The organism is Streptomyces sp. NPDC020731 (assembly GCF_044334705.1).
Taxonomy (GTDB): Bacteria; Actinomycetota; Actinomycetes; order Streptomycetales; family Streptomycetaceae; genus Streptomyces.
The window spans coordinates 284,047-397,837 of record NZ_JBIRTN010000004.1 but is presented as its reverse complement, the minus strand read 5'-3'; the positions used below and the strand labels follow the sequence as shown (position 1 = coordinate 397,837).

General features: G+C 72.0%; 106 protein-coding genes, 1 pseudogene and 1 riboswitch (2 of these 108 running past the window's edge). Of the genes and pseudogenes, 69 read left to right on the top strand and 38 right to left on the bottom strand.

The features are described 5' to 3' along the window. From ACH4VX_RS08880 to ACH4VX_RS08865, 4 genes and pseudogenes are all read left to right on the top strand, one after another. Window positions 1-688: pseudogene (locus tag ACH4VX_RS08880) on the top strand (ArsA family ATPase); its annotated part reaches 413 nt to the left of the window's first position; the annotation flags it as partial. A 57-nt stretch (window positions 689-745) separates the two neighbouring features. Beyond that, window positions 746-1,264, top strand: coding sequence for a DUF5304 domain-containing protein (locus ACH4VX_RS08875; RefSeq protein WP_398366660.1), 519 nt, complete (start codon window positions 746-748; stop codon window positions 1,262-1,264). Between the two features lie 126 nt (window positions 1,265-1,390). After that, on the top strand, window positions 1,391-2,344 hold the full coding sequence (locus ACH4VX_RS08870; protein ID WP_398366659.1) for an ROK family glucokinase: 954 nt from the start codon (window positions 1,391-1,393) through the stop codon (window positions 2,342-2,344). Between the two features lie 234 nt (window positions 2,345-2,578). Further along, window positions 2,579-3,334: an endonuclease/exonuclease/phosphatase family protein gene (locus ACH4VX_RS08865; RefSeq protein WP_398366658.1), complete on the top strand. Its 756-nt coding sequence runs from the start codon at window positions 2,579-2,581 to the stop codon at window positions 3,332-3,334. A 6-nt stretch (window positions 3,335-3,340) separates the two neighbouring features. Here ACH4VX_RS08865 and ACH4VX_RS08860 read toward each other — a convergent pair whose 3' ends face one another. After that, window positions 3,341-3,928, bottom strand: a complete 588-nt coding sequence (locus ACH4VX_RS08860; protein WP_398366657.1) for a hypothetical protein — start codon at window positions 3,926-3,928, stop codon at window positions 3,341-3,343. Next, entirely contained in the window at window positions 3,921-4,718 is a 798-nt protein-coding gene (locus ACH4VX_RS08855; RefSeq protein WP_398366656.1) for an alpha/beta hydrolase, read from the bottom strand. The genes ACH4VX_RS08860 and ACH4VX_RS08855 overlap by 8 nt, the downstream gene beginning before the upstream one ends. 180 nt (window positions 4,719-4,898) lie before the next feature. Here ACH4VX_RS08855 and ACH4VX_RS08850 point away from each other — a divergent pair, with 180 nt between their 5' ends. The 4 genes from ACH4VX_RS08850 to ACH4VX_RS08835 all read left to right on the top strand — a co-directional run bounded on the left by ACH4VX_RS08850 (window position 4,899) and on the right by ACH4VX_RS08835 (window position 8,746). Then, entirely contained in the window at window positions 4,899-5,717 is an 819-nt protein-coding gene (locus tag ACH4VX_RS08850; RefSeq protein WP_398366674.1) for a lysophospholipid acyltransferase family protein, read from the top strand. 26 nt (window positions 5,718-5,743) lie between these two features. After that, complete coding sequence (gene macS, locus ACH4VX_RS08845; protein ID WP_398366655.1) at window positions 5,744-6,982, top strand: MacS family sensor histidine kinase; 1,239 nt, start codon at window positions 5,744-5,746, stop codon at window positions 6,980-6,982. Then, complete coding sequence (locus ACH4VX_RS08840; RefSeq protein WP_398366654.1) at window positions 6,979-7,671, top strand: response regulator; 693 nt, start codon at window positions 6,979-6,981, stop codon at window positions 7,669-7,671. The genes macS and ACH4VX_RS08840 overlap by 4 nt, the downstream gene beginning before the upstream one ends. A gap of 79 nt (window positions 7,672-7,750) precedes the next feature. Continuing rightward, entirely contained in the window at window positions 7,751-8,746 is a 996-nt protein-coding gene (locus tag ACH4VX_RS08835; RefSeq protein WP_398366653.1) for a 2-hydroxyacid dehydrogenase, read from the top strand. On the opposite strand, the gene ACH4VX_RS08830 is transcribed toward ACH4VX_RS08835, so the two are convergent. Together ACH4VX_RS08830 and ACH4VX_RS08825 are read right to left on the bottom strand one after the other, a co-directional pair. Further along, entirely contained in the window at window positions 8,698-10,578 is a 1,881-nt protein-coding gene (locus ACH4VX_RS08830; RefSeq protein WP_398366652.1) for an anthranilate synthase family protein, read from the bottom strand. The two genes, ACH4VX_RS08835 and ACH4VX_RS08830, sit on opposite strands and share 49 nt — an antisense overlap. Before the next feature lie 106 nt (window positions 10,579-10,684). Then, entirely contained in the window at window positions 10,685-10,741 is a 57-nt protein-coding gene (locus tag ACH4VX_RS08825) for a trp operon leader peptide (RefSeq protein ID WP_106429155.1), read from the bottom strand. Between the two features lie 96 nt (window positions 10,742-10,837). On the opposite strand from ACH4VX_RS08825, the gene ACH4VX_RS08820 reads away from it, so the two are divergent. Both ACH4VX_RS08820 and ACH4VX_RS08815 read left to right on the top strand, forming a co-directional pair. After that, entirely contained in the window at window positions 10,838-12,190 is a 1,353-nt protein-coding gene (locus ACH4VX_RS08820; RefSeq protein ID WP_398366651.1) for a class II 3-deoxy-7-phosphoheptulonate synthase, read from the top strand. A 144-nt stretch (window positions 12,191-12,334) separates the two neighbouring features. Next, entirely contained in the window at window positions 12,335-12,571 is a 237-nt protein-coding gene (locus ACH4VX_RS08815) for a bacterioferritin-associated ferredoxin (RefSeq protein WP_398366650.1), read from the top strand. A gap of 20 nt (window positions 12,572-12,591) precedes the next feature. Here ACH4VX_RS08815 and bfr read toward each other — a convergent pair whose 3' ends face one another. After that, entirely contained in the window at window positions 12,592-13,110 is a 519-nt protein-coding gene (bfr, locus tag ACH4VX_RS08810) for a bacterioferritin (RefSeq protein WP_398366649.1), read from the bottom strand. A 184-nt stretch (window positions 13,111-13,294) separates the two neighbouring features. Between bfr and ACH4VX_RS08805 the strand changes: the two genes are divergently transcribed. Next, on the top strand, window positions 13,295-13,942 hold the full coding sequence (locus ACH4VX_RS08805; RefSeq protein WP_398366648.1) for a sulfite oxidase-like oxidoreductase: 648 nt from the start codon (window positions 13,295-13,297) through the stop codon (window positions 13,940-13,942). Window positions 13,943-13,955: 13 nt separating this feature from the next. Here the strand turns inward: ACH4VX_RS08805 and ACH4VX_RS08800 are convergent, their stop codons facing one another. The 5 genes from ACH4VX_RS08800 to thiO form a co-directional block, all read right to left on the bottom strand. After that, window positions 13,956-14,834, bottom strand: coding sequence for a deoxyribonuclease IV (locus ACH4VX_RS08800; RefSeq protein WP_398366647.1), 879 nt, complete (start codon window positions 14,832-14,834; stop codon window positions 13,956-13,958). Between the two features lie 34 nt (window positions 14,835-14,868). Next, window positions 14,869-16,794, bottom strand: a complete 1,926-nt coding sequence (pknB, locus tag ACH4VX_RS08795; protein WP_398366646.1) for a Stk1 family PASTA domain-containing Ser/Thr kinase — start codon at window positions 16,792-16,794, stop codon at window positions 14,869-14,871. A gap of 266 nt (window positions 16,795-17,060) precedes the next feature. Further along, window positions 17,061-17,855, bottom strand: a complete 795-nt coding sequence (locus tag ACH4VX_RS08790) for a thiazole synthase (protein WP_398366645.1) — start codon at window positions 17,853-17,855, stop codon at window positions 17,061-17,063. 2 nt (window positions 17,856-17,857) lie between these two features. Further along, window positions 17,858-18,058 (bottom strand): sulfur carrier protein ThiS, encoded by a 201-nt coding sequence (gene thiS / locus ACH4VX_RS08785; protein WP_398366644.1) that lies wholly within the window; start codon window positions 18,056-18,058, stop codon window positions 17,858-17,860. Then, window positions 18,055-19,221: a glycine oxidase ThiO gene (gene thiO / locus ACH4VX_RS08780; RefSeq protein WP_398366643.1), complete on the bottom strand. Its 1,167-nt coding sequence runs from the start codon at window positions 19,219-19,221 to the stop codon at window positions 18,055-18,057. The genes thiS and thiO overlap by 4 nt, the downstream gene beginning before the upstream one ends. Further along, window positions 19,219-19,330, bottom strand: a riboswitch (TPP riboswitch). (Overlaps the previous gene by 3 nt.) 51 nt (window positions 19,331-19,381) lie before the next feature. On the opposite strand from thiO, the gene ACH4VX_RS08775 reads away from it, so the two are divergent. The 6 genes from ACH4VX_RS08775 to ACH4VX_RS08750 all read left to right on the top strand — a co-directional run bounded on the left by ACH4VX_RS08775 (window position 19,382) and on the right by ACH4VX_RS08750 (window position 24,495). Continuing rightward, window positions 19,382-19,723 (top strand): hypothetical protein, encoded by a 342-nt coding sequence (locus ACH4VX_RS08775; RefSeq protein ID WP_398366642.1) that lies wholly within the window; start codon window positions 19,382-19,384, stop codon window positions 19,721-19,723. 28 nt (window positions 19,724-19,751) lie between these two features. Continuing rightward, window positions 19,752-20,993 carry an NAD(P)/FAD-dependent oxidoreductase gene (locus tag ACH4VX_RS08770; RefSeq protein ID WP_398366641.1) on the top strand — a complete coding sequence of 414 codons (1,242 nt, stop codon included), beginning with the start codon at window positions 19,752-19,754 and terminating at the stop codon, window positions 20,991-20,993. 78 nt (window positions 20,994-21,071) lie between these two features. Beyond that, entirely contained in the window at window positions 21,072-21,437 is a 366-nt protein-coding gene (locus ACH4VX_RS08765) for an Rv2175c family DNA-binding protein (RefSeq protein WP_398366640.1), read from the top strand. A 357-nt stretch (window positions 21,438-21,794) separates the two neighbouring features. Continuing rightward, window positions 21,795-22,460, top strand: a complete 666-nt coding sequence (thiE, locus tag ACH4VX_RS08760) for a thiamine phosphate synthase (protein WP_398366639.1) — start codon at window positions 21,795-21,797, stop codon at window positions 22,458-22,460. A gap of 107 nt (window positions 22,461-22,567) precedes the next feature. After that, a complete protein-coding gene (gene metF, locus ACH4VX_RS08755; RefSeq protein WP_398366638.1) occupies window positions 22,568-23,491 on the top strand; it encodes a methylenetetrahydrofolate reductase [NAD(P)H] in 924 nt (307 codons plus the stop codon). A 56-nt stretch (window positions 23,492-23,547) separates the two neighbouring features. Next, window positions 23,548-24,495, top strand: a complete 948-nt coding sequence (locus ACH4VX_RS08750; protein WP_398366637.1) for a hypothetical protein — start codon at window positions 23,548-23,550, stop codon at window positions 24,493-24,495. A gap of 6 nt (window positions 24,496-24,501) precedes the next feature. On the opposite strand, the gene ACH4VX_RS08745 is transcribed toward ACH4VX_RS08750, so the two are convergent. The 4 genes from ACH4VX_RS08745 to ACH4VX_RS08730 all read right to left on the bottom strand — a co-directional run bounded on the left by ACH4VX_RS08745 (window position 24,502) and on the right by ACH4VX_RS08730 (window position 29,911). Continuing rightward, a complete protein-coding gene (locus ACH4VX_RS08745) occupies window positions 24,502-25,998 on the bottom strand; it encodes a phytoene desaturase family protein (RefSeq protein ID WP_398366636.1) in 1,497 nt (498 codons plus the stop codon). Window positions 25,999-26,413: 415 nt separating this feature from the next. After that, complete coding sequence (locus tag ACH4VX_RS08740) at window positions 26,414-27,043, bottom strand: TetR/AcrR family transcriptional regulator (RefSeq protein ID WP_398366635.1); 630 nt, start codon at window positions 27,041-27,043, stop codon at window positions 26,414-26,416. Between the two features lie 35 nt (window positions 27,044-27,078). Further along, entirely contained in the window at window positions 27,079-29,163 is a 2,085-nt protein-coding gene (locus ACH4VX_RS08735; RefSeq protein WP_398366634.1) for a YhgE/Pip family protein, read from the bottom strand. Then, the gene (locus ACH4VX_RS08730; RefSeq protein WP_398366673.1) at window positions 29,135-29,911 is read right to left on the bottom strand and encodes an ATP-binding cassette domain-containing protein; all 777 of its coding nucleotides are present in this window, start codon (window positions 29,909-29,911) and stop codon (window positions 29,135-29,137) included. Before ACH4VX_RS08730 ends, ACH4VX_RS08735 begins: the two co-directional genes overlap by 29 nt. Before the next feature lie 165 nt (window positions 29,912-30,076). Here ACH4VX_RS08730 and ACH4VX_RS08725 point away from each other — a divergent pair, with 165 nt between their 5' ends. From ACH4VX_RS08725 to ACH4VX_RS08715, 3 genes are all read left to right on the top strand, one after another. After that, a complete protein-coding gene (locus ACH4VX_RS08725; RefSeq protein ID WP_398366633.1) occupies window positions 30,077-30,688 on the top strand; it encodes an SAV_6107 family HEPN domain-containing protein in 612 nt (203 codons plus the stop codon). A 133-nt stretch (window positions 30,689-30,821) separates the two neighbouring features. Continuing rightward, window positions 30,822-31,592: a methyltransferase gene (locus ACH4VX_RS08720; protein WP_398366632.1), complete on the top strand. Its 771-nt coding sequence runs from the start codon at window positions 30,822-30,824 to the stop codon at window positions 31,590-31,592. A 289-nt stretch (window positions 31,593-31,881) separates the two neighbouring features. Then, window positions 31,882-32,283, top strand: coding sequence for a DUF3040 domain-containing protein (locus ACH4VX_RS08715; RefSeq protein ID WP_398366631.1), 402 nt, complete (start codon window positions 31,882-31,884; stop codon window positions 32,281-32,283). Window positions 32,284-32,512: 229 nt separating this feature from the next. On the opposite strand, the gene ACH4VX_RS08710 is transcribed toward ACH4VX_RS08715, so the two are convergent. The 4 genes from ACH4VX_RS08710 to ACH4VX_RS08695 form a co-directional block, all read right to left on the bottom strand. Further along, the gene (locus tag ACH4VX_RS08710) at window positions 32,513-34,849 is read right to left on the bottom strand and encodes a DUF3488 and DUF4129 domain-containing transglutaminase family protein (RefSeq protein WP_398366672.1); all 2,337 of its coding nucleotides are present in this window, start codon (window positions 34,847-34,849) and stop codon (window positions 32,513-32,515) included. Window positions 34,850-34,896: 47 nt separating this feature from the next. After that, window positions 34,897-36,279 (bottom strand): DUF58 domain-containing protein, encoded by a 1,383-nt coding sequence (locus ACH4VX_RS08705; protein ID WP_398366630.1) that lies wholly within the window; start codon window positions 36,277-36,279, stop codon window positions 34,897-34,899. Further along, complete coding sequence (locus ACH4VX_RS08700; RefSeq protein ID WP_398366629.1) at window positions 36,279-37,331, bottom strand: AAA family ATPase; 1,053 nt, start codon at window positions 37,329-37,331, stop codon at window positions 36,279-36,281. Before ACH4VX_RS08700 ends, ACH4VX_RS08705 begins: the two co-directional genes overlap by 1 nt. Window positions 37,332-37,591: 260 nt before the next feature. Continuing rightward, complete coding sequence (locus ACH4VX_RS08695; RefSeq protein WP_398366628.1) at window positions 37,592-38,140, bottom strand: beta-class carbonic anhydrase; 549 nt, start codon at window positions 38,138-38,140, stop codon at window positions 37,592-37,594. A gap of 420 nt (window positions 38,141-38,560) precedes the next feature. Here ACH4VX_RS08695 and rsmH point away from each other — a divergent pair, with 420 nt between their 5' ends. The 16 genes from rsmH to ACH4VX_RS08615 all read left to right on the top strand — a co-directional run bounded on the left by rsmH (window position 38,561) and on the right by ACH4VX_RS08615 (window position 56,415). Further along, window positions 38,561-39,517, top strand: a complete 957-nt coding sequence (gene rsmH / locus ACH4VX_RS08690; protein ID WP_398366627.1) for a 16S rRNA (cytosine(1402)-N(4))-methyltransferase RsmH — start codon at window positions 38,561-38,563, stop codon at window positions 39,515-39,517. A 75-nt stretch (window positions 39,518-39,592) separates the two neighbouring features. Further along, entirely contained in the window at window positions 39,593-40,096 is a 504-nt protein-coding gene (locus ACH4VX_RS08685) for a septum formation initiator family protein (RefSeq protein ID WP_398366626.1), read from the top strand. Window positions 40,097-40,101: 5 nt separating this feature from the next. Next, window positions 40,102-42,069 (top strand): peptidoglycan D,D-transpeptidase FtsI family protein, encoded by a 1,968-nt coding sequence (locus tag ACH4VX_RS08680; RefSeq protein WP_398366625.1) that lies wholly within the window; start codon window positions 40,102-40,104, stop codon window positions 42,067-42,069. 224 nt (window positions 42,070-42,293) lie between these two features. After that, on the top strand, window positions 42,294-43,814 hold the full coding sequence (locus ACH4VX_RS08675; RefSeq protein WP_398366671.1) for a UDP-N-acetylmuramoyl-L-alanyl-D-glutamate--2,6-diaminopimelate ligase: 1,521 nt from the start codon (window positions 42,294-42,296) through the stop codon (window positions 43,812-43,814). Between the two features lie 4 nt (window positions 43,815-43,818). After that, the gene (gene murF, locus ACH4VX_RS08670; RefSeq protein WP_398366624.1) at window positions 43,819-45,234 is read left to right on the top strand and encodes a UDP-N-acetylmuramoyl-tripeptide--D-alanyl-D-alanine ligase; all 1,416 of its coding nucleotides are present in this window, start codon (window positions 43,819-43,821) and stop codon (window positions 45,232-45,234) included. After that, window positions 45,234-46,304, top strand: coding sequence for a phospho-N-acetylmuramoyl-pentapeptide-transferase (gene mraY, locus ACH4VX_RS08665; RefSeq protein ID WP_398366670.1), 1,071 nt, complete (start codon window positions 45,234-45,236; stop codon window positions 46,302-46,304). Before murF ends, mraY begins: the two co-directional genes overlap by 1 nt. After that, entirely contained in the window at window positions 46,286-47,713 is a 1,428-nt protein-coding gene (gene murD, locus ACH4VX_RS08660) for a UDP-N-acetylmuramoyl-L-alanine--D-glutamate ligase (protein ID WP_398366623.1), read from the top strand. The genes mraY and murD overlap by 19 nt, the downstream gene beginning before the upstream one ends. A 73-nt stretch (window positions 47,714-47,786) precedes the next feature. Beyond that, window positions 47,787-49,139 carry a putative lipid II flippase FtsW gene (gene ftsW / locus ACH4VX_RS08655; protein WP_398366622.1) on the top strand — a complete coding sequence of 451 codons (1,353 nt, stop codon included), beginning with the start codon at window positions 47,787-47,789 and terminating at the stop codon, window positions 49,137-49,139. Between the two features lie 6 nt (window positions 49,140-49,145). Continuing rightward, on the top strand, window positions 49,146-50,240 hold the full coding sequence (gene murG, locus ACH4VX_RS08650) for an undecaprenyldiphospho-muramoylpentapeptide beta-N-acetylglucosaminyltransferase (RefSeq protein ID WP_398366621.1): 1,095 nt from the start codon (window positions 49,146-49,148) through the stop codon (window positions 50,238-50,240). Window positions 50,241-50,265: 25 nt separating this feature from the next. After that, window positions 50,266-51,063: a cell division protein FtsQ/DivIB gene (locus ACH4VX_RS08645; protein WP_398366620.1), complete on the top strand. Its 798-nt coding sequence runs from the start codon at window positions 50,266-50,268 to the stop codon at window positions 51,061-51,063. Between the two features lie 287 nt (window positions 51,064-51,350). Continuing rightward, on the top strand, window positions 51,351-52,541 hold the full coding sequence (gene ftsZ, locus ACH4VX_RS08640) for a cell division protein FtsZ (RefSeq protein ID WP_398366619.1): 1,191 nt from the start codon (window positions 51,351-51,353) through the stop codon (window positions 52,539-52,541). Continuing rightward, window positions 52,538-53,266 (top strand): peptidoglycan editing factor PgeF, encoded by a 729-nt coding sequence (pgeF, locus tag ACH4VX_RS08635; protein WP_398366618.1) that lies wholly within the window; start codon window positions 52,538-52,540, stop codon window positions 53,264-53,266. The genes ftsZ and pgeF overlap by 4 nt, the downstream gene beginning before the upstream one ends. 6 nt (window positions 53,267-53,272) lie before the next feature. Further along, window positions 53,273-53,992 carry a YggS family pyridoxal phosphate-dependent enzyme gene (locus ACH4VX_RS08630; RefSeq protein WP_398366617.1) on the top strand — a complete coding sequence of 240 codons (720 nt, stop codon included), beginning with the start codon at window positions 53,273-53,275 and terminating at the stop codon, window positions 53,990-53,992. A 129-nt stretch (window positions 53,993-54,121) separates the two neighbouring features. After that, a complete protein-coding gene (sepF, locus tag ACH4VX_RS08625; RefSeq protein ID WP_398366616.1) occupies window positions 54,122-54,763 on the top strand; it encodes a cell division protein SepF in 642 nt (213 codons plus the stop codon). A gap of 49 nt (window positions 54,764-54,812) precedes the next feature. Then, window positions 54,813-55,103, top strand: coding sequence for a YggT family protein (locus ACH4VX_RS08620; RefSeq protein ID WP_217136548.1), 291 nt, complete (start codon window positions 54,813-54,815; stop codon window positions 55,101-55,103). A gap of 52 nt (window positions 55,104-55,155) precedes the next feature. Further along, on the top strand, window positions 55,156-56,415 hold the full coding sequence (locus tag ACH4VX_RS08615; protein ID WP_398366615.1) for a DivIVA domain-containing protein: 1,260 nt from the start codon (window positions 55,156-55,158) through the stop codon (window positions 56,413-56,415). A 256-nt stretch (window positions 56,416-56,671) separates the two neighbouring features. Here ACH4VX_RS08615 and ileS read toward each other — a convergent pair whose 3' ends face one another. Both ileS and ACH4VX_RS08605 read right to left on the bottom strand, forming a co-directional pair. After that, window positions 56,672-59,809, bottom strand: coding sequence for an isoleucine--tRNA ligase (gene ileS / locus ACH4VX_RS08610; protein WP_398366614.1), 3,138 nt, complete (start codon window positions 59,807-59,809; stop codon window positions 56,672-56,674). Between the two features lie 638 nt (window positions 59,810-60,447). Beyond that, window positions 60,448-60,693: a hypothetical protein gene (locus ACH4VX_RS08605; RefSeq protein ID WP_398366676.1), complete on the bottom strand. Its 246-nt coding sequence runs from the start codon at window positions 60,691-60,693 to the stop codon at window positions 60,448-60,450. On the opposite strand from ACH4VX_RS08605, the gene ACH4VX_RS08600 reads away from it, so the two are divergent. From ACH4VX_RS08600 to ACH4VX_RS08575, 6 genes are all read left to right on the top strand, one after another. Continuing rightward, window positions 60,605-61,393, top strand: a complete 789-nt coding sequence (locus tag ACH4VX_RS08600; RefSeq protein ID WP_398366669.1) for a TraR/DksA family transcriptional regulator — start codon at window positions 60,605-60,607, stop codon at window positions 61,391-61,393. The genes ACH4VX_RS08605 and ACH4VX_RS08600 overlap by 89 nt on opposite strands. A gap of 66 nt (window positions 61,394-61,459) precedes the next feature. Next, window positions 61,460-62,056: a signal peptidase II gene (gene lspA, locus ACH4VX_RS08595; RefSeq protein WP_398366613.1), complete on the top strand. Its 597-nt coding sequence runs from the start codon at window positions 61,460-61,462 to the stop codon at window positions 62,054-62,056. A gap of 43 nt (window positions 62,057-62,099) precedes the next feature. Beyond that, window positions 62,100-63,044: an RluA family pseudouridine synthase gene (locus ACH4VX_RS08590; RefSeq protein ID WP_398366612.1), complete on the top strand. Its 945-nt coding sequence runs from the start codon at window positions 62,100-62,102 to the stop codon at window positions 63,042-63,044. Next, window positions 63,041-63,532, top strand: coding sequence for a GNAT family N-acetyltransferase (locus ACH4VX_RS08585; protein ID WP_398366611.1), 492 nt, complete (start codon window positions 63,041-63,043; stop codon window positions 63,530-63,532). Before ACH4VX_RS08590 ends, ACH4VX_RS08585 begins: the two co-directional genes overlap by 4 nt. Before the next feature lie 63 nt (window positions 63,533-63,595). After that, entirely contained in the window at window positions 63,596-65,182 is a 1,587-nt protein-coding gene (locus ACH4VX_RS08580) for a Na+/H+ antiporter (protein ID WP_398366610.1), read from the top strand. A 110-nt stretch (window positions 65,183-65,292) separates the two neighbouring features. Next, complete coding sequence (locus ACH4VX_RS08575) at window positions 65,293-66,033, top strand: SDR family NAD(P)-dependent oxidoreductase (protein ID WP_398366609.1); 741 nt, start codon at window positions 65,293-65,295, stop codon at window positions 66,031-66,033. Window positions 66,034-66,040: 7 nt separating this feature from the next. Here the strand turns inward: ACH4VX_RS08575 and ACH4VX_RS08570 are convergent, their stop codons facing one another. Beyond that, entirely contained in the window at window positions 66,041-67,156 is a 1,116-nt protein-coding gene (locus ACH4VX_RS08570) for a mechanosensitive ion channel family protein (RefSeq protein WP_398366608.1), read from the bottom strand. A gap of 107 nt (window positions 67,157-67,263) precedes the next feature. Here ACH4VX_RS08570 and ACH4VX_RS08565 point away from each other — a divergent pair, with 107 nt between their 5' ends. After that, the gene (locus ACH4VX_RS08565; RefSeq protein WP_398366607.1) at window positions 67,264-67,839 is read left to right on the top strand and encodes a dienelactone hydrolase family protein; all 576 of its coding nucleotides are present in this window, start codon (window positions 67,264-67,266) and stop codon (window positions 67,837-67,839) included. A 12-nt stretch (window positions 67,840-67,851) separates the two neighbouring features. On the opposite strand, the gene ACH4VX_RS08560 is transcribed toward ACH4VX_RS08565, so the two are convergent. From ACH4VX_RS08560 to ACH4VX_RS08545, 4 genes are all read right to left on the bottom strand, one after another. Beyond that, the gene (locus ACH4VX_RS08560; RefSeq protein WP_398366606.1) at window positions 67,852-69,537 is read right to left on the bottom strand and encodes an alkaline phosphatase D family protein; all 1,686 of its coding nucleotides are present in this window, start codon (window positions 69,535-69,537) and stop codon (window positions 67,852-67,854) included. Window positions 69,538-69,627: 90 nt separating this feature from the next. After that, complete coding sequence (locus tag ACH4VX_RS08555) at window positions 69,628-70,440, bottom strand: DsbA family protein (RefSeq protein WP_398366605.1); 813 nt, start codon at window positions 70,438-70,440, stop codon at window positions 69,628-69,630. Between the two features lie 94 nt (window positions 70,441-70,534). Then, entirely contained in the window at window positions 70,535-71,236 is a 702-nt protein-coding gene (locus tag ACH4VX_RS08550; RefSeq protein ID WP_398366604.1) for a hypothetical protein, read from the bottom strand. A 68-nt stretch (window positions 71,237-71,304) separates the two neighbouring features. Continuing rightward, a complete protein-coding gene (locus ACH4VX_RS08545; protein WP_398366603.1) occupies window positions 71,305-72,630 on the bottom strand; it encodes a DUF2252 domain-containing protein in 1,326 nt (441 codons plus the stop codon). 205 nt (window positions 72,631-72,835) lie between these two features. Here ACH4VX_RS08545 and dnaE point away from each other — a divergent pair, with 205 nt between their 5' ends. After that, window positions 72,836-76,375 (top strand): DNA polymerase III subunit alpha, encoded by a 3,540-nt coding sequence (gene dnaE, locus ACH4VX_RS08540; RefSeq protein WP_398366602.1) that lies wholly within the window; start codon window positions 72,836-72,838, stop codon window positions 76,373-76,375. A 109-nt stretch (window positions 76,376-76,484) separates the two neighbouring features. Here the strand turns inward: dnaE and ACH4VX_RS08535 are convergent, their stop codons facing one another. Continuing rightward, on the bottom strand, window positions 76,485-76,652 hold the full coding sequence (locus ACH4VX_RS08535; RefSeq protein WP_398366601.1) for a hypothetical protein: 168 nt from the start codon (window positions 76,650-76,652) through the stop codon (window positions 76,485-76,487). A gap of 220 nt (window positions 76,653-76,872) precedes the next feature. On the opposite strand from ACH4VX_RS08535, the gene ACH4VX_RS08530 reads away from it, so the two are divergent. The 4 genes from ACH4VX_RS08530 (at window position 76,873) to ACH4VX_RS08515 (ending at window position 80,923) form a co-directional block, all read left to right on the top strand. Continuing rightward, window positions 76,873-78,078, top strand: coding sequence for an NYN domain-containing protein (locus ACH4VX_RS08530; RefSeq protein ID WP_398366600.1), 1,206 nt, complete (start codon window positions 76,873-76,875; stop codon window positions 78,076-78,078). Between the two features lie 229 nt (window positions 78,079-78,307). Continuing rightward, window positions 78,308-79,282 carry an ABC transporter ATP-binding protein gene (locus ACH4VX_RS08525; RefSeq protein WP_398366668.1) on the top strand — a complete coding sequence of 325 codons (975 nt, stop codon included), beginning with the start codon at window positions 78,308-78,310 and terminating at the stop codon, window positions 79,280-79,282. A gap of 80 nt (window positions 79,283-79,362) precedes the next feature. Then, on the top strand, window positions 79,363-80,184 hold the full coding sequence (locus ACH4VX_RS08520) for an ABC transporter permease (RefSeq protein ID WP_398366599.1): 822 nt from the start codon (window positions 79,363-79,365) through the stop codon (window positions 80,182-80,184). A gap of 34 nt (window positions 80,185-80,218) precedes the next feature. Beyond that, window positions 80,219-80,923 carry an AAA family ATPase gene (locus tag ACH4VX_RS08515; RefSeq protein WP_398366598.1) on the top strand — a complete coding sequence of 235 codons (705 nt, stop codon included), beginning with the start codon at window positions 80,219-80,221 and terminating at the stop codon, window positions 80,921-80,923. A 298-nt stretch (window positions 80,924-81,221) separates the two neighbouring features. Here the strand turns inward: ACH4VX_RS08515 and ybaK are convergent, their stop codons facing one another. The 4 genes from ybaK to ACH4VX_RS08495 all read right to left on the bottom strand — a co-directional run bounded on the left by ybaK (window position 81,222) and on the right by ACH4VX_RS08495 (window position 85,312). Then, complete coding sequence (gene ybaK, locus ACH4VX_RS08510; protein ID WP_398366597.1) at window positions 81,222-81,725, bottom strand: Cys-tRNA(Pro) deacylase; 504 nt, start codon at window positions 81,723-81,725, stop codon at window positions 81,222-81,224. A gap of 30 nt (window positions 81,726-81,755) precedes the next feature. Further along, window positions 81,756-82,496, bottom strand: a complete 741-nt coding sequence (locus ACH4VX_RS08505; protein ID WP_398366596.1) for an LON peptidase substrate-binding domain-containing protein — start codon at window positions 82,494-82,496, stop codon at window positions 81,756-81,758. 11 nt (window positions 82,497-82,507) lie between these two features. After that, entirely contained in the window at window positions 82,508-83,584 is a 1,077-nt protein-coding gene (locus ACH4VX_RS08500) for a hypothetical protein (protein ID WP_398366595.1), read from the bottom strand. A gap of 150 nt (window positions 83,585-83,734) precedes the next feature. Continuing rightward, entirely contained in the window at window positions 83,735-85,312 is a 1,578-nt protein-coding gene (locus ACH4VX_RS08495) for an oxidoreductase (RefSeq protein WP_398366594.1), read from the bottom strand. A 193-nt stretch (window positions 85,313-85,505) separates the two neighbouring features. Here ACH4VX_RS08495 and hisD point away from each other — a divergent pair, with 193 nt between their 5' ends. From hisD to hisF, 8 genes are read left to right on the top strand one after another with little or no spacing between them, the layout of a single operon-like run. Beyond that, window positions 85,506-86,831, top strand: a complete 1,326-nt coding sequence (gene hisD / locus ACH4VX_RS08490) for a histidinol dehydrogenase (protein ID WP_398366593.1) — start codon at window positions 85,506-85,508, stop codon at window positions 86,829-86,831. After that, on the top strand, window positions 86,828-87,937 hold the full coding sequence (locus tag ACH4VX_RS08485) for a histidinol-phosphate transaminase (protein WP_398366592.1): 1,110 nt from the start codon (window positions 86,828-86,830) through the stop codon (window positions 87,935-87,937). Before hisD ends, ACH4VX_RS08485 begins: the two co-directional genes overlap by 4 nt. Further along, window positions 87,934-88,527, top strand: a complete 594-nt coding sequence (gene hisB, locus ACH4VX_RS08480; protein ID WP_398366591.1) for an imidazoleglycerol-phosphate dehydratase HisB — start codon at window positions 87,934-87,936, stop codon at window positions 88,525-88,527. Before ACH4VX_RS08485 ends, hisB begins: the two co-directional genes overlap by 4 nt. Before the next feature lie 3 nt (window positions 88,528-88,530). Next, window positions 88,531-88,689: a hypothetical protein gene (locus ACH4VX_RS08475; RefSeq protein WP_398366590.1), complete on the top strand. Its 159-nt coding sequence runs from the start codon at window positions 88,531-88,533 to the stop codon at window positions 88,687-88,689. Between the two features lie 4 nt (window positions 88,690-88,693). Further along, the gene (gene hisH, locus ACH4VX_RS08470) at window positions 88,694-89,335 is read left to right on the top strand and encodes an imidazole glycerol phosphate synthase subunit HisH (RefSeq protein WP_398366589.1); all 642 of its coding nucleotides are present in this window, start codon (window positions 88,694-88,696) and stop codon (window positions 89,333-89,335) included. Between the two features lie 4 nt (window positions 89,336-89,339). Continuing rightward, window positions 89,340-90,062: a bifunctional 1-(5-phosphoribosyl)-5-((5-phosphoribosylamino)methylideneamino)imidazole-4-carboxamide isomerase/phosphoribosylanthranilate isomerase PriA gene (gene priA, locus ACH4VX_RS08465; RefSeq protein ID WP_398366588.1), complete on the top strand. Its 723-nt coding sequence runs from the start codon at window positions 89,340-89,342 to the stop codon at window positions 90,060-90,062. Window positions 90,063-90,078: 16 nt separating this feature from the next. Next, complete coding sequence (locus ACH4VX_RS08460; protein ID WP_398366587.1) at window positions 90,079-90,483, top strand: Rid family hydrolase; 405 nt, start codon at window positions 90,079-90,081, stop codon at window positions 90,481-90,483. Next, window positions 90,480-91,235 (top strand): imidazole glycerol phosphate synthase subunit HisF, encoded by a 756-nt coding sequence (gene hisF, locus ACH4VX_RS08455; RefSeq protein WP_398366586.1) that lies wholly within the window; start codon window positions 90,480-90,482, stop codon window positions 91,233-91,235. The genes ACH4VX_RS08460 and hisF overlap by 4 nt, the downstream gene beginning before the upstream one ends. A 3-nt stretch (window positions 91,236-91,238) precedes the next feature. On the opposite strand, the gene ACH4VX_RS08450 is transcribed toward hisF, so the two are convergent. Together ACH4VX_RS08450 and ACH4VX_RS08445 are read right to left on the bottom strand one after the other, a co-directional pair. After that, window positions 91,239-91,637 (bottom strand): VOC family protein, encoded by a 399-nt coding sequence (locus ACH4VX_RS08450; protein ID WP_398366585.1) that lies wholly within the window; start codon window positions 91,635-91,637, stop codon window positions 91,239-91,241. 23 nt (window positions 91,638-91,660) lie between these two features. Beyond that, on the bottom strand, window positions 91,661-92,296 hold the full coding sequence (locus ACH4VX_RS08445; RefSeq protein ID WP_398366584.1) for a TIGR03085 family metal-binding protein: 636 nt from the start codon (window positions 92,294-92,296) through the stop codon (window positions 91,661-91,663). A gap of 166 nt (window positions 92,297-92,462) precedes the next feature. Here ACH4VX_RS08445 and hisI point away from each other — a divergent pair, with 166 nt between their 5' ends. The 11 genes from hisI (at window position 92,463) to lgt (ending at window position 101,408) form a co-directional block, all read left to right on the top strand. Beyond that, window positions 92,463-92,852, top strand: coding sequence for a phosphoribosyl-AMP cyclohydrolase (hisI, locus tag ACH4VX_RS08440; RefSeq protein ID WP_398366667.1), 390 nt, complete (start codon window positions 92,463-92,465; stop codon window positions 92,850-92,852). A gap of 11 nt (window positions 92,853-92,863) precedes the next feature. Beyond that, the gene (locus ACH4VX_RS08435; RefSeq protein ID WP_398366583.1) at window positions 92,864-94,429 is read left to right on the top strand and encodes an anthranilate synthase component I; all 1,566 of its coding nucleotides are present in this window, start codon (window positions 92,864-92,866) and stop codon (window positions 94,427-94,429) included. After that, window positions 94,429-95,070, top strand: coding sequence for a TIGR02234 family membrane protein (locus ACH4VX_RS08430; RefSeq protein ID WP_398366582.1), 642 nt, complete (start codon window positions 94,429-94,431; stop codon window positions 95,068-95,070). The genes ACH4VX_RS08435 and ACH4VX_RS08430 overlap by 1 nt, the downstream gene beginning before the upstream one ends. A 115-nt stretch (window positions 95,071-95,185) precedes the next feature. After that, on the top strand, window positions 95,186-95,413 hold the full coding sequence (locus ACH4VX_RS08425) for an HGxxPAAW family protein (RefSeq protein WP_398366581.1): 228 nt from the start codon (window positions 95,186-95,188) through the stop codon (window positions 95,411-95,413). Window positions 95,414-95,674: 261 nt separating this feature from the next. Beyond that, window positions 95,675-96,115 carry a DUF2752 domain-containing protein gene (locus ACH4VX_RS08420; protein WP_398366580.1) on the top strand — a complete coding sequence of 147 codons (441 nt, stop codon included), beginning with the start codon at window positions 95,675-95,677 and terminating at the stop codon, window positions 96,113-96,115. A gap of 120 nt (window positions 96,116-96,235) precedes the next feature. Next, window positions 96,236-97,045, top strand: a complete 810-nt coding sequence (trpC, locus tag ACH4VX_RS08415) for an indole-3-glycerol phosphate synthase TrpC (RefSeq protein ID WP_398366579.1) — start codon at window positions 96,236-96,238, stop codon at window positions 97,043-97,045. Window positions 97,046-97,067: 22 nt separating this feature from the next. Further along, the gene (trpM, locus tag ACH4VX_RS08410) at window positions 97,068-97,301 is read left to right on the top strand and encodes a tryptophan biosynthesis modulator TrpM (RefSeq protein WP_398366578.1); all 234 of its coding nucleotides are present in this window, start codon (window positions 97,068-97,070) and stop codon (window positions 97,299-97,301) included. 74 nt (window positions 97,302-97,375) lie between these two features. Beyond that, window positions 97,376-98,659, top strand: coding sequence for a tryptophan synthase subunit beta (trpB, locus tag ACH4VX_RS08405; RefSeq protein WP_398366577.1), 1,284 nt, complete (start codon window positions 97,376-97,378; stop codon window positions 98,657-98,659). Further along, entirely contained in the window at window positions 98,656-99,471 is an 816-nt protein-coding gene (gene trpA, locus ACH4VX_RS08400; protein WP_398366576.1) for a tryptophan synthase subunit alpha, read from the top strand. The genes trpB and trpA overlap by 4 nt, the downstream gene beginning before the upstream one ends. Window positions 99,472-99,569: 98 nt before the next feature. Next, the gene (locus tag ACH4VX_RS08395) at window positions 99,570-100,352 is read left to right on the top strand and encodes a thioredoxin domain-containing protein (RefSeq protein WP_398366575.1); all 783 of its coding nucleotides are present in this window, start codon (window positions 99,570-99,572) and stop codon (window positions 100,350-100,352) included. A 93-nt stretch (window positions 100,353-100,445) separates the two neighbouring features. Next, entirely contained in the window at window positions 100,446-101,408 is a 963-nt protein-coding gene (gene lgt, locus ACH4VX_RS08390) for a prolipoprotein diacylglyceryl transferase (RefSeq protein ID WP_398366574.1), read from the top strand. 149 nt (window positions 101,409-101,557) lie between these two features. Here lgt and ACH4VX_RS08385 read toward each other — a convergent pair whose 3' ends face one another. Genes ACH4VX_RS08385 through ACH4VX_RS08360 form a run of 6 tightly spaced genes read right to left on the bottom strand, consistent with a single transcriptional unit; the run spans window position 101,558 to window position 108,436 of the window. Continuing rightward, window positions 101,558-102,388: an HpcH/HpaI aldolase/citrate lyase family protein gene (locus ACH4VX_RS08385; protein ID WP_398366573.1), complete on the bottom strand. Its 831-nt coding sequence runs from the start codon at window positions 102,386-102,388 to the stop codon at window positions 101,558-101,560. After that, window positions 102,385-103,590 carry a CaiB/BaiF CoA transferase family protein gene (locus ACH4VX_RS08380; protein WP_398366572.1) on the bottom strand — a complete coding sequence of 402 codons (1,206 nt, stop codon included), beginning with the start codon at window positions 103,588-103,590 and terminating at the stop codon, window positions 102,385-102,387. The genes ACH4VX_RS08385 and ACH4VX_RS08380 overlap by 4 nt, the downstream gene beginning before the upstream one ends. Further along, window positions 103,587-105,017 carry an ADP-ribosylglycohydrolase family protein gene (locus ACH4VX_RS08375; protein ID WP_398366571.1) on the bottom strand — a complete coding sequence of 477 codons (1,431 nt, stop codon included), beginning with the start codon at window positions 105,015-105,017 and terminating at the stop codon, window positions 103,587-103,589. The genes ACH4VX_RS08380 and ACH4VX_RS08375 overlap by 4 nt, the downstream gene beginning before the upstream one ends. Further along, complete coding sequence (locus tag ACH4VX_RS08370; protein WP_398366570.1) at window positions 105,005-106,186, bottom strand: ADP-ribosylglycohydrolase family protein; 1,182 nt, start codon at window positions 106,184-106,186, stop codon at window positions 105,005-105,007. The genes ACH4VX_RS08375 and ACH4VX_RS08370 overlap by 13 nt, the downstream gene beginning before the upstream one ends. Window positions 106,187-106,193: 7 nt before the next feature. Beyond that, window positions 106,194-107,435: an ADP-ribosylglycohydrolase family protein gene (locus tag ACH4VX_RS08365; protein ID WP_398366569.1), complete on the bottom strand. Its 1,242-nt coding sequence runs from the start codon at window positions 107,433-107,435 to the stop codon at window positions 106,194-106,196. Next, the gene (locus ACH4VX_RS08360) at window positions 107,432-108,436 is read right to left on the bottom strand and encodes an ADP-ribosylglycohydrolase family protein (RefSeq protein ID WP_398366568.1); all 1,005 of its coding nucleotides are present in this window, start codon (window positions 108,434-108,436) and stop codon (window positions 107,432-107,434) included. Before ACH4VX_RS08360 ends, ACH4VX_RS08365 begins: the two co-directional genes overlap by 4 nt. Before the next feature lie 259 nt (window positions 108,437-108,695). On the opposite strand from ACH4VX_RS08360, the gene ACH4VX_RS08355 reads away from it, so the two are divergent. Both ACH4VX_RS08355 and gltB read left to right on the top strand, forming a co-directional pair. Then, window positions 108,696-109,427 (top strand): VIT1/CCC1 transporter family protein, encoded by a 732-nt coding sequence (locus ACH4VX_RS08355; protein WP_398366567.1) that lies wholly within the window; start codon window positions 108,696-108,698, stop codon window positions 109,425-109,427. A 372-nt stretch (window positions 109,428-109,799) separates the two neighbouring features. Continuing rightward, window positions 109,800-113,791, top strand: the 5' portion of a protein-coding gene (gltB, locus tag ACH4VX_RS08350; protein WP_398366666.1) for a glutamate synthase large subunit. The gene runs 634 nt beyond the window's last position; 3,992 of the gene's 4,626 nt are visible here — the first part of the coding sequence; the start codon lies at window positions 109,800-109,802; the stop codon falls past the right edge of the window.

The window sequence follows — 113,791 nt, the reverse complement described above, 5'->3', positions numbered from 1 at the left end:
CGCCCGCGCCCTGCGCCCCATGCTCGGCCGCCTCGCCGGCGTCCCCATGCCCGCGGAGTGGCTGTACGAGACGGCAGCCCGCCTGGATCTCCAGCTGGCCGCCGTGGAGGCCGTGCTCGCCGACCGCGACACCGTCGTACGCCTGGTCGCCGAGCCGGGACCCGCCGGCGCCGACGCCGTACGCACCGCGTCCCTCGGACTCGCCCTGCGCGGACTGCGCACGGACGCGCTGATCGCGATCCGCGTCCTGCCGGAGAGCGAGGCGGGCGGCTGGCTGGCCGGCCCCGTGGCCCAGCAGCGCAAGACCCTGGAGGAGTGGCGCGAGTCGTACGACGTCCACCCGGTGGCCCACCTGGGCCGCGACCCGCGCGGCACCGACGACCTCACCGCACTCGCCGTACCCGGTGCCGGGACGGAACCGGGCGGCGTCACCCAGTGGCCGGTCACCGACCACCTGGCCGACGACGGCGTCCTCGTCTGGCACATCCCCCTCCCCGGTGCCCGCCGAGACGAACTCGACCTGATCCGGCGCGGCGACGAGCTCGTCGTCACCGCCGGCCCGTTCCGCCGCGTCGTCCCGCTGCCCTCCGCGCTGCGCCGCTGCTCCGTCGCCGGCGCCGCCCTGCGCGAAGGCGAGCTCCGCGTCCGCTTCCAGCCGGATCCGGCGCTGTGGCCGCGCACCCGCTGAAGCGGGGACGGCCGTTCGGGTACCGTCGATAGGGCCACCCGTAGTCAGGAGTCCGTCATGAGCGAACAGCTCCCCCCGTCCGACGACGCCGGGGACGAGATCGTCGACAAGCCGGTGGACGACGTACGGGCGGCCGAGACCCACGCCGACGCCTGGGCGACCGCGGCCGCCGAGGACCTGGAGGCGGAGAAGACGCGCCGCCGCGCCCAGTACGGACCGCCGCCCGGGTCCGCCGCCGAGGAGCTGAAGAAGCTCGTCGACGCGGTCGCCGACAAGCTCTCCGGTCTGCAGTCCCCGCTGTTCGGCGCGGTCGCCGGGCCCGCCGCGCAGCAGGTCGTGCGGCAGGTCGTCCAGCAGGCGAAGGCCGCCGTCGAACCCGTCATCGAACGCAACCCCGACGTCTTCGACCACCTCGCCGCCGCCGGCAACGAACTCCTCGCCGCCTACCGCTCCGCCGTACAGGACCAGGAGCGCCGCTGGACGGCCCGCGAGTCCGACCCCCGTGACCTCGACGAGCGCCGCGACCGGGGCGACGACCCCGGCACCGGCCCCGGCGAGCACATCGACCTGGACTGACGCAGGGGCCTCGGCGGGGTGCCCATGATCCCCGCCGGACCGTTCACCGTGCGGACGCCGAGCCCTCGACGGCAGCGCCTCGGGTACCGTTGGAGGTAGCGGGGCTCGACCGAAACTGAGGGATTCATGGGACTCACCATCGGCGTCGACATCGGCGGCACGAAGATCGCGGCCGGCGTGGTCGACGAGGAAGGCAACATCCTCTCGACCCACAAGGTGCCGACCCCGGGCACGCCCGAGGGCATCGTGGACGCCATCGCCTCCGCGGTGGAGGGAGCGCGTGCGGGGCACGACATCGTCGGCGTGGGCATCGGTGCGGCCGGATACGTCAACCGCCAGCGCTCGACGGTGTACTTCGCGCCCAACATCGACTGGCGCAACGAGCCGCTCAAGGAGAAGGTCGAGGCCCGTACGGGTCTCCCGGTCGTCGTGGAGAACGACGCCAACGCCGCGGCCTGGGGCGAGTACAAGTTCGGCGCGGGCGCCGGCCACCGCAACGTCATCTGCATCACGCTCGGCACCGGCCTCGGAGGCGGCGTGATCATCGGCAACAAGCTGCGCCGCGGCCACTTCGGCGTGGCCGCCGAGTTCGGCCACATCCGCATGGTGCCGGACGGCCTGCTGTGCGGCTGCGGCTCGCAGGGCTGCTGGGAGCAGTACGCCTCCGGCCGCGCCCTCGTCCGCTACGCCAAGCAGCGCGCCAACGCCACCCCCGAGAACGCCGAGACCCTGCTCTCCCTCGGCGACGGCACCCCCGAGGGCATCGAGGGCAAGCACGTCTCCATGGCCGCCCGCCAGGGCGACCTGGTGGCCGTCGACTCCTACCGAGAGCTGGCCCGCTGGGTCGGCGCCGGCCTCGCCGACCTGGCCTCCCTCTTCGACCCCTCCGCCTTCATCGTCGGCGGCGGCCTCTCCGACGAGGGCGAACTGGTCCTCGGCCCGATCCGCAAGTCCTACAAGCGCTGGCTGGTCGGCGGCAACTGGCGCCCGGTCGCCGACGTCCTCGGCGCCCAACTCGGCAACAAGGCGGGCCTGGTGGGCGCGGCGGACCTGGCCCGGGAGCCCGACCCGGTCATGTGACACCCCTGCCCACACGCACGGCCGCGCCCGCCTGATCCCCTCCGGGGACGGCGGGCGCGGCCGTGACCGCCACCACGGGATTCCACGAGGGCGCAGCCGGGTTGCCCACGGTGACGACGGGATGGACGGCGGTCCGTCGCGGGGAGGAGATGGGAACCGATGAGTCTTCACTTCCTCGGCCGTGTGGAGCGCTGACCCGCGTAACGTCGTGCCGGTCCGCGTATCTTGATCCGTATGGCGACGATTCCGCTGCTGCCCGACTCCCGGACCGAGTCCGACGGTTCGGCCGTCATCCGGGTGCTGAGCTACAACATCCGTTCGATGCGCGACGACACCGACGCCCTCGCCCGGGTGATCACCGCCTGCGCTCCCGACCTCGTCCTGATTCAGGAGGCGCCGCGGTTCTTCCGCTGGCGCAAGAAGCTGGCCCGGCTCGCCTCGGGAACGGGCCTCGTCATTCTCTCCGGGGGTGCCACCGCCGCCGGACCCGCGATCCTGTGCTCGCTGCGGGCGACCGTCGAGCGCACCGAGGACGTGCTGCTGCCGCTCACACCCGGACAGCACCGGCGCGGGTTCGCCACCGCCGTCGTACGGTTCGGCGGGGCCCGGCTCGGGGTGCTGAGCTGTCATCTGTCGCTGGAGAAGAGCGAGCGGTACGAGCAGGGCGGCATGCTGCTCGACCGGCTCACCGGGATGGGCGTCGAGCATGTCGTCGCAGGTGGCGATCTCAACGAGCGGCCGGACGGGCGCACCTTCCGGCGGCTGGCCGAGTCCCTGACCGACTGCTGGGCCGCCGCTCCCTGGGGCGGTGAGCACACCTGGGTCCGTGACGAACCGCACCGGCGGATCGACGCCCTCTTCGCCACCAAGGGTGTCGAGGTGCTGGGCTGCGGGGTTCCGCTCGAACAGCCCGGGGTGAGCGCGGCAGACCTGAGGGCGGCCACGGACCACCTTCCGGTCCTGGCCGCCCTCAGGCTCCCTGTCGCGTAGCAGCGGTCAGACCACCGCGCCCCGCCCAGGATCGTCGTCGTCCTCGTCGTCCGTGCGCATGCGGATCACCAGCGTGGCGAAACCGCCCAGGAAGCCGCCGATGCACAAGGTGGTCAGCCACCAGGACATCTCCCAGCCGAGCAGTATCGCCAGTAGAAGCAGGAGCGGGCCGCCGAGCACTCCCAGCCAGGCGAACTTCGACGTGACGTCGGCATCCGGCAGCGGCGGCGGCTCCGGCGGTACGAAGTGGCCCTCGTCGGTCTCGTCCAGGTCGTCCTCCGACGGTTCCTGCACGCTGTAGTCGCGCGGGCCGCCGACACCGGGCGCGAAGGAGACGGAGCCGCCCAGCGGCTTGGCCGGCTTGTCCTCGGTCTTCCGGGGCGCTTCGGCCTGCACCTCGTCGTCATTGGTCTCGGGCTCCAGCAGCGCCAGATCCTCGACGGACTTGAACGGCTTGGCGCCCGGCGGGTCCGGCGGCTCCTCGCCGTACCCGGAGACGATCGCCTCCCACGCGGCGGCCTCGTCGAAGGCGATTCCCTTCTCCTCCGGCTCGCGGTCCTCGCGGTCCTCGCGGTCCGAGTCGTGCTCAGCCACCTGCGGTCGTCCCTTCCTTGCCGAGACCGGGCTCCTTGACGGCGCCGGGCGCGAGCCGGCCGATGAACGCGGTGCTCTCCTGGAAGATCCGCTCCGCGTCATGGTCCAACGTCGCCACGTGGTAGCTCTGTTCCAGCAGGATCTCCGTGACGTCCGTCGACGACACCCGGCCGAGGATCCGCGCCGAGTCCGCCGGCGGCACCACATGGTCCTGCGGGCTGCGCATCAGCAGCAGCGGCTGGGTGACCTGGGGCAGCTCGCCGTCGACGAGCCGGAAGAAGTTCCGCAGGGAGTGCGCCGCGTGCAGCGGGACCCGGTCGTAGCCGAGCTCCCTGCTCAGCGGCTTCGCGATGTCGCTCGCGATGCCCTTCGTCGCGGGGACGAGATGGCGCAGCACCGGAAGGGCGTGCGCGGCCACCCCGTGCACCTTGTTCGCCGGGTTGACAAGTGCGATGCCCTGAACCGACTCGCCGTGCGACGCGGCCAGCCGCAGCGCCAGCGCGCCGCCCATCGACAGACCGGCGACGAACACCCGCTCGCGGCGGTCCAGCAGCAGCCGCAGCTCGCGGTCGACCTCCGCGTACCAGTCCTGCCAGCCGGTGACCCCGAGGTCCTGCCAGCGGGTGCCGTGCCCGGGCAGCAGCGGCAGCGAGACGGTCAGACCGCGCCCGGCGAGATGCTCGGCCCAGGGGCGCAGCGACTGCGGCGAACCGGTGAAGCCGTGGCAGAGGAGGACGGCGGTCTCCCCGCCCTCGTGGCGGAACGGCTCGGCTCCGGTCATGAGCGGCACCTTCGGCCTCCTGTCCGTAGGAAGGTCACGGTGATCGCGGCAGGCGCCGCACACGGGTTGCAGGACCTTCACCGTACGCGACCGTACTGACACCGACCAGGGCCGTCGGGTCCTTCGACGGTGCTCCGGGATATGGTCTGCCCAACAAGCACAGGAGGCACTCGGTTGTTGTACGGCACGATGAAGGTCGCCATCGGAGGGCCGCTGAAGCTCGCCTTCAGGCCCTGGGTGGAGGGCCTGGGGAACATACCCGCCGAGGGCCCGGCCGTCCTGGCCAGCAACCACCTGTCGTTCTCCGACTCCTTCTTCCTGCCGGCCGTACTGGACCGCAAGGTCACCTTCATCGCCAAGGCCGAGTACTTCACCACTCCGGGCGTGAAGGGCCGGCTGACGGCCGCCTTCTTCAAGGGCGTGGGCCAGCTCCCGGTGGACCGCTCCGGCGCGCGCGGCGCGGGCGAGGCGGCGATCAGGAGCGGCATAGAGGTGCTGGAGCGCGGCGAGCTGTTCGGCATCTACCCGGAGGGCACCCGCTCGCCCGACGGCCGCCTCTACCGGGGGAAGCCGGGCGGTCTCGCGCGCGTGGCGCTGGCCACCGGGGCACCCGTGATCCCCGTTGCCATGATCGACACGGAGAAGATCCAGCCGCCCGGACAGGTGATGCCGAAGCTGATGCGGCCCGGTATCCGGATCGGCAGGCCGCTGGACTTCAGCCGCTACCAGGGCATGGAGCACGACCGCTTCGTGCTCCGCGCGGTGACCGACGAGGTCATGTACGAGATCATGAAGCTGTCCGGCCAGGAGTACGTCGACGTGTACGCCACCGCCATGAAGCGGCAGCTCTCGGAGGCGGCCAAGGCCGAGAAGGAGGCGGAGAGGGCGGCGAAGGCCGTGCTCGCCCGCGCGGAGAAGGAACAGGCCGAGAAGCTGAAGGCCGCGATGGAGCAGGCGGACCGGGAACAGGCGGACCGGGAGCAGAACGGGCGCCGGCCCGGCCCCTAGACGGGGCTCAGGGGGAAGTGGGGGACATGGCCAGGCGCGAACGAGTCATACGCATGTCGGTCGAGCAGCCGCTGTGGCGCGCGCTCACCGGTTACCGGGTCCTTGCGCTCGTGTACGCGATCGGTCTGTTCGCCACCGCCTACGAGGAGTTCCCCCGCCTCTGGCTCGCCGTCGGATACTTCACCGTCCTCGCGGTGTGGACCCTGGCCACCCTGCCCAGGACCGCGAGTGCCGCCGCCTGCACCAAGCGCTTCCTCACCGCCGACCTGACCATCGCGCTCGTCGGCATCCTGCTCACGCCCATCACCGACGCGCCCGAACGCGTGGAGGCGGGCGGCCCGACGCTGCCGTCGATCTGGACCGCCGGATCGGTGCTGGCGTTCGCCGTCAAGGGCGGCTGGCGCTGGGCGGCCCTCGCCTCCACCCTCGTCGCCGTCGCCAACCTGATCGAACGCGGCGGCCCTGCCCGCGACACCGTGCACAACGTGATCCTGGTGTGGGTCGCCTCCATCGCCATCGGCTACGTCGTCGAGGTCGCCCGCGCCTCCGAGCGCACCCTCGCCCGCGCCCTGGAGATCGAGGCGGCGACCAGGGAACGGGAGCGCCTCGCGCGGGACATCCACGACGGCGTGCTCCAGGTGCTGGCCATGGTGCAGCGCCGGGGCGCGGTGCTCGGCGGCGAGGCCGCCGAACTGGGCCGGATGGCCGGGGAGCAGGAGGTCGCCCTGCGCACCCTGGTCTCCGGCGGGATCGTACCGGTCTCCCGGGCCTCGGAGGACGCCGCCGAGGGCGCCGTCGTACGGGCCGTGGACGAGGACGACACCGGGGACGACGAGCCGGTCGACCTGCGCACCCTGCTCGCCCCCTACGCCGGATCCCTGGTCGGCCTCGCCGAGCCGGGAGCGCCGGTGCGGCTGGCACCGGTCGCCGCGCGGGAGGTGGCCGCCGCCGTCGGGGCCGCCCTGGACAACGTCCGCAGGCACGCCGGGGAGGAGGCGCGCGCCTGGATCCTGGTCGAGGACGAACCGGACGAGGTGATCGTCACCGTCCGCGACGACGGCCCCGGCATCCCCGAGGGCCGGCTCGCCCAGGCCGAGGGCGAGGGCCGGCTCGGCGTGGCCCTGTCCATCCGGGGCCGGCTGCGCGACCTCGGCGGCAGCGCGGACCTGATCTCGGTGCCGGGGCAGGGCACGGAGGTCGAACTGAAGGTGCCCAAGGACGCGAAGGAAGCGGACGACCCGCGGGGGAAGGCGGAACAGCGATGACGGACAGCACCGGGGACCGCGAGGGCCCGATCAGGGTCATGGTGGTCGACGATCACCCCATGTGGCGCGACGCCGTGGCCCGCGACCTGTCCGAGTCCGGCTTCGAGGTCGTCGCCACCGCCGGCGACGGCGACCAGGCGGTGCGCCGCGCCAAGGCCGCCGCACCCGACGTCCTCGTCCTCGACCTGAACCTGCCCGGCAAGCCCGGAGTCCAGGTCTGCAAGGAGGTCGTCGCCGCGAACCCCGCCGTCCGCGTGCTGGTCCTCTCGGCGAGCGGCGAGCACGCCGACGTCCTGGAGGCCGTCAAGTCCGGTGCCACCGGCTATCTGCTGAAGTCCGCCTCCACCGAGGACCTGCGGGACGCGGTGCGCCGTACGGCCGTCGGCGACCCGGTGTTCACCCCCGGCCTGGCCGGACTGGTCCTCGGCGAGTACCGCCGCCTCGCCTCCGAACCGGCAGGGCCCGCCCCCGCCGACGGCGAACCGGGGGCGCCCCGGCTGACCGACCGCGAGACCGAGGTGCTGCGCCTGGTCGCCAAGGGTCTCAGCTACAAGCAGATCGCCGAACGCCTCGTCATCTCCCACCGCACGGTGCAGAACCACGTGCAGAACACCCTCGGCAAGCTCCAGCTGCACAACCGCGTCGAACTCGTCCGCTACGCCATAGAGCGCGGCCTCGACGACGAGTAGACAGTCCTGTGCCTGCCCCGAACGGCTCGGGGGCACCCGTATATTCGCCGGTACGGCGACACAACCCCCGGAGGGAACCGTGGAGATCCTGGCGTTCGGCGTGCAGGCCGACGAGAAGCCCCTGGTCGAGCGGGCCTTCGCGGGCCATCACGAGGTGCGCGGCCTCGACGTCTTCCTCAACGCGGACACCGCCCCCATCGCCGCAGGACACGAGATCATCTCCACCAGCGTCAACTGCGACCTCGGCGCCGAGGTGCTGTCGGACCTCGCGGCCGGCGGCACCCGGATGGTCGCCCAGCGCTCCACCGGCTTCAACAACATCGACCTGGAGGTCGCCGAACGGCTCGGCCTGACGGTCGCCCGGGTGTCGTACTACTCGCCGTACTCGGTCGCCGAGTTCGCCTGGACGCTCGCCATGGCCGTCAACCGCCGGGTGGTCCGCGCCTCCACCCGCACCCGCGACTTCGACTTCCGGCTCGACGGACTGATGGGCCGCGACATGCACGGCCGTACCGTGGGCGTCATCGGCACCGGGAAGATCGGCGAGGCGTTCGCCCGGATCGCCCACGGCTTCGGCATGCGACTGCTCGGCTGGGACGTCCACGAGAACCCCGCCTGTCGCGAGCTCGGCATGACCTACGTCCCCAAGGAGCAACTGCTCGCCGAGTCCGACCTGATCAGTCTGCACGTCCCGCTGCTGCCCGCGACCCAGCACCTCATCGACGCCGACGCCCTGAAGGCGATGCGGGACGACGCCGTCCTGGTGAACTCCAGCCGGGGCGGCCTCATCGACACCGCGGCCCTCGTCGCCGAGCTGCGCGAGGGCCGCTTCACGGGCGTCGGCCTGGACGTGTACGAGGCGGAGGCGGGACTGTTCTTCCTCGACAAGTCCCTGGAGGCCGTCGACGACGACACCCTGGCCCGCCTCGTCACGTTCCCCAACGTGCTGGTCACGTCCCACCAGGCCTACTACACCGTGGACGCCGTCGGACAGATCGTCGAGACCACGGTGAACAACGTCCTCGACTACCTCGCCGGCCGCCGCTCCGAGAACGTGCTGGTGCCCCGCAGCTGACCCGCCAACTCGCGGACGATCGCCGCGCCGTTCAGGGTCAGCACCGACTCGGGGTGGAACTGCACCCCGGCGACGCCCGGTCCCCTGAGCGCGTGCACCTCGCCGTTCGCGGCGCGGCTCACCTCGACGCCGTGCGCGGCCAGCTCCCGCGCGGTGTCCTCGTCGCAGTGCGCCACGAAGCTGTTGTAGAAGCCGACCGTCTCCGGCCGCCCGAACAGGTCGATCTCCGTCTGCGCCCCCTGGTACGGCACCTCCTTGCGGACGATCTCCAGGCCCAGCTCGGTCGCGATCAGCTCGTGGCCGAGGCAGACCCCGAGGACGCCGTGCCGGTTCTCCCGGATGACGTCGGCGGTCAGCGCGCGCAGGAAACGCATCTTCGGGTCGGCCGTGTCGGACGGGTCACCCGGTCCGGGGCCCAGCACCAGCGGCCCGTCGTGCCCGAGCACCGTCTCCCGCAGTCCCGGCTCGTCGTACCGCCGCACGGTCACGTCCAGTCCGGCGGCGCGCAGCACATGGGCGAGCATCGCGGTGAAGGTGTCCTCCCCGTCGACGACCAGGGCGTGACCGGTCAGCGCGTCCGACCGTTCCTGCATCCGCAGCCAGAAGGGCGCCAGGGAGGCCCGCCGCCCGTCCAGCGCCGCCCGCACCCGGGGGTCGTCGGCCAGCTTCGGCCGTACGGACTCCTCGCGCGGCAGCCTGGGGCGTACGCCCAGCGCGGCCAGCACCCCGGCCGCCTTGGCGTGGGTCTCCGCGACCTCGCCCGCCGGGTCGGAGCCGCGCACCAGCGTGGCCCCGACCGGCACCCGCAGCCGCCCGGCCGCGTCGATGTCGGCGGTGCGGATCAGGATGGGGGAGTCCAGTGTCTGGGCGCCTCCCTCGTCGCGGCCGATGAGGGCAAGGGCGCCCGCGTAATAACGCCGCCCGCCCACCTCGTGCCGTTCGATCACCCGGCAGGCGTTCTGCACCGGCGACCCGGTGACGGTCGCCGCGAACATGGTCTCCTTCAGCACCTCGCGCACATCCAGCGAGGACCGGCCGCGCAGCTCGTACTCGGTGTGCGCGAGGTGCGCCATCTCCTTCAGCCGGGGGCCGACCACGACTCCGCCCATGTCGCCGACGGTGCACATCATCTTGAGCTCCTCGTCGACGACCATCGAGAGCTCCTCGATCTCCTTGCCGTCGTCGAGGAACTCCAGCAGGTGCCCGGGGGTCGGCCCCTGGGCCGGATAGCGGTAGGTGCCGCTGATCGGGTTCATCACGACCGTCCCGCCGGACGCTCTGACGTGCACCTCGGGGCTCGCCCCGACCAGCGTGCGCTCACCGGTGTGGACGACGAACGTCCAGTACGCGCCACGCTCGCCCTCGAGGAGGCGCCGGAACAGCGCCAGCGCGTCGGCCCGTCCGAACCCGGGGATCTCACCCCCGTACGTCCGCCGGATCACGAAGTTGGCGCCCTCGCCCCGCCCGATCTCCTCGTCGAGGACCCGCCCGACGATCCGCGCGTACTCCTCGTCGCCGACGTCGAAACCGCCGCCCTCCACCCGGACGTCGTGCGCGGGGAGCCGGTCGAGGGCCTCGGCGAGCGGGATCTCGTACCGCTCCTCGGGCGTCAGCACCAGCAGCGGGGTGCCGTCGTCACGGACGTCGAAGCCCCGCTCGCGGATCTGCCGGAAGGGGACGACCGCCAGGCACTCGTCGGGCAGGTCGGCCAGGAGGTCACGGGTGCCGACCGGGCCGACCAGCAGCTCGACCACGTCGTGATCGTGGCCCGGCGTGCGGCGGCGCAGCAGGGCGAAGGGGCGTTCGTCGTGCGGGAGCTGTGCCAGGTCCATGGGGGTGTCCCTCGTCTCGTCGCTGTCATGAGCGTGAGGAACGACCCCGGGAAACACCGAAGGCCGCCCCTCGGGCGGCCTTCGCGAAGTCTGTGCGTACGCGCAGTCAGTGGGCCGCCGGAGAAGCGGGCCACCACCAGTTCTGGATCGAGTGCGCGAACATGCGACGCATCCTACCCCATGTCCACGGAACGTATTACGTGTCTCACTTTCTGGTCACGGCCCGGTGGCCGCGAAAGCACCCCGTAATGTTGAGGGCGTGACCGTGAACGCTAAGTCCAGCGCGAGCGCTGGCAACACCTGGCGAGACCTGCCCGCGGCGCAGCAGCCCGAGTACCCCGATGCCGAGGCTCTGCGCGATGTGATCGCGGACCTCGAGTCGTATCCGCCGCTCGTCTTCGCGGGCGAGTGCGACCAGCTGCGCGCCCGGATGGCGTCCGTCGCCAAGGGAGAGGCGTTCCTTCTCCAGGGCGGCGACTGCGCCGAGGCCTTCGACGCCGTGTCCGCCGACCACATCCGCAACAAGCTCAAGACGCTGCTCCAGATGGGCGCCGTGCTGACGTACGCCGCCTCGGTGCCGGTCGTGAAGGTCGGCCGGATCGCCGGCCAGTACTCCAAGCCGCGCTCCAAGCCGACCGAGACCCGCGACGGCGTGACGCTGCCCACCTACCGGGGCGACTCCGTCAACGGCTTCGACTTCACCGAAGAGGCCCGGATCCCGGACCCCGAGCGGCTGAAGCGCATGTACCACGCCTCGGCGTCCACGCTGAACCTGGTGCGCGCCTTCACCACCGGCGGTTACGCCGACCTGCGCCAGGTGCACGCCTGGAACCAGGACTTCGTGAAGTCGTCCCCGTCCGGCCAGCGCTACGAGCAGCTCGCCCGGGAGATCGACAACGCGCTGAACTTCATGCGGGCCTGCGGCACCGACCCGGAGGAGTTCAAGACCGTCGAGTTCTTCTCCTCGCACGAGGCGCTGCTGCTCGACTACGAGTCCGCCCTCACCCGCGTCGACTCCCGCACCGGGCAGCTGTACGACGTCTCCGGGCACATGGTGTGGATCGGTGAGCGCACCCGGCAGCTGGACCACGCGCACATCGAGTTCGCCTCGAGGATCCGCAACCCGATCGGCATCAAGCTCGGCCCGAGCACCACGGCCGAGGAGGCGCTGCAGTACATCGAGCGCCTCGACCCCGAACGTGAGCCCGGCCGGCTCACCTTCATCGTCCGGATGGGCGCCGACAAGATCCGCGACAAGCTCCCCGAGCTGGTCGAGAAGGTCACCGCGTCCGGTGCCACCGTGGCCTGGATCACCGACCCGATGCACGGCAACACCTACGAGGCGGCCTCCGGCCACAAGACCCGCCGCTTCGACGACGTGCTCGACGAGGTCAAGGGCTTCTTCGAGGTCCACAAGGGGCTCGGTACGCACCCGGGCGGCATCCACGTGGAGCTCACCGGCGACGACGTCACCGAGTGCGTGGGCGGTGGTGACGAGATCTTCGTCGACGACCTGCACCAGCGCTACGAGACGGCCTGCGACCCGCGGCTCAACCGCAGCCAGTCGCTGGACCTGGCGTTCCTCGTCGCGGAGATGTACCGCGACCAGTAGCCGGTGACACCGGCCAAGGGGTGGGGCGCGTATCACATCGGATCGCGCCCCGCCCTTCTTCTGTGTGTTCCGGGCGGCAGGTAAGGTTAGGTTAGCCTCACCGATCAGGGGTCGGGACGGCTCGGCCCAGTACCTTCTCGGGAGGTGAACCGCGTGTTCGTCTGCAGTTGCTTCGGTGTGACCGAGGAACAGGTGAGGAGTCACGCGGACGCCGGAGCGTGCACGCCCCGGCAGATCGCCTCCGCCTGCAAGGCCGGCACCGACTGCGGCGGCTGTGTGCGGCGCATCCAGGCGCTGCTCGGCCGCGGCTCGTGCCCGCGCCGGCAGCTGATCGACGAGGGCGGGCAGCCGCTCACGGCGAAGGTCTCGGAAGCCGCCTAGTCCCGTCTTCCGGTCCCGCCCTAGTGCGTCGAGAAGCCGCTCGTTCCCGGGCCCGACGAGTCGGGCTGGGACTGTTCGACGACCGTCGACAGGTACAGCGACTCACCCAGTTTCTCGATCAGCTCCAGCTGGGTGTCCAGATAGTCGATGTGGTGCTCCTCGTCGGCCAGGATCGCCTCGAAGACATTGGCCGACGTGATGTCGCCCTTGTTGCGCATGACCTCCACTCCGCGGCGCAGCCGGTCGATCGCCTCGAGCTCGATCTCCCGGTCGGCCTGGAACATCTCGGTCACGGTCTGCCCGACCCGGACGTGGAACAGCCGCTGGTAGTTCGGCAGGCCGTCGAGCAGCAGGATGCGGTCGGTGAGCACCTCGGCGTGGCGCATCTCGTCGAAGGACTCGGCGCGCGTGTACTCGGCGAGTTTCGTCCAGCCCTTGTGGTCCTGCAGCTTCGAGTGCAGGAAGTACTGGTTGATCGCCGTGAGCTCGGCGGTCAGCTGCTCGTTCAGGAATTCGATGACCTCGGGGTCGCCCTGCATCGCATGGGCTCCTTCCGCGCGGGGGAACTGGCAGGTTGGGGCGCATGATTGCACCGGCGGAGAAAATCGTCCAGTAAGTCTTGACTTAGTAAGTAAGTGCATGCTTGGTATGCTTTGTACCTGTTCGACCGAATCTGCCGGGCCCGGTTCAGGGGCATCGCCACCGGTCTGTCAGGATGGAGACATGGGTCAGCCGGCGGAACGCGAATCGGGGGAGCGCGCATCAGGAGGAACGGTGCGGTTCGAGCTCCCGCCGGGGCAGCGACTGCAGAAGGGCTGGCCGGTCACGCACTACGGGCCGGTCCCCAAGTTCCGGCCCGAACGCTGGGAGTTCCGGGTCTTCGGCGCCACCGCCGACGGTGCGAAGCACTGCTGGGACCACGAGGAGTTCACGGCACTGCCGTACACCACCGTCGAGGCCGATCTGCACTGCGTCACCAAGTTCAGCATGGTCGGCGCGGAGTGGGGCGGGATCCCGGCGCGCACCATCGTGGACATCGCCCCGCCCGCGCCGGACGTCACCCATGTGATGGTCTGGGCGGAGTACGGATTCAGCTCCAACCTCCGGCTGTCCGACTTCACCTCCGAGCGCGCCCTCTTCGCCACCCACAAGGACGGTGAACTGCTCACCGCCGAGCACGGCTTTCCGCTGCGGCTGATCGTCCCCCATCTGTATGCCTGGAAGGGCCCCAAATGGGTGCGCGGTGTGGAGTACATGACCGCCGACCGCCGGGGCTTCTGGGAGGAACGCGGCTACCACAACGTCGGCGACCCCTGGACGGAGCAGCGCTACTCCTACCAGGAGGAGCCCGGAGAGGGCCCCGAGCTCTGACCCGAGGAGCTCTTCAGGCGTCCCGGAGCTTCTTCAGCCGCTCCACGTCCGCGGCGTGTCCCTCCCTGCCGCCGGGCGTCTCGATGACCAGCGGTACGCCCTCGGTCGCCGGGTGCGTCATCAGCGCCCGGAACGGGTCCTCACCGATGTGTCCGGCGCCAATGTTCGCGTGCCGGTCCTTGTGCGCGCCGACCACATCCAGGGAGTCATTGGCGTGGATCAGCTTCAGCCGGCCCTCGCCGACGGTGTCCACCAGCAGGTCCAGCGTCTGGTGCATCCCGCTCGGCCCGGTCAGGTCGTGGCCGGCCGCGAAGATGTGGCAGGTGTCCAGACAGACGCCCAGCTTCGGATGGGCGTCCAGCGCCTCGAAGTACGGCCCGAAGTCCCAGGTCCGCGAGCACAGCGAGGAGCCCTGGCCCGCCGTCGACTCCAGCAGCAGGAACGGGTCGTCGTCCTGGGTGAGCTCGTCGAGCAGCGGCAGCATGTGCTCCCGTACCTGCCGCAGCGCCACCGCCCGCTCCCGCCCGCCGGTCGCGCTGCCCGTGTGCACCACCACGCCCAGCGCGCCGATCTCCCGGCCGCGCCGCAGCGAGTGCCGCAGCGACTCCACGGACCGCTCGACGGTCGCCTCGGTGTGGGACCCGAAGTTGATCAGGTACGGGGCGTGCACGTACGCCGGGATCGACCCGGCCGCACAGGCCGCGCGGAACGCCTCGTCCTGTTTCGGACTGCCGGCCGGGGTGGCCCAGCCGCGCGGATTGGCGACGAAGACCTGCACCGTCTCGGCGTTCAGCTCACGGGCGTAGGACAGGCCGACGGAGTGCAGGCCGCCGGCCACGGGGACATGGCTGCCGACCGGGTTGCGGGCGGGACCGGACAGGTGACTCTTCACCCGTCAAGGGTGTCATGGGCGCCGGCCCCGTACGTCAGCGGATCTCGATGGTTATCGTCGAGCCCTTGGGCGCGGTGTCCCCGCCGTCCACGGACTGGCCCTTGACGGTGTCGCCGAACAGTCCGAGCAGTCCGCGGTCCTCGTCCACGCCGAACCCGGCGTCCTCCAGCTTCTCCTTGGCCTCGTCCACGCTGTCGCCGATCACGTCCGGCACCTGGATCATCTCCGGGCCCTTGGACAGCGTCAGCGTCACGGTGTCGCCCTCGGCGGCCTGCCGCCCCGCGCCCGGGGTCTGCCGGGCCACCTGGCCGGCGTCGTGCTCGGAGTTGACCCGCCCGGCGGCGATCCTCACCTTGAGACCGGCCTCCTCCAGCTCCGCGCGAGCGTCCTGCGCGTCGTCGCCGGTCACGTCCGGCACGTCCACCGGGCTGCCCTTGCTCACGGTCAGCGCCACCGCGGAGCCCGCGCGGACCTCGGTGCCCTTGCCCGGCTCCGTGGAGATCACCGAGCCCCGGGCCACGGTCCCACTGAACTCCCGGGTCACCATGCCCGGCTCCAGACCGTCGTCCTTCAGCAGGTCCCGCGCCTTGTCCAGCGGATAGCCGTCGAGGTCGGGCACCCGCACGGTCTGCGGGCCCTTGGAGAGGGTCAGCGACACCGAGTCGTTGCCGCGGATGCGTGCGCCCGCCTTCGGGTCGGTGCTGATCACCGTGCCCCGCTCCACGGTGTCGCTGAACGCCTCCTTCACCTGGCCGGCGTCCAGCCCGGCGTCCGCCAGCCGGCCCCTGGCCTCCTGCTCGGTCTTCCCCAGCAGCGGCGGGACCTTGGTGAACTGGCCGGAGTTGATGTACCAGATTCCCGTACCGGCCCCGAGGACCAGCAGCACGGCCACGACGATCGCCATCGGCCCGCGCTGCAGCGCCGTCCGGCGCCGGGGCGGCAGCGGCGGCGGGGACCGGAACTGGCTGGTGTGGTGCAGGGGGTCCGCGGCCTCGTCCTCGTTGACGGGCAGCGGGCGGGGGACGCTCAGCGAGCGCGGGATGACGCTCGTACGGTCCTCGGCGTTGTCGTGCTCCGCCGTCAGCGCCTGCGGCGGGACCGCGTCGAGCTGCTCGGCGGTGAGCCGGCCGCGCCCCGCGCGGGCCCGCGCGAGCAGCGCCACCGCGTCGTGCGGACGGACCTCGGGATTGCGGGCGGTCGCCGACGCGACGAGCTCGTCCAGCTCGTACGCCATGCCGGGCACGGCGGCCGACGGGGCCGGCACGTCGTCGTGCAGATGCTTGTAGAGCACGATCGCGGGGGAGTCGCCGTCGTGCGGCTTCTCGCCGGTCAGCATCTCGTAGAGCAGGATGCCGCAGGCGTAGACGTCCACGCGGGGATCGGCGATGCCGTTCTCGATCTGCTCCGGGGCCAGGTACGAGACCGTGCCCAGCACGGTGCCCGTGGTGTTCGTCACCGAGTCCACCGCGCGGACCAGCCCGAAGTCGGCGACCTTGACCCGGCCGTCGTCCCCTATCAACACGTTCTCGGGCTTCATGTCGCGGTGCACGAACCCGGCCCGGTGCGCGGCGCCGAGCGCGGCCAGCACCGGCTCCAGGATGTCCAGCGCGGCGCGCGGCTGGAGCGCCCCGCGCTCGCGCAGCACGTCGCGCAGGGTGCAGCCGGCGATGTACTCCATCGCCAGGTAGACGTACGCCCCGTCGGTGCCCTGGTCGAAGACCTGCACCACGTTCGGGTGGGCCAGCCGGGCGACCGACTTCGCCTCGCGGATGAACCGCTCGACGAACGAGCCGTCGGCCGCGAGGGAGGGGTGCATCACCTTGAGCGCGAGGATGCGGTCCAGGCGGGTGTCCACGGCCCGGTAGACCGTGGCCATCCCGCCGACCGCGATCCGCGCCTCGACGCGATACCGGCCGTCGAGCACCTGCCCGACCAGAGGGTCCTGAAGGGTCGTGTCCACCCCCCGAGTCTACGAGCCCCCACCGACACCCCCGCCCCGTTCGTCCCCCGTTGAAGCGGACCTGTGACGTGTATCGCGCCGCTGTGACCGCGAACACCCCACCGCACGACTACGAGCACCGGTGCCGCGCAACTGCGGGCAGTCGTGCCTCCCCCAGTGCCTCAAGGGTCTGGGAGGTACCCCCAGGGCGGCACGGGTGGGCGCGGCGGCACCCTGTAAGCGCCGGCAGGCGAACCCCACCCCCGTCCGGCCCGAGCACCGGTCGCCTAGAAAGCAGGCCGCTCAGGATCCAGCACGGCCATGCCCTCCGCGGGAGACGACGCCGAAGCGAACCACCGCCGAGGAATCCGCCCGGCCAACCGCGCCGACCGCCCCGCCTCCACCGCACACCGCATCGCGGAAGCCATGAGCACCGGCTCCTGCGCCCGAGTCACCGCAGACGCCAGCATCACCCCCGCGCACCCCAGCTCCATGGCCAGCGCCACATCCGACGCGGTCCCCGCCCCCGCGTCCAGAATCACCGGCACACCGGCCCGCTCCACGATCAACTCGAAGTTGTGCGGATTCCGGATCCCCAGTCCCGACCCGATCGGCGACCCCAACGGCATGATCGCCGCACACCCGGCCTCCTCCAGCCTCCGCGCCAGCACCGGATCGTCGTTCGTGTACGGCAGCACCGTGAACCCGTCGTCGACCAGCGTCTCCGCCGCGTCCAGCAGCTCGATCGGGTCCGGCAGCAGCGTCCGCTCGTCGGCGATGACCTCCAGCTTGATCAGATCCGTGCCGAGCGCCTCCCGCGCGAGCCGCGCGGTGAGCACGGCCTCCCCGGCGGTGAAGCACCCCGCCGTGTTCGGCAGCACCCGGACGCCCAGCTTCTCCAGTACCGACAGCACGGACCCGTGCACCGAGGGGTCCACCCGCCGCATCGCGACGGTCGTCAGCTCCGTCCCGGACGCCACCAGCGCCCGCTCCAGCACGTCGAGGCTCGGCGCCCCGCCGGTGCCCATGATCAGGCGGGACGTGAAGGACGTACCGCCGAGGAGGAACGGATCGTCGGCCATGGTCAGCCTCCCTGGACGGCGGTCAGGACTTCCACACGGTCACCCTCGGAGAGGGGCGTGGCGGGCCACTGCGCGCGCGGGACGACGGTTTCGTTGAGGGCGGCGGCCACCCCTGAGGGCGCCTTGGTGAGCGACTTCACGACGAGGTCGAGGGCCGTGCCGGGCGCGAACCGCCGGTGTTCCCCGTTGACCGAGATGTTCATGCGGGCTGCTCCGTGCGGACGGCGGCGCCGAAGCGCCGGGGGGTGAACGGACGGGCCACCTCCGGCAGCGCGCCGGTGGTCAGGACCTCCGCCATGGCATCGCCGGTGACCGGTGTCAGCAGGACACCGTTGCGGTAGTGGCCGGTGGCGAGGAGCAGCCCCTCGAGGCCGGTCGGGCCGAGCAGCGGCGCGTTGTCGGGGGAGCCGGGGCGCAGGCCGGCCCGGGTCTCGGCCAGCGGCAGCTCGGTGATGCCGGGGACCAGCTCGTGGGCGTCGCGCAGCAGCTCGTACACACCGCCCGCGGTCACCGTCGTGTCCCAGCCCGTCTCCTCGCTGGTCGCCCCGATCACCAGCTCGCCGTTCTCGCGCGGCACCAGATAGACATGGCTGCCGCGCACCACGGCCCGCACCGTCCGGCTCAGGAAGGGACCGTGCCGCGCGGGCATCGTCAGCCGTACCACCTGCCCCTTCACGGGACGGACGGGCGGCAGCACGTCCTCCCGGACGCCCGCGAGCCGCCCGCTGAGGCTGCCCGCGGCGAGCACCACCTGCCCGGCGCCCAGTTCGGTGCCGTCGGCCGTGACGACGCCCGTCGCGCGATCTCCCGCGACCACGAGCCGCTCGGCCCACGCGCGGTGGACGGTCACGCCCGCGCGCTCACAGGCGGTGACCAGCGCGGTCGCCAGCCGCCGGGGGTCGATCTGGTGGTCGCCGTCCACCCGCAGCCCGCCGCGCACCCCCGGCGCGAGCATCGGCTCCAGGCGCCGGCAGTCCCGCCCGGAGAGCCACTGCGAGTCCAGCCCCGACCGCTGCTGCAGGGCGTGCAGGTCCCGCAGGTGGGCGCGGTCGTCGGCGTCCAGCGCCACGGCGAGCGTGCCGCACGCGCGGTAGCCGAGGTCCTGGCCGGTCAGCTCGGTCAGCTCGGCCGCGAAGACGGGATAGCGCCGCGCGGAGGCGAGGTTCAGACCGAGCAGGGTCTCCTCGCCGTAGTGCAGTTCCGTGACGGCGGCCAGCATCCCGGCGGCCACCCGGGCGGCGCCACCGCCCGGTTCGGGGTCCACCACGGCTGTGACGAGACCGCGCTGCGCGGCCCGCCAGGCCGTGACCAGACCGATGATTCCGCCCCCGACGACGAGGACGTCTGAGGTACGCGTGGGCGACATGGGCGTCCAGCCCCTCCCTTCGCCGGCATGACCCGGATCAGGTTCGTACGGTCGGAGGCCGCCAGCCTCCCTCTCAGCCCGGTGCGTCCGGGCTCCCGCGAGTGCTTGTACGTTGGCCACCCTAGCCCGCACCGCACCGCGCCTGTAAGGGAGCCTCCGCGTGGCACCATCGCTCGACGGACTCGTCCTCGCCCCCGTGGCCGACCAGGCCCCCGGCCAGGTCGGCACCCGCACCCGGTTCGTCTACCACGAGCGGGACGGCGAGATCTGGGCCGAGTACGCGGGCGGCGACGTCGTGCGCGGGCACTTGGTGGGCACCCGCGCGGGGGACCGGCTGGACTTCCGGTACGTGCAGCTGAAACGGGACGGCACCACCTCCTCGGGGCACTGTGTGTCGACGGTCGTGGAGCTGCCCGACGGACGGGTACGGCTGGAGGAGAGCTGGGCGTGGGAGTCGCAGCCGGGCAGCGGGACGAGCGTGGTGGAGCAGCTCGGCCGATGACGTCGCGTCAGGTGTCTAAGGTGATCGGGTGAGCGAGCAGACGCAGCAACCGGGACGGTCCGAGCCGCGGCGGGTGGTGGTGGCGGGCGCGGGCATGGCCGGTGTGCAGACCGCCCTCGCCCTGCGGGAGCAGGGCTTCACCGGCACCGTGACCCTGATCGGCGCGGAACCCCACCAGCCGTACGACAGGCCGCCGTTGTCGAAGGCGGTGCTGCTCGGCAAGGCCGAGGACTCCGCCTTCGACGTCGACTTCGAGGACGCCGGCATCGAACTGCGGCTCGGCTGCGAGGTGCTCGGCCTGCGCCCCGCCGACCACGAACTGGACACGGAGACCGGACCCGTCCCGTACGACGTCCTGGTGGTCGCCACCGGTGCGGAACCGGTCCGGCTGCCGGGCACGGAGGGCGTCCCCGGCGTCCATCTGCTGCGCACCCTGGACGACGCCGCGCGGCTGCGGCCGGTGCTCGCGCGACAGCACGACATCGTGGTGGTCGGCGCAGGCTGGATCGGCGCGGAGTTCGCCACGGCGGCCCGCGGGGCGGGCTGCGCGGTCACCGTCGTGGAGGCCCAGGAGCGGCCGCTCGTCGAGGCGCTGCCCGCCGAGGTGGCCGCCCCGATGGCCGCCTGGTACGCCGAGGCCGGTGTCACGCTGCGCACACGCGCGCGCGTGGAGCACGTCGAACCCGGCGTCGTGTTCCTGGACGACGGCACGCGGCTGCCCGCGGACGCCGTGGTCGTCGGCATCGGGGCCCGGCCCGCCACCGCCTGGCTGGCGGGCTCGGGGATCGGGCTCGGGGCGCACGGCGAGGTCGTCGCCGACCGCCATCTGACGACCTCCCTGCCGGACGTGTACGCGGTCGGCGACTGCGCGTCCTTCCCGTCCGGACGCTACGGCGAGCGGCTGCTGGTCCACCACTGGGACAACGCCCTCCAGGGGCCGCGCACGGTCGCCCTGAACATTCTCGGCGCGCCCGCCGGCCGGGAGCCGGCGGTCTACGACCCGGTGCCGTACTTCTGGTCCGAGCAGTTCGGGCGCTTCGTGCAGTACGCGGGGCATCACGCGGACGCCGACCGGATGGTGTGGCGCGGGAACCCCGCCGAGGCGGCGTGGAGCGTCTGCTGGCTGCGGGAGTCCCGCCCGGTCGCGCTGCTCGCGGTGGGGCGGCCCCGGGACCTGGCGCAGGGACGCAGGCTGATCGAGGCGGGCACGGTGATGGACGCGGAGCTGCTGGCGGACCCGGCGCGGCCCCTGAAGTCGGCGACGGCGTGAAGCCCTCCGGCCCGGCGCGTCCGCCCGGGCGGGTGGGGCCGACTTCCGGCTGTCGGTGGCAGATGGCACGCTTGTCCCGTGACCGAGATTGACGCAAAGATCGATGCTCTCGTCCCCGCCTGGCTCACTCTGCCCGACATCGCCGAGATGTTCGGTGTCGAGGTGACGCGTGTCCGGCAGCTGGTCAAGGAGGGCCAGATCATCGCCGTACGCCGAGGTGAGAACCGCGCGCTGCACGTCCCCGCCGCCTTCATCGACGAGGACAAGGTCGTCAAGGGCCTGACCGGGACCCTGACGCTCCTGCGGGACGACGGCTTCACGGACGAAGAGATGCTGGAATGGCTCTTCACCCCCGATCCCTCCCTGCCGGGCACGCCCGCGCAGGCACTCAGCGAGAACCGCGGCACGGAGGTGAAGCGCCGGGCCCAGGCGCTCGCGGTCTGACCGCACCCGACCGTCCACCCACCCGAACACCACCGGCCGGGGCACGAGCCCCGGCCGTGGGTACCCGTGCAGGCACGGCGTCCGAGGCGGATGGTGCGCCGGCCGCGTGAGGCGGAGACGGGCCCGCGTCCGGGCGGAGGCGTTCGTCGGGCTCCGGGTTCCGTGTACCGGTGCGTGCTCTCGCGGCGTCCGGGAGGGGGTGGCGGCCCGTGAGGGGCGTCTCGCGGTCGTCGGCGCGGCGGGCATAGGGTCCGTTGCGATGTGAGCTCCGTCGGCCCTTGACGGCCGAGGACGCCTGCCACGACACGCCGGGCCCACCGGGTCCGTGCGCCGCCGACACCCCGGGGGAACCCTCGTATGACCGACACCGCTCGCGCCCGGCTCGCCGACGCCCGGGTCTACCTGTGCACCGACGCCCGCAGGAGGCAGGGCGACCTCGCGGAGTTCTTGGACGCGGTCCTGGCCGGCGGGGTCGACATCGTGCAGCTGCGGGACAAGGGCATGGAGGCCGGCGAGGAACTGGAGCACCTGGCGGTCCTCGCCGACGCCTGCGCCCGGCACGGCAAGCTGCTCGCGGTCAACGACCGCGCGGACGTCGCCCACGCCGCCGGCGCCGGCGTCCTCCACCTCGGCCAGGGCGACCTCCCCGTCCCCGCCGCCCGCGCCATACTCGGCGACGGCATCCTGATCGGCCGCTCCACCCACGCCGGGTCCGAGGCCGCCGCGGCGGCCGTCCAGCCCGGCGTGGACTACTTCTGCACCGGCCCCTGCTGGCCCACCCCCACCAAGCCCGGCCGCCACGCGCCCGGCCTCGGCCTGGTCCGCCACACCGCGGCCCTGGGCACCGAGCGTCCCTGGTTCGCGATCGGCGGCATCGACCTCGGCAACCTCGACGAGGTGCTGGACGCGGGTGCCCGCCGGGTCGTCGTCGTACGGGCCATCACCGAGGCGGACGACCCCGGCGCGGCGGCGGCCGAGTTCGCGAAGCGGCTGCGGCAGGCGGAGCCCTCGGACGCCGGGTGACCCCCACACGTCTCAGGTTTGTCCAAGGGGTGGACAACAAGTAGGCATTTCAGACAAATGTCCCCCATCCGGTTGGGGGACCGCCGCCCCCTGGCTAACCTGCCGGTATGGCCCTCGGAACCGCATCCACCAGGACTGATCGCGCACGCACCGTGCGCGACATGCTCGCCGCCGGCAAGAGGACGTATTCGTTCGAGTTCTCGGCGCCGAAGACCCCCAAGGGCGAGCGGAACCTGTGGAGCGCGCTGCGCAGGGTCGAGGCGGTCGCGCCGGACTTCGTCTCCGTGACCTACGGCGCGGGCGGCTCCACGCGCGCGGGCACGGTCAAGGAGACCCAGCAGATCGTCGCCGACACCACCCTCACCCCGGTCGCCCACCTCACCGCGGTCGACCACACCGTCGCCGAGCTGCGCAACATCATCGGCCAGTACGCCGACGCCGGGATCCGCAACATGCTCGCCGTGCGCGGCGACCCGCCCGGTGACCCGATGGGCGACTGGGTGCCGCACCCGCAGGGGCTGACCTACGCCGCCGAACTCGTCCGGCTCATCAAGGAGTCGGGAGACTTCTGCGTCGGTGTCGCCGCCTTCCCGGAGATGCACCCGCGTTCGGCGGACTGGGACACCGACGTCGCCCGCTTCGTCGACAAGTGCCGGGCCGGCGCCGACTACGCGATCACCCAGATGTTCTTCCGGCCCGAGTCCTATCTGCGGCTGCGTGACCGAGTCGACGCGGCGGGCTGCGCGACCCCGGTGATTCCCGAGGTCATGCCGGTGACCAGCGTGAAGATGTTGGAGAGGTTGCCACAGCTCAGTAACGCCGTGTTCCCGGAGGCCCTCAAAGAGCGGATCCTCACAGCGAAGGACGATCCGGCGGCTGTACGCTCCATCGGTATCGAGTTCGCCACGGAGTTCTGCGCCCGGCTGCTGGCCGAGGGAGTGCCCGGACTGCACTTCATCACGCTCAACAACTCCACGGCGACCCTGGAAATCTACGAGAACCTGGGCCTGCACCACCCACCGCGGGCCTAGACCGGTCGCACGGATGTACGACACACTGCGTAGCGACCACTGGGAGAGGGGCGTACATGGGCTGGACGGTCCTCTACATCGCGTTCGGCATCGTCGCGCTGTGGTTGCTCGGTGAGGTGCTGCTGCAGTACAAGGCGCGGCTGCGCTGGCGGCTGCTCGCCTTCGGTGGCTTCCTCGGTGTCGTGCTCGGTGTGCTGATCCCGTCCGTGATCGTCATCGGGCTGGGCGCCGCGGCCTTCGCGGTCGGCCAGACCTACGTCACCCTGTCGTTCCGCCGCGGCTTCGCGGCCGGCTGGGCGGTCAACGCGCCGATACTTGCCGCCGCCAAGGGCCGCCGCGGCGACCGCGGACGCCAGGAGCCGACCCTGGAGGTCTCCGACCTGGAGGCGTCCGGCACCGGTCACGGCGGCGAGGGCGACGGCCACCGCGACCGGGACGGCTACCGCGCGGACGACGACTACGACCGCGACGACGTGTTCACCCCCGCCGCCCGTCCCGACCAGCCGGCGCCCGACGGGACCACCGCCGTCTACGAGCCGCAGCCCATGCCCGACGACACCGGCTCCTACGGCGTCTACGGCGGAGACACCGGGTACGCGGCCCCGTCCCAGGACCAGTACGCGGCGGCCGCCCAGGGCGCCGACCCGAACTACGCCTACGACTACTCCGGTTACGGCCAGCAGCAGGGCTACGACACCACGGGCCAGCAGCAGTACGCGGCCTACTCCGACCCGTACATCGGCAACTCGCCGGCCTACGGGAACACCTCGTACGACACCGGCTACGCCGACCCGCAGCAGTATCCCCAGCAGGGCTACGGCCAGGACCCGTACGCCCAGCAGGGTTACGGCGGCGAGACCCCGGCAGGCGGCCTGTGGGTCCCGCAGCAGCGCAGCACCGACGACACGTACGGCGGCGAACTCCCGCCCGAGCAGCAGCAGTACCCGCACCAGGGCGACGGACAGACGCACGGCAACGGGTACGACGAGCAGTACCGCTACTGAGCGCGCTCACTGCGACCCGCGGAACTCCGGCCCCTCCACGATCAGTCCGGCGACCAGCGCCCCCGACATCCCGGCGTGCGGGAGCCCGCCGCCGGGGTGGGACCAGCCGCCGGCCGTGAACAGCCCGGTCAGCCCGGTGCTGTTGGCCGGGTGCAGCAGCCGCCCGCCCGCCGCGGCCAGCGCCGGTACCGGCACCGCGCCGCCCTCCGCGCCGGTCTCCTCGGCGATGTCGGCCGGGGTGCGCATCTCGTGCCACAGCAGCCGGTCGCGCAGGCCGGGTACCGCCCGCCCGGCGACGGCGATCAGACGCTCGGCGTACGCGTCCCGGGCCCCCTCGGTCCCGGCGGGCACCGCCGCCGTCACCGTGGCCGCCTCGTGGCCGGCGTCCGGGACCAGCGCCGGGTCGTCCGGCCGCAGCACCGTGACCGTGGGCCGCGCGGGCGGGCCCCCGGGCGCACCGGACAGCGACTCCAGTTCGGCCTCCCGGTCCTCCGTGTGCACGACCGTACGGTGCGGGGTCCCCTCCGGGCGCCCGCCCCGCAGCGCCAGCGCCACCGTCACCCGGCTCGCCGTCCCCCGCCGGCCCGGTACCTCGCCGTCACCGCGCACCCGCGTCCCCCGGCTCAGCCGGTCCAGCACCCCGGGAGCCACCCCGGCGACCACGAAGTCCGCCTCCGCCACGGTGCCGTCGGCGAGTTCCAGTCCCGCCGCCCGGCCGTCCTTCTCCGTCACCCCGGCCACCTCCGCGCCGAAGTGGAACTCCACCCGGCGGGCCAGACACCGCTCGTACACCGCCCGCGCCAGCTCCCGCATGCCGCCCCGCACGTACCACATGCCGAAGGCGTGCTCCATGTACGGCAGCACCGCCGCGCTTGCCGGGGTGTCGCGGGGATCGAGGCCGTACGCCAGCGCATGGCTCTCCAGCAGCGCGATCAGCCGGGGATCGCGCAGCTCCCACGCACCGACCTCCGCGAGCGTGCCCGCCCTGCGCGTGCGCAGCAGCTTCCTGTGGGGGACCGCCGGATACGGCTCACGCTCGGCCAGGACCTGCCAGTTGGGCCACAGCGGCTCCTCCAACAGCGGTCTGCGCGACCGGTCCCAGGCCTCCCGGGCCCGCACCAGGAAGTCCCCCCAGCGCCTGGCCGCGTCCGCCCCGAGGTTCTCCTCCAGTGCGGAGACGACGCCCGCGCGGGAGGCGTTCGGCAGTGACACGCGCGTACCGTCCGCGAACACGTGGTGCGACGACGGGTCGGCCTGGACCAGCTCGACACACGCCTCCAGCGGCTCCCTGCCGGTCTTCACGAACAGATCCCGGTAGACCGCCGGCAGCGGGAGCAGTCCGGGCCCGGTGTCGAAGGCGAACCCGTCCCGCTCGAGACGGCGCAGCGCACCGCCGTACGTCTCCGTCCGCTCGTACACCGCCACCCGGTGGCCCGCGACGGCCAGCCGGGCGGCGGCCGCCATCGCGCCCATCCCGGCGCCGATCACCGCAATCCGTGCCATGCCAGGGACTTTATCCGCCGCCACCGGCAGTCCGTCCCCGAGTACCCGCGCCCCGCCCCGGGCTCCGGTCGGCGGCACCGAGCCGTGGGTGCGGGTGCGCAGCCCTGAGTACCCGTACCTAGCCGCCGAGTTGAGTACGCGCGCGGATGGGGGCCGACCTGCGGGAACGAGAGAGTGGAGACCACGGAGAGGGGCCCGGCCCCGGAACCGGCGACACGGGGCGCCGGAACGGTACGGGCCCGCGATCCGCTCCTTCCGTCGGCACCGTCGGCGGGATCGAGGCACGGGGGAACCCGGGGACGGCCACACGGGGGTTCCAGGGGGACGTACGGGGGGAGCGAGGAAGGCGCCGGTCCGGCGGTGGCCCGCGGGGGACGCGGCCACCGCCGGACCGGCGCCTTCGTCCGTCCAGGATTCAGCGGCGGCCGCCGACCCGCCCCTGCAGCAGCCGGGACAGGGCGGAGTGCACGTCGTCCAGGGAGCGCTCCGGCTGGAAGGACTGCCAGTCCAGCGCGGCCACCAGCACCATGCCGACCAGCGCCGCCGCCGTCAGCGGGACGTCGATCTCGTCGTTGAACTCGCCGTTCGCCACGCCCTCGCGCAGCACGCCCTCGACCACCGCCACGGCCTGCTGCCGCACCACCATCAGCGTGGACTGCCAGGCCCGGTTGGTGCGCCACAGCTCGGCCACGTACAGCTGGGTGAAGGCCGGGTAGCGGTCGATGAAGACGAGCCCCGCGCGGATCATCGCGTCCAGGGCGTCGACCTTGCCCCCGCCCTCCCCGGCCGTCCGCTCGGCCGCCTCCCGCAGCGAGGCGGTCAGCAGACCGACCCCGTGCCGCAGCAACTCCTCGAAGAGGACCGACTTGCTCGCGAAGTTGTAGTAGACCGTGCCTTTCGCGACTCCCGCCCGCTCGGCGATCTCGTCCACGGTGGTGGCGGAGAAACCTTGTTCGGCGATGAGGGTGACGGCCGCCTCGTAGAGCTTCTGCCGGGTGGCCTCGCGGCGGGCACTGCCGCCCGGCGTGGTGCTGCTGCGTTCCATGGCCCTGATTGTCACAGGAACGCCGGTCCGTCCGTTCACAGGACCAGCTCCGGGTGGAGCCGGTCCATCGTCCACACCTGGCGACGGCGGGCCGACAGCGCGGTGAGCGCGAGGGCGCCCGCGGTGAAGGCCACGAGTACGGCGCACGCCTGCCACACCGGTCCGAGGCCGCCGCCCGTGATGAGCCGCCGCAGCGCCCCGACGACATGGCTCATCGGCAGGAACGGGTGCAGCGCGTTGAAGAAGCCGGGGCTGGTCTGCACGGGGTAGGTGCCGCCCGCCGAGGTCAGCTGGAGCATCAGCAGCGCGAGGACGAGGATCCGGCCGGCCGCGCCGAAGCGCGCGTTCAGCCACTGCACGATCGCCGCGAAGCACGCCGTCACCAGGCACAGGAAGCCCACGGTCCCGGCCGCCCGCGCCATCTGCAGTCCGAGCGCCCAGTGCAGCACCGCCATCAGCGCCAGCGTCTGCAGCACCCCGATCGCCACCACCGGCAGCCAGCCCGCCAGCGCGATCCGCCAGGCGGAGGCGCCCGCCGCAAGCGCGCGCCGGTTCATCGGCGCGATCAGCATGTACGCCACCATCGCGCCCACCCACAGCGACAGCGGGATGAAGTACGGGGCGAAGCCGGTGCCGTAGTCGGGCGCCTTGTGCAGGTCGCGGGAGACGAGCCGGACCGGGTCGGCCATCACCTCGGTGCGCCGGTCGCGGTCCTGCTCGTCGTAGTCGGGGATCTTCCCGGCGCCGTCGTGCAGGCCGCCGGCGAGCTCGCCGGATCCGTCCACGAGCTTGTAGAGGCCGCCGTTCAGATCGTCCGCGCCAGTCTTCAGCTCGCCGACGCCCTTGTCCAGGTCCGCGGCGCCGGTCTCGGCGGTGCCGAGTCCCTTGTTCAGCTTCTTCGCGCCGGCGGCGACCTCGCCGGCCCCGGTGTCGAGCTTGTTGATCCTGGTGACGGCGTCGTCGAGGTCCTCGGAGAGGTGCGGGGCGCGGTCGGCGAGCGCCCGGGCCCGCTTCTCCAGGACGGCGAGGTGCCCGTCGAGCTTCTCCAGGTCGTCGCGGTGGCCGGTGACCAGGGCACCGACGTCGCCGGCGACGGTCGCCGCCGTGGCCACCGCGTCCCTGGCCCTCTTCAGGTCCGGGCAGGCGGGATCGGGCAGGACGGGGTCCTCGCAGCGCGCCCGGTGGACGTCGTCCATGGTGTCGGACGCCGCGCGGGCGTCCTTCACCGCGGCCGGCGCCTCCTCCTCCAGGGCGTCGAGGTCCTCGCGGAGTTTTCCGGCAGAGTCGGCGACGAACCGCGCGGTGTCGCCGATGGTCTTCTCGTTGTCCTCGAGGAACGGGCCCACCTCGGCGTCGACCGCGTTCACCTTGCCGGCGAGTCTCCGCGTGCCGTCCGCGACCTTCTTCGAGCCGTCCTCCAGGTCGCCGGCGCCCTTGTGGAGGGCCTTCAGGCCCTTGGACAGCTTCCCGCTGCCCTTGCGCGCGGCCTCCAGGCCGTCGGCGAGGTCCTTGGAGCCCTTCTCCGCCTTCCCGATGCCGCCGCTCAGCTTGTCCGCCCCCTCGGCCGCCTTCACGGTCTCGCCGTGGATGTCCGAGAACGAGACGAAGATCCGGTCCAGGAAGGAGCGCGAGGTCTTCGTGGAAGCGGCCCGGCGCACCTCACCGAAGACCGTCCGGGAGATCTGCCCGACGATGTAGTTGTTGGCGTCGTTCGTCCGCACCTGGAGGGCGCCGGTCTCGGGGGAGTCACCCGAACCGGAGGCGATACGGCGGCTGAAGTCGGCGGGCATGGTCAGCGACAGGTAGTACGTGCCGTCCTCGACGCCCCGCCGGGCCTCGGCCGCGCTCACCTCCCGCCAGTCGAAGGCGCCGCTGTCGCGCAGCCCTTCGGCGATGTCGTCGCCCGCGGTGATCCGCTTCCCGCCGGCACGCGCCCCCTCGTCGTCGTTCACCAGCGCCACCGGGATCCGGTCCAGGCGGCCGTACGGGTCCCAGAACGACCACAGGTACAGGGCGCCGTACAGCAGGGGCAGCACCAGCAGGGCGACCAGGGCCGCGCGCGGCAGTCTGCCCCGGCCGAAGCGCCGGAGTTCAAGAGCGGCCAGTTTCGGCGAGCGCATCGGCCGCCGCCTCCTTCGCGTCGTCCTTCGCGTCGTCGTGCCGGCCGGTTCCCGTGCGGACGACCACCGCGTCGCGCGGTGCCTCGCTGCACACCGCCAGCACGGTGGTACCGGTCTCGGTGACGGACTTCAGCAGGGCCCAGACATCGGTCCGTTCGGCGGACGAGAGCTTCAGATCGGTGTCGTCCACACCGAGCAGTCGGGGACGCCCCAGCAGCGCCAGCGCGAGCGACAGTCGCAGCGCCTCCACCCGCTCCAGATCCCGTACGGCGGTCCGCGCGGACTTGGGCAGGGCCGCGAGGTCCAGCCCGGCGGTGGTCAGCGCGTCGTCGACGCGCTCCCTCTCCTCACGTGCGCGTTCTCCGCGCGGACGCCGCAGCACGCGCGGGCGGGGGAGCGGGCCGCCGAAACGGCGCCGCAGCAGGGCCTGTTCCCGCAGGTGCTCGCCGACGGTGAGGGAGGGGTCGAGATCGGTGACTCCGGTGACGTGCGCGAGCGCGCTGCGGCGGCGTACGGCGGACATGCGCCGGGGCAGTTCGAGTCCGCCCACGGCGGCCAGGCCCTCCGTGGGCCGCATGCGGCCGGTGAGGGCGAGCAGCAGGCAGGTGCGGCCCGACCCGGACGGCCCCTCCACCGCGATCAGCGAGCCGGGCTCCGCGTCGGCCGAGATGCCGCGGAACACCCAGCCCCGCGGCCCCTTCAGGCCGAAGTCGCGGGCCGTGACGGTGAGTCCGAGCGGACCGTCCACCAAGTCCCCCTATTTTGAACTGACTGGTCAGTGCAAAAATTAGCGCGAACCACCGAGCGAAGCAAAAGCCCAGGTCAGAGCGGATTGTCAGTGCCATACCTCACGATGTGCACATACGGCACCTCTTAGTAGGGGTGTCGTCACAAAGACGACAGGAGGTTCGTCATGGCCCACTCGTCCGCAGCCGCCGCCCGTCGGCGCCGCGCAACCGGCCCTGCCCCCTCACTGAACGGCCCGGCGAGCGACATCCACCCCGTGCTGCGCCGCGCCACGGCCCCGCTCGCCGCCCTCGACCTGCTCGCCCAGGCCCGTGCCGGACTCGACGAGGCCGCCGTCCTCGAGACGCCCAACGAGCGCTACGCGACGGCCCACCTCGCCGCCCTGCGCACCGCCGCCGCCGTGCTCGCCGCCCGCGGCCGGCCCGAGACCTCGCCCCGGGCCCGGGCCCGGATACGGAGCGCCTGGGAAGTGCTCCCCGAGATCGCGCCCGAGCTCACCGAGTGGAGCGCGCTGTTCGCCTCCGGGGCCCGGCGCCGTGCCCGGGCCGAGGCCGGCATCCAGGGCGCGGCAAGCGGCCGGGACGCCGACGACCTGATACGCGACGTGGCCATGTTCCTCCGTCTGGTCGAACGCATGCTGGTCCTCCAGCCCGTCCTGCCCCCGCAGCAGCCCTTCCCGGGGGCGCGGGGAACTGCGCAGAGGGGGTCCGGGGGCGAAGCCCCCAGGGACGGGACGGGACGGGGCGGCGGGAGCGAAACACCTCAAGCGGCACCGTAGGAGCGCGGACAGGTGCCCGGCCACCACGGCGCAGGCCATAGGGTGGACAGCGCCTGAAGCCCTACCCGCCAGGGGAGGGAGCCCGATTGCTCCGCCGAGGAAGAGGCGGTGCCGCGCCGAGGAGTCAACTACCGTGTCGGACCCGATGCGGCCCCGTGCCGCCCTCCGTACCGCCGTGGTCTGGGAGGTCCTCCAGGACGCCCTGGAACGCCGGGTCAAGGCGACCGGACGGCAGGCGCTGGACGTCCTCGACACCGGCGGCGGCAGCGGCAACTTCGCGGTGCCCCTCGCCCGGCTCGGTCACCAGGTGACCGTCGTCGACCCCAGCCCCAACGCGCTGTTCGCCCTGGAGCGCCGCGCCGCCGAGGCCGGCGTCGCCGACCGGGTCCGGGGCGTCCAGGGCGACGCCCGGGGCCTCTTCGAGGTGGCCGAGCGCGGTGGCTACGACATCGTGCTGTGCCACGGTGTCCTGGAGTACGTCGACGACCCCGCCGAAGGCGTCCGCAACGCGGTGGCGGCCCTGCGCCCCGACGGCGTCCTCAGCCTGCTCGCCGCGGGCCTCGGCGGCGCCGTGCTCGCCCGCGCCCTCGCGGGTCACTTCACGGAGGCCAAGCAGGCGCTCGACGACCCGGACGGCCGATGGGGCACCGGCGACCCCGTGCCGCGCCGCTTCACCGCCGACCAGCTCACCGCGCTCGTGGAGAGCGCGGGCCTGACGGTCGGCGCCGTGCACGGCGTGCGGGTCTTCGCCGACCTCGTCCCCGGCGTGCTCGTCGACACCGAACCCGGAGCCCTGGACGCGCTGCTGAAGCTGGAGGCCGCGGCGGCCGAGCTCGCCGCCTTCCACTCCGTGGCCACGCAACTTCATGTGCTCGGTGAGACGCGGGGGACCCCGGGGGCCTGAGCGGCTGCCGGGACGCGCCGCTGATCAGCGACGTGTCCGGTGGGCCCCGCCGCGCATGGAGTGCGCCACAGGCCCCCCGAATGGCGGCTTGGCGCCGTATGATCGAGGGAGACCGCCCGGCATGACGGGCCGGCCGCCGGGGAATGAGAAGCCTCAGCGGGCCGGGACGTGATGGCTGGTACCGGTTGGCCAATTGGCGCAGAGGGGCGGGTTTCACGGGGGCGATTCCCTGCCTATCCTGAAGGGACCCCCCGGGTCGCCCCGGCGACTGCACGATGAGGAGGACTCCGTGCCGCTCTCGGAGCACGAGCAGCGCATGCTCGAGCAAATGGAGCGAGCGCTGTACGCCGAAGATCCCAAGTTCGCGACGGCGCTCGAGGGAAGCGGGCTGCGTACGTACACCCGGCGACGGGTCTACCAGGCGGTCGCGGGCTTCCTCGTGGGTATTGCGCTCCTCATGGCCGGTATGGTCGCCCAGCAGGTCTGGCTCAGTGTCGTCGGGTTCCTCGTGATGCTGGGCTGCGCGGTCCTCGCGGTGACCGGCTGGCGCAAGGCACCCAAGCCGGGAGAGCAGGCCGCCGGTGCGACGGGTACGCCGCAGGCGGGGCGCCAGACCAGACAACGCCGGTCCGTCATGGACCGCATAGAGGAACGCTGGCAACGCCGCCGCGACGAGCAGGGCGGCCACTAGCCTCCCACCGAAGAACCCAAGCCCGAGGGGGCGACCACCGACACGGTGGTCGCCCCCTCGGGCTTGCCGCCCCCTCGGGCTTGCCGCCCCCTCGGGCGGCCGCTGTCCTCGTTCCCGTGGGCAGTCGTGCCTCCCCCAGTGCCTCAAGGACCCGGGAGGCCCCGCAAGCGCCGGACCGCGCGACCCACCCCACCCCGGCGGGCCGGTCCGGCCCCGCGGCCGGTGGCGTTCAGCCCTGCTGCCGTGACGGCTTGCGCCAGGTCGGCCGCAGCGCCAGGAGACGCTCCCGGACCCCCGCCCACCAGGCGGACACCGCCCACACCACCCGCACGCTCGACCGCGGAGCCAGCACCGCCCGCACCCGCGCCCACCGGCCGGCCGAGGACCGCAGCCCCGCGGCAACGCCCCGCACCTCGTCCGTCAGACCCACCGCCGGCCGCGGCCGGGGCGCGTACAGGACCTGCTCCACCGCACCGGCCACCCGGTGCACCGACGCTGCCGCACCCGGGCCGAGCCGGCCCAGTCGCACGATCCGGTCCGCCGCCCCGCGCGGGGTCAGCGACTCGTCCGGCGCGATGCCGTGGTCCCACGCCGTGTCGGTCAGCTCGTCCCAGACGGCCAGGACGTACGGCACCGCCTCCGCCTCCGAGCGGCCGTGCCCGCCCAGCCGCACCGCCCGGGTCCTCGCCCGCCACAGCATCGGCGACAGCGGCAGCACCAGCACCGCGAGACCGGCCAGCGCCCACCCCAGCAGCACGTACCACTTCGGTCCGTCGTCGCCCGTGGGCAGGGCCGCCTGCGGCGACTCGCTCTCGCACGCCCCCAGCTTCCTCCGCTCCGCCGTGCAGCTCTCGCTCTCCGAGGGCTCCGCCGACGGCTCCGCGGGCGCGGCCCGGGAGGGCAGGGCCGGATCGGGCACCGTACTGTCCGCGGTGTCCGGCACGGTGTACACCGGCGTCGAACCACGGGTCGGGGTCGGCTCGAACCGGGTCCAGCCCACGCCCTCGAAGTACAGTTCCGGCCAGGCGTGCGCGTCCCGCAGCCCGACCGCGACCGTGCCGTCCGCCTGCGGGGTGCCGGGTGCGAAGCCCACCGCGACCCGCGCCGGTATGCCCAGCGAACGGGCCATCGACGCCATCGCGAACGAGAAGTGCACGCAGAAGCCCTGTCTGTCCCGCAGGAAACGGGCGATCGCCTGCGAGTCGCTGCCGACGTCGACCTGGGTGTCGTACTCGAAGCCGCCGGTCAGTGCGAAGTACTCCTGGAGCTTGACCGCCTGGTCGTAAGCGCTGGTCGCGCCCTCGGTGACCTCGCGGGCGGTGCGGGACACCACGGCCGGCAGCGAGTCCGGCAGCTCGGTGTACTCGCGCTCCAGCGAGGGCGGCGGCTCCGGCGCGTCGGCCAGCTGCTCCGCCGTGGGCTGCACGTGGAGACTGCGCACCTCGTACGTCAGACCGCGGGTGTTCTGCCCGTGGTCGCCGACCAGTGTCATGCCGACGGGTTCGTAGCGCCAGTTGCCCCGGATGCTCACCCCGCTCGGCGGGTACGGCATCGGCAGCCAGTCCTGGGCGTACCAGTCGGCGGTCGAGATCGTCGTGCCGATCTCCGTGCGCCCGATGTCGGTGCCGAGGCCCGGCGGCGTCGGGAACGTGCCGTCGGGGACGGTGGTGATGGACCGCTTCGACGGCTTCCACGTGGTGCCGTCGAAGTCGTCGAGGGAGACGATCCGCAAGTACAGGTCCGACACGTCCGTCAGCTCGGAGCGCACCGACATGACCTGGCGGTCCTCGTCCTGGTTCAGCGAGTTGCGCAGCGACACCAGCGGGTTCACCGCGGAGATGGTGCCGCCCCCGCCGGCGCCCGAGCCGATCCCCGTGCCGGCGGGGTCGAGCAGGCCGCCGTTCATCGCGGGCAGGCCGAGCGGCACCACCAGGGCGATGCCCAGCGCGACCGCACCGATCCGCCGCCCGGTACGCACCGGGGCGACGGCGCCGGGCGAGTCCCCGCCCGGGCCCGGCGCCCCGCCGAACACGCGTCCCCACTGGGAGAGCCGGTCCCGGCCCTCGGCGAGCAGCAGCGTCAGATAGCCGGCCGCCGCCAGCAGGAACCACAGCCAGTCGATGCCGTTGTCGGCCAGCCCCGCCGCCACCGAGTACAGGGCGAGCAGCGGCAGCCCGGCCGGGGCCGCGCTGCGGAAGGTCACCGCGAGGGTGTCCACCAGCAGCCCGATCACCAGCACGCCGCCGACCAGCATCAGCCGGATGCCGTCGGACAGCGGCGCCGGGATCGCGTACCGGCTGACGTCGTTCCCGCCCTGATCCAGCAGCTCGGCGAAGAAACGGAAGGCGTCCGGCCCGGGTATCAGCCCGGCGAAGGCGTGCTCACGCGCGAACACCAGGGTCAACAGCACCAGCGTCACCAGGAACTGCGCCGCCACCGTCAGCGGACGCGCCAGCGGCACCCGCCGGGCCGCCGCGCCCACGCCCGACTGGACCGCCAGCAGAAACGCCGCCTGGAGGATCCAGGTCGCCGGGTCGACCAGCGGCAGCAGGGCGCACGCCGCCATCAGTGTGGCCGCCCACGCGCACAGCGCCAGCCTCGCCCGTCCGCTGATCACGGCCCCTCCCCACCGCTCGCCGCGGCCAGGCCCGAACGCTCCCGGTCCGCCTGCCGCCACAGCTCCTCCAGCGAGGCGCCCCGCGGCACGCCCAGCGCCGTCCAGCCCGCCTCGCGCAGCATCCGCAGCCACTCCCCGCGCCTGTCCGACGCACCGGGCACATCGGCCGGTTCCCGCAGCCAGGTCCCACTGTCCAGCAGGAAGGCGAGTGCGCCTCCGCCGCGCTGCCGCATCCGGGCGAGCACCGCGGCCTGCTCCTCGTCCAGGTCGCCGAGGAAGGCGACCAGCAGCCCCTCGTTCCCGCCGCGCAGCACGTCGTAGGCGCGGGACAGGCCCTCCTCGTCGGAGTGGTCCACCACGGCGAGGGTGTCCATCATCAGCCCGGCCGCGTCCGCCGACTCCTGGTTCACCCCCGCGAACCCGCCGGAACCCTCGCCCGGCACCGAGGTGCCGGTGTCGGTCAGCAGCCGCACCGAGAAACCGCGCTCCAGCATGTGCACCAGCACGGAGGCCGCACCGGACACCGCCCACTCGAACGCCGAGTCCGGTCCGGCGCCCGCGTAGGCGATGGCCCGGGTGTCGAGGAGCACCGTGCACCGGGCGCGCTGCGGCTGTTCCTCGCGGCGCACCATCAGCTCGCCGTAGCGGGCGGTGGAGCGCCAGTGCACCCGGCGCAGGTCGTCGCCGTAGCGGTAGCCGCGCGGGATCACGTCGTCCTCACCGGCCAGCGCCAGCGAGCGCTGCCGCCCGTCGCCGTACCCCATCGCCTCGCCGCTCAGCCGCACCGGCGGCAGCGGCTCCACGCGCGGGATCACCGTCAGCGTGTCGTACGTGGAGAAGGACCGGGTCAGCTCGCACATCCCGAACGGGTCGGACAGCCGCAGCTGCAGCGGGCCCAGCGGATAGCGGCCGCGCAGATCGGAGCGGACCCGGTAGGACACCTCGCGGCGCCCGCCCGCCTCCACCCGGTCCAGGACGAACCGCGGGCGCGGTCCGAGCACGTAGGGCACCCGGTCCTGGAGCATCAGCAGGCCCGTGGGCAGCCGCGAGACGTTCTCCATCCGCAGATGCACCCGCGCCTCGGAGCCGACGGGCACCCGCCCGGGGGAGAGCCGACGGCTGCCGGCGACCCGGTAGCGGGTGCGGTAGAGCACGGCCGCGCACACCAGCGGAAGCACCGCGAGCAGCAGCCCGACCCGCAGCAGATCGCTCTGCCCCAGCACGTACGCGCAGATCGCGGCGGCCACGCCGGCGGCCAGGAAGGAGCGACCGCGGGTGGTGAGACCGGCCAGGGCCGTCCTGACGCCGCTCCGGTCGCCCCGGTCGCCCCGGTCGCCCTCCGCGTGGACGGCGCCCGCGGTGGTGCCAGCGGTGGTCATCACAGCCTCCGGGGCGGCTGCTGGCCGAACTCCGGACCGCCGTGGCCGAGGCCGCTCTGCCGCGGGGCGCCCGCGGGCGCCTGGGGGCGGTCCGCGGGCACCGGGGTGCGCTGGAGGATTTCCTGCACCACCTGCTCGGCGGTCCGGCGGTTGAGCTGGGCCTGGGCGGTGGGCAGCAGCCGGTGGGCGAGGACGGCCACGGCGAGTGCCTGCACGTCGTCCGGCAGTGCGTAGTCCCGGCCGCCGAGGGCCGCCGCCGCCTTCGCCGCGCGCAGCAGGTGCAGCGTCGCGCGCGGCGAGGCACCGAGTCTGAGATCGGGGTGCGTGCGGGTGGCGGCGACCAGGTCCACCACGTACCGGCGGATCGGTCCGGCCACGTACACGTCGCGCACCGCCTCGATCAGCTTCAGGATCTCGTGCGCGTGCGCCACCGGCTGGAGATCATCCAGCGGGGAGACGCCGCCGTGCACGTCCAGCATCTGCAGCTCGGCCTCCGGGCTCGGGTAGCCGACCGAGACGCGGGCCATGAAGCGGTCGCGCTGGGCCTCCGGCAGAGGGTAGGTGCCCTCCATCTCGACCGGGTTCTGCGTCGCCACGACCATGAACGGGCTGGGCAGTTCGTAGGTCTTGCCGTCGATGGTGACCTGGCGCTCCTCCATCGACTCCAGCAGCGCGGACTGCGTCTTCGGCGACGCGCGGTTGATCTCGTCGCCGATCACCACCTGCGCGAAGATGGCGCCCGGTTTGAACTCGAAGTCACGGCCCTGCTGGTCCCAGATGGACACACCGGTGATGTCCGAGGGCAGCAGGTCCGGCGTGAACTGGATCCGCCGCACCGAACAGTCGATGGACCGTGCCAGTGCCTTGGCCAGCATCGTCTTGCCGACTCCCGGGACATCCTCGATGAGCAGATGTCCCTCGGCGAGCAGCACGGTCAGCGAGAGCCGTACGACCTCGGGCTTTCCCTCGATCACGCCTTCCACCGAATTCCGCACGCGCTCCACCACGGCGGTCAGATCAGTGAGGCTCGCTCGATCGTCATAGGTCGTCACCCGGCCCTCCTCGGCCCTTCCCCGCGCTCCGCATGGAGCGGGGGACCCCAAATGTCCGGGCCGACGCCTTGCTGCGCGGACCGGCCCACCCCGAATCACGGACACCACGCGGGAAAAGTTCCGCGTGACACCACTCCCGCATTCTTGCCGCCGTTACCGATTCGTGTCACTCGCCTGTGGACAACTGACAGCGATACGTCAGGTCTTACGACGTCGGACGGAGTCCGGAGTCCAGGTTTTCTCCGGGGCGGGCAGCCAGGTCAGGCGGGGTCGATCTCGCGCAGCAGGCCCGACTTCACGTCGAAGACGAAGCCGCGCACGTCGTCGGTGTGCAGCAGGAACGGCGAGGTGCGCACGCGCTGCATCGACTGCCGCACATCCTGGTCGACGTCCCGGAAGGCCTCCACGGCCCAGCCGGGACGCTGGCCCACCTCCATCTCCAGCTCGTGCCGGAACTCCTCGGTGATGGACTCCAGACCGCAGCCGGTGTGGTGGATGAGGACCACGCTGCGGGTGCCCAGCGCCCGCTGGCTGATGGTCAGCGAGCGGATCACGTCATCGGTGACGACGCCGCCCGCGTTGCGGATGGTGTGGCAGTCGCCGAGCGACAGACCCAGCGCGTCGTGCAGGTCGAGACGGGCGTCCATACAGGCCACCACGGCGACGTGGAGCACCGGGCGGGCGTCCATCCCGGGGTCGGTGAAGGCGGCCGCGTACTGCTGGTTGGCGTCGACCAGACGGTCGGTGACCGTGCCGTGGCCGGTGGAGGCGTTCTGGGGGCCGGTGGGAACCGATGCGGAAGTCGTCATACCCATGACGTTACTGGTCACCAGGGGATCAGGCCCGCTGTGAGAGGCGACAAAGAACGCCAGCCGACCTTGGTGTGAGGTAACCCACAGGGGTGGTGTGAGCCCCCTCCTACGGGTGATGTGTCCGATCCGCCCCTTGACCCGCCGCACGGGGCCGCGACGCGCAGGCCGGTTGATTGACCGGGCGGAACCGTGGACTAAAGTGACGCGGAGCGGGAGGCGCGCGCGCCCACCGCGACTGGATTTCCCCGGATCCCCCGGCGACGACCGGGGGATCTCCCCGCGTGCGCGGCGCGCACGTACGGCTCGGCCTCCTCCCGCCGCCGCCCGGCCGACGCCTGACGGCGCCGGCCGTCCCTCACCGGGGGAGGGCGGGAACCCGGCGGTGCGTGAGCGCCACGCCGGATTTGAGAGGGCCACTTGAGCCAGAGTCGACACGTCCCGGTGATGCTCCAGCGGTGCCTGGACCTGTTGGCGCCCGCCCTGGAACGGCCGGGAGCGGTGGTGGTCGACTGCACGCTCGGGCTCGGCGGCCACAGCGAGGCCCTGCTCCGGCGGTTCCCCGAGGCCCGGCTCGTCGCCCTGGACCGCGACAAGGAGGCCCTGCGGCTGTCCGGCGAGCGGCTCGCCCCCTTCGGCGACCGGGCCACCCTGGTGCACGCCGTCTACGACGAGCTCCCCGAGGTCCTCGACCGGCTCGGTGTCCCGCGCGTACGGGGCGTCCTGTTCGACCTCGGGGTGTCCTCCATGCAGCTCGACGAGGCCGACCGCGGCTTCGCCTACGCCCAGGACGCCCCCCTCGACATGCGCATGGACCAGACGACCGGCGTCAGCGCCGCCGAGGTCCTCAACACCTACCCGCCCGGCGAACTCGTCCGCGTCCTGCGTGCCTACGGCGAGGAGAAGCAGGCCAAGCGGATCGTGTCCGCCGTCGTGCGCGAGCGCGAGAGGGAGCCGTTCACCAACAGCGCGCGCCTGGTCGAGCTGATCCGCGACGCGCTGCCGCAGGCCGCCAAGCGCACCGGCGGCAACCCGGCCAAGCGCACCTTCCAAGCCCTGCGGATCGAGGTCAACGGCGAGCTGTCGGTGCTGGAGCGGGCGGTCCCGGCGGCCGTGAAGGCCCTCGACGTCGGGGGACGGATCGCGGTGCTGTCGTACCACTCCCTGGAGGACCGGCTCGTCAAGCAGGTGTTCGCGGCCGGCGCCGCCACCACCGCCCCGCCCGGGCTCCCGGTCGTCCCCGAGCGCTACCAGCCCCGGCTCAAGCTGCTCACGCGCGGTGCCGAACTTCCCACCGAGGAGGAGATCGCCGAGAACCGGCGCGCGGCCCCCGCGCGGCTGCGCGGCGCCGAGCGGATCAGGGAGGACGTCGATTGAGGCACAGGCGGCGCACGAGGCGGGTGACGGACGGCCGGGCGTACGGGTGGGAAAAGCGAACTCAGGGGAGCGTGAGTGAGTAGGAAACCCGAACCGAAGGGGCGGCCCGAGCTGAAGGGGAGGGCGGCCCGGCTCGCCCGGCTCCTGCCCACCGGGCGCGCCCAGGCGGCGCGCACCCCCTTCGTCCTCCTCGTCGTCGTCCTCCTCGGCGGCGGTCTGATCGGCCTCCTGGTGCTGAACTCCGCCCTCAGCGAGGGCGCGTTCCAGCTCGACGACCTCCAGCGGGAGACCAAGAACCTCACCGACGAGGAACAGGCCCTGCAGCGGGACATCGACGCCTACTCCGCCCCCGACGCCCTCCAGCGCCGCGCCCGCGAGCTCGGCATGGTGCCCGGCGGCGACCCCGCCTTCCTCGGCACCGACGGCAAGGTCAAGGGCGTGCCCGGCGCGGTCTCCGCCGCCCGCGCCCCCCTGGTCCTCGCGCCCGAGGCGCTGGCCACCGCGACGGTCCCGCCGCCCACCACGGCGCCGAGCCCGGCCGCCACACCCACGCCCTCCTCATCGACCCCCGGCAGGTGACGGAAGTGTCCGACAGGGAACCGCCCCGCCGCCGGGTGCCCGGCCCCGCCCGGCCCGCCCGCCCGGCCGCCGGACAGCGCCCCGGCCCCGGCGCCCGCCCGGCCCGCAGGCCCGCGGGACCCCGCTCCGCGCCCCCGAAGGTCATCCGGCTGGGCAGCCCTCGGCCCCGGCTGCGTCTGGTCGGCGTGACCCTGACCCTGGTCCTGCTCGCCTTCGTCGTACGCCTGTTCCAGGTGCAGGCCGTCGACGCGAGCACCTACGCGGCCAAGGCCGACCAGAACCGCTACGTCGGCCAGGTGCTGGAGGCCGAGCGCGGCGGGATCACCGACCGCCACGGCGTGGCCCTGGCGACCACCGAGGACGCCTACGACATCACGGCCGACCCCACGATGTTCGCCCCGGACGAGCTGGAGATCGCCGACGGCCCCGAGCAGGCCGCCGCCCTCCTCGCCCCGATCCTCGGCCAGGACCAGGACAAGCTGGTCGAGAAGCTGCGCCCGGGGAACAAGGCCCTGCGCTACGTCAAACTGGCCGGTCGCCAGACCCCGCAGACCTGGAAGCAGATCAAGGACCTCAAGGCCGCGCTCGCCAAGAAGGCGGAGAGCACAGGGAACGCCGACTCCACCGCCAACGTCCTGGCCGGCGTCTTCTCCGTGCCCACCAGCAAGCGGGTGTACCCCAACAACGAGCTCGCCGCCGGGATACTGGGCTGGGTCAACGCCGAGGGCAAGGGCGGCGGCGGCGTCGAGCTCCAGCTCGACAAGCGGCTCGCCGGCGAGAACGGCAAGATCCGTTACGCCCAGTCCGGCGGCCGCCTCGTCCCGACCGCGGGCTCCACCGAGACCCCGGCCGTGTCCGGCAGCGACGTCGAGCTCACCATCGACCGCGACATCCAGTGGGCCGCGCAGAACGCCATCAGCGAGCAGGTGAAGGAGTCCGCGGCCGACCGCGGCTACGTCATCGTCCAGGACACCCGCACCGGCGAGGTCCTCGCGATGGCCAACGCGCCCGGCTTCGACCCGGGCGACCTCTCCGAGGCCGACCCGGAGGCGCTCGGCAACGCGGCCGTCCAGGACGCCTTCGAACCCGGCTCCACCGCCAAGGTGCTCTCCATGGCGGCGGTCCTCGAGGAGAACGCCGCCACCCCCACCACACATGTCGTCGTGCCCAACCGGCTGCACCGCGGCGACAGGCTCTTCAAGGACGACATCGACCACCCGACCTGGCACCTGACGCTCAACGGCGTACTCGCCAAGTCCAGCAACATCGGCACCATCCTCGCCACCGGCCAGCTCGGCAGGACCCAGGCCCAGGCCAACAGGGTCCTCTACAAGTACCTGCGCAAGTTCGGCCTCGGCAGTCATACCGGGCTCGGCTTCCCCGGCGAGACCAAGGGCATCCTCGCCCCGCCGGACGAGTGGTCCACCTCGCAGCAGTACACGATCCCTTTCGGCCAGGGCGTGTCCGTCAACGCCATGCAGGCCGCGTCGGTCTACTCGACCATCGCCAACGGCGGCGTCCGGGTCGAACCCACCCTCGTACGCGGCTCCAAGGGCCCCGACGGACGCTTCACCCCCGCCCCGGAGCCCGAGAGGAGCAGGGTCGTCAGCGAGAAGACGGCGAAGACGCTCGCCCGGATGCTGGAGTCGGTCGTCGACGACGAGGAGGGCACCGGCACCAGGGCGCGCATCCCGGGCTACCGGGTCGCGGGGAAGACGGGTACGGCGAACCGCGTGGATCCGGCCACCGGCAAGTACCACGGCTACACCTCGTCCTTCGCCGGCTTCGCCCCTGCCGACAAGCCCAGGATCACCGTCTACTGCGTCATCCAGAACGCCACCGAGGGCAGCTACTTCGGCGGCCAGATCTGCGGACCCGTGTACAAGCAGGTCATGGAGTTCGCCCTGAAGACCCTTCAGGTGCCGCCGACCGGCGCCGCCCCCGCCGACCTCCCGGTCACCTTCAAGCCCTGACCCGTACCGAGCACCGAGCCACCAGGAACCACCCCGTGACGACGATCACCCCCGACCCCGGGAACCAGAACACCCCCCGTCCCTCGTCCACCCGTCACCCACCGCCGCCCCCGCCGGACCACGCTGCGCGCGGGCCCCTCTTTACCCCTCCGGCCGGTACGCCCGGTACGCTCACCGCCGTGCCACACGCCGATCAGTCCCAAACCACCCAGAAGGGCCACCCCGTGACATATCCGGGACCGCCCCGTCCGGTTCAGGTCTCCGCCACATCCCTCGCGGAACTCGCCGGTCAGCTGGGTGCCCCCGCACCGGAACGGGCCGCCGAGGTCACGGGCATCACCCATGACTCGCGCGCCGTCCGCCCCGGCGACCTGTACGCCGCCCTCCCGGGCGCCCGCGCCCACGGCGCCGACTTCGTCACCCAGGCCGCCGGTCTCGGCGCGGTCGCCGTGCTGACCGACCCGTCCGGCGCCGGGCGCGTCGCCGCGGCCGGACTGCCGGCGCTGGTGGTCGACGACCCGCGCGCGCGGATGGGCGAGCTGGCGGCCACCATCTACGGCCACCCGGGCCGCGATCTGCTGCAGATCGGCATCACCGGCACCTCCGGCAAGACCACCACCGCCTACCTCGTCGAGGGCGGGCTGAGGACGGTCCACAGCACGGGACTCATCGGCACCGTCGAGATGCGCATCGGCGACGAGCGCATCAAGTCCGAGCGCACCACGCCCGAGGCCACCGACCTCCAGGCCCTGTTCGCCGTCATGCGCGAGCGCGGCACCGACGCGGTCGCCATGGAGGTGTCCAGCCACGCCCTGGTCCTCGGCCGGGTCGACGGCTGCGTCTTCGACATCGCCGTCTTCACCAACCTCAGCCCGGAACACATGGAGTTCCACTCCGACATGGAGGACTACTTCCGGGCCAAGGCGCAGCTGTTCACGCCGAGGCGCAGCCGACTCGGCGTGGTCAACGCGGACGACGAGTACGGCCGCCGGCTCGCCAAGGAGGCCGGCGTCCCGGTCGTCACCTACTCCGCCGAGGGCCACCCCGACGCCGACTGGCGCGCCGAGGACGTCGAGGTCGGCCCGATGGACTCGACGTTCACCGTGATCGGCCCCGAGGGCGAGCGGATCGGCGCCAGGTCGCCGCTGCCGGGGCCCTTCAACGTGGCCAACACCCTCGCCGCGATCGTCGCCCTCGCCGCCGCCGGACTCGACCCGCAGGCCGCCGCCGACGGCGTCGCCGCGGTACCGGGCGTGCCGGGCCGGCTGGAGCGCGTGGACGCCGGACAGCCGTACCTCGCGGTGGTGGACTACGCCCACAAGACCGACGCCGTGGAATCGGTGCTGCGCGCCCTGCGCAAGGTCACCGAGGGCCAGGTGCACGTCGTGCTGGGGTGCGGCGGCGACCGCGACAAGACCAAGCGGGTGCCCATGGGCGCCGCCGCCGCGCGGCTCGCCGACACCGCCGTACTGACCTCCGACAACCCCCGCTCCGAGGACCCCCTCGCGATCCTCGCCACCATGCTCCACGGCGCCGCCTCCGTGCCCGCCCACGAGCGCGGCGAGGTGCAGGTCTTCGAGGACCGGGCCGCCGCGATCGCCGCCGCCGTGGCCCGGGCACGGCCCGGTGACACGGTGCTGGTCGCGGGCAAGGGTCATGAGCAGGGGCAGGACATCGCCGGGGTGGTGCGTCCCTTCGACGACCGCCAGGTGCTTCGGGAAGCCATCAAGAAAACCCAGGGATGAACTTGTGATCGCCCTCTCCCTCGCCGAGATCGCAGAAGTCGTCGGCGGGCAGACGCACGACATACCGGACCCGTCCGTCCAGGTCACCGGACCGGTCGTCCGGGACTCGCGGGAGGCGGGTCCGGGCAGCCTGTTCGTCGCCTTCGCCGGCGAGCGCGTGGACGGCCACGACTTCGCGGCCCGGGTCGTCGAGGCGGGCGCGGCCGCCGTGCTCGCCTCCCGGCCCGTCGGGGTCCCCGCGATCGTCGTGGCGGACGTCCAGGCGGCCCTCGGCGCCCTCGCCCGGCACGTCGTCGGCCGGCTCGGCACCACCCTCGTCGCGCTCACCGGCTCGGCCGGCAAGACCAGCACCAAGGACCTCATCGCCCAGGTCCTGCAGCGCGAGGCACCGACCGTCTTCACCCCCGGCTCGCTCAACAACGAGATCGGACTGCCGCTCACCGCGCTCACCGCCACCGAGGAGACGAAGTTCCTCGTGCTGGAGATGGGAGCGCGCGGAATCGGCCACATCCGGTACCTCGCCGGTCTGACGCCCCCGAGGGTCGGACTGGTCCTGAACGTCGGCTCCGCCCACATCGGCGAGTTCGGCGGCCGGGAGCAGATCGCCCAGGCCAAGGGCGAGTTGGTGGAGGCCCTGCCCCCTGCGGAGGAGGGCGGTGTCGCGGTCCTCAACGCGGACGACCCCCTCGTACGGGCCATGGCGTCCCGTACGAAGGCGAAGGTGATCCTTTTCGGAGAGTCCGACGAAGCGGACGTCTCCGCCGAGAACGTGCGACTCACGGACAGCGGACAGCCTTCCTTCAGGCTTCACACACCCTCCGGTGCATCCGATGTGACCATGCGCCTGTACGGTGAGCATCACGTGTCGAACGCGCTCGCCGCGGCCGCCGTCGCCCACGAGTTGGGCATGTCCGCAGACGAGATCGCCACCGCGCTCTCCGAGGCGGGCTCCCTCTCCCGCTGGCGGATGGAGGTCACCGAGCGCCCGGACGGCGTGACGGTCGTCAACGACGCCTACAACGCGAACCCCGAGTCCATGAAGGCAGCGCTGCGCGCGCTGGCGGCCATGGGCAAGGGACGTCGTACGTGGGCGGTGCTCGGCAAGATGGCCGAGCTCGGGGACGAGGCGCTCGCCGAGCACGACGCGGTCGGACGGCTCGCCGTCCGGCTCAACGTCAGCAAGCTCGTCGCGGTCGGGGGCAGGGAAGCCGCCTGGCTGCAACTGGGCGCATATAACGAGGGTTCGTGGGGTGAGGAGTCGGTGCACGTGTCCGACGCACAGGCGGCGGTCGACCTGTTGCGCAGCCAATTGCGCCCGGGAGACGTCGTTCTCGTGAAGGCGTCCCGTTCGGTCGGGCTCGAGAGCGTGGCGCAGGCGCTGCTCGAGACCGGTGCCGAGGGTGAGGTCGCAGCCCGATGATGAATCAGGTCCTGTTCGCAGGAGTCATTGGCCTCTTCCTGACGCTGATCGGCACCCCGCTGCTGATCAAACTGCTCGCCCGCAAGGGGTACGGGCAGTACATCCGTGACGACGGTCCGCGCGAGCACGCCAGCAAGCGCGGTACGCCGACGATGGGCGGTATCGCCTTCATCTTCGCGACGGTCGCCGCGTACTTCCTCAGCAAGGTGATCAGCGGCGAGTCGCCGAGGTACTCGGGCGTGCTGGTGCTGGGCCTGATGGTCGGCATGGGTCTGGTCGGCTTCCTGGACGACTACATCAAGATCGTCAAGCGGCGCTCGCTGGGGCTGCGGGCCAAGGCGAAGATGGCCGGGCAGCTGATCGTCGGCATCGCCTTCGCGGTGCTGTCCCTGCAGTTCGCGGACTCCCGCGGACAGACCCCGGCCTCCACGAAGCTGTCGTTCATCACGGACTTCGGCTGGACCATCGGCCCGGTGCTGTTCGTCGTCTGGGCGCTGTTCATGATCCTCGCCATGTCGAACGGCGTGAACCTGACCGACGGTCTGGACGGTCTCGCCACCGGCGCCTCCGTGCTCGTCTTCGGCGCCTACACCTTCATCGGCGTCTGGCAGTTCCAGGAGTCCTGCGCCAACGGCGAGACGCTGACCAACCCGGGCGCCTGCTACGAGGTGCGCGACCCGCTGGACCTCGCGGTCGTCGCCTCCGCGCTGATGGGTTCCTGCCTGGGCTTCCTGTGGTGGAACACCTCGCCGGCCAAGATCTTCATGGGCGACACCGGTTCGCTGGCGCTCGGCGGTGTGCTCGCGGGTCTCGCGATCTGCTCCCGCACCGAGCTGCTGCTGGCCATCCTGGGCGGTCTGTTCGTCCTCATCACCATGTCGGTGGTCATCCAGGTGGGTTCGTTCAAGCTCACCGGGAAGCGGGTCTTCCGGATGGCGCCACTCCAGCATCACTTCGAACTCAAGGGCTGGTCCGAAGTCCTTGTGGTGGTCCGCTTCTGGATCATCCAGGGCATCTGTGTGATCGTCGGACTGGGCCTCTTCTACGCGGGATGGGCAGCGGACAAGTGACCGACTGGCAGGGGAAGAACGTCACCGTCGCCGGACTCGGCGTCTCCGGCGTCCCGGCGGCCAAGGCGCTGCACGGGCTCGGCGCGAAGGTCACCGTCGTCAACGACGGCGACGACGCACGCGCGCGTGAGCAGGCCGCCGAACTGGAGGCGCTGGGCGTCACCGTCCGGCTCGGCGACGGCGCGACCCTGCCCGAAGGCACCGACCTGATCGTCACGGCCCCCGGCTGGAAGCCGGACAAGCCGCTGTTCACGGCGGCGGACGCGGCCGGGGTGCCGGTGTGGGGCGACGTCGAACTCGCCTGGCGGCTCAGGAAGCCCGGCGCGGCCCCCTGGCTCGCGGTCACCGGCACCAACGGCAAGACCACCACCGTCCAGATGCTCGCCTCCATCCTGGAGGCGGCCGGACTGCGCACCGCCGCCGTCGGCAACATCGGCGTCTCCCTCCTGGACGCCGTGCTCGGCGAGGAGCGGTACGACGTGCTCGCCGTGGAGCTGTCCAGCTACCAGCTCCACTGGGCGCCCTCCCTGCGCGCCCACTCGGCGGCCGTGCTCAACCTCGCCCCCGACCACCTCGACTGGCACGGCTCCATGGAGGCGTACGCCAGGGACAAGGGCCGCGTCTACGAAGGCAACCGCGTCGCCTGCGTCTACAACGTGGATGCCACCGGCAAACCGTCCACCGAGGACCTGGTCCGCGAGGCCGACGTCGAGGAGGGCTGCCGCGCCGTCGGCTTCACCCTCGGCACCCCGGGCCCCTCCCAACTCGGAGTGGTGGAGGGCATCCTGGTCGACCGCGCCTTCGTCGAGAACCGGCACGAGAACGCCCAGGAGCTCGCCGAGGTCTCCGACGTCGACCCACCCGCTCCGCACAACATCGCCAACGCCCTTGCCGCCGCGGCCCTCGCGCGGGCCTACGGGGTGCCGGCGAGCGCCGTACGGGACGGCCTGCGGGCCTTCACCCCGGACGCCCACCGCATCGCGCACGTCGCCGACGTGGACGGGGTCGCGTACGTCGACGACTCCAAGGCCACCAACACGCATGCGGCACAAGCCTCGTTGGCGGCCTACGAGTCGATCGTGTGGATCGCGGGCGGGCTCGCCAAGGGGGCCACCTTCGACGAGCTGGCCGCCGGCTCGGCGAAGCGGCTGCGCGGTGCCGTGCTGATCGGCCGGGACCGCGCCCTGATCCGCGAAGCCCTCGCGCGACACGCCCCGGAAGTACCCGTCGTCGACCTCGACCGGACCGACACTGGGGCGATGCTCCGGGCCGTCCAGGAGGCTCAGCGGCTCGCACGGCCCGGCGACACGGTGCTGCTGGCCCCGGCCTGCGCCTCGATGGACATGTTCGCCAACTACAACAAGCGCGGTGACGCGTTCGCACAGGCGGTGCGCGAGCTCGGCGCCTGACCCCGGCCGCCTGGCGCCGGGCGACCTTGGGAGGGACGCGTGGGACCGTCGACGGCGTACAGCGGAGGCCCGGATGACCGGTAGCCGTACCGGCCGCCCGCCCGTGCAGCGGGCCGCACGCGGACCCGTCGTGCCCGGACCCCCGCGCGAGAACCCCCTGCGCACCCTGGTCGTCCGGATGCGCCGGGCCTGGGACCGGCCGCTGACCGCGTACTACCTGATCCTCGGCGGCAGCGCGCTGATCACCGTGCTGGGCCTGGTGATGGTCTACTCGGCCTCACAGATCACGGCGCTGCAGATGTCGCTGCCGGGCTCGTACTTCTTCCGCAAGCAGCTGCTGGCCGCCGTGATCGGCGGCGTGCTGCTGCTGGCGGCCTCCAGGATCCCGGTGAGGCTGCACCGCGCCCTGGCCTACCCGATCCTCGCGGGCTCCGTCGTCCTGATGGTCCTGGTGCAGGTGCCGGGGATAGGAGTCGCGGTCAACGGCAACCAGAACTGGATCGCCCTCGGCGGCTCCTTCCAGATCCAGCCCAGCGAGTTCGGCAAGCTCGCGCTGGTGCTGTGGGGCGCCGACCTGCTCGCCCGCAAGCAGGACAGGCGACTGCTGTCCCAGTGGAAGCACATGCTGGTGCCGCTCGTCCCGGCCGCCTTCATGCTGCTCGGGCTGATCATGCTCGGCGGCGACATGGGTACGGCGATCATCCTGACGGCGATCCTCTTCGGCCTGCTGTGGCTGGCGGGGGCGCCGACACGGCTGTTCGTCGGCGTGCTGTCGATCGCCGCGCTGCTCGGCGCGATCCTCATCCGCACCAGCCCCAACCGCATGGCCCGGCTCACCTGCCTCGGCGCCACCGAGCCCCAGACGGGACCGGTCGACTGCTGGCAGGCCGTGCACGGGATCTACGCCCTCGCCTCCGGCGGAATCTTCGGTTCCGGAATCGGTGCGAGCGTGGAGAAATGGGGTCAACTCCCCGAAGCGCACACGGACTTCATCTTCGCCGTCACCGGTGAGGAACTGGGCCTGGTGGGGACGCTGTCGGTACTCGCCCTGTTCGCGGCTCTAGGCTATGCGGGTATCCGCGTGGCCGGACGCACGGAGGACCCCTTCGTCAGGTATGCCGCGGGAGGCGTGACCACCTGGATCACGGCCCAGGCCGTGATCAACATCGGTGCGGTGCTCGGTCTGCTGCCGATCGCCGGAGTCCCGCTCCCGCTGTTCTCCTACGGAGGGTCCGCCCTGCTGCCGACCATGTTCGCCATCGGGCTGCTGATCGCCTTCGCGCGTGAGGACCCCGCTGCACGGATGGCGCTTGCCATGCGGCAACCCCGCTTTGGTAAAAAGCGGGACGGGGGTGCACAGCGGCCCCGGAGACGGAACACGATGCGACGGCGCGCCCCGGTGGCGCGTTCGTCCGGAGAGCGGTGAATTTCGGTGCATGTCGTACTCGCCGGCGGAGGAACCGCGGGCCACATCGAGCCCGCGCTCGCCCTCGCGGACGCCCTGCGCAGGCAGGATCCGGCCGTGGGCATCACGGCCCTGGGCACGGAGCGCGGCCTGGAGACCCGTCTCGTACCCGAGCGCGGGTACGAGCTGGCGCTGATCCCCGCCGTACCGCTGCCGCGCAAGCCCACCCCCGAGCTGATCACCGTCCCGGGCCGGCTGCGCGGCACCATCAAGGCGGCCGAGCAGATCCTGGAACGCACCAAGGCGGACGCCGTGGTCGGCTTCGGCGGCTACGTCGCCCTGCCCGGCTACCTCGCGGCCAAGCGGCTCGGCGTGCCGATCGTGATCCACGAGGCCAACGCCCGCCCCGGACTGGCCAACAAGATCGGCTCCCGGTACGCGGCCCAGGTCGCCGTCTCCACGCCCGACAGCAAGCTGCGCAACTCCCGCTACATCGGCATCCCGCTGCGCCGCTCCATCTCCACCCTCGACCGGGCCGCCGTACGCCCCGAGGCCCGCGCCGCGTTCGGCCTCGACCCCAACCTGCCCACGCTGCTGGTCTCCGGCGGCTCGCAGGGCGCCCGCCGGCTCAACGAGGTCGTCCAGCAGGTCGCTCCGTGGCTCCAGCAGGCCGGGATCCAGATCCTGCACGCGGTCGGCCCGAAGAACGAACTGCCGCAGGTGCACCAGATGCCGGGGATGCCTCCCTACATCCCGGTAAGTTACCTGGACCGGATGGATCTCGCGTACGCCGCGGCCGACATGATGCTCTGCCGCGCGGGCGCGATGACCGTCGCCGAACTCTCCGCCGTCGGACTCCCGGCCGCCTATGTCCCGCTGCCCATCGGCAACGGCGAACAGCGGCTCAACGCCCAGCCGGTGGTCAAGGCCGGCGGCGGACTGCTGGTCGACGACGCGGAGCTGACCCCCGAGTGGGTGCAGCAGAGCGTGCTGCCCGTGCTCGCCGACCCGCACCGGCTGTACGAGATGTCCCGCGCCGCCGCCGAGTTCGGCCGCCGGGACGCCGACGACCTGCTCGTCGGCATGGTGTACGAGGCGATCGCAGCCCGTGCGCATCGTTAGACGCGTTTGACGGAAGGCAGGCAGCATGGCCGGATCGACCACCGCCGAGCGTGGTGAACGCAAGCGGGAGTCGTCCGGCCCGCCGCCGCCCGTCCGGCGGTTCGGGCGACGACAGGTTCGTCGGATCATCGCATCGGCCGTCGTCCTGCTGTTCCTCGGCAGCGGGGCGTTCTGGCTGCTGTACGGGTCGGACCTGGTGCGGGTGGAGCGCGTATCGGTGTCGGGAACCCGTGTCCTGACGCCCGAGCGGGTGCGTGAGGCCGCCGACGTCCCCCTCGGGGAGCAGCTCATCGCCGTCGACACCGACGCGATCGAGGCGCGGCTTTCCTCCGCGTTGCCCCGGATCGACACAGTCGATGTGGTCCGTTCCTGGCCGCACGGAATCACCCTGAAAGTGACGGAACGCACTGCTGTTCTTCTCGTCCACAAAGGCGGGAAGTTCATCGAAGTGGACGAGGAGGGTGTCCGGTTCGCCACGGTCTCCAAGGCTCCCGAAGGCGTGCCCGCGCTGAAGTTGGCCGTCTCCGGGACCGGTTCCGCGGCGGCGAGCCTGCGCCGCTTCGGCGAGGACCGGCTGACCCGGGAGGCGGTGCGGGTGGCCGGCGCGATTCCGGCCTCCGTGGCGCCCGTCACCCGCAGTGTCAAGGTTCGTTCCTACGACGACATCTCGCTGGAACTGGCGGACGGCCGTACGGTCGACTGGGGAAGCAGTGAGAAGGGCGCCGAGAAGGGCCGTACTCTCACCGCACTGATGAAAGCGGAGTCCGGCGCGCGGCACTTCGACGTCAGCGTTCCCACGGCCCCGGCGTCAGCGGGGAGTTGACGCACATCAGCGCAGGCCAGCACCCTGGTTGGGCAGCGCTACGGCTGATCACATAGGGTGAAAAGAAAAACGGGAGGTTCGGCGTGTTCGTTGAACGGGCGCCGCTTGTCGACTTAGTGTCCTGTTCAGAAGACTCCAGGGAACGGACACACTGGTAACCCTAAACTTCAACGTTAGGGTTCGGGTCGGCGCTACGGACCGTCCCATTCGGCATCAGTCGTCGGATCGCGGGGCATCATTGCCTCAGCGGTCGGGCGACACGTAACTCGAGGCGAGAGGCCTTCGACGTGGCAGCACCGCAGAACTACCTCGCAGTCATCAAAGTCATCGGTGTCGGCGGCGGTGGTGTCAATGCCATCAACCGGATGATCGAGGTCGGTCTCAAGGGCGTCGAGTTCATCGCCATCAACACCGACGCGCAAGCCCTGTTGATGAGCGACGCCGACGTCAAGCTCGACGTCGGCCGTGAACTCACCCGCGGACTCGGCGCCGGAGCCAACCCGGCCGTCGGCCGCAAGGCCGCGGAGGACCACCGCGAGGAGATCGAGGAGGTCCTCAAGGGGGCCGACATGGTCTTCGTGACGGCCGGCGAGGGCGGCGGCACCGGCACCGGCGGCGCGCCCGTCGTGGCCAACATCGCCCGCACGCTCGGTGCCCTCACCATCGGCGTGGTCACGCGCCCGTTCACCTTCGAGGGGCGGCGTCGCGCGAACCAGGCCGAGGACGGCATCGCCGAGCTCCGCGAAGAGGTCGACACCCTCATCGTGATCCCGAACGACCGGCTGCTGTCCATCTCGGACCGTCAGGTGTCGGTTCTCGACGCCTTCAAGTCGGCGGACCAGGTACTGCTCTCCGGTGTGCAGGGCATCACCGACCTCATCACCACGCCCGGCCTGATCAACCTGGACTTCGCCGACGTGAAGTCGGTCATGTCCGAGGCCGGTTCGGCCCTCATGGGCATCGGCTCGGCCCGCGGCGACGACCGCGCGGTGGCCGCCGCCGAGATGGCCATCTCCTCGCCGCTGCTCGAAGCCTCCATCGACGGCGCCCGCGGCGTGCTGCTCTCCATCTCCGGCGGCTCCGACCTCGGTCTGTTCGAGATCAACGAGGCCGCCCAGCTGGTCAGCGAGGCCGCCCACCCGGAGGCCAACATCATCTTCGGCGCGGTGATCGACGACGCCCTCGGCGACGAGGTCCGGGTCACCGTGATCGCGGCCGGCTTCGACGGCGGCCAGCCGCCGGCCAAGCGGGACAACGTCCTCGGCTCGTCCTCGGCCAAGCGCGAGGAGCCCGCCCCGGCGCGGCAGCCGGAGAGCCGTCCGTCCTTCGGCTCGCTCGGCAGCGTCACGCCGAAGGAGGACCTGGAGCCGGTGGCACCGGAGCCGGTGGACATCCCGGCCGTCCAGCCCCCGGTCCCGCCGTCGCGGACCTACGACAGCGCGGCCGAGGAACTGGACGTACCGGACTTCCTGAAGTGATAGGACAGCGCGAGAGCGTGGGCGGCGCGCACTTCGGCTTCACCGACCGGTGGGGAGGGGTGAGCGCCGCTCCGTACGAGGAGCTCAACCTCGGCGGAGCCGTCGGCGACGACCCCGGCGCCGTACGCACCAACCGCGAACTGGCCGCCAAGTCCCTCGGCGTGGACCCGGCCCGGGTGGTCTGGATGAACCAGGTGCACGGGGCCGACGCGGTCGTGGTCGACGAACCCTGGGGCGGGAGTCCGGTCCCCGAGGTCGACGCGATCGTCACCGCGCGGCGCGGACTCGCCCTCGCGGTGCTCACCGCCGACTGCGTGCCGGTACTGCTCGCCGACCCCGTCGCCGGGGTCGTCGCCGCGGCCCACGCGGGCCGGCCCGGCATGGTCGCCGGGATCGTCCCCGCAGCCGTACGGGCCATGACCGGCCTCGGCGCCGAACCCTCCCGGATCGTCGCCCGCACCGGACCCGCCGTCTGCGGCCGGTGCTACGAGGTGCCGGAGGCGATGCGCTCCGAGGTGGCCGCCGTCGAACCGGCGGCGCACGCCGGGACCAGCTGGGGCACACCGGCGGTCGACGTGGGCGCGGGCGTGCACGCGCAGCTCGAACGACTCGGGGTGCGCGACCGGGAGCAGTCACCGGTGTGCACGCTGGAGTCGGCGGATCACTTCTCGTACCGTCGCGACCGCGCCACCGGGCGGCTCGCGGCCTACGTGTGGCTGGACTGATGGGGCATGACGGACCGTAAGGACGAACTCGCCGCGAATCTGGCGAGAGTGGAGGAGCGGATCGCCGCCGCGTGCGCCGCCGCCGGACGCGGGCGGGACGAGGTGACCCTGATCGTGGTCACCAAGACCTACCCCGCGAGCGATGTGCGGATCCTGTCCGGACTCGGGGTGCGCCATGTCGCCGAGAACCGGGACCAGGACGCCGCCCCCAAGGCGGCCGAATGCGCGGATCTGCCCCTTACCTGGCACTTCGTCGGTCAACTTCAGACCAACAAGGTGCGCTCTGTGGTGGGTTATGCCGATTTCGTGCAGTCGGTCGACCGTTCCCGGCTGGTGACGGCCCTCTCCAAGGAGGCCGTGCGGGCCGGGCGCGAGGTCGGGTGCCTTCTCCAGGTGGCGCTCGACGCAGGCGAGGGCGGCCGGGGGGAGCGCGGAGGCGTGGCGCCCGGCGGCGTCGCGGAGTTGGCCGAGCTGGTCGCGCGGTCCGAAGGGCTGCGGCTCGGCGGACTGATGACCGTCGCCCCGCTCACCGGCGAGTACGCGGGACGCGAACAGGCGGCCTTCGAGCGGTTGATGGATTTGTCGACCGACCTGCGCCGGACCCATCCGGCTGCGAACATGGTCTCGGCAGGGATGAGTGCGGACCTCGAACAGGCCGTGGCCGCCGGGGCGACACATGTGCGCGTCGGCAGTGCGGTACTCGGAGTCCGCCCCGGGCTCGGGTAACGTCGCCAGGAAGTCGGACCACAGCAGAAAATATGGTCAGTTCCGCCGAACAGCGGACATAAAGGCCTAGTGGATCGCGGGCACTTGGCGGTCGTCAGCGGATCCACCACAGAGCGGAGGACTCGGAGCATGGCCGGCGCGATGCGCAAGATGGCGGTCTACCTCGGCCTCGTGGAGGACGATGGGTACGACGGCCGCGGATTCGACCCAGACGACGACTTTGAACCCGAACTCGACCCGGAGCCCGAGCGGGACCACCGGCGGCACGAGCCGCCGCACCAGCCCCACGTCTCACATCAGCCCCAAAGGGACGAAGAGGTGCGAGTCGCACATCCTCCCGCGCCGCGCGAACCGGTCGCCCGATCCGCTTCGCTCCCCGCGGAATCGCCACGCCCTGCGCGGATCGCGCCCGTGGCATCCATCACACAAGAACGCGCAAGCCTGGAGAAGAACGCACCGGTGATCATGCCCAAGGTCGTGTCGGAACGAGAGCCTTACCGGATCACCACGCTTCACCCCCGGACCTACAACGAGGCCCGTACCATCGGGGAACACTTCCGTGAGGGCACGCCGGTGATCATGAATCTGACTGAGATGGATGACACAGATGCGAAGCGACTTGTCGACTTTGCTGCCGGTTTGGTGTTTGGTCTTCACGGCAGCATCGAGCGGGTGACGCAGAAGGTGTTCCTGCTGTCTCCTGCTAACGTCGATGTCACGGCGGAGGACAAGGCCCGCATCGCAGAGGGCGGGTTCTTCAACCAGAGCTGAGACGCAGGACCGGATCAAGAGCGGTACAGGGGAGAGGGAAAAGCAGGCCATGAGCGTGTTCGCGCAGGTGATCTACATCGCGCTGATGGTGTTCCTCATCGTGTTGATCTTCCGTTTGGTCATGGACTACGTGTTCCAGTTCGCCCGCTCGTGGCAACCCGGCAAGGCGATGGTGGTCGTCCTGGAGGCCACCTACACTGTCACCGATCCACCGCTGAAGCTTCTGCGGCGGGTCATCCCGCCGCTGCGTCTCGGGGGCGTGGCGCTAGACCTGTCCTTCTTCGTACTGATGATCATCGTCTACATCCTGATCTCGATCGTGGGCAATCTCGCGAGGTGACTGTGGACGATACGGTCTTGCCGACTGCCGATGACTACGTTGAGGTGAAGAGATGCCGTTGACCCCCGAGGACGTGCGGAACAAGCAGTTCACGACCGTCCGCCTCCGAGAAGGCTATGACGAGGACGAGGTCGATGCCTTCCTCGACGAGGTCGAAGCCGAACTGACGCGCCTGCTCCGCGAGAACGAGGACCTGCGCGCCAAGCTGGCCGCGGCCACGCGCGCCGCTGCCCAGAACCAGCAGAACATGCGCAAGCCTCCTGAGCCACAGGACCAGCAGCAGCAGCAACAGCAGGGGCCGCCCCAGGGCATGCCCCAGCAGGGGATGCCGCCCCAGGGCATGCCCCAGCAGGGCATGCGAGGTCCCGGCGCTCCGGTGCCCGCCGGCATATCGGGCCCGCCGCAGCAGCAGATGGGTGGCCCCATGGGTGGCCCGCCCCAGCTGCCGAGCGGTGCTCCTCAGCTGCCCGCCGGCCCCGGCGGTCAGGGCGGCCCGCAGGGTCCCGGCCCCATGGGTCAGGGTCCCGGGCCGATGGGCCAGGGCGGCCCGATGCAGGGGCAGATGGGTCAGGGCGGCCCGATGCAGGGACAGATGGGCCAGGGCGGTCCGATGGGGCAGATGGGCCAGGGTGGCCCGATGGGCGGTCCCATGGGCGGTCCGGGTATGCCCGGCCAGGGTGGCCCCGGTATGCCCGGCCAGGGCGGTCCCGGTGGCGACAGCGCCGCGCGCGTCCTGTCGCTGGCCCAGCAGACCGCGGACCAGGCGATCGCGGAGGCCCGTTCCGAGGCCAACAAGATCGTGGGCGAGGCGCGTTCGCGTGCCGAGGGTCTCGAGCGGGACGCCCGTGCCAAGGCGGACGCCCTGGAGCGGGACGCGCAGGAGAAGCACCGCGTCGCGATGGGCTCCCTGGAGTCCGCCCGCGCCACGCTGGAGCGCAAGGTCGAGGACCTGCGCGGCTTCGAGCGCGAGTACCGCACGCGGCTGAAGTCCTACCTGGAGTCGCAGCTGCGCCAGCTGGAGACCCAGGCGGACGACTCGCTCGCCCCGCCGCGCCAGCCCGCGAGCACCGCGCCGTCGCTGCCGCCGTCCCCGGCGCCCTCGATGGCTCCGGCCGGTGCCGGTGCGCCGTCCTACGGCGGCAACCAGACGATGGGTGGCGGTCAGGGCGGCCCGTCCTACGGCGGCGGCCAGCAGCAGATGCAGCCGGCGATGACCCAGCCGATGGCGCCGGTGCGTCCGCAGGGCCCGTCGCCGATGGGTCAGGCTCCCTCGCCGATGCGCGGCTTCCTGATCGACGAGGACGACAACTGACGGACCTTCGGCCATGAGTACGGCGTAGCAGTCGGCAGCGTTCAGGGCGGGGCCCGGGTTCATGAACCCGGGCCCCGCCCTTTCGCTACGCGTGTTCACGGGGTATGCGCTGTTTGTTCGGGCTTGCCTGTGGTGTCCGACGCACACAACGCCGAAGGCTCGGGGCCACCAGGATTCCTGGTGGCCCCGAGCCTTCGGCGTGCTTCGCCTCCGCCGGAACCGGCTGTCCGGCGTCCGCAGGGCGTACCCCGCGCCTTTACGCCTTGCGCAGGCGGAACGCCAGGGACAGACCCTCGTCCGTGAACGCGTCCCCGTACGAGTCGTCCGCCTCGCCCTGTGCGAAGTCCGTCGCCAGCACCTCCTCGGCGATCAGTTCCGCGTGCTCCGCCAGCGCGGCGATCGTCGACGGCTCCGTGGCCGTCCAGCGCAGGGCGATGCGGTCGGCCACATCGAGGCCGCTGTTCTTGCGGGCCTCCTGGATCAGCCGGATCGCGTCACGGGCGAGGCCCGCGCGGCGCAGCTCCTCGGTGATCTCCAGGTCGAGGGCGACCGTGGCACCGGCGTCGGACGCCACCGACCAGCCCTCGCGCGGGGTCTCCGTGATGATCACCTCGTCCGGGGCCAGGGTGATCGTCTCACCGTCGACCTCCACCGAGGCCGTGCCCTCGCGCAGCGCCAGGGACAGCGCCGCGGCGTCCGCGTTCGCGACCGCCTTGGCCACGTCCTGGACCCGCTTGCCGAACCGCTTGCCCAGCGCGCGGAAGTTGGCCTTCGCCGTGGTGTCCACCAGCGAGCCGCCCACCTCGGACAGCGACGCCAGCGACTCGACGTTCAGCTCCTCCGTGATCTGCGCGTGCAGCTCGGGGTCGAGGGTGCCGAAGCCGCCCGCCGCGATCAGTGCGCGCTTCAGCGGCTGGCGGGTCTTCACGCCCGACTCCGCGCGCGTGGCCCGGCCCAGCTCCACGAGCCGGCGCACCAGCACCATCTGCTTCGACAGCTCCGGGTCGATCGCGGAGAGGTCCGCCTGGGGCCACGAGGACAGGTGCACCGACTCAGGGGCGCCCGGGGTGACCGGAACGATCAGGTCCTGCCAGACCCGCTCGGTGATGAACGGGGTCAGCGGGGCCATCAGCCCGGTGACCGTCTCCACGACCTCGTGCAGCGTGCGCAGCGCGGCCTTGTCGCCCTGCCAGAAGCGGCGCCGGGAGCGGCGGACGTACCAGTTGGACAGGTCGTCGACGAACGCGGACAGCAGCTTGCCGGCCCGCTGGGTGTCGTACCCCTCCAGCGCCCGGGTCACCTGGTCGGTGAGCGCGTGCAGTTCGGACAGCAGCCAGCGGTCCAGCAGCGGGCGGCCGGCCGGGGCCGGATCGGCCGCCGACGGCGCCCAGTTCGACGTACGGGCGTACAGGGCCTGGAAGGCGGCCGTGTTCCAGTACGTCAGCAGCGTCTTGCGGACGACCTCCTGGATGGTGCCGTGGCCCACCCGGCGGGCCGCCCACGGGGAACCGCCGGCCGCCATGAACCAGCGGACCGCGTCGGCGCCGTGCTGGTCCATCAGCGGGATCGGCTGCAGGATGTTGCCCAGGTGCTTGGACATCTTGCGGCCGTCCTCGGCGAGGATGTGACCGAGGCAGACGACGTTCTCGTAACTCGACTTGTCGAAGACCAGGGTGCCGATCGCCATCAGCGTGTAGAACCAGCCGCGGGTCTGGTCGATGGCCTCGCTGATGAACTGCGCCGGGTAGCGGGCCTCGAACAGCTCCTTGTTCTTGTACGGGTAGCCCCACTGCGCGAACGGCATGGAACCCGAGTCGTACCAGGCGTCGATGACCTCCGGCACGCGTGTGGCCGTCTTCGCGCAACTCGGGCACGCGAAGGTGACCTCGTCGATGTACGGGCGGTGCGGGTCGAGGCCGGACTGGTCGGTGCCGGTCAGTTCGGTGAGTTCCGCGCGGGAGCCGACGACCGTGAGGTGGTCGTCCTCGCAGCGCCAGATCGGCAGCGGGGTGCCCCAGTAGCGGTTGCGGGACAGCGCCCAGTCGATGTTGTTGTTCAGCCAGTCGCCGTAGCGGCCGTTCTTGACCGTGTCCGGGAACCAGTTGGTGTTCTCGTTCTCCTGGAGCAGACGGTCCTTGACGGCGGTGGTGCGGATGTACCAGGACGGCTGCGCGTAGTAGAGCAGCGCGGTGTGGCAGCGCCAGCAGTGCGGGTAGCTGTGCTCGTACGGGATGTGCTTGAAGAGCAGGCCGCGCGCGTCGAGGTCCGCGGTGAGCTTCTCGTCGGCCTTCTTGAAGAAGACGCCGCCGACCAGGGGGACGTCCTCCTCGAAGGTGCCGTCGGGGCGGACCGGGTTGACGACGGGGAGGCCGTAGGAGCGGCAGACCCTGAGGTCGTCCTCGCCGAAGGCGGGGGACTGGTGGACCAGACCCGTACCGTCCTCGGTGGTGACGTACTCGGCGTTCACCACGTAGTGGGCGGGCTCCGGGAAGTCGACCAGCTCGAAGGGGCGCCGGTACGTCCAGCGCTCCATCTCGGCGCCGGTGAAGGACTGGCCGGTGGCCTCCCAGCCTTCGCCGAGGGCCTTGGCGAGCAGTGGCTCGGCGACGACCAGCCGCTCCTCGCCGTTCGTGGCCACGACGTACGCGACCTCGGGGTGGGCGGCGACGGCGGTGTTGGACACCAGCGTCCAGGGCGTGGTCGTCCACACCAGGAGCGACGCCTCGCCGGCCAGCGGTCCTGAGGTGAGCGGGAAGCGGACGAAGACCGACGGGTCGACGACCGTCTCGTAGCCCTGCGCCAGCTCGTGGTCGGACAGGCCGGTGCCGCAGCGGGGGCACCAGGGGGCGACGCGGTGGTCCTGGACCAGCAGACCCTTGCCGAAGATCTCCTTCAGCGACCACCAGACGGACTCGACGTACTCCGGGTCCATGGTGCGGTAGGCGTCGTCGAGGTCGACCCAGTAGCCCATGCGGGTCGTCAGCTCGGTGAAGGCGTCGGTGTGCCGGGTCACCGACTCGCGGCACCTGGCGTTGAACTCGGCGATGCCGTACGCCTCGATGTCCTGCTTGCCGGAGAAGCCGAGCTCCTTCTCGACGGCCAGCTCCACCGGGAGGCCGTGGCAGTCCCAGCCGGCCTTGCGGGCCACGTGGTAGCCGCGCATGGTGCGGAAGCGGGGGAAGACGTCCTTGAAGACGCGGGCCTCGATGTGGTGGGCGCCGGGCATGCCGTTGGCGGTGGGCGGGCCCTCGTAGAACACCCATTCGGGGCGGCCCTCGGACCGCTCCAGGCTCTTGGCGAAGATCTTCTGCTCGCGCCAGAAGTCGAGCACCGCGTGCTCGAGGGCGGGCAGGTCGACCTGGGCGGGTACCTGGCGGTACGTCGGCTTTGTCATCAGCGGGCTTCCTCCGGCGGACTTGCTGCCTTCCGTCCGGAGGGACGAGAGCTGTGTCGATCCCTGCGCCGCCGTCGGCGCGCTCCCGCGGTACCACCCTCCTTGGCCCTCCGGCGCGACGCACGCTCCGGTGAGCCCCCTCATTGGGGTCGCGATGCCGGTTCTACCGCCCCGTGCGGGGTTTCTTCCGGCGGCTCCGGGGTGATTTTCATGTCGCGCTCGCCCCCGGGCTCACACCGTCCCCGGGTCGCTCTGGGCTGCGTACGACGCTACTCGTCCCCATCCACGCTTCTCGCTCCGCCCAGTGTACGGCGCGGCGGGGAGGGCGGCCGACCGGATGTCCGCTCGCCGGACGACCTGGCCTCCCCCGAATGGCGAAGTGCGCCTGTCCGGATCCCGGGACGTGCGCATCGACGGCATACCCGGCGGGGAGCTGGGCACAACGCATGCAGGTTCGCCGCGCGGCGTCCGCGGGGCGAGGGAATCGGGCGGTGTGCCCCGTTGCCGCGGGACTCGAGTCGATTTATCGTCCCAGCACGATTCGCGCGCAAGATCACAATATGTGAAGGGGCCGCGGCCATGGTGGCGAAGAAGACCGCCGTACAGCAGCCGGCACCGTCCGGCGGACCCGGATCCGCTCATGGCGGCGGAGCCGGGAGGGCGGGTGGGACGGCCGGAGCTGCGGCGACAGCGAGGGAAACGCCGGCGACGAAGAAGGCGAAGAAGGCGACGGGCACGAAGGCGGAGACGGGCAGGGCGGCGAAGCCGCCCACCGGGAGGAAGGCGGAGAAGGCGGTGGCGCGGACGGCACACGACGGTGGGACGGTGGCGCCGCCCGCCGGAACAGCCGCGAAGAGGGCCGTGGCCAGGAAGGCGCCCGCCAAAAAGGTGGCTGCCGGGGCGGCGGTGCCTGGCAGGGGCGCGGCGGGGAAGAAGGTGCCGGGGAAGGGCGCCGTCCGGGAGACGGCTTCCGCGGGCTCCCGGGAGGCCGGCCTCCCGGAAAACGGTGCCGCCGGGGTCGGTGGACCCGTACAGGATGTGGCCGGGCACAGCACGGCCGATGACGCGGGCGCGGTGGATGCCGCGGCGCAGACGGGAGTGACCACGGTGGGTGCGAAGAAGACTCCTGGCACGGCCACGGCGGCGAAGAGCCCCGTACCCAAGGCCCGGATCGGCGCGGCGGAGCCGGGTGAGCTCGCGGTACGTCCGGGCGAGGAGCCCTGGACCCCGGGAGAGGCCGAGGACGCGCGGGCCGAGCTGACGTCCGAGGTGCTGCGGCTGCGCGAGGAGATTACCTCCTCCGAGCAGACGCTGGCCGGCCTGATGCGGGACTCCGGCGACGGCGCGGGCGACGACGACGCCGACACCGGGACCAAGAACATCACGCGTGAACACGAACTAGCGCTCGCCGCGAACGCGCGTGAGATGCTCACCCAGGTCGAGCACGCCCTCCAGCGCCTCGACGCCGGCACCTACGGCCTCTGCGAGAACTGCGGCGACCCCATCGGGAAGGCCCGTATGCAGGCCTTTCCCCGGGCCACCCTGTGCGTCGAGTGCAAGCAGAAGCAGGAGCGACGGTACTGATCGGCGGGCGTGCGGGGCGTGCCGTACCCTCGTCCTTCAGTCAGGTACCTAGGTCGAGGGACTCACGTGGCAGAGGCGGAGCGCATCATCGGTACGCCGGACACCCCGGACGCGGACCGGGAGGAGCAGGAGCGGGCCGGCACCGGAGGAACGGCGGCGGAGGCCGAGCGGTCCCGCGGCAAGCGGCGGATCGCCGTGCTGTTCGCCGTCGCCGTGTTCGCGTACGCCCTCGATCTGATCAGCAAGATGATCGTGGTCGCCAAGCTGGAGCACCACGAGCCCGTCGAGGTCGTCGGGGACTGGCTGAGGTTCGAGGCGATCCGCAACGCGGGCGCGGCCTTCGGCTTCGGCGAGGCCTTCACCGTGATCTTCACGGTGATCGCCGCGTCCGTGATCGTGGTGATCATCCGTCTCGCCCGCAAGCTCTACAGCCTGCCGTGGGCGATCGCGCTGGGCCTGCTGCTCGGCGGCGCCCTCGGCAACCTCACCGACCGGATCTTCCGTTCGCCGGGCGTCTTCGAGGGCGCGGTGGTCGACTTCATCGCGCCCAAGCACTTCGCCGTGTTCAACCTGGCGGACTCGGCGATCGTGTGCGGCGGCGTCCTGATCGTGCTGCTGTCGTTCCGCGGCCTCGACCCGGACGGCACCGTCCACAAGGACTGAACGCGCGTACGGGGTTGTCGGACCCGTCCGGCATACTCGACGGGTGAGCACGATTCCCGAGATTCGTACCCTGCCCGTGCCCGACGGCCTGGAGGGCGAGCGCGTCGACGCCGCCATCTCCCGCATGTTCGGCTTCTCCCGTACCAAGGCGGCCGAGCTCGCCGCCGCGGGGAAGGTCACGGTCGACGGGTCGGTGGTCGGTAAGTCCGAGCGGGTCAGCGGCGGCGCCTGGCTCGAGGTGGAGATGCCGCAGGCGCCCGCGCCGGTGCAGGTGGTCGCCGAGCCGGTCGAGGGCATGGAGATCGTGCACGACGACGACGACGTGGTCGTGATCGTCAAGCCGGTCGGCGTCGCCGCCCACCCCTCGCCGGGCTGGACCGGCCCGACCGTGATCGGCGGTCTCGCCGCCGCCGGGTACCGCATCTCGACCTCCGGCGCCGCCGAGCGCCAGGGCATCGTGCACCGCCTCGACGTCGGCACCTCCGGCCTGATGGTCGTCGCCAAGTCGGAGTACGCGTACACGTCGCTGAAGCGCCAGTTCAAGGAGCGCACGGTCGACAAGCGCTACCACACGCTCGTCCAGGGCCACCCCGACCCGACCAGCGGCACCATCGACGCCCCCATCGGCCGCCACCCGCAGCACGACTACAAGTGGGCGGTCACCGCCGAGGGCAAGCCGTCCGTCACGCACTACGACCTCATCGAGGCCTTCCGCGCCGCCTCCCTCCTCGACGTCAAGCTGGAGACCGGCCGCACCCACCAGATCCGCGTCCACATGGCCGCCCACCGGCACCCCTGTGTCGGTGACCTGACCTACGGCGCCGACCCCACGCTCGCCAAGCGGCTCCGGCTGACCCGCCAGTGGCTGCACGCCGTACGCCTCGGCTTCGAGCACCCCGGTGACGGGCAGTGGGCGGAGTTCTCCTGCGACTACCCGGACGACCTGCGGCAGGCGCTGGACCAGGTCCGCGAGGAGACCTACGCATGAGCGCCGCCCACGTGGTCCGGGTGGCGGAGGGGTCCGCCGACCGCGAGGCGTGCTTCGCGGTCCGCAAGGAGGTCTTCGTCGCCGAGCAGGGCGTCCCCGAGGACATCGAGTACGACGCCTACGACGCCGGCGCCGTGCATGTGCTGGCGGTCGGGCAGGACGGCATACCGCTCGGCACCGGACGGCTGCTGTACGGCGAGGCCGCCGCGGCGAAGAACGGCGGCGACCCGGCGGTCGGTTCGCTCGGCCGGCTCGCGGTGACGCGCCGGGCGCGGGGTCTCGGAGTGGGGGCGGCGCTGGTGCGGGCCGTCGAGGAGGCGGCCCGCGCGCGGGGCCTCACCGCCGTGGACCTGCACGCGCAGACGCACGCCCTCGGTTTCTACGAGCGGCTGGGTTACGAGGCCTACGGACCCGAGTTCCCGGACGCGGGAATCCCGCACCGGGCCATGCGGCGCGTTCTGCGGCAAGGGCCGCGAACGGCCGGGTGAGGGCGTCGGCGTGGCAGGGTGGAGACCCGCCCGCCGATCGTCGATCCGCCCGGAGCCGTGACCGTGGATCAGTTGACCCTGCTGTTCGCCCTGCTGCTCGGGGCCGTGGTGAGTGTCCCGGTCGGGGAGCGGCTGGGGCTGCCGGCGCCGGTGCTGATGACGGTTCTCGGGGCGGTACTGGCACTGCTGGAGTTCGTACCGAACGTCGACATCCCGCCCGATCTGATCCTCCCGCTGCTGCTGCCGCCACTGCTCTACGCCGCCGTACGACGGACCTCCTGGCGGCAGTTCGCGGCGAACGTCAGACCGATCCTGCTGCTCGCGGTGGCGCTGGTCTTCGTCACCACTCTGTGTGTGGCCGCCGTCGCCCACGCGATCGTGCCGGGGCTGCCGCTCGCCGCGGCCGTGGCCCTCGGCGCGCTGGTCGCGCCGCCCGACCCGGTCGCGGCGACCGCCGTCGCCGGGAAGCTGGGACTGCCGCGCCGGCTGGTGTCGATCCTGGAGGGCGAGGGGCTCTTCAACGACGTCACGGCGATCGTCCTCTACAACGTGGCGATCGCCGCCGCCGTGAGCGGCAGCTTCTCGGCCTGGGAGGCCGGGCTCGACCTGGTGCTGTCGGCCGTGGTGGCGGTGGCGGTCGGGCTCGCGCTGGGCTGGGGCGCCAACAAGCTGATGGATTTCCTCGGGGACGCGACCCTGCAGATCGGGCTGAGCCTGCTCGTGCCGTACGCCTCCTACGTCGCGGCCGAGGAGCTGCACGGCTCGGGCGTGCTCGCCGTGCTCACCACCGCGCTGTTCCTCGTCGAGTACGCCACCGACGCCGACGACGTCATGACCCGGCTGGCCGGGCACGCCTTCTGGGACATCGTCGACACCCTCGTCACCGGGGTCGCGTTCGGGCTGGTCGGGCTCGAACTGCACAACGCGGTGCGGACCGCGGCCGGCCACTGGGGCGAACTGCTCGCCTGGGCGGCGGTGATCGTGGGTGTGGTCGTCCTGGTGCGGCTGCTGTGGCTGCTGCCGGCGACCTGGCTGACGAAACGGCTGCACGCCGCGCGGGACACCGCCGAGGAGATCCCGGTGAGCTGGCGCGAGACCGTGGTGATGTGGTGGTCCGGGATGCGTGGGGTGGCCTCGGCCGCGCTGGCGCTGGCGATTCCGCTGGAGACCGACGCCGGAGGTGACTTTCCCGGCCGGGGCGAGATCATCTTCATCGCGTTCGGCGTGATCATGGCGACCCTGCTGGTGCAGGGGCTGAGCCTGCCGTGGCTGGTGGGACGGCTGGGAGTGAGCGCCGACACCGGGCGGGAGAAGCAGTTCGAGCACGACCTGGCGGTCCGTGCGGCCAGGGCGGCCAAGCGCAGGCTGCGCGAGATCGAGGAGGCCGAGGAACTGCCGGAGGAGCTGTCCGAGCAGATGCTGCGCAGCGCCTTCGACATCGGGGTGCGGATCAGCCCCGACCTCGCGGACGACGAGCGGCGGGAGGCGCACCGGCAGCGGGCGCGGCGGCTGAAGCGGGTGCGGGCGATTCAGCGGGAGATGCTGAGCGCGGCGCGACACGAGGTGATCGCGGCGCGGAGCGAGTCGGGGGCGGATCCGGCGGTCGTGGACCGGGTGCTGCGCCATCTGGACGTGCGCAGCTTGCGCTGATCCTCGCGAGTTCCCGCACCCGCGCACCGTCCGTCCCGGTCGGTCGGGAAGTGGGCGTTTCTCGTGGGGGGCTGACATCGTCGACGGCTTTTCGTTCGTAGAGTCCTCATATGGCCAGGAATGTTGTGATCAGTGGGGGCGGTACGGGGATCGGGCTCGCCGCCGCACGCGTGTTCGCCGCCGACGGGGACCGGGTGCTGCTGCTCGGGCGGCGCGGGGACGTGCTGGAGCGGGCGAAGGTGCCGGACGCCCTGACGTACGCCGCCGATCTGGCCGATCCCGGGGCCGTGCGGGGTGTCGCCGGCTTCGTGGGGCGGGAGTTCGGCGCGGTGGACGTGCTGATCCACGGCGCCGGAGGCAACGGGCTCCTCGAACCACCGGCCGGCGGCGACGACCCGCTCGACGCCGTCGCCCACTCCTGGACGGTCAACTTCCGGCTCAACCTGCTGACCGCCGCACTGCTCACCGAGGCCCTGCGGGACCGGCTCGCCGAACCCGGCGGGCGTGTGCTGTTCCTCAGTTCCATCGCCGCCCACCGGGGCCACGGACAGGTGGCGTACGCGGCGGCCAAGGCCGGGCTGCACCCGTACGCCCATGACCTCGCCCGGAGACTGGGCCCGCACGGCATCACCGTGAACGTGGTCGCCCCCGGCTACATCGAGGACACCGCCTTCTTCGGCGACGGCATCGACGGGGAACTGCGCGCCCGGCTGGTCGGGGAGACCCTGAACGGGCGCGCCGGAACGCCCGGGGACGTCGCCGCGACCCTGCACTGGCTCGCCTCCCCGGGCGCCGCACACATCACCTCCCAGATCATCCAGGTCAACGGCGGCGCCGAACGGGGTCACTGAGAGCGGGTCAGCGCTCCCTCGGGTGCTGGTGCACGCGGCGGGCCGCCGGTATACCGGCGGGGGATCGGTGGCCGTCGAGGCGGGGCGGCAGCACCGCGTCGGCCGCGTTGACCCGGGGCAGGGCGTAGGGGTGCTCGGCGGCCAGCCAGCTGATCATCTCCTCACGGACCGTGACCCGTACCGTCCAGATGTCGTCGGCATCCTTGGCCGTCGCCAGGGCGCGCACCTCCATGGTGCTGGGGGTGCTGTCCGTCACGGTCAGGTTGAAGGTGCGGCCGTCCCAGGCCGGGCACTCCCGGAGGATGTCGCGGAGCTTGTCGCGCATCGCCTCCAGCGGGGCCGAGTGGTCGAGGTGCCAGAAGACGGTGCCCGTCATCTGCGGTGTCCCGCGCGACCAGTTCTCGAACGGCTGGGACGTGAAGTACGACACCGGCATGGTGATCCGGCGCTCGTCCCAGGTGCGCACGGTCAGGAAGGTCAGCGTGATCTCCTCGACCGTGCCCCACTCGCCGTCCACGACCACCGTGTCGCCGATGCGCACCATGTCGCCGAAGGCGATCTGCAGCCCGGCGAACATGTTGCCCAGCGTGGACTGGGCGGCCACACCGGCGACGATGCCGAGGATTCCGGCCGAGGCCAGCAGCGAGGCCCCGGCCGCGCGCATCGCGGGGAAGGTCAGCAGCATCGCGGCCACCGCCACCACACCGACGATCGCCGACACCACCCGCCGGATCAGCGTCACCTGGGTGCGCACCCGGCGGACCCGGGCGGGGTCGCGCTCACGATGGTTGCTGGCGTACCGCGTGTACGTGGTCTCGACGACCGCGGCCGCGATACGGATCGCCAGCCAGGCGGCCGACCCGATCAGCACCAGGGTCAGGGTCCGGCCGACGCCGGCCTCGTGGTCCTGCAGCAGCTCTGCCTCGTCGTACGACCCTCTCAGCAGGGCCGCGCACAGCACCAGCTGGTAGGGGATCCGGCCACGGCGCAGCAGGCCCCACAGCGGGGTCTCGTGGTGGCGTTCGTCGGCCTTTCGCAGCAGTAGGTCGGTGGCCCAGCCGAGCAGCAGTGTGAGCACGACCGAGCCGCCGACCACGATCAACGGGCGGAGCACGTCATTCATGACCCCGAACCTAACCGTCCCGGGCAGGCATGAACATGTGACTTCGGCGCGATCGCGGGTAGTGCCGCGATCCGGCGTCGTCACACCGGGCTGGCACCATGGACCGCATGAACATCATGCTCTTTCACTCGACCTACGGTCTCCGGCCCGCGGTGCACCGGGCCGCGGACCGGCTGCGCGCGGCCGGACACGAGGTGTGGACGCCCGACCTCTTCGAGGGCCGCACGTTCGACACGGTCGAGGAGGGCATGGCGTACAAGGAGGAGACCGGCAAGGAGGAGCTCCTGAAGCGGGCCGTGCTGGCCGCCGCGCCCTTCTCGGAGCGCGGGCTGGTGTACGCCGGGTTCTCCTTCGGCGCCTCCGTGGCGCAGACGCTGGCGCTGGGCGACGGCAAGGCGCGCGGACTGCTGCTGCTGCACGGTACGTCGGACATCGCGGAGAGCGCCTCGGTGGACGAGCTGCCGGTGCAGCTGCATGTCGCCGAGCCCGACGCGTTCGAGACCGACGACTGGCTCACCGCCTGGTATCTGCGGATGGGCCGGGCCGGGGCCGACGTCGAGGTCTACCGATACGCGGGGGCCGGTCACCTCTACACCGACCCCGACCTGCCGGACTACGACGAGGAGGCCGCCGAGGCCACCTGGCGGGTGGCGCTCGGCTTCCTCGACTCGCTGGAGGACTGAATCAGCGGGGCGTCACACCGGGTCGTGGGTGCGCTCGACCTTCTGCGTGCCGCTGCGGGTGCGGTAGGAGCGGGCCCACTCGGACGTGGCGTCCGCCGCCGTGCGGCTCGACAGCACGTAGTAGTCCATCTGTGCCCGCTCGGCGGTGATGTCCAGTACGCCGTAGCCGTGCCGGTCGGTGTCGACCCAGTGGACGTGCCGGTTGGCGGCCCGGATCAGCGGTGAGGCGAGGGCGGAGACGGTGCCCTCGGGGACCTTGACGATGTCGTCGAGGTTGTCGGAGGTGACCGAGGTGACCACGAACTCGGTGGCGGCCGACGCCGACAACGGATAGGTGCCGGCGTTCACCGGCACGTCGTTGGCCCACGCCATGTGGATGTCGCCGGTGAGGAAGACGGTGTTGCGGACGGCGTTCGCGCGCAGGTGGGCGAGGAGTTCGCGGCGGTCGTCGGTGTAGCCGTCCCACTGGTCGGTGTTGAGGGCGAGCCCCTCCTGCGGCAGGCCCAGCAGCTTCGCGAGCGGCTTCAGGAGGCTCGCCGGAAGGGAACCGAGGGCGAACGGCGAGATCATCACCGAGGTGCCGACCAGCCGCCAGGTGGTGTCGGACGCCGTCAGACCCGCCTTCAGCCAGTCCAGTTGGGCGCGCCCGGTGAGCGTGCGGTCCGGGTCGTCGACCTCGCCGTCGCCCAGGGAGACCTGCGGGGAGCGGAAGGAGCGCAGGTCAAGGAGCGAGAGGTCGGCCAGCTTGCCGAAGCGGAGCCGGCGGTAGGTGGTGCCGGCGATCGCCGGCCGTACCGGCATCCACTCGAAGTAGGCCTGCTTGGCGGCGGCCTGGCGGGCCGCCCAGGTGCCCTCCGCGCCCTCGGTGTGGTTCTCGGCGCCGCCCGACCAGGTGTCGTTGGCGAACTCGTGGTCGTCCCAGATCGCGACGACCGGCGCCTTGGCGTGCAGGGCCTGCAGGTCGGGGTCGGTCTTGTACGTCCCGTGCCGGAGCCGGTAGTCGGCGAGGGTGACGATCTCGTGGGCGGGCGTGTGCGGCCGGACGACCTCGCCGCGGGCGCCGTACTCGCCGGTGCCGTACTCGTAGATGTAGTCGCCCAGGTGCAGCCAGGCGTCCAGGTCGCCGCGGGCCGCGAGGTGGCGGTACGCCGAGAAGTGCCCGGCCTCCCAGTTGGCGCAGGAGACCACACCGAAGCGCAGCCCGGTCACGGCGGCGTCGGCGGCCGGGGCGGTGCGGGTGCGGGCGGCGGGGGAGTCGGTGCCGCCGGCGGAGAAGCGGAACCAGTAGCCGGTGGCCGGCCGCAGGCCGCGGATGTCCGCCTTGACGGTGTGGTCGGAGGCGGCGGTGGCGAGGGTCGAGCCCTTGGCGACGACGTCGGTGAACGCCTTGTCCCGGGCGACGGTCCAGCTCACCTCGGTGTCCGGGCCGAGCCCGGAGCCGGGTATCGCCTCCGGTGTCGGCGTCACCCTGGTCCACAGCAGGACGCCGTCCGGCAGCGGGTCGCCGGAGGCCACGCCGTGCAGGAAGGCGGGCGCCTGCGCGGTGGCGGCCCGCGCGGGCAGGGCGGCGGCGAGCGGTCCGGCCAGCACCGCGGTGGCGGCGGCTGCCCTGACGACCGTACGACGGCGCGGCGCGAGGGAGTTGGGGTCCGCGGTGGCGGAGACGGCGCTCTCGGATGATCTGTGTCGACTGGTCACAGCCGATCAGGTTACTGACAGGTACACGCGAGAGCGGGCGAACTCGCGAAAGTTCGCCCGCTCTTCGGCGCGCCGTCGGCCGACCGGAGTTCAGGCCTTGAGGGCCGCGTCGACCGCCGTGTTGAACTCGTCCACCGTCATGGGCGCGTTCTGGCCGTCGGAGCCGGTGAGCTTCTTGCCGTCCATCATCAGCGTCGGCGTGCCCTGGGCCTCGCTGTCGTCGAACACGTCGGACATCTCCAGCGCCCACCTGTCGTAGGTGCCGTCCTTCACGGCCGACTGGAACTCCTTGTTGTTCTTCAGGGCGTCGACCGTGTCGGCGACCTTGATCAGGTACGCGTCGTCCTTGAACTTGTCGTCCGTCTCCTCGGGGTGGTACTCGGCCGAGTAGAGCGCGCCCTTGTAGGCGAGGAACGCCTCGGGGCTGACGTTCAGCGCGGCGCCCAGGGCGCTCAGGGCGTTCTTGGAGCCCTCGCCGGTCAGGTTGCGGTCGAGGAACGAGGCGCCTATGAAGCGGATCTTGTACTTGCCGTCCTCGACGTCCTTCTCGACGGTCTTGCCGACCGTCTGCTCGAAGGTGGCGCAGACCGGGCAGCGCGGGTCCTCGTACAGTTCGAGGGTCTTCTTCGCGTCGGACTCGCCGATGACGACGGTCGTGCCGTTCTTGCCGCTGCTGTTGGCCGGCTTGACGAGCTTGGCGTCCTTCGCGGACTCCCAGTAGTCGGGCTGGTTGGCCTGGACGACCGCGTAGCCGATGCCGCCGGCCGCGGCCAGCACGCCGACGACCGACAGGGCGACGACGATCTGCCGCCTGACCTTCGCCTTCTTCGCCTGGCGCTCGCGCTCCTCGCGCAGTCGCTCTCGGGCCGCCGACTTCGCCGCCTGGCTGTTCCGCTTGCTCATGGTGATGTCTCCACGGGGGACGCACACGGGTCGTGTGCGGGATACGTATGGGGGACTGCTGGTGCTCAGGGGGTTCGCCGGGGCGGGAAGGGCCTCAGGCGAGGGTGGCGGAGCACGGCGGTCCGCGCCGTCCCAGGGAGTACGCGAGGAGCAGGGTGCGGGCCGTGGCGGCGCGGTGGACCGGGCGGACCGGGCGGAGGACCTCCGGGGTCCGGCGCACGGTCACCGCCGCGGCCGCGAGCAGCAGCGGCCGGAACGTCGTGGCCGCCACCGCGCTCAGCAGCTGGGCCAGCGCCCGCTCACCGCGGCGCAGCCAGGCGGCGGCGAACAGACCGACCCCGATGTGCGCGCCGAGCAGCGCCCAGGCGGTCGCCGGGTCGGCCTGGGCGAGCAGGGCCGCCAGCCGGTCGCCGCCCTCGGCGGCGTGCCCGGTGGCCCGGACGAGCGGGGTGCCCACGCTGGTGCCGTCGCCGCACAGCACGTCGAAGCCGACGGAGCGCAGCGGGCCCGCCACGGGTCCGCCCATCCGGCCGTAGCAGACGTGCTGGCCGGTGGTGAAGACCGTGTCGGCGGCCAGTTCCAGCGGAATCAGCAGGGCGGCGATCCGCCCGAAGGAACGCTCCCGCCCCGCCAGGGCGTACGCCGGCACGAACACGGCGGCGGCGATCGCGGCCACCGTGTTCAACGGCAGCGGAACCCCGGACAGCAGCACGTGCGACGCGGTGCTGAGCGTCACGACGACGGCCGTGAACAGTGCCGCGCGCACGGCTCTGAGCTGGGTTCCGGATATGTCCATGGCGGTGAAGAGTGTGTCACGTGCTCCGGTAAGGGATCCCTAAAGGGTTCCTGTGGACGTCCCGATGGTTACAGTCCCGGAATCCGGCCGTTGCGGAACAGGTCCAGGAAGGTCTGGTGGTCGGCGCGGGCGCGGGCCCCGTAGGCGTGCGCGAAGTCGACCAGGAGGGGGGCCAGGGAGTCCTCGTCGGCGGCGATCGCGGCGTCGATGGCGCGCTCGGTGGAGAACGGCACCAGGGACTCGCCGGAGGTGTCGTCCGCCGCCGCGTGCATCGTCGCCGTGGCCCGGCCGAGGTCGGCGACGACCTGGGCGATCTCCTCCGGCTCGTCGATGTCGCCCCAGTCCAGGTCCACGGCGTACGGCGAGACCTCGGCGACCAGCTGGCCCGCGCCGTCCAGCTCGGTCCAGCCCAGCCACGGGTCGGCGTGCGCCTGGAGGGCGCGCTGGGAGATCACCGTGCGGTGCCCCTCGTGCCGGAAGTAGTCCTGGATCGCCTGGTCCGTGATGTGCCGGGAGACGGCCGGGGTCTGGGCCTGCTTGATGTAGATCACCACGTCGTTCTCCAGGGCGTCGCTGTGACCCTCCAGGAGGATGTTGTACGACGGCAGCCCGGCCGAGCCGATGCCGATGCCCCGGCGGCCCACGACGTCCTTCACGCGGTAGGAGTCCGGGCGGGCCAGGGAGGCGTCCGGCAGCGTCTCCAGATAGCCGTCGAAGGCGGCGAGCACCTTGTAGCGGGTGGCGGCGTCCAGCTCGACCGCGCCGCCGCCGGAGGCGAAGCGGCGCTCGAAGTCGCGGATGTCGGTCATCGAGTCCAGCAGCCCGAACCGGGTCAGCGAGCGGGCGTCGCGCAGCGCGTCGAGCAGCGGCCCCTGGGCGGTGTCCAGCGTGAACGGCGGCACCTCGTCGCTCTTCGCGCCGGTGGCCAGCGCGTGGACCCGCTCCCGGTAGGCGGCCGCGTAGATCGTGACCAGCTCGGTGATCTGCTCGTCGCTGAGCGCCTTCGCGTAGCCGATCAGCGCCACGGAGGCCGCGAAGCGCTTGAGGTCCCAGGTGAAGGGGCCGACGTAGGCCTCGTCGAAATCGTTGACGTTGAAGACCAGGCGGCCGTTCGAATCCATGTACGTACCGAAGTTCTCCGCGTGGAGATCGCCGTGGATCCACACGCGCGAGGTGCGCTCGTCCAGGTACGGTCCGCCCCGCTTCTCGGCGTCGAGATCGTGGTAGAAGAGGCACGCCGTCCCGCGGTAGAAGGCGAACGCCGAGGCCGCCATCTTCCGGAACTTCACCCGGAACGCGGCCGGGTCGGCGGCCAGGAGCTCGCCGAAGGCGGTGTCGAGGACGGCGAGGATCTCCTCACCGCGGTGCTCGTCGTTGAGCTGCGGGACCGACATCGCTTTGTGCCTCCAGATGCGGGATGTTTCGGGACGGCTGGTCCGTCCCCTGCCTAACGTGCGACGGGTCACGGGAGTGCCCGCGCCGCCGCCCGAAGGTACGTCGGGATGCGCTCGTGGTGTCAGTGCCGGGGCATAGACTTCGACGCTGTCCCCCGGACTGTCCGCCCGCCCGTCGCCGAGAGTTCTCCTTGGAGGCCGCACCGTGTCAAAGCCGCCGTTCACGCACCTGCACGTCCACACCCAGTACTCGCTGCTGGACGGTGCCGCGCGGCTGAAGGACATGTTCAACGCCTGCAATGAGATGGGCATGACGCACATCGCCATGTCCGACCACGGCAACCTGCACGGGGCGTACGACTTCTTCCATTCCGCGCAGAAGGCCGGAGTCACCCCGATCATCGGGATCGAGGCGTATGTCGCCCCGGAGTCCCGGCGCAACAAGCGCAAGATCCAGTGGGGTCAGCCGCACCAGAAGCGGGACGACGTCTCCGGCTCCGGCGGGTACACCCACAAGACGATGTGGGCCGTGAACAGTACCGGCCTGCACAACCTCTTCAAGCTCTCCTCCGACGCGTACGCCGAGGGCTGGCTGCAGAAGTGGCCCCGGATGGACAAGGAGACCATCGAGAAGTGGTCGGAGGGCATCGTCGCCTCCACCGGCTGCCCCTCCGGCGAGGTCCAGACCCGGCTGCGCCTCGGTCACTTCGACGAGGCCCTCAAGGCCGCCGCCGACTACCAGGACATCTTCGGCAAGGACCGCTACTTCCTGGAGCTGATGGACCACGGCATCGACATCGAGCACCGGGTCCGCGACGGCCTGCTGGAGATCGGCCGGAAGCTCGGCATCCCTCCGCTGGTCACCAACGACTCGCACTACACGTACGCGCACGAGGCGACCGCCCACGACGCGCTGCTGTGCATCCAGACCGGCAAGAACCTCTCCGACCCCGACCGCTTCAGGTTCGACGGCACCGGCTACTACCTCAAGTCCACCGACGAGATGTACGCCATCGACTCCTCGGACGCCTGGCAGCAGGGCTGCGCCAACACCCGGCTGATCGCCGAGATGGTCGACACCACGGGCATGTTCGTCAAGCGCGACCTGATGCCGAAGTTCGACATCCCCGAGGGCTACACCGAGGTCACCTGGTTCCAGGAGGAGGTCCGCCGCGGCATGGCGCGCCGCTTCCCCGGCGGCGTCCCCGAGGACCGCCAGAAGCAGGCCGAGTACGAGATGGACGTCATCATCCAGATGGGGTTCCCGGGCTACTTCCTCGTGGTCGCCGACTTCATCATGTGGGCCAAGAACCAGGGCATCGCGGTCGGCCCCGGCCGAGGCTCCGCGGCCGGTTCGATCGTGGCGTACGCGATGGGCATCACCGACCTCGACCCGATCCCGCACGGCCTGATCTTCGAGCGGTTCCTCAACCCCGAGCGCGTCTCCATGCCCGACGTCGACATCGACTTCGACGAGCGCAGGCGCGTCGAGGTGATCCGGTACGTGACGGAGAAGTACGGTGCCGACAAGGTCGCCATGATCGGCACGTACGGCAAGATCAAGGCGAAGAACGCCATCAAGGACTCCGCACGCGTGCTGGGCTACCCGTACGCGATGGGCGATCGGCTCACCAAGGCCATGCCCGCCGACGTCCTCGGCAAGGGCATCGACCTCGACGGCATCACCAATCCCTCGCACCCGCGCTACAACGAGGCCGGCGAGATCCGCGGGATGTACGAGAACGAGCCGGACGTGAAGAAGGTCATCGACACCGCCAAGGGTGTCGAGGGCCTCGTGAGGCAGATGGGCGTGCACGCGGCCGGCGTGATCATGTCCAGCGAACCCATCGTCGACCACGCCCCGATCTGGGTGCGGCACACCGACGGCGTGACCATCACACAGTGGGACTACCCCCAGTGCGAGTCGCTCGGCCTGCTGAAGATGGACTTCCTGGGCCTGCGCAACCTCACGATCATGGACGACGCCATCAAGATGGTGAAGGCCAACAAGGGCGTCGACCTGGAGATGCTCGCCCTCCCGCTGGACGACCCCAAGACCTTCGAACTGCTCTGCCGCGGTGACACCCTCGGTGTCTTCCAGTTCGACGGCGGCCCGATGCGCTCGCTGCTCCGCCAGATGCAGCCCGACAACTTCGAGGACATCTCCGCCGTCTCGGCCCTCTACCGGCCGGGCCCGATGGGCATGAACTCGCACATCAACTACGCGGAGCGCAAGAACGGCCGCCAGGAGATCACACCGATCCACAAGGAACTGGAGGAGCCGCTCCAGGAGGTGCTGTCGGTCACCTACGGCCTGATCGTCTACCAGGAGCAGGTGCAGAAGGCCGCCCAGATCATCGCGGGCTACTCGCTCGGCGAGGCCGACATCCTCCGCCGCGTGATGGGCAAGAAGAAGCCCGACGAACTGGCGAAGAACTTCGTCCTCTTCCAGGAGGGCGCCCGCAAGAACGGCTACAGCGACGAGGCGATCCAGGCCCTGTGGGACGTGCTGGTCCCCTTCGCCGGCTACGCGTTCAACAAGGCCCACTCCGCCGCGTACGGGCTGGTGTCGTACTGGACCGGGTACCTCAAGGCGAACTACCCGGCCGAGTACATGGCTGCGCTGCTCACCTCCGTCAAGGACGACAAGGACAAGTCGGCCGTCTACCTCAACGAGTGCCGCCGGATGGGCATCAAGGTGCTCCCGCCGAACGTCAACGAGTCGGTGCACAACTTCGCCGCCCAGGGTGACGAGGTGATCCTCTTCGGCCTGGAGGCCGTGCGGAACGTCGGTACGAACGTGGTCGAGTCGATCATCAAGAGCCGCAAGGCCAAGGGGAAGTACGCCTCCTTCCCCGACTACCTCGACAAGGTCGAGGCGGTCGCGTGCAACAAGCGCACCACGGAGTCACTGATCAAGGCCGGTGCCTTCGACACCCTGGGGCACACCCGCAAGGGCCTCACCGCGCAGTACGAACCGATGATCGACAACGTGGTCGCGGTCAAGCGCAAGGAGGCCGAGGGGCAGTTCGACCTCTTCGGCGGCATGGGCGAGGAGGAGACCAGCGAGCCCGGCTTCGGCCTCGACGTCACCTTCACCGACGACGAGTGGGACAAGACGTATCTGCTCGCCCAGGAGCGCGAGATGCTCGGGCTCTATGTCTCCGACCACCCGCTGTTCGGCCTGGAGCACGTGCTGTCCGACAAGGCCGACGCGGGCATCGCCCAGCTCACCGGCGGCGACTTCGGCGACGGCGCGGTGGTCACCATCGGCGGCATCATCTCGGGCCTGCAGCGCAAGATGACCAAGCAGGGCAACGCCTGGGCGATCGCCACCGTGGAGGACCTCGCGGGCTCCCTCGAGTGCATGTTCTTCCCGGCGACGTACCAGCTCGTCTCGACGCAACTCGTCGAGGACGCCGTGGTGTTCGTCAAGGGCCGGCTCGACAAGCGCGAGGACGTGCCGCGCCTCGTCGCGATGGAGCTGATGGTTCCCGACCTGTCCAACGCCGGCACCAACGCGCCCGTGGTGCTCACCATCCCGGCCACCCGCGTGACTCCGCCGATGGTCAGCAGGCTCGGTGAGATCCTCACCCACCACAGGGGTGACAGTGAGGTCCGCATCAAGCTCCAGGGGCCGACGAAGACGACGGTGCTGCGCCTGGACCGACACCGGGTGAAGCCGGACCCGGCCCTGTTCGGTGATCTGAAGGTCCTCCTCGGACCGTCCTGCCTGGCGGGCTGAGAACGCTCGTCCGGCGCGCGTGAGGGGCGCACCCTGTGCCGGGTGCGCCCCTCTTCCTGCACGTGGAGCTTCATGCGCGCCCGGGCCGCAACGGCCCGTCACGCGGATGTCAGTTGTGGCCGAAGCGCTTCTGCCGGCCCTTGCCCCGGCCGACCTCGCCGGGCATCACCTGTGTGGTGCGCTGCTCGTCCGGGGTCTCCATCGTGGACGGCTGTACCGCCCGCTGGGCGCGTTCGGCCTGCGGCTGCTTACGGTCACGGTTCTTGTTCTTGGCCATGGTGGTGCCTCCTGTGGGGGACTAGGGGCCAGGGCCGGGACCAGATTCACATAGCCCGATAACGGGCGCATGTTGGACAATTACCGTGTGTGACCGGCGTGATCGGGGAGGAAGTGTGGAAACGCCACGCCGAAGATCGAGTTCGGGCCGTTAACCCCGGCGTGGTCGGGCAGACTCGAAGCAAGCCCGAAGCAAACCTCCCGGAAAGAGGGTGGATCGCGTGGACCGCTGCATCGTCCTGGTGGACGCCGGGTATCTGCTGGGGGCCGCCGCCAGTCTCCTCGCCGGGGAGCCTTCGCGTTCCCGCATCACCGTCGACCACGCGGCCCTCATCCAGGGGCTGCGGGAACGCGCCGAGTCCGACACGCGTCAGCCGCTGCTGCGCATCTACTGGTTCGACGGCGCCCCCGACCGTGTCCCGCAGCCCGAGCACCGCAGGCTGCGCGTGATGCCCCGGGTCACCGTCCGGCTCGGGGCGCTGACCCGCAGCGACGGCCGCTGGGCGCAGAAGGGCGTCGACGCCGCGATGCACGCCGAGCTGACCGAGCTGGCCCGCAACCGCGCCTGTTCCGACATCGTCCTGGTCACCGGGGACGGCGACCTGCTGCCCGGCATGATGGCCGCCAAGGAACACGGCGTCGCCGTGCACCTGTGGGCCGTGCAGGCCGCCGACGGCGACTACAACCAGTCCGAGGACCTGGTCGCCGAGGCCGACGAGCGCCGGGTGCTGGACCGGGCGTGGATCACCCGGGCCGTACGGGCCAAGGAGTACACCGGGGCGTGCGCCCCGCCGCCCGTGCCGCGGTCCGAGATCGCCGCGATCCTCTCCGCCCCGCTGCCGGAGTCCGCGCCCGGCGCGACGGCCGAGCGGACCGTCCAGGAGGCGCAGCACCCGGCCGCCGAGCACAACGGCACCGCCGAGCGGGCGTCCACGGTCAAGGGCGTACCCACTCCCAAGGACCTGGCCGCGCTGCGCGGCCCCGGTCCGCACCCGCCCCAGCAGCCCGCCTCCGCCACCCTGCGCTGGTCCTCCGACAAGGGCTGGGTCGACCGGCCGGCCGTCGAGCCGCCGGACGCGGCCTCCATGCCGACGCTCGCCCAGCTGACCACGGCGGAACAGCGGTGGGCCGACCGTGAGGAGGACATCACCACCGTCGGTGGTGACCCCTTCGAGGTGGGGCAGGTCTTCGCCCGGCGCTGGGTGGAGCGGCTCGGCGACCTGAGCCACATCGAGAAGCTGTCCGCCATGTACCCCCGTATTCCGCACCGCGTCGACGGTGAGCTGCTGCGCTACGCGGCCCGCTTCGGTCTGCTCGCGCACAAGGACGACCAGATCGACGAGCGCGATCGTTACGCCATCCGGGCGGGTTTCTGGCGCGAACTGGACCTTCGTACCGGTACGGAACGGGCTCCCGCCGGGGAATGAGCGGGCGGTGCGTCGCCCCCGCGTCCTGGTTCGAGGGGTCCGCCCCCGTGCCCCCGCCAGGGGCTCCGGGCCTGTGTCCACCCGCCACCGGTCCCGGTGGCGGGTGGGTGGTTGGGGTGGGTTTGCGGGTGGTGGGGCGACCCGAGGGCGGGACGGGGTGGTCGACCCCGTAGGCTCGTTCCTTGTGAGTACGCGCGCGGTACAGGGATTCCGGCACGGTGGTGATGTCGTGTGTGCGGTGCGCGGGCTGACCAAGACCTATCCGGCGGTGCGCGGCCGGCGCGGGGTTCCCGCGACGCCCGAGGTCCGGGCCACCGACGACGTGGAGCTCGACATCCGGCGCGGTGAGATCTTCGGGCTGCTCGGGCCGAACGGCGCCGGCAAGTCCACCCTCGTACGCCAGATGACCGGGCTGATGCGGCCCGACCGCGGCAGCGTCGAGATCCTCGGCCACGACATCGTGCGCCACCCCGAGCGCGCCGCGCGCATCCTCGCCTACCTCGGCCAGGAGTCCAGCGCCCTCGACGAACTGACCGTGTCCCTCGCCGCCGAGACCACCGGACGGCTGCGCGGGCTCGACGTGCGGCGGGCGCGGACCGAGCGGGACGACGTCCTGGACGAACTGGGGCTCACCCCGATCGCCGGGCGCCCGCTGAAGAAGCTGTCCGGCGGCCAGCGCCGACTGGCCTGCTTCGCCGCCGCGCTGGTGGGGGAGCGGTCACTCCTCGTGCTGGACGAGCCCACCACCGGCATGGACCCGGTGGCCCGGCGCTCCGTGTGGTCCGCCGTCGACCGGCGCCGCGCCGAGCGCGGCACCACCGTGCTGCTGGTCACCCACAACGTCATCGAGGCCGAGACCGTCCTCGACCGGGTCGCCGTCCTCGACCGGGGCCGGGTCATCGCCTGCGACAGCCCGACCGGCCTCAAGGAGCGGGTCGCCGGCGAGGTCCGGGTCGATCTGGTGTGGCGCGAGGCGGCACCCCTGCACGTGCCCGAGGTCGCCGCACTGCGGGACCGGGTCGCCGAGTCGGGCCGCCGCTGGACCCTGCGCCTCGCGCCCGAGGAGGCCCGTACGGTCGTCGCCACCGTCACCGGCGGGGCCGCCTTCGCCGCGCTGGACGACTTCACGCTGACCACACCCAGCCTGGAGGACGTCTACCTGGCGCTGGGCGGCGCCGTACGACAGGGACTGGTGAAGGCGTGAGCACACGGGCCGCGACATCCGTACGGAACAGGGCCGCAGTGGTTTCGGGCGAACCTCCGAACGAAGGGGAGCAGCACGACGTGAGTGTCGTACCCGCCGATGTCGTGCCGGGCGGCGCCCTGGCCGTGGAGGAGGCCGCGCCGGAACCGGCCGGACTCGGCCCCCGGGCGCGGCTGTGGCCGTCGCTGGCGGCCGTGTACCGGGCCCAGCTGTCCCGGGCCCGGGTCGCGCGGATACCGCTGCTGTTCGTGGCAACCTTCCAGTCGGTCGGGATCATGATCCTGATGCGCGGGGTCGTGGACGGCGGCGGCGAGGCGCAGGCCGTGGTCGCCGGCTCGGCGGTCCTGGTCGTCGCCTTCGTCGCGCTGAACCTGCTCGCCCAGTACTTCGGGCAGCTGCGGGCCAGCGGCGGACTCGACCACTACGCGACGCTCCCGGTGCCGCCGGCGGCGGTGGTGCTGGGTGCGGCGGGCGCGTACGCCTCGTTCACCGTGCCGGGAACCGTGGTGACCGCCGTCTTCGGGTGTGTGCTGTTCGGGCTGCCGCTGGCGAATCTGTGGGTGCTGGCCGCCGTGATCCCGCTCGCCGGGGCCGCGCTCGCCGGACTCGGCGCGGCGCTCGGCCTGCTCGCGCCCCGCGCGGAGGTGGCCACACTGCTGGGCCAGCTCGGCATGTCGGCCGCGCTGCTGCTCGGTGTGCTGCCGGCGGAGCGGATGCCGGAGGCGCTGCGTCTGGCCCGGGACCTGCTGCCGTCGACGTACGGCGTCGAGGCCCTCGCACGGACCTTCGGACCGCATCCCGACTGGGCGCGTGTGCTCGGTGACCTCGCCGTGTGCGGCGGTGTCGGCGTGCTCTCGCTGGCCGTCGCGACCTGGGCGTACCGCAGGGCAGCCGTCCGGTGACGCGCCGCACAGCCGGGCCTGGCACGATGGCGGGGTGAGCGCACCTCTGACACCACCACCGCCGCCGCACGAGCGTTCCGCGCGGGACGTGTGGCAGCCGCCGTCCGACGGGCAGGCGGCCGCCATGACTCCGCACGCGGGCAGGACCGGGCACGCCGAGTATCCACGGCACGGCTGGTGGCACGAACAGGACGGCCCCGGGATGAAGGCGGAGATACGTGAGGCCGCCGTGACCGCGGTGGCGGTGGCGCTCGGCGGAGCGCTGCTCGGGGTGCTGTGGTGGTGGCTGGCGCCGCGCGTGCCGCTGGTGGGCGACGTGGTCGGTGGCAGCTGGGTCGTGTACCTCAAGGACTCCGAGGGTGAGCAGGGCATCGGGGTGGACGGGACGTTCTCGCTGCTCGCGCTGGGGTTCGGTGCGGTGAGCGCGCTCGCCGTGTTCCTGGTGCGGCGGCGCGGGGGTGTGCCGTTGGTGGTGGCACTGGCGGTCGGTGGGCTGCTGGGGTCGGTGCTGGCCTGGCGGCTCGGGGTGTGGCTGGGGCCGGCGTCGGATGTGATCGCCCAGGCGAGGAGCGTGGGCAAGGGAGTCACGTTCGACGCGCCGTTGAAGCTGAGTGCGAAGGGTGCGCTGCTGGCGTGGCCGTTCGCGGCGCTGGTTCTGCATCTGGGGTTGACGGGGCTGTTCGGGCCTCGGGATCCGGAGCAGTTCCCTGCGGGGACGTACGAGGTGCCGGGCGCGTAGGCCGCGGGTCGCGGGTGTTGCTGCTGGGCGGGGGCGGGCCGCGCGGCCCGGCGCTCGCGGGGTGCCTCCCTCACTCTCGGCCGCGCTCGAGCGGGAGGTACCCCCCCACCGCCCACCGGTCGCGGGGACGGGGCTCGGCTGTTCGTGGGGGTGGCGGCACGATTGCTCGTGGGGACGGTGGCTCGTGCTCGTGGGGACGGTGGCTCGGCCGGCCGCGGGGACGGCGGCACGATGGCTCATGGATACGGTGGCTCGGCCGTTTGCGGGTACGGGGGCACGGTTGTTCGAGGTGGTGGGGTTACGGGCGGCCGATGGGGGCCAGGGTTGCCGAGGTCAGGGCGGTCAGGTCGGTCGGGGAGAGTTCGACTTCCAGGCCGCGGCGGCCCGCCGAGACGCAGATCGTCTCGTGCCGGGCGGCCGAGTCGTCCAGGACCGTGGGGAGTTTCCTGCGCTGGCCCAGGGGCGAGATGCCGCCGCGGACGTAGCCCGTGGTGCGTTCCGCCAGCGCCGGATCGGCCATGGCGGCCCGCTTGCCGCCGGCCGCCGCCGCGAGGGCCTTCAGGTCCAGCTGCCCCGCCACCGGCACCACCGCCACCGTCAGCGCGCCGTCGACGTCCGCCACCAGCGTCTTGAAGACCCGGTCCGGCGAGACCCCCATCGCCTCGGCCGCCTCCTCGCCGTACGACGGGTGGGAGGGGTCGTGCTCGTAGGAGTGCACCGTGAACCGCACCCCCGCCGCGGTGAGCGCCACCGTCGCGGGCGTGCCCCCCGACTGCTGCTGCTTCTTGGACTTCTTCGCCATCCCCGCCTGCACCCCGGTTGAGTTCGTACGTCAGTTGAGACTCGTCGGACCGCGCGTCAGCTCCGCGGCCGGCAACGACGGCAGATGACGGATGACGGCCGTCTCCGCGCGCAGCAGTTTCAGCTCGTCACGGAGCCGGGACGCGGTGTCCGGCGCCTGGAGCAGCCGCTGCTTCGTCGGCGTGTCCAGCATCATCGCGGCGGCGACCAGATAGGAGACGACACCCGGCTCGTCCGGCAGGTCCGCGCCGGTCGTCAGCGACCGCTCCCGCGCCCCCGCCAGCCGCTTCTGGTACTGGCGGAAGGACCGCAGTACCCCCTCGGCCAGCGCCCCCGCCCCGTCGCCGGGATCCTCGGCCAGCGGTTCCGCCTCGGCCGTCAGATACGGCCCCGAGGCGTCGACGGAGAGCAGCCGCACCCGGGTCGTGCCGGTCGCCAGCACCTCGAAGGTGCCGTCGGCCCGCTCCCGGATCGTCGCCGCGTCGGCGACACAGGCCACCTTGTGCAGGGCGCGCAGCGGGTCGGTGCCGAAGCCCGCCGTCGGGCCCCGGTCGGGCACGGCCGTCGGATCGGGCAGGCCGGGCGAGCTCGGCGCCACCTCGTGCCCGTCGCGGATCGCCACGACGGCGAACCGGCGCGGCTCGTCCTCCGGGGTCTTCAGCAGCTCGCGCATCATGGCGCGATAGCGCTCCTCGAAGACGTTGAGCGGAAGCACGAGCCCCGGGAACAGCACCGTGTTCAGGGGGAAGAGCGGGATCCGGACGGTCGTCACGAGCCAAGAGCCTAATGGTCGCCGAGGCGGAGTCGACCGCCCTGTTCACTCCTCGGTCGGTCGAGGACCGGTACCGGGGAGCCGGACCACGGCTCGGGACGGCCGGAAGCGACCGCCACGCGCACGCTCCGACGGACCTCCAGGAACCGGCCGAGCGGATCGTCCGCGTCCCGGTCCCAGGGGAAGGACGTGGCGTACGGGCCGGTCAGCCGCAGCTGCTCCAGCGCGTCCCGCCGGCGATCCAGCCGGACCAGGACGTACGTCAGCAGATTGCGCAGCTCGGCCGGCCAGGACTGGTCCGCCGGCAGCCGGGCGGACAGGGCGGCGGCGCGGTCGGCCGCCGCCTCGAGCCGTTCGCGCGGTACTTCGGGACCGCAGCGGTCGGTCAGATAGCCGAACGCCGCCCGCAGTGGCAGCGCCTGGGTGAGCGAGTCCTCCGGCGAGTCCTGTGCGGCCAGGTCCGCGAAGGTGAAGCACTCGAGGTGCGAACCGTGCCAGGAGGAGGCCAGATAGCGCAGGGCCGCCACATGGCAGCCGTGGTGGTGCGGGGCCCGCCGGACCGCAGCCTCCCACAGCTCCTCGAAGTACGTGTGCCCGGCGCGCGCGCCGCGGGCGTGGTCCAGGGCGAGCCGCCAGGGCACCGGATCACGGTTGTCCGCCCGGGCGGCGGCCGTGATCAGCGGGCTCACCTCGCGCAGCAGCTCGGCCCGGGCCGGTGAGTCCCAGGCGCGGTCCACCGCCCGCTGGGCGTCGACCAGCAGCCCGTCGGGGTCGCGCGGATCGGTGGCGCGCCAGGTGTCCAGCCACCCGGGGCGCGAGCGCGCGAAGGCGGCCAGCCGCCGCACATACCGGTCGCGGTGCTCCCAGGCGCCGGTGCGCCGGGTGACGGCGAGCAGTTCGGCGACGGGCGTGTGGTCGCCGCCCGCGGCCCCGACCAGTGCCGGGCCCAGCAGATCGTCGGGTGCGTCGAGCAGCACCTCGTCGTCGGCGGGCAACACGACGGGGACGGGGGGCGTGGCGCCCGTCGTCTTTCCTCGCACCCAGGATGTACGGGTGAACGCGTGCAGCAGAGCCATGGTGTCGACCATTGAAAGACCGCAGGTCACAGCGGCGCCAGAGGCGACACGGAAGTCGTGGAAGGTTGTACGGGGTTCGGTCAAGGCCCGGCAAAAAGCAGAGCGCTTTTCACCTTGTGCGAGCCTCTCGCGCCCCCCGGACACGAGTGGTCGCGGAGGTCGCTACATACGCCGCAGGGTCCGCGTCGCCCCCGCCGCCACCGTCGTCGCCAGGATCCAGCCCAGCAGGATGAACGCGGCCGACAGCCACTGCCAGCCGCCGCGCAGCTGCCAGAAGCCGACCTGGCCGAGGTCGATCACCGGCAGCAGCAGGTCCAGGGTGAACAGGGGCGGGTTCCACGCGGGATGCTCACCGCTCTTGAGGGGCGGGTGATCGGCACGGGCGAAGGCCAGCGAACCGACCGCCCACACCACCGCCATCCACACCGCGGCCCGGCCCGGACGGTATCCGTAGGCGACCGTCCAGTCCTGCGCGTAACCCCACAGCTTGGCCGCCATCGGCAGGCTCTCGCGGCGCCGGCGCTGCTTGGCGAGCAGCACCTCCCGGGCGTCCTCGTCCTCCCCGCCCTCCCGCAGCACGGCGGCCAGCCGCTCGTACGGCTCCGGGTTGTACTCGGCGCTCGCCGCGTCCACCCAGCGCAGCCGCAGCGCCAGCGGGAACGGCCCGCGCGGCACCAGGTTCTCGTAGGCGAAGCCGCCCATGTGCAGCCGGCCGGGGCCGGGCCAGCTGTCCGCCCGGTCCATCAGGTTGACCACCTTCGCCCCCGACAGCACGACCCTGCCGCGCACCGGCCGCTCCCCGAGGAAGCGCAGCTCCGGCGTCTGCACCCGGCGCAGCGACAGCTCCTGCTCGTCGGTGAAGGTGAACCGGGCCCCCTCGAAGTCGACCGCGTCCCCGAACCGCCCGTCGTCGAGGCGCACCCCGCCCTGGCACTCGAAGCGCTGGATCCGCGTCCCGCGCGCCGGTGTCATTCCGCTGCGTGCCTGGGCGCCCACCCCCGCCGGGGTCAGATACAGCGAGCGCTCCACGGTCAGCTGCGGCGCGTTCAGCGCGAGCCGGGTGTACGGGTTGACCAGCCGGGCCCCGCGCAGGCTCAGCGACACGCCGATCGTCGCGCTGCGCAGACTCAGCTCGCCGTGCGACTCCAGCATCTCCGCCTGCAGGTCCTGGCCCACTTTCATACCGTCGGCGGCTATCGAGCGGCCACTGCGGTCCCGGTGCACGATCGCCTGGTTGAGCAGCAGATCCGTACCGATCCGCGCGTCGGTCAGCCGTACGCCGCCCAGGAACCGGCAGCGCGGCAGATGCAGGTCGCCCTCGGTGTGCAGCCGGGCCGCCTCCAGACGCGGTATCGAGCAGTCCACCATCCGCACGGTCGTGAAGCGGGCCTCCGGCAGCAGCACGTCCCGCTCGAAACGGCAGGCCCGCATCTCCAGGTACGGCACCACCGTGCCGCCCGCGAGGTCCAGCACGCCGCTGATCTGCACGCCGACCAGCTTCAGCGACGAGACCCGGCCGGCCAGGGCGGGCGGCCCGTCCAGCAGCAGCCAGCACACGACACGCGCCCGCACCGTCCGCCCGGGGCCCCACGGATGTCCTCCGTGGGGATCGTCGACGACCGTGTCCCCGCTGCTCAGGTCGTACACGCTGCCGTTGCGGAAGGCCTGCCACATCCCGGCCTCCGTGGCGGTCAGGTCCTCCGGCGGCTCTGCGCCGCCCGGTCCCACCCCCTCGGTCACGGCACTCCCCTCCTCCTCACCTACTCGCCGGTTCGTTCCTTCGTACAACCGTTCATGCCCGGCGAGGTGACGTGTTGAACACGGAAAGTGAAGAGGATCTCCGGAATGTGCGCGGACCGTCACCGGGGAGGTGTCGTATCAGCCATTGGAACGGGCGGACGGCTCGCTGTGCGGGTCTGAGAGAATTGAGCACGTGATCTCTCGTATCGATCTGCGCGGCGACGCCCTCCCTGAGGGCCCCGCCCTGCGCGACCTGCTGCCCCGAGCCGACTTCGACGTCGCGGCCGCCCTGGAGAAGGTGCGGCCCATCTGCGAGGACGTGCATCATCGGGGCGACGCGGCGCTGATCGACTTCGCCGAGCGCTTCGACGGCGTGAAGCTGGATCAGGTACGGGTCCCGGCCGCCGCCATCGAGCGCGCGCTGGAGGAGCTGGACCCGGCCGTGCGCGCGGCCCTGGAGGAGTCCATCCGGCGCACCCAGCTCGTCCACCGGGCGCAGCGCCGCACCACCCACACCACCCAGGTCGTGCCCGGCGGCACGGTCACCGAGAAGTGGGTGCCGGTCGACCGCGTGGGGCTGTACGCGCCGGGCGGCCGGGCCGTCTACCCGTCCTCCGTGATCATGAACGTCGTGCCCGCCCAGGAGGCCGGCGTCCCGTCCCTCGCGCTCGCCTCCCCGGCCCAGGCCGACTTCGGCGGCCTGCCGCACCCCACCATCCTCGCCGCCTGCGCCCTGCTCGGCGTCGACGAGGTCTACGCGGCCGGCGGCGCCACCGCCGTCGCGATGTTCGCCCACGGCACCGAGTCCTGCCCGCCCGCCCCCATGGTCACCGGCCCCGGCAACATCTGGGTCGCCGCAGCCAAGCGCTACTTCACCGGGAGGATCGGCATCGACGCCGAGGCCGGCCCGACCGAGATCGCGATCCTCGCGGACTCCACGGCCGACCCGGTGCACGTGGCCTCCGACCTGATCAGCCAGGCCGAGCACGACCCACTGGCCGCCGCCGTCCTCGTCACCGACTCCGCGGAGCTCGCGGACGCGGTGGAGAAGGAACTGGAGTCGCAGGTCAAGGCCAGCAAGCACATCGACGACCGGATCGTCCCGGCCCTGTCCGGCCGCCAGTCCGCGATCGTCCTGGTCGACGGTCTCGACGAGGGCCTGCGGGTCGTCGACGCCTACGGTGCCGAACACCTGGAGATCCAGACCGCCGACGCCGCCGCGCTCGCCGGCCGGGTGCGCAACGCGGGTGCGGTCTTCGTCGGCCCCTGGTCCCCGGTCTCCCTCGGCGACTACGCGGCCGGCTCCAACCACGTGCTGCCCACCGGCGGCTGCGCCTGCCACTCCTCGGGCCTGTCCGTCCAGTCCTTCCTGCGCGGCATCCACATCGTCGACTACACGCGGGACGCGCTGGCCGAGGTCGCGCACCACGTGGTCACACTGGCGGAGGCGGAGGACCTGCCCGCGCACGGTGCGGCGATCAAGGCAAGGTTCGGCTGGAAGGTGCCTGAGAGCAAGTGAGCTTCGGAATCGACGACCTCCCCGTACGGGACGAGCTGCGCGGCAAGTCCCCCTACGGCGCGCCCCAGTTGGACGTCCCCGTACGGCTGAACACCAACGAGAACCCCTACCCGCTGCCCGAGCCGCTGGTGGAGCGGATCACCGAGCGGGTCCGCGAGGCCGCCCGGCACCTCAACCGCTACCCCGACCGGGACGCGGTCGAACTGCGCACCAGGCTGGCCGAATACCTGACGAAGACGGCCGGACACCCGGTCGCCGTCGAGAACGTGTGGGCCGCCAACGGCTCCAACGAGGTCATCCAGCAGCTGCTGCAGACCTTCGGCGGACCGGGCCGCACCGCCATCGGCTTCGAACCGTCGTACTCGATGCACGGCCTCATCTCGCGCGGCACCGGCACCGGCTGGATCTCCGGGCCGCGCAACGAGGACTTCACGATCGACCTCGCCGCCGCCGAGAAGGCCGTCGCCGAGCACCGGCCCGACGTCGTCTTCGTCACCACCCCCAACAACCCCACCGGCAGCGCGGTCCCGCCCGAGACGGTCCTCGCGCTGTACGAGGCCGCCCAGGCGGCCAAGCCGTCGATGGTGGTCGTCGACGAGGCGTACATCGAGTTCAGCCACGGCGACTCGCTGCTCCGGCTGCTCGACGGACGCCCGAACCTGGTCGTCTCCCGCACCATGTCGAAGGCGTTCGGCGCGGCGGGCCTGCGCCTCGGCTACCTCGCCGCGCACCCGGCGGTCGTCGACGCCGTCCAGCTGGTCCGGCTGCCGTACCACCTCTCGGCGATCACCCAGGCGACCGCGCTGGCCGCACTGGAGCACACCGACACGCTGCTCGGCTACGTCGAGCAGCTCAAGGCCGAGCGCGACCGGCTGGTCGCCGAACTGCGCGCCCTCGGCTACCGGGTGACCGAGTCCGACGCGAACTTCGTCCAGTTCGGACGGTTCGCCGACTCCCACACCGTCTGGCGGAAGATCCTCGACCGGGGCGTCCTGGTCCGGGACAACGGCGTACCGGGATGGCTGCGGGTCACCGCGGGCACCCCGGCCGAGAACGACGCGTTCCTCGACGCGGTACGTGAGATCAAGAAGGAGCAGAGCGCATGAGCCGCGTAGGACGCGTGGAACGCACCACCAAGGAGACGTCCGTCCTCGTCGAGATCGACCTCGACGGCACCGGAAGGACCGAGATCTCCACCGGGGTCGGCTTCTACGACCACATGCTCGACCAGCTCGGCCGGCACGGTCTGTTCGACCTGACCGTGAAGACCGAGGGCGACCTGCACATCGACTCCCACCACACCATCGAGGACACCGCCCTCGCGCTCGGCGCCGCCTTCAAGCAGGCGCTCGGCGACAAGGTGGGCATCTACCGCTTCGGCAACTGCACGGTCCCGCTGGACGAGTCCCTCGCCCAGGTCACCGTCGACCTGTCCGGCCGCCCCTACCTCGTGCACACCGAGCCCGAGAAGATGGCGCCGATGATCGGCGAGTACGACGTGACGATGACCCGGCACATCCTGGAGTCCTTCGTTGCCCAGGCCCAGATCGCGCTGCACGTGCACGTGCCCTACGGGCGCAACGCGCACCACATCGTGGAGTGCCAGTTCAAGGCCCTGGCCCGCGCCCTGCGCTACGCCTGTGAGCGCGACCCCCGCGCGGCCGGCATCCTGCCCTCCACGAAGGGTGCGCTGTAAGCCATGAACGGTCTGTCCACCGTCCTGATCGTCGTCGGCCTGTTCTTCGTCGGCGGGATCATCTCCTTCGCCAAGCAGAAGATGCCCGCGAGTCTCATCGTGCTGCTCTCCATCGGCGCCGCGTTGTGTCTCGTCACGGGTCTTCTGAGGCTGGAGGTGTGAACCCTTGAGCACCACCAAGAAGGTCGTGGTCTTCGACTACGGCTTCGGCAACGTCCGTTCCGCCGAGCGCGCCCTCGCCCGCGCGGGAGCCGACGTCGAGATCACCGGTGACTTCGACCGGGCCATGAACGCCGACGGGCTGCTGGTGCCCGGCGTCGGCGCCTTCGCCTCCTGCATGCAGGGCCTGAAGGAGGCGCGCGGCGACTGGATCGTCGACCGCCGGCTGTCCGGCGGGCGCCCGGTGATGGGCATCTGCGTCGGCATGCAGATCCTGTTCGCGCGGGGCATCGAGCACGGCGTGGAGAGCGAGGGCCTCGACGAGTGGCCCGGCTCGGTCGAGCCGCTCCAGGCCGACATCGTGCCCCACATGGGCTGGAACACCGTGGACGCCCCGGCCGGCTCCGAGCTGTTCGCCGGCCTCGACGCGGACGCCCGCTTCTACTTCGTGCACTCCTACGCCGTCCACGACTGGACACTGGAGACCACGAACCCGGCGATGCGCGCCCCGCTGGTCACCTGGTCCACCCACGGCAAGCCGTTCGTGGCGGCCGTGGAGAACGGTGCTCTGTGGGCCACCCAGTTCCACCCCGAGAAGTCCGGCGACGCCGGTGCCCAGCTCCTCACCAACTGGATCGGAACCCTGTAGAGACATGGCCAAGCTCGAACTCCTCCCCGCCGTCGACGTCCGCGACGGCCAGGCCGTCCGTCTGGTGCACGGCGAGTCCGGGACGGAAACGTCGTACGGCTCCCCTCTGGAGGCCGCCCTCGCCTGGCAGCGTTCGGGCGCCGAGTGGCTGCACCTGGTCGACCTGGACGCCGCGTTCGGCACCGGCGACAACCGCGCGCTGATCGCCGAGGTCGCCGGGGCGATGGACATCAAGGTGGAGCTGTCCGGCGGCATCCGCGACGACGACACCCTCGCCGCCGCCCTCGCCACCGGCTGCACCCGCGTCAACCTCGGCACCGCCGCCCTGGAGACCCCCGAGTGGGTGGCCCGGGTCATCGCCGAGCACGGCGACAAGATCGCCGTCGGCCTCGACGTACGCGGCACCACGCTGCGCGGCCGCGGCTGGACCCGCGACGGCGGCGACCTCTACGAGACGCTGGAGCGCCTCGACAAGGAGGGCTGCGCCCGCTACGTCGTCACCGACATCGCCAAGGACGGCACCCTCCAGGGCCCCAACCTGGAACTGCTGAGGAACGTCTGCGCCGCCACCGACCGCCCGGTGGTCGCCTCCGGAGGCGTCTCCTCCCTGGACGACCTGCGCGCCATCGCCGAGCTCGTGCCGCTCGGTGTCGAGGGCTCCATCGTCGGGAAGGCCCTGTACGCCAAGGCGTTCACCCTGGAAGAGGCCCTGGAGGCCACATCTTGAAAAAGGACACAGCTCGATGACATCCGATGCCGTACGGCGCGTACAGGGCACGAATCCCTGGGAGGAGACCCTCGGCTCCGCACGTGCCGTGGCGGCGGGCGACCGCGTCCTGGTGGCGGGCACGACCGCGTTCCGGGGCGATGTGCTGTACGGCGAGGGCGACCCGTACGAGCAGGCCAAGGTGGCCTTCACCAGCGCGCTGGAGGCGATCGGCGAGTTCGGGCTCGGCATCGAGTCCGTGATCCGCACACGCCTCCACCTCGCCCACGCGCGGGACGTCGACGCGGCCGGACGCGCCCACAAGGAACTGTTCGACGCGGTGCGCCCGGTCACCACCCTGCTGGTGGTCGAGGGCTTCGTCGACTCGCGCGTCCTGGTCTCAGTGGAACTCGAAGCATTCAGAGGAGCCGTGGATTCATGACCCTGGCGGTCCGAGTCATCCCCTGCCTGGACGTGGACAACGGCCGGGTCGTCAAGGGCGTCAACTTCCAGAACCTGCGCGACGCGGGCGACCCCGTCGAGATGGCCAAGGTGTACGACGCCGAAGGCGCCGACGAGCTGACGTTCCTGGACATCACCGCCTCGTCGGGCAACCGCGAGACGACGTACGACGTGGTGCGCCGCACCGCCGAGCAGGTGTTCATCCCGCTCACCGTGGGCGGCGGCGTCCGCACCGCCGAGGACGTGGACAAGCTGCTGCGCGCGGGCGCCGACAAGGTGGGCGTCAACACGGCGGCCATCGCCCGGCCCGACCTCATCCGCGAGATCGCCGAACGCTTCGGACGGCAGGTTCTCGTCCTCTCGGTCGACGCCCGCCGCACGGACTCCGGTTCCTTCGAGGTCACCACGCACGGCGGCCGTCGCGGCACCGGCATCGACGCCGTGGAATGGGCGCACCGGGCGGCCGAGCTGGGGGCGGGCGAGATCCTGCTCAACTCCATGGACGCCGACGGCACCAAGGACGGCTACGACCTGGAGATGATCGCCGCCGTCCGCAAGCACGTCACCGTCCCCGTGATCGCCTCCGGCGGGGCCGGAAAGCTCGGCGACTTCCCGCCGGCGGTCGCCGCCGGCGCGGACGCCGTGCTGGCCGCCTCCGTCTTCCACTTCGGCGACCTGCGCATCGGCCAGGTCAAGGAGACGCTGCGGGGCGCCGGTCACCCCGTGCGGTGAGGCTCAGCCGGTCGGCTGGGCCAACCGGATGAGGTTGCCGACCGTGTCGTCCAGGACCGCGGCGATCACCGGGCCCTGCTCCTCCGGGTCCTGGACGAAGTGGACGCCCTCCCCGCGGAGCCGTTCGAACTCCGCGCGGAGGTCGTCCACGGAGAACACGATGGCGGGCAGGCCCGCCTCGCGCACCGCCCTGCGGTACGGCTCGGCGATGGGGCCCCGGCCCGGCTCCAGCAGCAGCTCCAGGTCCCGCTGGGCGCCCTCCCTCGCGCCCACGGTGACGAACAGCGTGCCGTCGCCCGGATCCATGTGGGTACGGGTCTCGAAGCCGAGGACCCCGGTGTAGAAGGCGTGCGCCTGCGCCACATCGTCGACGTACACACTGGTCATGGCCACTTTGATCACGAGCTGCGCCTTTCGGGTGCGGATCAGATGCCGAGCTGTTTGGTCTCGCGCAGCTTCGTGATCGCGTTCTCGTCCCCGTCCAGCTCGACCTTGGCGGCGCTCTGCCGTCCGTAGGCGAACAGCACCAGCTCGGACGGCTCCCCGGTCACCGTGACCACCGGGGTGCCGCGATGCGCCACCGCCGTCTGGCCGTCCGGACGGCGCAGCACCAGGCCCGTCGGCACCCCGCGGCCCATCAGCCGCGCGGAGCGCTCGAGGCGCGACCAGAGGGCGTCCTGGAACACCGGGTCGAGTTCACGCGGCGTCCAGTCGGGCTGCGCGCGGCGCACGTCCTCCGTGTGGACGTAGAACTCGACGATGTTCGACAGCTCGTCGACCTGCTTGAGCGAGAAGGGTGAGAAGCGCGGCGGACCCGTCCGGATCAGCTGGATCAGCTCCTCGTACGGCTTGGCGGCGAACTCCGCCGTCACCCGCTCCAGACGCGCCGCCAGCTGCTTGACCAGCATCCCGCCGGCCGCGTCGGGGCGGCGCTCGCGCACCACCACGTGGGCGGCGAGGTCCCGGGTCGTCCAGCCCTCGCACAGGGTGGGGGCCTCAGGGCCCGTGGTCTCCAGCAGATCGGCCAGGAGGAGTCGTTCACGCTTGGCATGGGTCGACATGCGAGCCAGCCTACGGCCGTCCGTGGAGTCCGCCCACCCGTCGCCCGGCCACCGCCCCTCAACGAGCCTTCCCCCCCAGTACCTGAACGGCCCGGGGGCGCCCCCGGCGTGCCGCTGTTTCCAATCAGTGGACGTCCGCGCGGGCGCGACGTCCCCGCGCGGCACAATGGTCGGCATGACCAGCACGTCCCGGCCCAGCCGCCTCGACCCGGAGATCGCCGCGCGGCTCAAGCGCAGCCCCGACGGCCTCCTGCCCGCCATCGCCCAGCAGTACGACACCGGAGAGGTGCTGATGCTCGGCTGGATGGACGACGAGGCGCTGCATCGCACGCTGACCACCGGCCGCTGCACCTACTGGTCGCGCAGCCGCCGGGAGTACTGGGTCAAGGGGGACACCTCCGGCCACTTCCAGTGGGTCAAGTCGGTCGCCCTGGACTGCGACGCGGACACCGTGCTGGTCAAGGTCGACCAGGTGGGCGCCGCCTGCCACACCGGCGCCCGCACCTGCTTCGACGCCGACGTGCTGGTGGCGGACGTCCCCGCCGCGGATCAGTAGGGTCTGCCGCCATGGACCTCGAGACGTTCCGCAAGCTCGCCACCGACCGCCGGGTCGTCCCGGTCACCCGCAAGCTCCTTGCCGACGGCGACACCCCGGTCGCGCTCTACCGCAAGCTCGCCGCCGAGCGCCCCGGCACCTTCCTGCTGGAGTCGGCGGATGGGGGTACCTCCCAGGCGTTCAGCACTGGGGGAGGCCGCTCCTGGTCCCGCTACTCCTTCGTCGGCGTCCGCAGCGCCGCCACCCTCACCGAGCGCGGCGGACAGGCCCACTGGGAGGGCACCCCGCCCGTCGGGGTGCCTGTGGACGGCGACCCGCTCGCCGCGCTGCGCACGACCCTCCAGGCCCTGCACACCCCGCGCGACCTCGCCCAGGGCCTGGGCCTGCCGCCCTTCACCGGCGGCATGGTCGGTTACCTCGGCTACGACATCGTGCGCCGCCTGGAGAAGGTCGGACCCGGCGAGCGGGACGATCTGAAGCTGCCCGAGCTGACCATGCTGCTCACCAGCGACCTCGCCGTCATGGACCACTGGGAGGGAGCCGTCTGGCTGATCGCCAACGCGATCAACCACAACGACCTGGAGACCGGCGTCGACGAGGCGTACGCCGACGCCGTGGCCCGGCTCGACGCCATGGAGGCCGACCTCGCCCGCGCGGTGGCCCAGCCGCCCGCCGTGCTGCCGCCCTCCGAGCTGCCCGGGTACACCGCGCTGTGGGGCGGCCCCGACTTCCGGCGGGCCGTGGAGGACATCAAGGAACGCATCCGCGCGGGGGAGGCCTTCCAGGTCGTCCCCTCCCAGAGGTTCGAGACGCCGTGCACGGCGAGCGCCCTCGACGTCTACCGGGTGCTGCGGGCCACCAACCCGTCGCCGTACATGTACCTGTTCCGCTTCGACGGCTTCGACGTCGTCGGCTCGTCCCCCGAGGCGCTGGTGAAGGTCGAGGACGGGCAGGCCATGGTCCACCCCATCGCCGGTACCCGGCACCGCGGCGCCACCCCGCAGGAGGACCAGGCCCTCGGCGACGAACTGCTCGCCGACCCCAAGGAGCGCGCGGAGCACCTGATGCTCGTCGACCTCGGGCGCAACGACCTCGGCCGGGTCTGCGAACCCGGCTCCGTCGAGGTCGTCGACTTCATGTCCGTCGAGCGGTACTCGCACGTCATGCACATCGTCTCGACGGTCACCGGCCGGGTCGGCGCCGGCCGCACCGCGTTCGACGTGCTCACCGCCTGCTTCCCGGCCGGCACGCTCTCCGGTGCGCCCAAGCCCCGCGCGCTGCAGATCATCGACGAACTCGAACCGTCCCGGCGCGGGCTGTACGGCGGCTGCGTCGGCTACCTCGACTTCGCGGGCGACTCCGACACCGCGATCGCGATCCGTACGGCGCTGCTGCGGGACGGCACCGCGTACGTGCAGGCCGGGGCTGGGATCGTGGCCGATTCCGACCCGGTCGCGGAGGACACCGAGTGCCGTAACAAGGCGGCGGCGGTGCTGCGCGCGGTGCACACCGCGAACCGGCTGGGACCGGTCCGAGACGAACCCCGGGTGTCGGTTCGCCCGGGGTTCAGGCGATAGTGGACGACGTGACTGCTGTACCTACCCCCCGTTCCGAGGCCGCCGGGTCCGCCCGCAGCGGCCGCCTCAGCCTCGCCGTCGCCCTGCTGTGCGGTGCCCTGGGCGCGGCCGTGGTCCTGCTCGCCACCCGGCAGCAGTGGTCGGAGGGCACCGCCACGGTGGCCGGCGGCGCGTTCCCCCTGACCGCGAAGGGGAGCGACGTCACGGGCGTGCCCGCCGCCCTGGCCGTCGTGGGGCTGGCGGCGCTGGTCGCGGTGTTCGCCGTGCGCCGGGCCGGCCGCTTCGCCGTCGCGGCGCTGCTGGCGCTGTCGGGGGCGGGCACGGTGGCGGCGGCGCTGCTGGGCGCGTCGGACAGCGGGGCGCTCGACGAGAAGGCGGCCCAGGTGTCGGGGGACACCTCCGCGACCGTGGGCGCCCTCAGCCATACCGCGTGGCCGTACGTGGCCGCCGTGGGCGGTGTCCTGCTGCTGCTGGCCGGCCTGCTCGCCCTGCGTTACGGCCGCCTCTGGCCGGCCATGTCCGGCCGCTACGAACGCGACGGCACCCCGCGCCCACGCCGCAGGCCCGCCCGTGTCGACCCCGACCGCCCGGAGGACCTCTGGAAGGCCCTGGACCGGGGCGAGGACCCGACAGGCGCGTAGCTGCGGCACGACTCCCGCGCTCCAGCGCGTACCCCCGCTCACCCTCGGCGCGTGCGTGCGGGACAATGGCAGCGAGCGTCTGCTCAGACACGTACACAGCAACGAGGAGCAAGCAATGGCGGGCAGCAGCCACGGTCACACCCCGGCCGCCTGGACCGGTGTCGTGATCGCCTTCATCGGTTTCTGCGTCGCGGGAGCGTTCATGGTGATGGACCAGCCTGCGGGCTTCTGGGCCGGCATGGGCCTCGTCATCCTCGGCGGCATCGTCGGCGCCGTCATGCGCTCGATGGGCATGGGCCAGCCGAAGAGCAACCACGCCGTACCGGCCCGCGCCGAGAGCTGAGCACTCCGCACAGGGGCGGGGGGGGGCCCCCCCCGGGGGGGGCCCCCCCCCGGGGCCGGGGGGGGGGGCCCAGGCCCCCGGGCCCCCCCCCCCCCCCCCCCCCCCCCCCCCCCCCCCGCGCTTCGGGGGGGGGTGGGGGGGGGCCCGCCCCACCCACCCCCCCGGCCGCCGGGGCGCCCCGCCCCGCCCCCCCGGGCCCGCGGCGGGCCCCCCCCCCCCCCCCGGCCCCCCCCCCCGCCCCTGAGCCGTGTTCGGGGCACAATGCACAGCGTGAACGCCCCCAGCCCCAGCGCGCCGCCCCCCGGCAGAGCGGCCCGGCTGGCCGTCCCCGCAGGGGTCCTCGCCGCCGTCGCCGGAGCCTTCGCCTACGTGGGCGCCGTGGACCCCAACGAGCCCGGCCACTACCCCGCCTGCCCGCTGCTGCGCCTCACCGGCCTGTACTGCCCCGGCTGCGGCGGACTGCGCAGCGCGCACGCCGTCGTCCACGGCGACCTCCCGGCCGCCCTCCAGGCCAACGCGCCCGCCGTCCTCGGCTACGCCGTCTGCGCCGTGCTGTGGACCGTCTGGGTGGTCCGCGCGGCGCGCGGCGGGCCGCCGCTGCGGATCGATCCGCCGCCGGTGCTCCTGTGGTTCCTGGGAGCGCTGCTGCCGGCTTTCACGGTTGTCCGGAACCTGCCGTTCGGTGGCTGGCTGCATCCTTGATCAACATACGAAAGTCCAGGTAGTGGGGCCGGCGTCAACCTGGATGCGGGGCATACGCCCTGCTGCGGATACCATCGCAGTGACCAGTGAAGACCGACCGTCAGGAAGGGGGCCGCTCGCGTGAGTGTGCTCGACGAGATCATCGACGGAGTCCGTGCCGACCTCGCGGAGCGGCAGGCGCGCGTCAGCCTCGACGAGCTCAAGGAGCGCGCGGCGAAGGCTCCCGCGGCCAAGGACGGCGTGGCCGCCCTGCGCGGCGACGGCGTCAAGGTGATCTGCGAGGTCAAGCGTTCCAGCCCGTCCAAGGGCGCGCTGGCCGCGATCGCCGACCCGGCGGGACTCGCCGCCGACTACGAGGCGGGCGGCGCCGCCGTCATCTCCGTCCTCACCGAACAGCGCCGCTTCGGCGGCTCGCTGGCCGACCTGGAGGCCGTCCGCGCGCGCGTGGACATCCCCGTGCTGCGCAAGGACTTCATCGTCACGTCGTACCAGCTCTGGGAGGCCCGCGCGTACGGCGCCGACCTCGCGCTGCTGATCGTCGCGGCCCTCGACCAGTCGGCCCTGGAGTCGCTGATCGAGCGCGCCGGGTCCATCGGGCTCACCCCGCTCGTCGAGGTGCACGACGAGGACGAGGTGGAGCGCGCGGTCGACGCGGGCGCCAAGGTCATCGGCGTCAACGCCCGCAACCTCAAGACCCTCGAGGTCGACCGCGGCACCTTCGAGCGGGTCGCCCCCGAGATCCCCGACACCCTGGTCAAGGTCGCCGAGTCCGGCGTCCGCGGCCCGCACGACCTCATCGCCTACGCCAACGCCGGCGCCGACGCCGTCCTGGTGGGCGAGTCCCTGGTCACCGGCAAGGACCCCAGGACGGCCGTCTCCGACCTGGTGGCAGCAGGCGAACACCCGGCACTCCGCCACGGCCGCGGCTGATCCACCGGTAGGCTTGGCACCGATGACTCTCCCGATCACCCTGACGTCCAGGGACCCGTACGCGCGCCTCGCGCGGGGCTGCCGCCCGCGCGGCTGCCGCGCGCCCGCACGCAGGGTCCACGGCCGCCGGGTCCGGTACGTCATCGGAGACGAACCCGGGCAGGTCAACGGGCGGCGATGGCAGCTCCCCCTTCAGGGGCGCGGGGCTGTACTGAACATGCGACTCCGTCGCGTGAGCGCGACCGGCCACAGATGATCTGAGGCCACACGACAAGCCCCGCTCCCACGGCGAACAGTGTCTTTTCACCGCACTCACCGTGAGGCTCAAGCATGCCCAGCAACTTCTTCATCCCCGACCCGGAGGGTCGGATCCCGAGCCCCGAAGGCTACTTCGGCGCCTTCGGCGGCAAATTCATCCCGGAGGCCCTCGTCGCCGCCGTGGACGAGGTCGCCGTCGAGTACGACAAGGCCAAGTCCGACCCCGAGTTCGCCCGAGAGCTCGACGGTCTCCTGGCCGACTACACCGGCCGCCCGTCGGCACTCACCGAAGTCCCCCGTTTCGCCGCGGAAGCGGGTGGTGCCAGGATCTTCCTCAAGCGCGAGGACCTGAACCACACCGGCTCGCACAAGATCAACAACGTGCTCGGCCAGGCCCTCCTCACCCGGCGCATGGGCAAGACCCGCGTCATCGCCGAGACCGGCGCCGGCCAGCACGGCGTGGCCACCGCCACCGCCTGCGCCCTCTTCGGCCTCGACTGCACGATCTACATGGGCGAGATCGACACACAGCGCCAGGCCCTCAACGTGGCCCGGATGCGCATGCTCGGCGCCGAGGTCATCGCCGTGAAGTCCGGCAGCCGCACCCTGAAGGACGCCATCAACGAGGCGTTCCGCGACTGGGTCGCCAACGTCGACCGCACGCACTACCTCTTCGGCACCGTCGCGGGACCGCACCCCTTCCCCGCGATGGTGCGCGACTTCCACCGCGTCATCGGCGTCGAGGCCCGCCGTCAGCTCCTGGAGCGCGCCGGACGCCTGCCCGACGCCGCGATCGCCTGCGTCGGCGGCGGCTCCAACGCCATCGGTCTCTTCCACGCCTTCATCCCGGACACCGACGTACGCCTCATCGGCTGCGAGCCGGCCGGACACGGCATCGAGAGCGGGGAGCACGCGGCCACCCTCACCGCGGGCGAGCCCGGCATCCTGCACGGCTCCCGGTCGTACGTCCTCCAGGACGACGAGGGCCAGATCACCGAGCCGTACTCGATCTCGGCCGGCCTGGACTATCCGGGCATCGGACCCGAGCACTCCTACCTCAAGGACTCCGGCCGCGGTGAGTACCGCGCGGTGACCGACGACGCCGCCATGCAGGCCCTGCGCCTGCTGTCGCGCACCGAGGGCATCATCCCGGCCATCGAGAGCGCCCACGCCCTCGCCGGCGCCCTGGAGGTCGGCAAGGAGCTGGGCAGGGACGGGCTGATCGTCGTCAACCTGTCCGGGCGCGGCGACAAGGACATGGACACCGCCGCCCGCTACTTCGGGCTGTACGACACCGACGCCGAGGTCGCCGCCGACGAGGCAGGCACCGCCGAGATCGAGGGGGACGCCAAGTGAGCGGGAACGTGCGGCTGCTGGACGAGACCCTCGCCGCGGCGAGGTCCGAGGGCCGGGCCGCCCTCATCGCCTACCTCCCGGCCGGGTTCCCGACCGTGGACGGCGGCATCGAGGCGGTCAAGGCGGCCCTGGACGGCGGTGCCGACGTCGTGGAGGTGGGTCTGCCGCACAGCGATCCCGTCCTCGACGGCCCGGTCATCCAGACCGCCGACGACATCGCCCTGCGCGGCGGCGTGAAGATCGCCGATGTGATGCGCACGGTCCGCGAGGCGCATGCGGCCACCGGCAGGCCGATCCTCGTCATGACCTACTGGAACCCCATCGACCGCTACGGCGTCGAGCGCTTCACCGCCGAGCTCGCCGAGGCGGGCGGCGCCGGGTGCATCCTGCCCGACCTGCCGGTCCAGGAGTCGGCGCTCTGGAGGGAACACGCGGAGAAGCACGGGCTCGCCACGGTCTTCGTGGTCGCGCCCAGCAGCAAGGACGAGCGGCTCGCCGAGATCACCGCGGTCGGCAGCGGCTTCGTCTACGCCGCCTCCCTGATGGGCGTCACCGGCACCCGTGAGTCGGTCGGCGCGCAGGCCGAGGACCTGGTGCGGCGCACCCGCGCCACCACCGACGTCCCGGTCTGCGTCGGACTCGGCGTCTCCAACCCCGCCCAGGCCGCCGAGGTCGCCCGCTTCGCCGACGGCGTGATCGTCGGCTCGGCCTTCGTCAAGCGGATGCTGGACGCCCCCGACGACGCGGCCGGCGTCGAGGCCGTCCGCGCGCTCGCCGGTGACCTGGCCAAGGGCGTACGCCGGCAGGTGTGACCGACCGGGGTGTCCGCAGGTAGTCATACGGATCCCTCGTAAGGGTGGTCCTGGGACCGGGGAGGCGCTGTGCGCCTCCCCGGTTCGTTCTGCGGAGTGTGAGCGAGAAGAACCGTGAGGGAAAGCGCACCGCCCGGGAGCGGCTGGCGGACGAGCGCGAGAAGCAGAAGACGGCGGAGAAGCGACGCCGTGCCCTGATCGTGGGCGCGAGCGTGCTCTGCGTCCTGGGGCTCGCGGCGGTGATCGGTGTCGTCGCCGCCAATTCGGGTGGGGACGACACCGAGAGCGAGGCGGCCGGCCCCGTCGTGGCGCCCTCCGGGGCCCTGGGCAAGGACGGTCTCGCCATCCCGGTCGGCAAGGAGAGCGCCAAGGCCACCCTCGTCGTGTGGGAGGACTTCCGCTGCCCGGCCTGCAAGGTCTTCGAGCAGGCCTACATCCCCACCATCCACGAGCTGACCGACTCCGGTCAGCTGAAGGTGGAGTACCACCTGGTCACGCTGATCGACAACGGCATGGGAGGCACCGGCTCCCGCAACGCGGCCAACGCCGCCGCCTGCGCCCAGGACGCCGGGAAGTTCGCCGCTTACCACGACGTGCTGTTCGAGAACCAGCCGATGGAGAGCGACGACGCCTTCGCCGACGACGACAAGCTGATCGAGCTGGCCGGCAAGGTCGAAGGACTCGACACCCCCGCCTTCCGCTCCTGCGTCGAGGACGGCACGCACAACAGCTGGGTCGCCAAGTCCCACGAGGCGTTCCAGAAGGCCGGCTTCAGCGGCACGCCGACGGTGATGTACGACGGCAAGAACATCAACCAGGACCGCTCGATGACCCCCGAGAAGTTCAAGCAGATGGTCGAGGAGGCCAACAAGGGACAGTGACGCCGAGGACCGACCGTCCGACGGTCCTGTTATGGAGCCGTAGCCGGACCGCCTGCCGTGCGGCCGGTCCGGCACGGTAGCGTCGACCCTGCCATGGAAATTGCCTACATTCCCAGCCCGTCGAGCGGGGTGCTGTACCTCGGCCCCGTTCCGCTGCGCGGCTACGCGTTCTGCATCATCATCGGCGTCTTCGTTGCCGTCTGGCTCGGCAACAAGCGCTGGATCGCCCGGGGCGGGCGGGCCGGCACGGTGGCCGACATCGCTGTCTGGGCCGTTCCCTTCGGCCTGATCGGTGGCCGGCTCTACCACGTGATCACGGACTACCAGCTGTACTTCAGCGAGGGCCGTGACTGGGTGGACGCCTTCAAGATCTGGGAGGGCGGCCTCGGCATCTGGGGTGCGATCGCGGTCGGTGCGCTGGGCGCCTGGATCGGCTGCCGCCGCCGTGGCATCCCGCTGCCCGCCTACGCCGACGCCATCGCGCCGGGCATCGCCCTCGCCCAGGCGATCGGACGCTGGGGCAACTGGTTCAACCAGGAGCTGTACGGGCGGGCCACGGATCTGCCGTGGGCGGTGGAGATCACGTCCGGCACCGACGGGCGGGAGCCGGGCACCTACCACCCGACGTTCCTGTACGAGTCGCTGTGGTGCATCGGTGTGGCGCTGCTGGTGATCTGGGCGGACCGGCGGTTCAAGCTCGGGCACGGGCGGGCGTTCGCGCTGTACGTCGCCGCGTACTGCGTGGGGCGGTTCTGGATCGAGTACATGCGTGTCGACGAGGCGCATCACATTCTCGGACTGCGGCTGAACAACTGGACGGCGGTCCTGGTCTTCCTGCTGGCGGTGCTGTACATCGTGCTGTCGGCGCGGAAGCGGCCGGGGCGGGAGGACGTGGTGGAGCCGGGTGTCTCCGGCGGGCCCGTCTCCGACGAGGGTGGTTCCGATGAGGAGACCGCCTCCGGTGAGAAGGACGCTCCGGCCGCGGAGGAGGACTCCGAGGCCGAGGCGGCCGATGAGGACTCCAAGGACGGGGCCGGGTCGGCGAAGAAGAGCTGACGGTTCGCTGTACGACACCGAGGGCGCCCGGGTTTTCCGGGTGCCCTCGCGGTGTGTGCGGCCCGGCGCTTGCGGGGTGCCTCCCAGGCCCTTGAGGCACCGGGGAGGCGCTGGGGGAGGCACGGCTGCCCCCGGTCGCGAGGAGTCGCTCAGGTTCTGGTGGCCAGGGACAGGGTTCTTCGGGCTGCCAGTACTGCTGCCGCGTCGATGAAGGTGCCGTTGGGGAGGGCCTGTGCGCCTTGGTCGGTCGCCGCTGCCTTGACGACGGTTTCCGCCTGTTCGATCTCCTCCTCCGTGGGGAGGTAGGCACGCTCGATGATCTGCAGCTGGCGGGGGTGGATCGCGGCGCGGCCGAGGAAGCCCAGGGCGCGGCCGTGGGCGCAGGAGGCTGCCAGGCCGTCCAGGTCGCGGGTGTCCGGGTGGACGGACTGGGTGGGCGGGGCGAGACCCGCCGCCCGCGCGGCGACGACCACCCGGGAGCGGGACCAGTCGAGGCCCGCGTCGTCGCGTACGCCCAGGTCGGCCCGGAGGTCCGCCTCCCCGATGGCGATACCGCGCAGGGACGGGTGGGCGGTGGCCACGGCATGGGCGCGTTCGATGCCGAGGGCCGTCTCCAGGAGGGCGTACAGGGGCAGTGAGCCGCCGTGGGCGGACACCGCCCGGCGCGCGACGCGTACGACGTCGGACGGGGACGACACCTTGGGCAGGCGCAGGCCGGACAGGCCGGGGGCGGGAGCGATGGCCGCGAGATCGGCGCGGGCCCAGGGGCCGGACAGGGCGTTGACGCGGACGTGGACCGGGACCGGCTGCGGGGCGCGCAGCAGCTCGGCCGTGGCGGAGCGGGCGTAGGCCTTGCGGTCGGGGGCGACCGCGTCCTCCAGGTCGATCACCACCACGTCGGCGCCGGAGGTGAGCGCCTTCGCCACCACGGGAGGACGGTCGCCGGGGGCGTACAGCCAGGTCAGCGGGAAGCCCTTCACAGGGCGCCCTCCGCGCGGAGCTCCGCGAGGTCGTCGGGCGTGAGGCCCAGCCCGGTCAGTACCTCCTCGGTGTCCGCGCCGTGCGGGCGGCCCGCCCAGCGGATCGCGCCCGGGGTGTTGGAGAGCCGGAAGAGCACGTTCTGCATGCGCAGCGGGCCCAGCTCCGGATCGTCGACCGTGGTGATCGTGTTCAGGGCCTGGTACTGCGGGTCCGTCATGACGTCCCGTACGTCCTGGACGGGGGCGACGGCCGCCTCCGCCTTCTCGAAGGCGGCCAGCACGTCGGCGCGGGTGTGCCGGGCGATCCAGCCGCCGACCGCCTCGTCCAGGAGGTCCGCGTGCCGGGCGCGGTCCGCGCCGGTGGCGAACCAGGGCTCGTCGATCAGGTCCGGCCGGCCCACCAGCACCATCACACGCTCGGCGATCGACTGGGCGGAGGTGGAGACGGCGACCCAGGTGCCGTCGGCGGTGAGGTAGGTGCCCCGTGGCGCGTTGTTCTGGGAGCGGTTGCCGGTGCGGGGCTGGACGTGGCCCAGTTGGTCGTACCAGGTCGGCTGCGGGCCGAGCACGGTGAGGATCGGCTCGATCAGCGCCATGTCGACGACCTGGCCCTCTCCCGTGCGGTCCCGGCCGGCGAGCGCGGTCATCACCGCGTACGCCGTGGTCAGGCCCGCGATGGAGTCCGCCAGGCCGAACGGTGGCAGGGTCGGCGGCGCGTCCGGCTCCCCGGTGATCGCGGCGAAGCCGCTCATCGCCTCGGCGAGGGTGCCGAAGCCCGGACGATGCGCGTACGGGCCGAACTGGCCGAAGCCGGTGACCCGGACCAGGATCAGCCGGGGGTTGACGGCGGACAGCTCGGGCCAGCCCAGGTCCCACTTCTCGAGGGTGCCGGGGCGGAAGTTCTCGATGACGACGTCGGCGGTCTCGGCGAGGCGCAGGAGGGTGGTCCGGCCGCCGGGCCTGGACAGGTCGAGGGTGATGGTGCGCTTGTTGCGGCCGAGCATCTTCCACCACAGGCCGATGCCGTCCTTCGACGGGCCGTGGCCGCGGGAGGGGTCCGGCTTCCTCGGATGCTCGACCTTGACGACCTCCGCGCCGAAGTCGCCGAGCAGGGTCGCGGCGAGGGGGCCGGCGAAGAGGGTGGCGAGGTCCAGGACGCGCAGGCCGGTCAGCGGGGGACCGGCGGGAGTGGGCCTGGTCATGGGCGGGTGGCCTCCAGGTGGGTCAGTCGGGCCAGGGTGTCGAAGCCGGTGCCGTGGAAGTCGCCGACGGAGGTGGCCAGGCGGTTCTTCAGCGGGGCCGTCCAGTGTTCGGGGAGCGCGCGGGGCGAACCGGCGAGAAGAGCGGCGATGCTGCCGGCCGTCGCGCCGTTGGAGTCGGTGTCCCAGCCACCGGACACCGCACGGCAGACGGAGCCGGTGAAGTCGCCGCCGGCGTGGGTGAGGGCGGCGGCGATCAGGGCGGTGTTGGGGACGGCGTGCACCCAGTGGTGGGTGGCGGCGTAGGTGTCGTGCAGGACGTCGACGACGGTGTCGAAGTCCGTGTGCTCGTGGGCCAGTTCGACGGCCCGGCGGACGGCGCGGGCGAGGCGGGAGCGGGGCGGGACGACGGTGAGGCCGGTGCGCAGACAGGCGTGGACGTCGTGGTCGCCGGTGGCGGCGGTGGCGATGACGGCCGCCGTGAACATCGCCGCGTAGACGCCGTTGGCGGTGTGGGTGAGGGTGGCGTCACGGTGGGCCTGCCCGGCGGCGGCGGCCGGGTCGCCGGGGTTGGTCCAGCCGTGCACGTCGGCGCGGATCAGGGCGCCGATCCACTCGCGGAAGGGGTTGTGGTGGCGGGCGGTCAGCGGGGGTTCCAGGCCGCTGAGGAGGTTGCGGTAGGCGACGCGTTCGGCGGTGAAGGTGCGGCCGGCGGGGAGTTCGTCGAGCCAGACGCGGGCCACGTCGGTGGGCGTGAAGGTACGGCCGTGGCGCTGGAGGACGAGGAGGGCGAGGAGGGGGTGGTCGAGGTCGTCGTCCTCGGGCATGCCGTCGATGTTCTCGGCGAGGGAGGTTGCCGCGGAGCGGCGGTTCCAGGGGTATCGGGTGAGCAGTGGCTCTGGGACGCCGTGGGCGGTGAAATAAGTGGTCAGGGGCCAGTTGCCGGTGGCCTGGGCGAGTTGGCGGATGCCTGTGAGGGGGAGTTTCTCCACCGGTTTGCCCAGGAGGCAGCCGACTGCTCTGCCCAGCCAGGCGGCTTCCAGGCGGGCGGGGGACGCTGGGCTTGGGTGGGGTGCGCGGCCCGGCGCCGGCGGGGTGCCGCCGCGCCCACCGGTGCCGTCCCGGGCGGCACGATCGCCCGCGGTGAGCGGCCAGTGGGGGCACAGGGACTTGATGGTGGCGAGGTCGGTCGGCTCTTCGTCCGCCAGCTTGCTGGGGAGGTCGGCCAGTTCGTCGAGGAGGTCGGTGGCCAGGAGGCGGAGGTAGGGGGAGGCCGGGGTGGGAGAGGCGCCCGCGGTGAGGGGGGCTTCGGGACCGCCCGCTGCCCGCCAGCGGGCGGCGACGGCCGAGGGTTCGCGGCCGTCCTGGGACGCCTGGCGCAGTTCGTGGCCGATGAGGTCCTCCGGCTGGACCCAGGTCAGTCGGAGCATCCGGAGCCTCCGAGCTCCGCGAACGCCCACTCGTGGGCGCGGCGGCGCTCCACGTCGCGCGCGAAGATCTCGCGGGTCACGGCGGTGAGCGCGGCCGCCGGTTCCCACAGGTCGAGGCGGCTGGCCTCCGCCACCGTCTTGGCCCAGCCCTCGGGGACCGGTGAGCCGAGCGCGCCGGCCACCGCGCCGGCCATCGTGGCGATGGAGTCGCAGTCGCGGCCGTAGTTCACCGCGCCCAGGACCGCGTGCCGGAAGTCGCCGCCGGCCACCACCAGCATGCCCAGCGCGACCGGGAGCTCCTCGACGGCGTGCAGCCGGGACGGGCGGCGGGCACCCAGCGACGGGGAGCGGTAGTCGGGGCCCACGGTGTCGTACGGCGTCACCGCCTCCCGCAGCGGACCCAGCGCCGACTCGAAGTCCGTGTGCCGCGAGGCGGCCTCGCAGACCTTCTCGATCGCCTCCCGTGTGCCGTCCTTCGCCGACGACAGACTCGCGGCGACGACCGAGTCCGCCGTCGCGCCCGGCGCGCACGCCGCCGCCACGGCCGCCGCGAAGACACCGGCCGCCTCCCTGCCGTACGACGACTGGTGGGCGCCCGCGACATCCAGCGCCTCGGCGTAGGCGGCGGCCGGGTGGGCGGCGTTGACCAGGCCGACCGGGGCCATGTACATCGCGGCACCGCAGTTGACGATGTTGCCGGCGCCGGCCTCGCGCGGGTCGACGTGGCCGTAGTGCAGGCGGGCCACGAGCCACTTCTCGGCGAGGAAGATCCGCTGCAGCGGGAGCGCCTGCGCCTCCAGCTCCGGGATCCAGCGCGGGTTCGTCATCAGGTCCGGGACCAGGTGGTCGGCGACGGCGTAGGCGTCCAGGTGGTCGCGGACCGTCGTGTACACCCGGATCAGTGCGTGCGTCATCAGGGTGTCGTCGGTGACGTGGCCGTCGCCCTTGTGGTAGGGCGCGAGGGGGCGGGCGGTGCGCCATGCGGCGCCGTTCCACGGGCCGACGACGCCGTGGACGCGTCCGCCGTGGCGCTCGACGATCTGCTCGGGGGAGTACCCCTCGACCGGGCCGCCGAGGGCGTCGCCGACGGCCGCTCCGACGAGGGCGCCGGTGATCCGCTCGTCCAGGGGCAGGCCCCGGTCACGATTTTCTGCCTCTTCGCGCGTCATGTCCGAATCATCCCTCCCTCGGGGCCGGTTGCGCGGATTCCAGGAGTCCGGCGAGTTCCACCAGGTCCGTGCCGGTGAGCCGGGGGAGTACGCAGCCGGACAGGGTGCGGCAGCTCTCCCTCCAGGACTCCGGGATCGACGCCCCGCCGCCCAGCGCGCCGGTGAGGGCGCCGACGAGCGCCGGGGCGGAGTCCGCGACCCGCGACAGACAGGCCGCCGCGGGGACCGCCTCCGCGATCCGGCCGTGGGCGGCGGTGGTGAGGGCGAGGGCGACGGGGACGGTCTCGGCGGCGGCGACGCCGTAGCTGTAGACGTGGTCGACGATCTGGTGCTCCAGCGGTGGTACGAGGGCGAAGGCGCTGTCGGCGTCCGCCGCGAGCTTCAGGGCGTGCCGGGCGTTGCGGCCGATCTCCGTGTCCTCGGGCAGCTCGGCGCAGGCCGCCGCCACGCAGGTGTCCGGGTCCGCGCCGGTCAGCGCGAGGGAGACGGCGGCGGCCATGGCGCGGGCGCCGTGCACGCCGTCGCCGTCCTGGGTGTATCGGGCGTCGAACTCCGCGAGGTCGGCGGCGGCCCGTGGGTCGCCGGGGTGGGCCACGGCCAGGACGCAGGCGCGTACGCAGGCGGCGTCGTCGAAGTAGTGCGGGTTGTCGTGGCCGGTGGCGGGCGGGCGCAGACCGGTGGCGAGGTTGCCGAGGCCGGCGCGGACGGAGATGCGGGCGCGGAGGGGGAGTACGGCGGACTCCGTCTCGGGGGCGCGGTCCGCCGCCGCGGCGATTTCGCCGGCCACGGTGTTCCAGGTCAGGTCGATCGCCGCGCGGGTGCGGCGTTCCCGGCTCAGGTCGCCGAACGCGGTCTCGTCACCTGCCCGGAGAACGGCTTCCGCGGCGAAGGCCGCCCATTCGGCGTCGTCGGAGGGGCCGAGGCGCAGGGGCTCGGAGGGCTGGTTCAGGGCGATGGGGACGGGGAGGGTGGTGGTGGCGTTCTGTTCGGCGAAGGTGTCGAGCTCTCGGGTGAGGCGCCGTGTCCACTCGGGCATGCGGGCGGCTCTGTGCCGGCCGGCCGGCCAGCCTGCGGCGTCGCCCGCGGCGAGGCCGAGGAGGAGGCCCTCCACCCGTGCCCGCGGCGGCTGGGCGGTGTTTCCGGCCTCGGTTTCGCCTTCGGCCCGGATGTTCCTACCCGCACCACCTGTGCGGCCTTCGTCGGCGTCGGTGATTGCGGCTGCGGGTTCGGTTTCGGTAGGGGAAATCATGAGGGAGCCTTCTGGGTCAGCAGGTCCGCGATGTCCAGGACGTGGTGGCCCGCCATGGCCGGGAGGCAGGTGCCGCGGGCCGGGGTGATGGCGGACGACCAGGCCGGCGGGATCGCCGCGGCGCCCCGGGTCGCGCCCGCCAGCGCGCCTGCCACCGCCGCCGTGGTGTCGGCGTCGCGGCCCATGTTGACGGCCGTCAGGACCGCCTGTTCGAAGTCGCCGTCGGCCGCCGCGTACGCGCCGAAGGCGAGGGCGACCGCCTCGGGGGCCAGGTCCGTCCACGGGTAGCCGCCGATCACCACCGCCGCGCGGACCGCGCGTTCGCCGAGGTGGGCCGCGGTGACGGCACGGCGCAGTGAGCGGGCGGTCCAGGAGTCGTCCGGCACCACCGCCAGGGCCGAGGCCACGACCGCGACCACCGGCGCCCCGGCCATCGCCGCCGCGACGCCCGCCGCGACCGCCTGGCCGCCGTAGATGCCCTCGCCGTCGTGGCTGACCGAGCCGTCGATCGCCGCCAGCCGGGCCGCCTCGTCGGGACGGCCGGCCGCGAACACCCCGTGGGGCGCCGCCCGCATCGCCAGTCCGTCGCTCCAGGCGTGCCGGTGCTGGGCGGAGATCGGCGCCGCCAGTCCCCGGCGCAGGTTCTCCAGGGTGCCGCGCTCGCTGAAGCCGGCGCCCCGGAAAGGGCCCTCCGCGCGGTCCGCGATCCACTCGTGCCAGGCCGCCTCGACGCGCGCGGGGGTGAGCGCGGAGCCGTGCCGGGCCAGCAGCAGGCCCGAGAAGATCGCGTACTCGGTGTCGTCCGTGCCCGCCGGGTGCTCGGCCACGTATCCCGTGATGCGGCCCCACCGCGCGCGGATCTCGGAGGGCTTCATGTTCTCGGCCGGGGCGCCCAGCGCGTCACCGACGGCCAGGCCGAGCAGCGCGCCGCGTGCCCGCTCGCGGCGCCCGAGGGTGTCTCCGGGCGCCGGGACGGAGGGGATGCGGGTGGTCGATGCCATACGCGGCTCTCCTCTCAGGTGCGCCCCGAGAGGCGCGGAGCCCTTTGCGGATCTGTCCCCGGTGCGGTGTCCGGCGCAGCCTCAAGGGGCCCAGCGTCACCCGGTCGACATCTGGGCGGCCATCTACACAAACGAGCGAAACTCGCAAAACCGCAGGTTAGCCCAGCCTTTCCTTGCTGGCGGGAGGGAATGGGGAGGCGTACATTGAGTGTTGTCGAATAATAGAATCTGTCCAAAGAAGACTGTGGGGGACACAGGCATGGCCATCATCGAGACCGAGGCGACGCTGCACGAGGCGCACCGCGACAACCACACGCACCGGGACGTGAACGGCGGCTGGCTGCGCCCCGCCGTGTTCGGCGCGATGGACGGACTGGTCTCCAACCTCGCCCTGATGACCGGTGTCGCCGGCGGCTCGGTCGGCCAGCAGGCCGTCGTGCTCACCGGCCTCGCCGGCCTGGCCGCCGGCGCCTTCTCCATGGCGGCCGGCGAGTACACCTCCGTCGCCTCCCAGCGCGAGCTGGTCGAGGCCGAGCTCGACGTCGAGCGGCGTGAGCTGCACAAGCACCCCAAGGACGAGGAGGCCGAGCTCGCCGCGCTCTACGAGGCCCGCGGCGTCGAGCCCGAGCTGGCCCGCGAGGTCGCCCGGCAGCTGTCCAGGGACCCCGAGCAGGCGCTGGAGATCCACGCCCGCGAGGAACTCGGCATCGACCCCGGCGACCTGCCCTCGCCCACCGTCGCCGCCGTGTCCAGCTTCGGCTCCTTCGCGCTGGGCGCCCTGCTTCCCGTGCTGCCCTACCTGCTCGGCGCGAGCAGCCTGTGGCCCGCCGTGCTGCTGGCGCTGCTCGGGCTCTTCCTGTGCGGCGCGGTGGTGGCCAAGGTGACGGCGCGGACCTGGTGGTACAGCGGTCTGCGGCAGCTCGTCCTCGGCGGCGCGGCGGCCGGTGTGACGTACGCCCTGGGCACATTCTTCGGAACGGCCGTAGGATAATGCGACTCGCACTTATGCGTCGGACCGCATAAGTAGTCGTTACTTGCTGGTTTCGACTGCATGACCACTGGGCATGAGCCGTAAGCGCTGTGGGCAAAGAGGCCGACGGCGTGCTCCGCGGGTCAGGCGAAGGAGCCCTTTCCCGCCATCGGACCGACGGACATCGATCTGTCCGCCCCGGTCCCCCATGACTTCCACCGTCAGGCGCGGAACCTCACCGCGACCCATGTGGTGTCCGCATGCTGGAACGGATTATCCCGGTTCCCGAGAACCGCTCCATCATGTAACCTGCACGAAATTTCGCACCACGCAGAGGGCCAACGTCGTCCCTCGGCACTTGCCACATGCCACATGACGACGACGGGAGAGCCGATGCGTACGCCGCGCCAGCCGTCCCAGCACTCCACGAACGACCGCCTGAACTGGTCGTTCATGGATGCTCGCCCTGCTGCGCAGGGTATGTACGACCCCCGCAACGAGCACGACGCCTGCGGCGTCGGCTTCGTCGCCACCCTCACCGGCGAGGCGTCCCACACCCTGGTCGAGCAGGCCCTCACGGTCCTGCGCAACCTCGAACACCGTGGTGCCACCGGTTCCGAGCCGGACTCCGGCGACGGTGCCGGAATCCTCTCCCAGGTCCCCGACACCTTCTTCCGCGAGGTGGCCGGATTCGAACTGCCCGAGGCCGGCGGCTACGCCGTCGGTACCGCCTTCCTGCCGGAGGACGGCGCAGACGCCGCCGTCGCCCGCATCGAGGAGATCGCCGCCGCCGAGGACCTGACCGTCCTCGGCTGGCGCGAGGTGCCGGTCGCGCCCGAACTGCTCGGTGCCACCGCCCGCTCGACGATGCCGGTCTTCCGGCAGATCTTCGTCACCGCCGGTGAGAGCAGGGGCATCGATCTCGACCGCAAGGCGTTCGTGCTGCGCAAGCGCGCCGAGCGCGAGGCCGGCGTCTACTTCCCGTCGCTGTCCGCGCGGACCATCGTCTACAAGGGCATGCTGACCACCGGCCAGCTCGAGCCCTTCTTCCCGGACCTGTCCGACCGACGCTTCGGCTCCGCGATCGCGCTGGTGCACTCCCGGTTCTCCACGAACACCTTCCCGTCGTGGCCGCTCGCGCACCCGTACCGCTTCGTCGCGCACAACGGTGAGATCAACACCGTCAAGGGCAACCGCAACTGGATGCGCGCCCGCGAGTCCCAGCTGGTCTCGGACTTGTTCGGCTCTGCCGACCATGGGCACAGCGGGAGCGAGGACAAGAACCTCGAGCGGATCTTCCCGGTCTGCACGCCCGACGCCTCGGACTCCGCCTCGTTCGACGAGGTCCTCGAGCTCCTGCACCTGGGCGGCCGGTCCCTGCCGCACTCCGTGCTGATGATGATCCCGGAGGCGTGGGAGAACCACGACTCGATGGACCCGGCCCGGCGCGCCTTCTACCAGTACCACTCCACGCTGATGGAGCCCTGGGACGGTCCCGCCTGCGTCACCTTCACCGACGGCACCCAGGTCGGCGCCGTACTCGACCGCAACGGCCTGCGCCCCGGCCGCTACTGGGTCACCGACGAGGGTCTGGTCGTCCTCGGCTCCGAGGTCGGCGTCCTCGACATCGACCCGGCGAAGGTGGTCCGCAAGGGCCGCCTGCAGCCCGGCCGGATGTTCCTGGTGGACACCGCCGAGCACCGCATCATCGAGGACGACGAGATCAAGGCCCAGCTCGCCGCCGAGCACCCCTACGCGGAGTGGCTCGAGGCCGGCGAGATCGAGCTGTCCGACCTGCCCGAGCGCGAGCACATCGTGCACACCCACGCCTCGGTCACCCGCCGCCAGCAGACCTTCGGCTACACCGAGGAGGAGCTCCGCATCCTCCTCGCGCCGATGGCCAAGGCCGGCGCCGAGCCGATCGGCTCGATGGGCACCGACTCGCCGATCGCCGCGCTGAGCGAGCGTCCGCGCCTGCTCTTCGACTACTTCACCCAGCTGTTCGCACAGGTCACCAACCCGCCGCTGGACGCGATCCGCGAGGAACTGGTCACCTCCCTGCGCTCCCCGCTGGGCCCGTCGGGCAATCTGCTGGAGCCGAACGCGGCCTCCTGTCGCAGCGTCGTCCTGCCGTTCCCGGTGATCGACAACGACGAGCTGGCCAAGCTCATCCACATCAACGCCGACGGCGACATGCCCGGCTTCAAGGCCGCGACCCTGTCCGGCCTGTACCGGGTGTCCGGCGGCGGCGAAGCGCTCGCCGCCCGCATCGAGGACATCTGCGCCGAGGCCGACGCCGCCATCGAGAACGGCGCGCGGCTGATCGTCCTGTCGGACCGGCACTCCGACGCCGAGCAGGCGCCGATCCCGTCGCTGCTGCTCACCGCGGCCGTCCACCACCACCTCATCCGCACCAAGCAGCGCACCCAGGTGGGTCTGCTGATCGAGGCCGGTGACGTCCGCGAGGTCCACCACGTCGCCCTGCTGATCGGCTTCGGCGCCGCCGCGGTCAACCCGTACCTGGCGATGGAGTCCGTCGAGGACCTGGTCCGCGCGGGCACCTTCCTGCCGGGCATCGAGTCCGAGAAGGCGATCCGCAACCTCATCTACGCCCTCGGCAAGGGCGTCCTGAAGGTCATGTCCAAGATGGGCATCTCGACCGTCGCCTCCTACCGCGGCGCCCAGGTCTTCGAGGCCGTCGGCCTCGAGGGCGCCTTCGTGGAGAAGTACTTCAACGGCACCGCCAGCAAGATCGGCGGCGTCGGCATCGACGTCATCGCCAAGGAGGTCGCGGCCCGCCACGCCAAGGCGTACCCCGCCTCGGGCATCGCTCCCGCGCACCGCACGCTGGAGATCGGCGGCGAGTACCAGTGGCGTCGCGAGGGCGAGCCGCACCTGTTCGACCCGGAGACGGTCTTCCGCCTCCAGCACTCCACGCGCTCCGGCCGCTACGACATCTTCAAGAAGTACACCGAGCGGGTGAACGAGCAGTCCGAGCGCCTGATGACGCTGCGCGGCCTGTTCGGCTTCACGTCCGGCCGGCAGCCGGTCCCCCTCGACGAGGTCGAGCCGGTCTCCGAGATCGTCAAGCGGTTCTCCACCGGCGCCATGTCGTACGGCTCCATCTCCCGGGAGGCGCACGAGACGCTCGCCATCGCCATGAACCAGCTGGGCGGCAAGTCCAACACCGGTGAGGGCGGTGAGGACCCGGAGCGGCTGTACGACCCGGCCCGCCGCTCCTCCATCAAGCAGGTCGCCTCCGGCCGCTTCGGTGTGACCTCCGAGTACCTGGTCAACTCCGACGACATCCAGATCAAGATGGCCCAGGGCGCCAAGCCCGGCGAGGGCGGCCAGCTGCCCGGCCACAAGGTCTACCCGTGGGTCGCGAAGACCCGGCACTCGACGCCGGGCGTGGGCCTCATCTCCCCGCCGCCGCACCACGACATCTACTCCATCGAGGACCTCGCCCAGCTGATCCACGACCTGAAGAACGCCAACCCCCAGGCGCGCGTTCACGTCAAGCTGGTCTCCGAGGTCGGCGTCGGCACCGTCGCCGCGGGTGTCTCCAAGGCGCACGCGGACGTCGTACTGATCTCCGGTCACGACGGCGGCACGGGTGCCTCCCCGCTGACGTCGCTGAAGCACGCCGGCGGTCCCTGGGAGCTCGGCCTCGCCGAGACCCAGCAGACCCTGCTGCTCAACGGCCTGCGCGACCGGATCGTCGTGCAGACCGACGGCCAGCTGAAGACCGGTCGTGACGTGGTCATCGCCGCGCTGCTCGGCGCCGAGGAGTTCGGCTTCGCCACCGCCCCGCTGGTCGTCTCCGGCTGCGTCATGATGCGCGTCTGCCACCTGGACACCTGCCCGGTCGGCATCGCCACCCAGAACCCCGTCCTGCGGGACCGGTTCTCCGGCAAGGCCGAGTACGTCGTGAACTTCTTCCGGTTCATCGCCGAGGAGGTCCGCGAGCTCCTCGCCGAGCTGGGCTTCCGCTCCATCGAGGAGGCCGTCGGCCACGCCGAGATGCTCGACGTGACCCGCGCGGTGAACCACTGGAAGGCGCAGGGCCTGGAGCTGGCCCCGCTGTTCCACGTGCCCGAGCTGCCCGAGGGCGCCGTCCGTCACCAGGTCGTCGCCCAGGACCACGGCCTGGAGAAGGCGCTCGACAACGAGCTGATCAAGCTCGCCGCCGACGCGCTCACCGCGTCCGGAGCCGAGGACGCCCACCCGGTGCGCGCCCGGGTCGCCATCCGCAACATCAACCGCACGGTCGGCACCATGCTCGGCCACGAGGTGACGAAGAAGTTCGGCGGTGCGGGCCTGCCCGACGACACCATCGACATCACCTTCACCGGCTCCGCCGGCCAGTCCTTCGGCGCCTTCGT

What these genes read in the sequence shown, in the direction of transcription:
- ACH4VX_RS08875 (WP_398366660.1), top strand. Translation starts at nt 746, where the DNA reads ATGAGCGAACAGCTCCCCCCGTCCGACGACGCCGGGGACGAGATCGTC.
- ACH4VX_RS08870 (WP_398366659.1), top strand. Translation starts at nt 1,391, where the DNA reads ATGGGACTCACCATCGGCGTCGACATCGGCGGCACGAAGATCGCGGCC.
- ACH4VX_RS08865 (WP_398366658.1), top strand. Translation starts at nt 2,579, where the DNA reads ATGGCGACGATTCCGCTGCTGCCCGACTCCCGGACCGAGTCCGACGGT.
- ACH4VX_RS08850 (WP_398366674.1), top strand. Translation starts at nt 4,899, where the DNA reads ATGAAGGTCGCCATCGGAGGGCCGCTGAAGCTCGCCTTCAGGCCCTGG.
- macS (WP_398366655.1), top strand. Translation starts at nt 5,744, where the DNA reads ATGGCCAGGCGCGAACGAGTCATACGCATGTCGGTCGAGCAGCCGCTG.
- ACH4VX_RS08840 (WP_398366654.1), top strand. Translation starts at nt 6,979, where the DNA reads ATGACGGACAGCACCGGGGACCGCGAGGGCCCGATCAGGGTCATGGTG.
- ACH4VX_RS08830 (WP_398366652.1), bottom strand. Translation starts at nt 10,578, where the DNA reads ATGGACCTGGCACAGCTCCCGCACGACGAACGCCCCTTCGCCCTGCTG.
- bfr (WP_398366649.1), bottom strand. Translation starts at nt 13,110, where the DNA reads ATGCAGGGCGACCCCGAGGTCATCGAATTCCTGAACGAGCAGCTGACC.
- ACH4VX_RS08805 (WP_398366648.1), top strand. Translation starts at nt 13,295, where the DNA reads ATGGGTCAGCCGGCGGAACGCGAATCGGGGGAGCGCGCATCAGGAGGA.
- ACH4VX_RS08790 (WP_398366645.1), bottom strand. Translation starts at nt 17,855, where the DNA reads ATGGCCGACGATCCGTTCCTCCTCGGCGGTACGTCCTTCACGTCCCGC.
- thiS (WP_398366644.1), bottom strand. Translation starts at nt 18,058, where the DNA reads ATGAACATCTCGGTCAACGGGGAACACCGGCGGTTCGCGCCCGGCACG.
- thiO (WP_398366643.1), bottom strand. Translation starts at nt 19,221, where the DNA reads ATGTCGCCCACGCGTACCTCAGACGTCCTCGTCGTCGGGGGCGGAATC.
- thiE (WP_398366639.1), top strand. Translation starts at nt 21,795, where the DNA reads ATGACCGACACCGCTCGCGCCCGGCTCGCCGACGCCCGGGTCTACCTG.
- metF (WP_398366638.1), top strand. Translation starts at nt 22,568, where the DNA reads ATGGCCCTCGGAACCGCATCCACCAGGACTGATCGCGCACGCACCGTG.
- ACH4VX_RS08750 (WP_398366637.1), top strand. Translation starts at nt 23,548, where the DNA reads ATGGGCTGGACGGTCCTCTACATCGCGTTCGGCATCGTCGCGCTGTGG.
- ACH4VX_RS08745 (WP_398366636.1), bottom strand. Translation starts at nt 25,998, where the DNA reads ATGGCACGGATTGCGGTGATCGGCGCCGGGATGGGCGCGATGGCGGCC.
- ACH4VX_RS08740 (WP_398366635.1), bottom strand. Translation starts at nt 27,043, where the DNA reads ATGGAACGCAGCAGCACCACGCCGGGCGGCAGTGCCCGCCGCGAGGCC.
- ACH4VX_RS08735 (WP_398366634.1), bottom strand. Translation starts at nt 29,163, where the DNA reads ATGCGCTCGCCGAAACTGGCCGCTCTTGAACTCCGGCGCTTCGGCCGG.
- ACH4VX_RS08725 (WP_398366633.1), top strand. Translation starts at nt 30,077, where the DNA reads ATGGCCCACTCGTCCGCAGCCGCCGCCCGTCGGCGCCGCGCAACCGGC.
- ACH4VX_RS08710 (WP_398366672.1), bottom strand. Translation starts at nt 34,849, where the DNA reads ATGGCGGCGTGCGCCCTGCTGCCGCTGGTCGACCCGGCGACCTGGATC.
- ACH4VX_RS08705 (WP_398366630.1), bottom strand. Translation starts at nt 36,279, where the DNA reads ATGACCACCGCTGGCACCACCGCGGGCGCCGTCCACGCGGAGGGCGAC.
- ACH4VX_RS08695 (WP_398366628.1), bottom strand. Translation starts at nt 38,140, where the DNA reads ATGACGACTTCCGCATCGGTTCCCACCGGCCCCCAGAACGCCTCCACC.
- mraY (WP_398366670.1), top strand. Translation starts at nt 45,234, where the DNA reads ATGAATCAGGTCCTGTTCGCAGGAGTCATTGGCCTCTTCCTGACGCTG.
- murD (WP_398366623.1), top strand. Translation starts at nt 46,286, where the DNA reads ATGGGCAGCGGACAAGTGACCGACTGGCAGGGGAAGAACGTCACCGTC.
- ftsW (WP_398366622.1), top strand. Translation starts at nt 47,787, where the DNA reads ATGACCGGTAGCCGTACCGGCCGCCCGCCCGTGCAGCGGGCCGCACGC.
- ACH4VX_RS08645 (WP_398366620.1), top strand. Translation starts at nt 50,266, where the DNA reads ATGGCCGGATCGACCACCGCCGAGCGTGGTGAACGCAAGCGGGAGTCG.
- ACH4VX_RS08630 (WP_398366617.1), top strand. Translation starts at nt 53,273, where the DNA reads ATGACGGACCGTAAGGACGAACTCGCCGCGAATCTGGCGAGAGTGGAG.
- sepF (WP_398366616.1), top strand. Translation starts at nt 54,122, where the DNA reads ATGGCCGGCGCGATGCGCAAGATGGCGGTCTACCTCGGCCTCGTGGAG.
- ACH4VX_RS08620 (WP_217136548.1), top strand. Translation starts at nt 54,813, where the DNA reads ATGAGCGTGTTCGCGCAGGTGATCTACATCGCGCTGATGGTGTTCCTC.
- ACH4VX_RS08615 (WP_398366615.1), top strand. Translation starts at nt 55,156, where the DNA reads ATGCCGTTGACCCCCGAGGACGTGCGGAACAAGCAGTTCACGACCGTC.
- ileS (WP_398366614.1), bottom strand. Translation starts at nt 59,809, where the DNA reads ATGACAAAGCCGACGTACCGCCAGGTACCCGCCCAGGTCGACCTGCCC.
- ACH4VX_RS08585 (WP_398366611.1), top strand. Translation starts at nt 63,041, where the DNA reads ATGAGCGCCGCCCACGTGGTCCGGGTGGCGGAGGGGTCCGCCGACCGC.
- ACH4VX_RS08575 (WP_398366609.1), top strand. Translation starts at nt 65,293, where the DNA reads ATGGCCAGGAATGTTGTGATCAGTGGGGGCGGTACGGGGATCGGGCTC.
- ACH4VX_RS08570 (WP_398366608.1), bottom strand. Translation starts at nt 67,156, where the DNA reads ATGAATGACGTGCTCCGCCCGTTGATCGTGGTCGGCGGCTCGGTCGTG.
- ACH4VX_RS08565 (WP_398366607.1), top strand. Translation starts at nt 67,264, where the DNA reads ATGAACATCATGCTCTTTCACTCGACCTACGGTCTCCGGCCCGCGGTG.
- ACH4VX_RS08555 (WP_398366605.1), bottom strand. Translation starts at nt 70,440, where the DNA reads ATGAGCAAGCGGAACAGCCAGGCGGCGAAGTCGGCGGCCCGAGAGCGA.
- ACH4VX_RS08550 (WP_398366604.1), bottom strand. Translation starts at nt 71,236, where the DNA reads ATGGACATATCCGGAACCCAGCTCAGAGCCGTGCGCGCGGCACTGTTC.
- ACH4VX_RS08545 (WP_398366603.1), bottom strand. Translation starts at nt 72,630, where the DNA reads ATGTCGGTCCCGCAGCTCAACGACGAGCACCGCGGTGAGGAGATCCTC.
- ACH4VX_RS08535 (WP_398366601.1), bottom strand. Translation starts at nt 76,652, where the DNA reads ATGGCCAAGAACAAGAACCGTGACCGTAAGCAGCCGCAGGCCGAACGC.
- ybaK (WP_398366597.1), bottom strand. Translation starts at nt 81,725, where the DNA reads ATGGCGAAGAAGTCCAAGAAGCAGCAGCAGTCGGGGGGCACGCCCGCG.
- ACH4VX_RS08500 (WP_398366595.1), bottom strand. Translation starts at nt 83,584, where the DNA reads ATGGTCGACACCATGGCTCTGCTGCACGCGTTCACCCGTACATCCTGG.
- hisB (WP_398366591.1), top strand. Translation starts at nt 87,934, where the DNA reads ATGAGCCGCGTAGGACGCGTGGAACGCACCACCAAGGAGACGTCCGTC.
- ACH4VX_RS08475 (WP_398366590.1), top strand. Translation starts at nt 88,531, where the DNA reads ATGAACGGTCTGTCCACCGTCCTGATCGTCGTCGGCCTGTTCTTCGTC.
- priA (WP_398366588.1), top strand. Translation starts at nt 89,340, where the DNA reads ATGGCCAAGCTCGAACTCCTCCCCGCCGTCGACGTCCGCGACGGCCAG.
- ACH4VX_RS08460 (WP_398366587.1), top strand. Translation starts at nt 90,079, where the DNA reads ATGACATCCGATGCCGTACGGCGCGTACAGGGCACGAATCCCTGGGAG.
- hisF (WP_398366586.1), top strand. Translation starts at nt 90,480, where the DNA reads ATGACCCTGGCGGTCCGAGTCATCCCCTGCCTGGACGTGGACAACGGC.
- ACH4VX_RS08445 (WP_398366584.1), bottom strand. Translation starts at nt 92,296, where the DNA reads ATGTCGACCCATGCCAAGCGTGAACGACTCCTCCTGGCCGATCTGCTG.
- hisI (WP_398366667.1), top strand. Translation starts at nt 92,463, where the DNA reads ATGGTCGGCATGACCAGCACGTCCCGGCCCAGCCGCCTCGACCCGGAG.
- ACH4VX_RS08435 (WP_398366583.1), top strand. Translation starts at nt 92,864, where the DNA reads ATGGACCTCGAGACGTTCCGCAAGCTCGCCACCGACCGCCGGGTCGTC.
- ACH4VX_RS08425 (WP_398366581.1), top strand. Translation starts at nt 95,186, where the DNA reads ATGGCGGGCAGCAGCCACGGTCACACCCCGGCCGCCTGGACCGGTGTC.
- ACH4VX_RS08420 (WP_398366580.1), top strand. Translation starts at nt 95,675, where the DNA reads ATGCACAGCGTGAACGCCCCCAGCCCCAGCGCGCCGCCCCCCGGCAGA.
- trpM (WP_398366578.1), top strand. Translation starts at nt 97,068, where the DNA reads ATGACTCTCCCGATCACCCTGACGTCCAGGGACCCGTACGCGCGCCTC.
- trpB (WP_398366577.1), top strand. Translation starts at nt 97,376, where the DNA reads ATGCCCAGCAACTTCTTCATCCCCGACCCGGAGGGTCGGATCCCGAGC.
- lgt (WP_398366574.1), top strand. Translation starts at nt 100,446, where the DNA reads ATGGAAATTGCCTACATTCCCAGCCCGTCGAGCGGGGTGCTGTACCTC.
- ACH4VX_RS08380 (WP_398366572.1), bottom strand. Translation starts at nt 103,590, where the DNA reads ATGACCAGGCCCACTCCCGCCGGTCCCCCGCTGACCGGCCTGCGCGTC.
- ACH4VX_RS08375 (WP_398366571.1), bottom strand. Translation starts at nt 105,017, where the DNA reads ATGCTCCGACTGACCTGGGTCCAGCCGGAGGACCTCATCGGCCACGAA.
- ACH4VX_RS08370 (WP_398366570.1), bottom strand. Translation starts at nt 106,186, where the DNA reads ATGACGCGCGAAGAGGCAGAAAATCGTGACCGGGGCCTGCCCCTGGAC.
- ACH4VX_RS08365 (WP_398366569.1), bottom strand. Translation starts at nt 107,435, where the DNA reads ATGATTTCCCCTACCGAAACCGAACCCGCAGCCGCAATCACCGACGCC.
- ACH4VX_RS08360 (WP_398366568.1), bottom strand. Translation starts at nt 108,436, where the DNA reads ATGGCATCGACCACCCGCATCCCCTCCGTCCCGGCGCCCGGAGACACC.
- ACH4VX_RS08355 (WP_398366567.1), top strand. Translation starts at nt 108,696, where the DNA reads ATGGCCATCATCGAGACCGAGGCGACGCTGCACGAGGCGCACCGCGAC.